At 51.3% G+C, this 115,343-nt stretch carries 100 protein-coding genes, 1 other RNA gene and 1 pseudogene (2 of these 102 running past the window's edge); 44 read left to right on the plus strand and 58 right to left on the minus strand.

Going from position 1 to position 115,343, the window contains the following annotated elements:
- The 3 genes from rnpB to H5P27_RS12425 form a co-directional block, all read right to left on the minus strand.
- An RNA gene (gene rnpB, locus H5P27_RS12415) (RNase P RNA component class A) lies at window positions 1–383 on the minus strand (it extends 33 nt beyond the left edge of the window).
- A complete protein-coding gene (locus H5P27_RS12420) occupies window positions 384–1,091 on the minus strand; it encodes a zinc ribbon domain-containing protein (protein ID WP_221774701.1) in 708 nt (235 codons plus the stop codon).
- 62 nt (window positions 1,092–1,153) lie between these two features.
- Complete coding sequence (locus H5P27_RS12425) at window positions 1,154–1,567, minus strand: RrF2 family transcriptional regulator (RefSeq protein ID WP_185660720.1); 414 nt, start codon at window positions 1,565–1,567, stop codon at window positions 1,154–1,156.
- Window positions 1,568–1,797: 230 nt separating this feature from the next.
- Here H5P27_RS12425 and gyrB point away from each other — a divergent pair, with 230 nt between their 5' ends.
- From gyrB to H5P27_RS12440, 3 genes are all read left to right on the plus strand, one after another.
- Window positions 1,798–4,317, plus strand: coding sequence for a DNA topoisomerase (ATP-hydrolyzing) subunit B (gyrB, locus tag H5P27_RS12430; protein WP_185660721.1), 2,520 nt, complete (start codon window positions 1,798–1,800; stop codon window positions 4,315–4,317).
- 63 nt (window positions 4,318–4,380) lie between these two features.
- A complete protein-coding gene (gyrA, locus tag H5P27_RS12435) occupies window positions 4,381–6,843 on the plus strand; it encodes a DNA gyrase subunit A (protein ID WP_185660722.1) in 2,463 nt (820 codons plus the stop codon).
- Window positions 6,844–7,184: 341 nt separating this feature from the next.
- A complete protein-coding gene (locus H5P27_RS12440; protein WP_185660723.1) occupies window positions 7,185–8,153 on the plus strand; it encodes a porin in 969 nt (322 codons plus the stop codon).
- Between the two features lie 182 nt (window positions 8,154–8,335).
- Here the strand turns inward: H5P27_RS12440 and urtE are convergent, their stop codons facing one another.
- The 5 genes from urtE to urtA form a co-directional block, all read right to left on the minus strand.
- Window positions 8,336–9,094, minus strand: a complete 759-nt coding sequence (urtE, locus tag H5P27_RS12445) for an urea ABC transporter ATP-binding subunit UrtE (RefSeq protein ID WP_185660724.1) — start codon at window positions 9,092–9,094, stop codon at window positions 8,336–8,338.
- An 11-nt stretch (window positions 9,095–9,105) separates the two neighbouring features.
- A complete protein-coding gene (gene urtD, locus H5P27_RS12450; protein ID WP_185660725.1) occupies window positions 9,106–9,897 on the minus strand; it encodes an urea ABC transporter ATP-binding protein UrtD in 792 nt (263 codons plus the stop codon).
- Between the two features lie 2 nt (window positions 9,898–9,899).
- Window positions 9,900–11,057 (minus strand): urea ABC transporter permease subunit UrtC, encoded by a 1,158-nt coding sequence (urtC, locus tag H5P27_RS12455; protein WP_185660726.1) that lies wholly within the window; start codon window positions 11,055–11,057, stop codon window positions 9,900–9,902.
- A 14-nt stretch (window positions 11,058–11,071) separates the two neighbouring features.
- Window positions 11,072–12,703, minus strand: coding sequence for an urea ABC transporter permease subunit UrtB (urtB, locus tag H5P27_RS12460; RefSeq protein WP_185660727.1), 1,632 nt, complete (start codon window positions 12,701–12,703; stop codon window positions 11,072–11,074).
- Window positions 12,704–12,806: 103 nt separating this feature from the next.
- A complete protein-coding gene (gene urtA, locus H5P27_RS12465) occupies window positions 12,807–14,057 on the minus strand; it encodes an urea ABC transporter substrate-binding protein (protein ID WP_185660728.1) in 1,251 nt (416 codons plus the stop codon).
- Between the two features lie 329 nt (window positions 14,058–14,386).
- On the opposite strand from urtA, the gene H5P27_RS12470 reads away from it, so the two are divergent.
- The 8 genes from H5P27_RS12470 to H5P27_RS12505 all read left to right on the plus strand — a co-directional run bounded on the left by H5P27_RS12470 (window position 14,387) and on the right by H5P27_RS12505 (window position 20,496).
- A complete protein-coding gene (locus H5P27_RS12470; RefSeq protein ID WP_185660729.1) occupies window positions 14,387–14,689 on the plus strand; it encodes an urease subunit gamma in 303 nt (100 codons plus the stop codon).
- Window positions 14,686–14,994 carry an urease subunit beta gene (locus tag H5P27_RS12475; protein ID WP_185660730.1) on the plus strand — a complete coding sequence of 103 codons (309 nt, stop codon included), beginning with the start codon at window positions 14,686–14,688 and terminating at the stop codon, window positions 14,992–14,994. The genes H5P27_RS12470 and H5P27_RS12475 overlap by 4 nt, the downstream gene beginning before the upstream one ends.
- 55 nt (window positions 14,995–15,049) lie before the next feature.
- Complete coding sequence (gene ureC / locus H5P27_RS12480; RefSeq protein WP_185660731.1) at window positions 15,050–16,783, plus strand: urease subunit alpha; 1,734 nt, start codon at window positions 15,050–15,052, stop codon at window positions 16,781–16,783.
- Window positions 16,783–17,214 (plus strand): urease accessory protein UreE, encoded by a 432-nt coding sequence (locus H5P27_RS12485; protein ID WP_185660732.1) that lies wholly within the window; start codon window positions 16,783–16,785, stop codon window positions 17,212–17,214. Before ureC ends, H5P27_RS12485 begins: the two co-directional genes overlap by 1 nt.
- Before the next feature lie 35 nt (window positions 17,215–17,249).
- The gene (locus H5P27_RS12490) at window positions 17,250–17,915 is read left to right on the plus strand and encodes an urease accessory protein UreF (protein WP_185660733.1); all 666 of its coding nucleotides are present in this window, start codon (window positions 17,250–17,252) and stop codon (window positions 17,913–17,915) included.
- Window positions 17,916–17,950: 35 nt separating this feature from the next.
- On the plus strand, window positions 17,951–18,559 hold the full coding sequence (gene ureG, locus H5P27_RS12495) for an urease accessory protein UreG (protein WP_185660734.1): 609 nt from the start codon (window positions 17,951–17,953) through the stop codon (window positions 18,557–18,559).
- A gap of 18 nt (window positions 18,560–18,577) precedes the next feature.
- Window positions 18,578–19,432, plus strand: a complete 855-nt coding sequence (locus tag H5P27_RS12500; protein WP_185660735.1) for an urease accessory protein UreD — start codon at window positions 18,578–18,580, stop codon at window positions 19,430–19,432.
- A 134-nt stretch (window positions 19,433–19,566) separates the two neighbouring features.
- Window positions 19,567–20,496, plus strand: coding sequence for a hypothetical protein (locus H5P27_RS12505; protein ID WP_185660736.1), 930 nt, complete (start codon window positions 19,567–19,569; stop codon window positions 20,494–20,496).
- Here H5P27_RS12505 and H5P27_RS12510 read toward each other — a convergent pair.
- From H5P27_RS12510 to H5P27_RS12520, 3 genes are all read right to left on the minus strand, one after another.
- Window positions 20,493–20,657, minus strand: coding sequence for a hypothetical protein (locus H5P27_RS12510; protein WP_185660737.1), 165 nt, complete (start codon window positions 20,655–20,657; stop codon window positions 20,493–20,495). The two genes, H5P27_RS12505 and H5P27_RS12510, sit on opposite strands and share 4 nt — an antisense overlap.
- Before the next feature lie 20 nt (window positions 20,658–20,677).
- A complete protein-coding gene (locus H5P27_RS12515) occupies window positions 20,678–22,123 on the minus strand; it encodes an NAD(P)/FAD-dependent oxidoreductase (protein WP_185660738.1) in 1,446 nt (481 codons plus the stop codon).
- Between the two features lie 158 nt (window positions 22,124–22,281).
- Window positions 22,282–23,481, minus strand: a complete 1,200-nt coding sequence (locus tag H5P27_RS12520) for a DEAD/DEAH box helicase (RefSeq protein WP_221774702.1) — start codon at window positions 23,479–23,481, stop codon at window positions 22,282–22,284.
- 187 nt (window positions 23,482–23,668) lie between these two features.
- Here H5P27_RS12520 and H5P27_RS12525 point away from each other — a divergent pair, with 187 nt between their 5' ends.
- The 3 genes from H5P27_RS12525 to pelA all read left to right on the plus strand — a co-directional run bounded on the left by H5P27_RS12525 (window position 23,669) and on the right by pelA (window position 26,568).
- Window positions 23,669–24,928 carry a cysteine desulfurase gene (locus tag H5P27_RS12525; protein WP_185660739.1) on the plus strand — a complete coding sequence of 420 codons (1,260 nt, stop codon included), beginning with the start codon at window positions 23,669–23,671 and terminating at the stop codon, window positions 24,926–24,928.
- Window positions 24,929–24,995: 67 nt separating this feature from the next.
- Window positions 24,996–25,412: a Fe-S cluster assembly sulfur transfer protein SufU gene (sufU, locus tag H5P27_RS12530; protein ID WP_185660740.1), complete on the plus strand. Its 417-nt coding sequence runs from the start codon at window positions 24,996–24,998 to the stop codon at window positions 25,410–25,412.
- A gap of 19 nt (window positions 25,413–25,431) precedes the next feature.
- Window positions 25,432–26,568 (plus strand): pectate lyase, encoded by a 1,137-nt coding sequence (pelA, locus tag H5P27_RS12535; RefSeq protein WP_185660741.1) that lies wholly within the window; start codon window positions 25,432–25,434, stop codon window positions 26,566–26,568.
- Here the strand turns inward: pelA and H5P27_RS12540 are convergent.
- Window positions 26,565–28,901 (minus strand): M1 family metallopeptidase, encoded by a 2,337-nt coding sequence (locus H5P27_RS12540; protein ID WP_185660742.1) that lies wholly within the window; start codon window positions 28,899–28,901, stop codon window positions 26,565–26,567. The genes pelA and H5P27_RS12540 overlap by 4 nt on opposite strands.
- A gap of 125 nt (window positions 28,902–29,026) precedes the next feature.
- On the opposite strand from H5P27_RS12540, the gene H5P27_RS12545 reads away from it, so the two are divergent.
- On the plus strand, window positions 29,027–30,973 hold the full coding sequence (locus H5P27_RS12545; protein ID WP_185660743.1) for an ATP-binding cassette domain-containing protein: 1,947 nt from the start codon (window positions 29,027–29,029) through the stop codon (window positions 30,971–30,973).
- Between the two features lie 12 nt (window positions 30,974–30,985).
- Here H5P27_RS12545 and H5P27_RS12550 read toward each other — a convergent pair whose 3' ends face one another.
- From H5P27_RS12550 to H5P27_RS12570, 5 genes are all read right to left on the minus strand, one after another.
- Window positions 30,986–31,387, minus strand: coding sequence for a hypothetical protein (locus H5P27_RS12550; protein ID WP_185660744.1), 402 nt, complete (start codon window positions 31,385–31,387; stop codon window positions 30,986–30,988).
- Between the two features lie 83 nt (window positions 31,388–31,470).
- Window positions 31,471–34,965, minus strand: a complete 3,495-nt coding sequence (locus tag H5P27_RS12555) for an adenosylcobalamin-dependent ribonucleoside-diphosphate reductase (RefSeq protein ID WP_185660745.1) — start codon at window positions 34,963–34,965, stop codon at window positions 31,471–31,473.
- A 441-nt stretch (window positions 34,966–35,406) separates the two neighbouring features.
- Window positions 35,407–37,413, minus strand: coding sequence for an NAD-dependent DNA ligase LigA (ligA, locus tag H5P27_RS12560; protein ID WP_185660746.1), 2,007 nt, complete (start codon window positions 37,411–37,413; stop codon window positions 35,407–35,409).
- A gap of 189 nt (window positions 37,414–37,602) precedes the next feature.
- Window positions 37,603–38,469 (minus strand): SMP-30/gluconolactonase/LRE family protein, encoded by an 867-nt coding sequence (locus tag H5P27_RS12565; protein ID WP_185660747.1) that lies wholly within the window; start codon window positions 38,467–38,469, stop codon window positions 37,603–37,605.
- Window positions 38,470–38,529: 60 nt separating this feature from the next.
- Complete coding sequence (locus tag H5P27_RS12570; RefSeq protein WP_185660748.1) at window positions 38,530–39,231, minus strand: 3'-5' exonuclease; 702 nt, start codon at window positions 39,229–39,231, stop codon at window positions 38,530–38,532.
- 84 nt (window positions 39,232–39,315) lie between these two features.
- On the opposite strand from H5P27_RS12570, the gene H5P27_RS12575 reads away from it, so the two are divergent.
- Window positions 39,316–40,080 carry an inositol monophosphatase family protein gene (locus tag H5P27_RS12575; protein ID WP_185660749.1) on the plus strand — a complete coding sequence of 255 codons (765 nt, stop codon included), beginning with the start codon at window positions 39,316–39,318 and terminating at the stop codon, window positions 40,078–40,080.
- 10 nt (window positions 40,081–40,090) lie between these two features.
- On the opposite strand, the gene rny is transcribed toward H5P27_RS12575, so the two are convergent.
- Window positions 40,091–41,626 (minus strand): ribonuclease Y, encoded by a 1,536-nt coding sequence (gene rny, locus H5P27_RS12580; RefSeq protein WP_185660750.1) that lies wholly within the window; start codon window positions 41,624–41,626, stop codon window positions 40,091–40,093.
- A 236-nt stretch (window positions 41,627–41,862) separates the two neighbouring features.
- On the opposite strand from rny, the gene H5P27_RS12585 reads away from it, so the two are divergent.
- Both H5P27_RS12585 and H5P27_RS12590 read left to right on the plus strand, forming a co-directional pair.
- On the plus strand, window positions 41,863–43,437 hold the full coding sequence (locus H5P27_RS12585; protein WP_185660751.1) for an HDOD domain-containing protein: 1,575 nt from the start codon (window positions 41,863–41,865) through the stop codon (window positions 43,435–43,437).
- A 168-nt stretch (window positions 43,438–43,605) separates the two neighbouring features.
- The gene (locus tag H5P27_RS12590) at window positions 43,606–44,433 is read left to right on the plus strand and encodes an HDOD domain-containing protein (RefSeq protein WP_185660752.1); all 828 of its coding nucleotides are present in this window, start codon (window positions 43,606–43,608) and stop codon (window positions 44,431–44,433) included.
- 51 nt (window positions 44,434–44,484) lie between these two features.
- Here H5P27_RS12590 and H5P27_RS12595 read toward each other — a convergent pair whose 3' ends face one another.
- The gene (locus H5P27_RS12595; RefSeq protein WP_185660753.1) at window positions 44,485–44,949 is read right to left on the minus strand and encodes a hypothetical protein; all 465 of its coding nucleotides are present in this window, start codon (window positions 44,947–44,949) and stop codon (window positions 44,485–44,487) included.
- 73 nt (window positions 44,950–45,022) lie between these two features.
- On the opposite strand from H5P27_RS12595, the gene H5P27_RS12600 reads away from it, so the two are divergent.
- The 3 genes from H5P27_RS12600 to H5P27_RS12610 are packed head-to-tail and all read left to right on the plus strand — an operon-like array spanning window position 45,023 to window position 47,141.
- Window positions 45,023–45,307 carry a DUF167 domain-containing protein gene (locus tag H5P27_RS12600; protein ID WP_185660754.1) on the plus strand — a complete coding sequence of 95 codons (285 nt, stop codon included), beginning with the start codon at window positions 45,023–45,025 and terminating at the stop codon, window positions 45,305–45,307.
- 18 nt (window positions 45,308–45,325) lie between these two features.
- The gene (locus tag H5P27_RS12605; RefSeq protein ID WP_185660755.1) at window positions 45,326–45,904 is read left to right on the plus strand and encodes an SET domain-containing protein; all 579 of its coding nucleotides are present in this window, start codon (window positions 45,326–45,328) and stop codon (window positions 45,902–45,904) included.
- A gap of 7 nt (window positions 45,905–45,911) precedes the next feature.
- Complete coding sequence (locus tag H5P27_RS12610) at window positions 45,912–47,141, plus strand: LysM peptidoglycan-binding domain-containing protein (protein WP_185660756.1); 1,230 nt, start codon at window positions 45,912–45,914, stop codon at window positions 47,139–47,141.
- A 1-nt stretch (window position 47,142) separates the two neighbouring features.
- On the opposite strand, the gene H5P27_RS12615 is transcribed toward H5P27_RS12610, so the two are convergent.
- Complete coding sequence (locus H5P27_RS12615) at window positions 47,143–47,616, minus strand: hypothetical protein (protein WP_185660757.1); 474 nt, start codon at window positions 47,614–47,616, stop codon at window positions 47,143–47,145.
- 148 nt (window positions 47,617–47,764) lie between these two features.
- On the opposite strand from H5P27_RS12615, the gene H5P27_RS12620 reads away from it, so the two are divergent.
- Entirely contained in the window at window positions 47,765–48,697 is a 933-nt protein-coding gene (locus tag H5P27_RS12620; protein ID WP_185660758.1) for a bile acid:sodium symporter, read from the plus strand.
- Window positions 48,698–48,777: 80 nt separating this feature from the next.
- Window positions 48,778–49,236 carry a DoxX family membrane protein gene (locus H5P27_RS12625; RefSeq protein ID WP_185660759.1) on the plus strand — a complete coding sequence of 153 codons (459 nt, stop codon included), beginning with the start codon at window positions 48,778–48,780 and terminating at the stop codon, window positions 49,234–49,236.
- A gap of 61 nt (window positions 49,237–49,297) precedes the next feature.
- On the opposite strand, the gene H5P27_RS12630 is transcribed toward H5P27_RS12625, so the two are convergent.
- From H5P27_RS12630 to H5P27_RS12665, 8 genes are all read right to left on the minus strand, one after another.
- Window positions 49,298–50,029, minus strand: coding sequence for a glycosyltransferase (locus tag H5P27_RS12630; RefSeq protein WP_185660760.1), 732 nt, complete (start codon window positions 50,027–50,029; stop codon window positions 49,298–49,300).
- Window positions 50,029–50,916 (minus strand): FAD:protein FMN transferase, encoded by an 888-nt coding sequence (locus H5P27_RS12635; protein WP_185660761.1) that lies wholly within the window; start codon window positions 50,914–50,916, stop codon window positions 50,029–50,031. Before H5P27_RS12635 ends, H5P27_RS12630 begins: the two co-directional genes overlap by 1 nt.
- Window positions 50,900–52,393: a glycosyltransferase family 39 protein gene (locus H5P27_RS12640; protein WP_185660762.1), complete on the minus strand. Its 1,494-nt coding sequence runs from the start codon at window positions 52,391–52,393 to the stop codon at window positions 50,900–50,902. Before H5P27_RS12640 ends, H5P27_RS12635 begins: the two co-directional genes overlap by 17 nt.
- A 31-nt stretch (window positions 52,394–52,424) precedes the next feature.
- Complete coding sequence (locus tag H5P27_RS12645) at window positions 52,425–53,072, minus strand: discoidin domain-containing protein (protein WP_185660763.1); 648 nt, start codon at window positions 53,070–53,072, stop codon at window positions 52,425–52,427.
- A gap of 12 nt (window positions 53,073–53,084) precedes the next feature.
- Complete coding sequence (locus H5P27_RS12650; RefSeq protein WP_185660764.1) at window positions 53,085–54,416, minus strand: Gfo/Idh/MocA family protein; 1,332 nt, start codon at window positions 54,414–54,416, stop codon at window positions 53,085–53,087.
- A gap of 18 nt (window positions 54,417–54,434) precedes the next feature.
- Window positions 54,435–54,968: a hypothetical protein gene (locus H5P27_RS12655; protein ID WP_185660765.1), complete on the minus strand. Its 534-nt coding sequence runs from the start codon at window positions 54,966–54,968 to the stop codon at window positions 54,435–54,437.
- A gap of 37 nt (window positions 54,969–55,005) precedes the next feature.
- Window positions 55,006–56,352, minus strand: coding sequence for a Gfo/Idh/MocA family protein (locus H5P27_RS12660; protein WP_185660766.1), 1,347 nt, complete (start codon window positions 56,350–56,352; stop codon window positions 55,006–55,008).
- A gap of 147 nt (window positions 56,353–56,499) precedes the next feature.
- Window positions 56,500–58,416: an AMP-dependent synthetase/ligase gene (locus tag H5P27_RS12665; RefSeq protein ID WP_185660767.1), complete on the minus strand. Its 1,917-nt coding sequence runs from the start codon at window positions 58,414–58,416 to the stop codon at window positions 56,500–56,502.
- A 180-nt stretch (window positions 58,417–58,596) separates the two neighbouring features.
- Here H5P27_RS12665 and H5P27_RS12670 point away from each other — a divergent pair, with 180 nt between their 5' ends.
- Together H5P27_RS12670 and H5P27_RS19980 are read left to right on the plus strand one after the other, a co-directional pair.
- Window positions 58,597–60,438, plus strand: a complete 1,842-nt coding sequence (locus H5P27_RS12670; RefSeq protein WP_185660768.1) for an ATP-binding cassette domain-containing protein — start codon at window positions 58,597–58,599, stop codon at window positions 60,436–60,438.
- A gap of 198 nt (window positions 60,439–60,636) precedes the next feature.
- On the plus strand, window positions 60,637–61,107 hold the full coding sequence (locus H5P27_RS19980; protein WP_185660769.1) for a type II secretion system protein: 471 nt from the start codon (window positions 60,637–60,639) through the stop codon (window positions 61,105–61,107).
- On the opposite strand, the gene folK is transcribed toward H5P27_RS19980, so the two are convergent.
- From folK to H5P27_RS12720, 9 genes are read right to left on the minus strand one after another with little or no spacing between them, the layout of a single operon-like run.
- Complete coding sequence (gene folK / locus H5P27_RS12680) at window positions 61,104–61,937, minus strand: 2-amino-4-hydroxy-6-hydroxymethyldihydropteridine diphosphokinase (RefSeq protein WP_185660770.1); 834 nt, start codon at window positions 61,935–61,937, stop codon at window positions 61,104–61,106. The two genes, H5P27_RS19980 and folK, sit on opposite strands and share 4 nt — an antisense overlap.
- Complete coding sequence (gene folB / locus H5P27_RS12685; protein WP_185660771.1) at window positions 61,930–62,307, minus strand: dihydroneopterin aldolase; 378 nt, start codon at window positions 62,305–62,307, stop codon at window positions 61,930–61,932. The genes folK and folB overlap by 8 nt, the downstream gene beginning before the upstream one ends.
- The gene (folP, locus tag H5P27_RS12690) at window positions 62,300–63,151 is read right to left on the minus strand and encodes a dihydropteroate synthase (protein WP_185660772.1); all 852 of its coding nucleotides are present in this window, start codon (window positions 63,149–63,151) and stop codon (window positions 62,300–62,302) included. Before folP ends, folB begins: the two co-directional genes overlap by 8 nt.
- Window positions 63,141–63,977, minus strand: coding sequence for an aminotransferase class IV (locus tag H5P27_RS12695; protein ID WP_185660773.1), 837 nt, complete (start codon window positions 63,975–63,977; stop codon window positions 63,141–63,143). The genes folP and H5P27_RS12695 overlap by 11 nt, the downstream gene beginning before the upstream one ends.
- On the minus strand, window positions 63,970–65,292 hold the full coding sequence (gene pabB / locus H5P27_RS12700) for an aminodeoxychorismate synthase component I (protein ID WP_185660774.1): 1,323 nt from the start codon (window positions 65,290–65,292) through the stop codon (window positions 63,970–63,972). The genes H5P27_RS12695 and pabB overlap by 8 nt, the downstream gene beginning before the upstream one ends.
- Window positions 65,289–65,858 carry an anthranilate synthase component II gene (locus H5P27_RS12705; protein WP_185660775.1) on the minus strand — a complete coding sequence of 190 codons (570 nt, stop codon included), beginning with the start codon at window positions 65,856–65,858 and terminating at the stop codon, window positions 65,289–65,291. Before H5P27_RS12705 ends, pabB begins: the two co-directional genes overlap by 4 nt.
- Window position 65,859: 1 nt before the next feature.
- On the minus strand, window positions 65,860–66,414 hold the full coding sequence (locus H5P27_RS12710) for an NUDIX hydrolase (protein WP_185660776.1): 555 nt from the start codon (window positions 66,412–66,414) through the stop codon (window positions 65,860–65,862).
- A 23-nt stretch (window positions 66,415–66,437) separates the two neighbouring features.
- A complete protein-coding gene (locus H5P27_RS12715) occupies window positions 66,438–67,538 on the minus strand; it encodes a Gfo/Idh/MocA family protein (protein ID WP_185660777.1) in 1,101 nt (366 codons plus the stop codon).
- Window positions 67,539–67,579: 41 nt separating this feature from the next.
- A complete protein-coding gene (locus H5P27_RS12720) occupies window positions 67,580–68,287 on the minus strand; it encodes a YggS family pyridoxal phosphate-dependent enzyme (RefSeq protein WP_246462630.1) in 708 nt (235 codons plus the stop codon).
- A 63-nt stretch (window positions 68,288–68,350) separates the two neighbouring features.
- Between H5P27_RS12720 and H5P27_RS12725 the strand changes: the two genes are divergently transcribed.
- Complete coding sequence (locus H5P27_RS12725) at window positions 68,351–69,244, plus strand: LysR family transcriptional regulator (RefSeq protein ID WP_185660778.1); 894 nt, start codon at window positions 68,351–68,353, stop codon at window positions 69,242–69,244.
- Window positions 69,245–69,533: 289 nt separating this feature from the next.
- Here H5P27_RS12725 and metH read toward each other — a convergent pair whose 3' ends face one another.
- Entirely contained in the window at window positions 69,534–73,262 is a 3,729-nt protein-coding gene (metH, locus tag H5P27_RS12730; RefSeq protein WP_185660779.1) for a methionine synthase, read from the minus strand.
- A gap of 297 nt (window positions 73,263–73,559) precedes the next feature.
- Here metH and H5P27_RS12735 point away from each other — a divergent pair, with 297 nt between their 5' ends.
- The 10 genes from H5P27_RS12735 (at window position 73,560) to H5P27_RS12780 (ending at window position 83,392) form a co-directional block, all read left to right on the plus strand.
- Complete coding sequence (locus H5P27_RS12735; protein ID WP_185660780.1) at window positions 73,560–74,399, plus strand: CheR family methyltransferase; 840 nt, start codon at window positions 73,560–73,562, stop codon at window positions 74,397–74,399.
- Between the two features lie 145 nt (window positions 74,400–74,544).
- Window positions 74,545–76,095, plus strand: a complete 1,551-nt coding sequence (locus tag H5P27_RS20100) for an ATP-binding protein (RefSeq protein ID WP_185660781.1) — start codon at window positions 74,545–74,547, stop codon at window positions 76,093–76,095.
- Window positions 76,096–76,124: 29 nt separating this feature from the next.
- The gene (locus tag H5P27_RS12745) at window positions 76,125–77,393 is read left to right on the plus strand and encodes an HD domain-containing phosphohydrolase (protein WP_185660782.1); all 1,269 of its coding nucleotides are present in this window, start codon (window positions 76,125–76,127) and stop codon (window positions 77,391–77,393) included.
- A gap of 196 nt (window positions 77,394–77,589) precedes the next feature.
- Window positions 77,590–78,096: a chemotaxis protein CheW gene (locus tag H5P27_RS12750; protein WP_185660783.1), complete on the plus strand. Its 507-nt coding sequence runs from the start codon at window positions 77,590–77,592 to the stop codon at window positions 78,094–78,096.
- Between the two features lie 150 nt (window positions 78,097–78,246).
- Window positions 78,247–78,768, plus strand: coding sequence for a chemotaxis protein CheD (locus tag H5P27_RS12755; RefSeq protein ID WP_185660784.1), 522 nt, complete (start codon window positions 78,247–78,249; stop codon window positions 78,766–78,768).
- Window positions 78,765–79,607, plus strand: coding sequence for an HDOD domain-containing protein (locus H5P27_RS12760; RefSeq protein WP_185660785.1), 843 nt, complete (start codon window positions 78,765–78,767; stop codon window positions 79,605–79,607). The genes H5P27_RS12755 and H5P27_RS12760 overlap by 4 nt, the downstream gene beginning before the upstream one ends.
- A gap of 128 nt (window positions 79,608–79,735) precedes the next feature.
- A complete protein-coding gene (locus tag H5P27_RS12765) occupies window positions 79,736–80,251 on the plus strand; it encodes a hypothetical protein (RefSeq protein ID WP_185660786.1) in 516 nt (171 codons plus the stop codon).
- Window position 80,252: 1 nt separating this feature from the next.
- The gene (locus H5P27_RS12770) at window positions 80,253–80,948 is read left to right on the plus strand and encodes a response regulator (RefSeq protein WP_185660787.1); all 696 of its coding nucleotides are present in this window, start codon (window positions 80,253–80,255) and stop codon (window positions 80,946–80,948) included.
- A gap of 144 nt (window positions 80,949–81,092) precedes the next feature.
- Window positions 81,093–81,461, plus strand: a complete 369-nt coding sequence (locus tag H5P27_RS12775; RefSeq protein ID WP_185660788.1) for a response regulator — start codon at window positions 81,093–81,095, stop codon at window positions 81,459–81,461.
- Between the two features lie 161 nt (window positions 81,462–81,622).
- On the plus strand, window positions 81,623–83,392 hold the full coding sequence (locus tag H5P27_RS12780; RefSeq protein WP_185660789.1) for a SpoIIE family protein phosphatase: 1,770 nt from the start codon (window positions 81,623–81,625) through the stop codon (window positions 83,390–83,392).
- Window positions 83,393–83,416: 24 nt separating this feature from the next.
- On the opposite strand, the gene H5P27_RS12785 is transcribed toward H5P27_RS12780, so the two are convergent.
- The 4 genes from H5P27_RS12785 to H5P27_RS12800 form a co-directional block, all read right to left on the minus strand.
- Window positions 83,417–83,806, minus strand: coding sequence for a hypothetical protein (locus H5P27_RS12785; RefSeq protein WP_185660790.1), 390 nt, complete (start codon window positions 83,804–83,806; stop codon window positions 83,417–83,419).
- Between the two features lie 26 nt (window positions 83,807–83,832).
- A complete protein-coding gene (locus H5P27_RS12790) occupies window positions 83,833–85,095 on the minus strand; it encodes a tetratricopeptide repeat protein (protein WP_185660791.1) in 1,263 nt (420 codons plus the stop codon).
- Window positions 85,095–85,922 (minus strand): hypothetical protein, encoded by an 828-nt coding sequence (locus H5P27_RS12795; protein WP_185660792.1) that lies wholly within the window; start codon window positions 85,920–85,922, stop codon window positions 85,095–85,097. Before H5P27_RS12795 ends, H5P27_RS12790 begins: the two co-directional genes overlap by 1 nt.
- Before the next feature lie 92 nt (window positions 85,923–86,014).
- Window positions 86,015–86,593, minus strand: coding sequence for a cytidylyltransferase domain-containing protein (locus H5P27_RS12800; RefSeq protein WP_185660793.1), 579 nt, complete (start codon window positions 86,591–86,593; stop codon window positions 86,015–86,017).
- A gap of 381 nt (window positions 86,594–86,974) precedes the next feature.
- On the opposite strand from H5P27_RS12800, the gene H5P27_RS12805 reads away from it, so the two are divergent.
- From H5P27_RS12805 to H5P27_RS12830, 6 genes are all read left to right on the plus strand, one after another.
- Entirely contained in the window at window positions 86,975–87,958 is a 984-nt protein-coding gene (locus H5P27_RS12805; RefSeq protein ID WP_185660794.1) for a 6-hydroxymethylpterin diphosphokinase MptE-like protein, read from the plus strand.
- Window positions 87,959–87,960: 2 nt separating this feature from the next.
- Window positions 87,961–89,085 (plus strand): glycosyltransferase family 2 protein, encoded by a 1,125-nt coding sequence (locus H5P27_RS12810; protein WP_185660795.1) that lies wholly within the window; start codon window positions 87,961–87,963, stop codon window positions 89,083–89,085.
- Window positions 89,086–89,092: 7 nt separating this feature from the next.
- Complete coding sequence (locus H5P27_RS12815; RefSeq protein WP_185660796.1) at window positions 89,093–90,259, plus strand: glycosyltransferase; 1,167 nt, start codon at window positions 89,093–89,095, stop codon at window positions 90,257–90,259.
- A gap of 62 nt (window positions 90,260–90,321) precedes the next feature.
- The gene (locus H5P27_RS12820) at window positions 90,322–91,941 is read left to right on the plus strand and encodes a tetratricopeptide repeat protein (protein WP_185660797.1); all 1,620 of its coding nucleotides are present in this window, start codon (window positions 90,322–90,324) and stop codon (window positions 91,939–91,941) included.
- A 47-nt stretch (window positions 91,942–91,988) separates the two neighbouring features.
- Window positions 91,989–93,029: a glycosyltransferase family protein gene (locus H5P27_RS12825; protein ID WP_185660798.1), complete on the plus strand. Its 1,041-nt coding sequence runs from the start codon at window positions 91,989–91,991 to the stop codon at window positions 93,027–93,029.
- 172 nt (window positions 93,030–93,201) lie between these two features.
- Window positions 93,202–94,446 carry an FkbM family methyltransferase gene (locus H5P27_RS12830; protein WP_185660799.1) on the plus strand — a complete coding sequence of 415 codons (1,245 nt, stop codon included), beginning with the start codon at window positions 93,202–93,204 and terminating at the stop codon, window positions 94,444–94,446.
- 111 nt (window positions 94,447–94,557) lie between these two features.
- Here the strand turns inward: H5P27_RS12830 and H5P27_RS12835 are convergent, their stop codons facing one another.
- The 11 genes and pseudogenes from H5P27_RS12835 to glf (H5P27_RS12880) all read right to left on the minus strand — a co-directional run bounded on the left by H5P27_RS12835 (window position 94,558) and on the right by glf (H5P27_RS12880) (window position 104,644).
- Window positions 94,558–95,256 carry a class I SAM-dependent methyltransferase gene (locus H5P27_RS12835; protein ID WP_185660800.1) on the minus strand — a complete coding sequence of 233 codons (699 nt, stop codon included), beginning with the start codon at window positions 95,254–95,256 and terminating at the stop codon, window positions 94,558–94,560.
- Window positions 95,257–95,331: 75 nt separating this feature from the next.
- Window positions 95,332–96,228: a glycosyltransferase family 8 protein gene (locus H5P27_RS12840; RefSeq protein WP_185660801.1), complete on the minus strand. Its 897-nt coding sequence runs from the start codon at window positions 96,226–96,228 to the stop codon at window positions 95,332–95,334.
- 11 nt (window positions 96,229–96,239) lie between these two features.
- A complete protein-coding gene (locus H5P27_RS12845; RefSeq protein WP_484555964.1) occupies window positions 96,240–97,115 on the minus strand; it encodes a glycosyltransferase family 2 protein in 876 nt (291 codons plus the stop codon).
- On the minus strand, window positions 97,108–98,523 hold the full coding sequence (locus H5P27_RS12850) for a 6-hydroxymethylpterin diphosphokinase MptE-like protein (protein WP_246462632.1): 1,416 nt from the start codon (window positions 98,521–98,523) through the stop codon (window positions 97,108–97,110). Before H5P27_RS12850 ends, H5P27_RS12845 begins: the two co-directional genes overlap by 8 nt.
- A gap of 222 nt (window positions 98,524–98,745) precedes the next feature.
- Window positions 98,746–99,222, minus strand: a pseudogene (locus tag H5P27_RS20235) (glycosyltransferase family 2 protein); the annotation flags it as partial.
- Window positions 99,128–100,408 (minus strand): glycosyltransferase, encoded by a 1,281-nt coding sequence (locus H5P27_RS12855; protein ID WP_185660804.1) that lies wholly within the window; start codon window positions 100,406–100,408, stop codon window positions 99,128–99,130. The gene H5P27_RS12855 and the pseudogene H5P27_RS20235, both read right to left, overlap by 95 nt.
- A gap of 12 nt (window positions 100,409–100,420) precedes the next feature.
- Complete coding sequence (locus tag H5P27_RS12860; RefSeq protein WP_185660805.1) at window positions 100,421–101,407, minus strand: Gfo/Idh/MocA family protein; 987 nt, start codon at window positions 101,405–101,407, stop codon at window positions 100,421–100,423.
- Between the two features lie 3 nt (window positions 101,408–101,410).
- Window positions 101,411–102,214, minus strand: a complete 804-nt coding sequence (locus H5P27_RS12865) for an NAD(P)-dependent oxidoreductase (RefSeq protein WP_185660806.1) — start codon at window positions 102,212–102,214, stop codon at window positions 101,411–101,413.
- 1 nt (window position 102,215) lies between these two features.
- Complete coding sequence (locus H5P27_RS12870; RefSeq protein ID WP_185660807.1) at window positions 102,216–102,821, minus strand: SIS domain-containing protein; 606 nt, start codon at window positions 102,819–102,821, stop codon at window positions 102,216–102,218.
- 15 nt (window positions 102,822–102,836) lie between these two features.
- Complete coding sequence (locus H5P27_RS12875; RefSeq protein ID WP_185660808.1) at window positions 102,837–103,505, minus strand: acylneuraminate cytidylyltransferase family protein; 669 nt, start codon at window positions 103,503–103,505, stop codon at window positions 102,837–102,839.
- A complete protein-coding gene (glf, locus tag H5P27_RS12880) occupies window positions 103,505–104,644 on the minus strand; it encodes a UDP-galactopyranose mutase (protein WP_185660809.1) in 1,140 nt (379 codons plus the stop codon). The genes H5P27_RS12875 and glf (H5P27_RS12880) overlap by 1 nt, the downstream gene beginning before the upstream one ends.
- Window positions 104,645–104,902: 258 nt before the next feature.
- Between glf (H5P27_RS12880) and H5P27_RS12885 the strand changes: the two genes are divergently transcribed.
- A complete protein-coding gene (locus tag H5P27_RS12885) occupies window positions 104,903–107,923 on the plus strand; it encodes a S8 family serine peptidase (protein WP_185660810.1) in 3,021 nt (1,006 codons plus the stop codon).
- 30 nt (window positions 107,924–107,953) lie between these two features.
- Here the strand turns inward: H5P27_RS12885 and H5P27_RS12890 are convergent, their stop codons facing one another.
- The 5 genes from H5P27_RS12890 to glf (H5P27_RS12910) all read right to left on the minus strand — a co-directional run bounded on the left by H5P27_RS12890 (window position 107,954) and on the right by glf (H5P27_RS12910) (window position 114,603).
- Complete coding sequence (locus H5P27_RS12890; RefSeq protein WP_185660811.1) at window positions 107,954–108,259, minus strand: hypothetical protein; 306 nt, start codon at window positions 108,257–108,259, stop codon at window positions 107,954–107,956.
- Window positions 108,247–109,719, minus strand: a complete 1,473-nt coding sequence (locus H5P27_RS12895) for a GMC oxidoreductase (RefSeq protein WP_185660812.1) — start codon at window positions 109,717–109,719, stop codon at window positions 108,247–108,249. The genes H5P27_RS12890 and H5P27_RS12895 overlap by 13 nt, the downstream gene beginning before the upstream one ends.
- A 304-nt stretch (window positions 109,720–110,023) precedes the next feature.
- Window positions 110,024–112,606, minus strand: a complete 2,583-nt coding sequence (locus H5P27_RS12900; RefSeq protein ID WP_185660813.1) for a hypothetical protein — start codon at window positions 112,604–112,606, stop codon at window positions 110,024–110,026.
- A gap of 74 nt (window positions 112,607–112,680) precedes the next feature.
- Complete coding sequence (locus H5P27_RS12905; RefSeq protein ID WP_185660814.1) at window positions 112,681–113,451, minus strand: inositol monophosphatase family protein; 771 nt, start codon at window positions 113,449–113,451, stop codon at window positions 112,681–112,683.
- Window positions 113,452–113,496: 45 nt separating this feature from the next.
- Window positions 113,497–114,603 (minus strand): UDP-galactopyranose mutase, encoded by a 1,107-nt coding sequence (gene glf, locus H5P27_RS12910; RefSeq protein ID WP_185660815.1) that lies wholly within the window; start codon window positions 114,601–114,603, stop codon window positions 113,497–113,499.
- Between the two features lie 305 nt (window positions 114,604–114,908).
- Between glf (H5P27_RS12910) and galE the strand changes: the two genes are divergently transcribed.
- Window positions 114,909–115,343 carry the 5' portion of a UDP-glucose 4-epimerase GalE gene (gene galE / locus H5P27_RS12915; RefSeq protein ID WP_185660816.1) on the plus strand. Its footprint extends 558 nt past the window's final position, so only the first 435 of its 993 coding nucleotides appear in the window; the start codon lies at window positions 114,909–114,911; the stop codon falls past the right edge of the window.

Here is a 115,343-nt window from a genome sequence, read left to right on the forward strand (position 1 = left end):
CTTAGCCGAAGCTAAGATCGCGTTCATTTATCTGCTTCCCGCCGAAGCGAGAGCCCCTTCCAATGAAGTGGCGCGGTTTACCCGGGACCTTTAACGGACGGGCAGCCCAGATCCCCTATTTAACCTTGCGCCGGATTGGGTTTACCTTGCCGAGCCAATTACTCGACTCGCGGTGGGCCCTTACCCCACCTTTTCACCCTTACCTGCCTCGATGACGCCGAAGCGAAACCGAGCCAGGCGGTATATTCTCTGTGGCACTGGCCGTCGAACCGCCTTGAAGCGGCCCTCCCTCGCTTTCGCGAGGAACCCTGCCCTACGGCGTCCGGACTTTCCTCCCCGGAGATTCCTATAAAGAACAACGGAGCGAACGCGCGGCCCCGAAACTAGTCCGCGTAATAGAGGACTCGCCCGCAGTTGTCGCAAGTCGTAATTTCTCGAGCCGATTTCACGTCCGACTCTACAGCGTTAGACACCCGCATGTGACAGCCTTTGCAGGAGTGGCCAGAAAGAGCGACAATGACAGGAAACTTCAGCCCGCGGGCGACTTGCGTGTATTTGGACCGGCCAGGCTTATCGAGCTCAGCTTCAGCCTTGGCCTTCGCCTCCTGAGCCTCCGCCAACTCACCCTTAACTTCCTCAAGCCTTTCGTCCAGCTTGGCGATAGCACTTTCCTCCAAGGAGATGGCTTCTTTCGACTTGCCGGCCGCTTCTTCGAAACGTTTCCGCTCTTCGTCTAACTCGTAAAGCACCTCCAACTCGTCCGACTCCAAATCAGAGATTTTCTTGCCCGCGATTTCGATCTCGTGAGTGAGCGCCTGATACTCCTCGTTCTTCTTAACCTGCAACTGCTGGTTCTTGTACTTGATGATCTGAGCCTCGATCGAACCCATCTCATTCTCGATCGTCTTGCCCCGAGACTCTAACTCCAGCACGCTCTGGCGCGCCCCTTCGACTTCCGCTCGGATGTTAGCGATACGATCCTCGCACGCCTTGCGATCCATTGGCAAAGAAGCGAGCAAGCTCTCGACTTGCTGCAATTTCATGTCGCGATCCTGAAGGATCAACATTTTGGTCAGGGTATCGGATACCATAGGAGTATCGACATACAGCTAGGCCAATAACTCTGGGTCAAACCTACAATCGAGGCTCGCCCTTATATATAATACATTTCCTCCGGAGTCTCCGGGATCAGGTCCTTGACCGTGAGTTCGGCAGCCTTCGCTTCGAAACAATCCTGCAAATCCTTCCAAACCTCAGCGACCTTTTCCCCCGAAGCTCCCGCCGAGTTGGCAACCGAACTGAACACGTCCCCCTGCACCAGCATGATGACTTCCCGCAAGCTGATATCTTCCGGGGCTCGAGCGAGAAGGTAGCCCCCTTGTTTACCCCGACGGCTCTCGATCAATCCGCCATTTCGCAAATCGCCTAAAATCTGCACCAAGTAATTGGCGGGGATAGCCTCCACTTCCGCCAGCTCCTCGATTCGGGAAAGTTCGCCACTCGGGCGGCGGATCGCCATCCTGGCGAGGGCACGGCATGCGTAATCGAGCTTAACGGATAATTTCATAGGCAATTTTCATAGCCATTCGACATTCGTTTTCTCCCCAAAGTCAATACACCACCCTACGACCGCCCAAGATCGGGCCATACAAGGCCACTAGACGCCCTCATTTCACCAAAATACGACAAAGGCCTTGCACGCGCACGCGCGAGCGATTTGAATTAAGGTTTTCGTAGATGAGACGCGTCCAGAAAACAGCGACTCAATAAGCCTATAGACAACCCTGTTTCACCTTTATGGATTCCCAAAACGAATCTGAAAACGAGCCAGTCAACTACGACGGCGATTCCGATTACAACGCTTCAAACATCCAGAAGCTAGAAGGCCTCGAGGGCGTGCGCAAACGCCCCGACATGTACATAGGCGACACCAACGAGCGCGGCCTGCACCACTGCGTATTCGAAGTGGTAGACAACTCCATCGATGAAGCGCTGGCCGGATACTGCAAAAACATCAAAGTATCTATCCACCTCGACGGCTCCTGCTCAATCGAGGACGACGGACGTGGCATTCCCGTCGACATCCACCCGACCTATCAGATACCGGCCCTTGAGCTGGTGCTGACCAACTTGCACGCGGGCGGCAAGTTCGGCAAAGGAGCCTACCAAGTCTCCGGCGGTCTTCACGGCGTGGGCGCCAAGTGTGTCAACGCGGTTTCCGAATGGTTTGAGGCAGAGGTTCGCCGCGAAGGAAAAATCCACCAGATGCAATTCAGCCAGGGCAAGACGACCAAAGAGCTGACCATCATCGGCGATACACAAAAGACAGGTACCAAGATCTCCTTCAAACCAGACCCCGAGATCTTTGAAACGACCCTCACTTTCCAGTACGAGATCCTCGGCAAGCGCCTGCGAGAGCTCGCCTTTCTAAATCCCGGCATCTCCATCACCCTTATCGACGAACGCTCCAACAAGGAGGAAAACTTCCTCTTCAAGGACGGTATCGCCGAATACATCCGTTTCCTCAACCGTTCAAAAAACGTCCTGCACGAAGAGCCCATAGCGTTCGGAGACTCAGTTAAGGAGAAGGAGGATTCTCCAGCCATACAAGTCGACGTCGCCCTGCAGTACAACGACTCGTACAACGACCAGATTTTCGCCTACGCGAACTCCATCTTCAACATCGAAGGCGGCACTCACCTCACCGGATTCCGCACAGCCCTCACTCGAGTGGTCAACCAATTCGCGCGAGCAAATAATCTCCTGAAGGATAAGGATCCAGCCATCACTGGCGACGACGCTCGTGAAGGCTTGGTAGCCGTGATCTCGGTCAAAGTCCCAGAACCTCGCTTCGAGGGGCAAACCAAGACCAAGCTGTCAAACGGAGAGGTCGATGGTATCGTCCAAAAAATCGTAGGCGAACGTCTTAAGTTCCACTTCGAGACCGACCCGAAGCTCGCCAAGCGACTCATCGACAAGTGCCTCAACGCCGCACGCGCTCGTGAAGCCGCTCGCAAAGCTCGCGAAACGGTCCGCAAATCAGCTCTCTCCGGCGGAGGCCTACCGGGCAAGCTAGCCGACTGCTCCTCGCGCAAGCCAGAGGAGTCGGAACTCTACATCGTGGAGGGTGATTCCGCGGGCGGTTCCGCAAAACAAGGTCGCGACCGCAGAACTCAGGCGATCCTCCCCTTGCGAGGCAAGTTGATCAACTCCGAGAAAGCCCGCATCGACAAAGTTCTATCCAACAACGAAATCCGGACCATGATCACAGCCATCGGCACCGGGATAGGTGACTCTGAAGACGGAGGAGGATTCAACATCGAGAAGGCTCGTTACCATAAGGTCATAATAATGACCGACGCGGATGTGGACGGATCTCACATCTCGACCCTACTGCTGACTTTCCTTTATCGCCACATGAAGGGCTTGATCGAGAAAGGTTACGTCTACATGGCCCAGCCTCCTCTCTACAAGATCAAGAGAAAACGCCGCGAGCAGTACGTCGACAACGATGAGCAGCTAAACCGAATCCTCCTCGAGCTCGGAGGCGACGAGGCCGTACTCACTCGCGTCGACGACGGACATAAATTCGAAGGCGAAAAGCTGGACAAGATCGTCGAAATATTCGCTCAACTCGAACGTATCGGTGGATCCGTTACACGCCACGGCGGCTCATTGGGCGAGTACCTTGAACAGTATTCAAAAGAAAACCACAGCTTGCCACGCTATCTTGCACGTGTGCGGGAAGGAAACAACGAATCCTACCATTTCCTGCGCGAAGAAACCGACCGTGCTGTTTTCGTGCAGAACCAGGGCATGGGAGCCGAAGGGCTCAACGAAGAAAACGCCACCGCAACCATCTTCGACGAAGCAGCAGGCATCTCAAAGCGCATTTCCATCTTCGAGATTTTCGAATCGAACGAGATGTCAAAGCTCTTGCATGAAATCGAAACCATAGGCTTGGACCTATCTCAGTTTGTAAGCTCTGAAGAGCCAGTTTACACCTTCACGGAAAACGTCGGATCCAAGAGCGAGAACACCATCGAGATCTTCTCAAATATGTCCATTCTCGACGAAATCCGAAAGTCTGGACGCAAGGGCTTGTCCATCCAACGGTACAAGGGTCTAGGTGAAATGAACCCGAAACAGCTCTACGAAACGACCATGGACGTATCCAAGCGTAGACTACTTAAAGTAAACATTAATGACGCGGCCAAGGCGGACGAGCTTTTCACAATCCTGATGGGCGAGGAAGTCGCTCCAAGACGACTATTCATCGAGGACAACGCCCTAAACGTGTCTTACCTCGACGTGTAGAGACACTGATAGTCGCCAAAAGAAACACTAGGACCCGTACCCAGAACCTAAATACCTATTTCCATGGAAAACACTTCCAACGAAAGAATCTCATCCACCAGCATCACCGACATCATGCAGACTGCCTACATCGACTACTCGATGTCGGTCATCGTCAGCCGAGCCCTCCCCGATGCGAGAGACGGACTCAAGCCCGTGCAGCGACGCATCCTCTACGCGATGCTCCGCGAAGGCCTTCTCCACAACCGAGCCTTCGACAAATGTGCCGGTGTAGTCGGTGAAGTTCTAAAAAACTACCACCCACACGGCGACTCCTCCGTGTACGACACGCTCGTTCGCATGGCCCAAAACTGGGTGATGCGCTACCCGCTTATCGATCCGCAAGGTAACTTCGGATCCGTCGATGGAGACTCTCCAGCCGCCTACCGCTACACCGAAGCGCGTTTGACCGCCATAGCGGAAGACCTGCTGCGAAACATCGACGAGGACACCGTCGACTTCGTACCAAACTACAAGGAGTCGACCACCGAACCGTCCGTATTGCCAGCTGGACTACCGAACCTGTTGATGAACGGTTCCACCGGGATCGCGGTGGGTATGGCAACTAATATTCCGCCACACAACCTCGACGAGCTTATCGACGGAATCTGTGCCCAGATCGACAATCCAAACATCACTATCGCCGAACTTGGCGAGCTGATACAAGGACCCGACTTCCCAACCGGTGGACGCATCATCGGACGCAAGGGAATCGATGAATACATGAATACCGGACGCGGCATCGTACGGATGCGCGGAGCCGTAGCATCCGAGCCGATGGATAGCGGCGACCGGGAGCGGATTATCATCTCAACCATTCCCTACAACGTTAACCGAGCATCTCTGGTTACGAAGATCGCTGAACTCGTATCCACCAAGGAGATCGAGGGGATCTCGGATCTTCGCGACGAGTCCGACGAAAACACCCGCATCGTCATCGAGTTGAAGCGTGGTGAATTTCCGGAAGTCATCATCTCCAAGCTATACAAGAAGACCGCGCTAGAGTCATCCTTCGGCGTCAACATGCTGGCCCTCGACAACAAGCGGCCCAAGCAGATGAACATGAAGGAGATGATCAACTGCTACATCGATCATCGACGCGACGTCATCTACCGCCGCACCGCGTTCCGCCTAAAGAAAGCGGAGGACCGTGCCCACATCCTCGAGGGCTACAAGATCGCCCTCGATAACCTGGACGACTTCATCAAAATAATCCGCTCTTCCGCCAACCGCGAAGAAGCGAAAACTCGCCTCCAGGAAAAGTACCCGCTTTCCGATCGCCAAGTCACAGCCATCCTTGACCTCCGCCTCTACCAGCTCACCGGCATGGAGCGCGATAAGATCGAGGAAGAATACGCAGAGCTACTCAAGCTGATCGAAGAACTCCGCTCCATTCTGGAAAACGAGTACAAACTGCTCTCCATCATCAAGGAAGAACTGCTCGAGCTGAAAGAGAAGTACACCAGCCCACGTAAATGCGAAATCGTACCCTACGAGGGAGACATCTCCAAGGCGGACATGACGCCCAAGGAAGGTTGCTTCATCACAGTATCCCACAAGGGATTCATCAAACGCGTATCCGATTCCGAATTTAGAACCCAAAAACGAGGAGGAAAGGGAGTACAAGGCGGTAACACTTACGACGAAGACTTCATCGAGCACATTTTCACCGCCAACACTCACGACACCATAATGTTCTTCATGAACAACGGCCGTGTATACGTCGAAAAGGTCTACGAGCTTCCAGAAGGATCACGTACTTCCAAAGGTCGCAGCATAAACAATGTGCTGCAGCTCCAAAAGGACGAGCAGATCGCCGCTATGATCTGCGTAAAGGAGATCACAGAGGACAACAACTTGGTCATGTGCACCAAAAACGGCACCGTTAAGAAGACCAACCTCGCAGCCTACAAGAACTTCCGCAAGGGAGGCATTATCGGCATCAATATCGATGAAGGGGACTCCCTCATCACGGTTAAGCTCACGAACCGGGATAGCGAGCTGGTCATCGTTACCCACATGGGCAAGTCCATCCGCTTCCACGAGTCCGACCTTCGTGAGCAAGGCCGCGCGACTCGCGGTGTACGAGGCGTCAAACTATCCGACAAGGATTACGCGAAAGCCATGGAAGTGGTCGACAACGAGTCAGCCCTTCTAATCTGTGGCATGAACGGACAAGGGAAACGCACCGTTTTCGATGAGTTTCCGCTCCAGAAACGCGGGGGCAGCGGGGTGATCGCCGCTAAAACCTCGGGCGTAGCCGGAGCTTTGGCAGTTCGAGAAAACGACGAGATCATGATGCTGACCAAGAACGGGCAAGCAGTTCGCACAAGCGTCAAAGACATCAATTTGATCGGTCGAATCACTAAGGGAGTCCGCTGCATAAACCTCAACGATGGCGACAAGCTTCTCGGTATTGCTCGAATCGTGGAGGACGAAGAGGAAATGGGAGAAGCGCCGACAGATGGTGTTTCCACTGAGGAATAGGCCCAGAAACACCCCAGCTTCGACGCAAACCTAAGAGGTTGCAGAACAACTCTTTAGATGATCAAGCTATTCTGGCTTGATCATCTCTTTTTTGGGGCTAGAGCATGTCTTAAATTCGTGCTCTCACTAAAGTTGCCTTTCTGGAACTGCACGAAATTGAGCAGTAAATTTCATATAAAAGAATATTAAGTAATTTTTTATCATTCCCCTTTTTTGGCAATTAATTTGCTTTTGCGAGAAATTGATTAATTACCGAATTTGATTTTCTGATAACTACCACTACCCAGAAAACCAAAAAGCAAGTAGCCTAGCTACGAGCGTCACTACCAAAACTCAGATCAATGAACAAACTACTAAGCCTAACTGCAGCAGGTGTGCTGCTTTCTAGCTCTGCCCTATATGGTCAGATCGAAATCAACGAAAATCTGTCCGTGACAGGTTTCCTCGACATGTCGCTTTACCATGCAGACGACGACAGCGGAGACTCCACTTCGTTCGACCTCGATCAGATGGAAATCGACTTCCTCTACTCGTTCAACGAGATCACTGCTGAGGTAGACTTGGACTACCAACGCGGCGAAACCAACGAGATCGACCTCGAGCAGGCGTTCATCACCTACGATTTGGGCGAAGGCACCTCGATCACTGCTGGTAAGTTCCTCAGCTACATGGGCTGGGAAACCGCTGAGCCTACTGGCCTCTACCAGTACTCATACGCCTACGGCACCACCATCCCGGGTTACCACAACGGTGTGACCATCGACTTCAGCGACGACTGGGGCTCCATCGGTTTGGCTGTACTCGACTCCGTGTACGACGACGACGGTTCCATCAACAGCGACGCTGATGACTACGACATGGGTATCGAAACCAAGGTTGTGTTCACACCTGCAGACGGTTGGACATTCTTCCTCGGCTACGGCATCGATTCCGCTAACGCTGGTCTCGAAGACCGCGAGTTGATCAACTTCTGGACTTCTTACGAGTTCGGAGCAACTACACTCGCTTTCGAGTACAACATCTACTCTGACACTTTCTCAGACATCGATCAGTGGCTCCTCATGTACTCCGTTGCAACTGGCGACAAGGGTACATTCACCGCTCGTATCAGCGACAGCGTCACCGAGTACACCATGCTTGACTACTCTGCTTCCGGACTATGGGAAGACGAAGACTTCAAGTACACCGTTGCTTACATCCACGCTGTAAACGACAACCTCGCTATCGTAACTGAAGCTAGCCTCACCGACGGCGGTTCATACCGCGGCGACCTCACCGAGTTCGCAGTTGAAGCTCTCTTCACATTCTAGTCGATCTCGAGAGACTTAAGAAATTTACAAGAAGCCTCCACCTCACGGTGGAGGCTTTTTTTGCGTCCTAGCGCCAACATTTCCCAACCGGCCTGCATCGGGCCGAGAGGATGGACGCCAAAAAAACCTCCCCCCAGCGACTGGAGAGAGGTCCAACAATGAAAATTAAATTGGGCTGAAAACTAAACGGTCAGATACTTCTCAACCATCTCATCGTCCAAAAGACTGATATCGCCGCTCTGGACCACCGAGCCGCGCTCGAGGATATAGAAACTTTCACAAGCGTTTCTGGCAAAATCGATATACTGCTCCACCAATATCACGCTCATCTCTCCCTTCTTGCGAATCGCGTAGATAGCGTCCTCGATCTGGTCGATGATGGAAGGCTGGATACCCTCCGTTGGCTCGTCGAGAATCAGAATCTTCGGATTCAACAGCAAAGCTCGACCAATTGCCAGTTGCTGCTGTTGGCCGCCACTTAGAACTCCCCCCTTTCGCTTCAGCATATCTTTCAGCACCGGGAAAAGGTCGTAAACAGAATCCAAACGTTTTTCAGCTTCGATACCTCTGGAACCTGACACCCTTAAGCTGACATTGAGATTCTCCCAGACCGTCAGCCCTGGAAAGATGTCGCGGCCTTGAGGCACATAGCCAATGCCCATGCGAGCTCTTTGGTCTGCTGGCATCTTTTGTATTTCCTCACCTGTAAAAGTGATTGTGCCAGATTTAGTCGGCACAGTGCCCAAAATCGTGTTGAGCAGAGTTGTCTTACCTACACCGTTACGGCCCAGCAAGGCGACCGCCTTCTTCTCAGGCACCTCCATAGATACCCCCTTCAAAATCATGGATTCGTCGTATCCGGCGATCACTGTATCAACAGACAACAGCTTCTCGCTTTTCGAAGGCTCAGGCTCCTTCTCGGTCAAAGTATTAGTATTCATCTTTTGAATCCCTAGTGTTTGCGGGTTTGCCTTCCAAGATACACTTCAATGACTTGCGGATCACTTTTCACGAATTCAAAAGTCCCTTCCTTTAATACGTGACCCTGATGCAGAACCGTGACTCGACTCGCAATCTGGCGAACAAACTCCATATCGTGCTCGATCACAATCAGGCTATGCTTGCCCCGGAGACTCAACAACAGCTCACCCGTTCTTTCCGTCTCTTCATCACTCATACCCGCAGCCGGCTCATCGACTAACATGATCCGCGGATCCTGAGCCAAGAGCATGCCGATCTCTAGCCATTGCTTTTGTCCGTGAGAAAGGGCACCCGCCATGATATCAGCCGAATCCTCCAGCCTGATAGTCTTCATGACATCGTAGATCTTCTCCCGATCCTCTTTCGATTCCTTATAGAACAATGAATGCAAAAGCCCACGCTCTCCGGCTAATGAAAGCTTGAGATTGTCATACACAGTATGGGATCGGTATACAGTCGGGTTCTGGAACTTCCGGCCAATTCCCAACTGACTGACCTTGTGCTCTCGAACATGAGTTAGATCGATATTTTCCGCATCGCTTTTGTGGAAGACAATCTTTCCTTTGTCTGGCTTTGTACGAGCAGTGATCAGATCCATGAAGGTACTTTTTCCCGCCCCGTTAGGACCAATAACAGTCCTCAGCTCCCCTTCTTCCAAATAGAAGTTGAGGTCGTTGATAGCCTTAAACCCATCAAAGGACTTGTCGACTCCCTCCACCGTCAAAACGAGCGAAGAGTGCTTACTTTTATCTGGAATATGCATCGCTAGGAGGCGGAAGAGGTTGCAGGACTACTGGAGGCTGAGGTCTTCTTTTTCAACTTGTCGATCAAAGGTGCTAATTGCTTTGGCAACCCAGCCAAACCGTTTGGCATGAAGAGAACGACAAACATGAAGATAGCCCCAAGGATGATGAGCCAGGAATTTGGATACTCTACCTGTGCGTAACTCTTAATCACGCTTACTACGATCGCTCCAATAACTGGACCGAACTTGGTTCCTCGGCCGCCTAGGGCGACCCAAACCACAACATCCAAGGATTTGGCAGGCACCATTTCGTTGGCGTTGATTCCTCCCACTTGCGGAACATAAAAAGCCCCCGCTATGCCAGCAATCATCGCGGCGCCAACGAATATCAGCATCTTGTAGTGAGTCGTCGAATACCCGGAAAATCGCACTCGGTTCTCACTATCTCGAATCGCTTGCTGCACCATCCCAAGCTTCGTTTTAATCAGCCAGGCTATCAACAAGTACACAACCAATAGCAGGATCGCGCTCCCGACGAAAATGAACCTCTTGGTGGAAGCTTCGTTGATCCCAAAACCAAAGATCTCACCGAAATTGTTCAACCCGTTGTTACCGCCGAAAAGGATGAAGCTCTTTCCGAACAAGGTTGCTGTATTCATGAAGAAAAACAATGACAGCGCGTAAGTCAGAGCCTGCGTGAGGATCGAGAAATAAACCCCCTTGATTCGGGAACTGAAAGCAAGGTACCCAAAGATGAACGCCAGAATCCCCGGAATCATCATTGAGGCGATAATCGCATAGATGCCACTTCCAAACGGAGCCCAATACCAAGGCAAAGAAGTATATCCCTGGAAATCCATGAAGTCCGGCAAGGCCGTGTTATAAACAGGATCCACACCAGCATGCAGCATCAGATACATACCAAAGGCGTAGGCTCCCAGAGCGAAAAACAGGGCCTGGCAAAGACAAAGTAGCCCCGTGTAACCCCAAAGCAAATTCAGGCTCATTGCGAGCACCGCCCAAGTGATGTATTTACCCCAAAGCCCAATATGGTATTCCGAAAAGTGCAGGAAACTGCCTTCCGGCACGAAGGCATTTAGCATAGGCAGAAGGAACACGAGGACAACCCCCGCGACAGCAAAACCGCCCAACTCTATCTTATTATCAAAAAGTTTCACAATAGCCTCCTGTTCTAGTCCTCCATGCTGCGGGATTTGGTTGGAAACAACCCGCCGGGTTTCCACTGAAGGAAAAGGATGATGATGAACAGTACCGCGATGGTACCCATAATTGGCCCAATTAGCGGTTGTAGGATCTGATCAACTACACCGATTCCAAGAGCCGAGAGACCTGCTCCCAAGAGATTTCCTACGCCACCAACAACGACCACCATAAAGCTTTGCACGATGTAAGCCTGCCCCATCTCCGGTCCCACATTTCCGATTTGCGAGAGAACAGCGCCAGCCATGGCAGCCAACCCGCAGCCGAATGCAAAGGTCAAAGAGTTCACCCGCTTGACGGGAATACCAAGGCTGGAGGCCATGTTTCGGTTCTGCATCACAGCACGTATGTAGAGACCCAAATTCGTCTTGGTTAACAAGGCCCATGTCAGCAGAGCGACAAAGCCTGCGAAGCCGATCGCGAAAATACGAGCCGCGCTCATGGAGAGTCCCCAAAATTCAAAGTTGCCGGAAAGCGATTCTGGATTGCCAACCTGCACGTTGGCGGCTCCAAAAATGAGCCGGAACATTTGACGCATTACCATCGACAAGCCCCACGTGGCTAGAAGCGACTCTAGCGGGCGCTTGTACAAAAATCGGAAAAAGCTAATTTCAAGCAGCCAACCCAAGGCGCCGGCTACCAAGAAACTCAAGGGGATAGAGCACCAGAAGAACATTTGGTAGGTATCGGACTGAGTTCCGAAACGATCTCCGAAATACTGATTCATCACATAGCAGGTGTATCCACCGATCGCGACAAACTCTCCGTGAGCCATGTTGATGATCCCCATCAATCCAAAGGTGATCGCTAAGCCAAACGCTACGATCAAGAGAATACTGCCAGTGCTTATACCTCGGAAAATACTTCCCGCATGCCTGAGCAATTCTTCATGTCTTTCAATTTGCTTGATGGATTGTGTCGCAGCGGCTGCAAGCGATTCGTCACCGTCTTCTAAAGCCTTATCGCGGACAGACTCGATTTTGCTCTTGGACGCAATGGAGTGGTAATTGCCAAGCAAAACAACCGCCTGCTGCAGCTCTTCGGCATCTGCGTAATTCGCCAGCAAGCTGATGGCAATCGCCTCCTTAAGGGCTTCCGTCGCGGATCCATTCTGCTCCTTTTCCAAACGAGCCCGCAAAACTGGCAAATACTCTTCCTTCTGACTCTGCCCTAACTTCAAGGCAGCATCGATCCGCGTTCCAACATCTTTGGACGCAAGGTCGACTGTATCCGTCACGTTTGACAAGGTACGGCGAAGCCGACGGGAAGGACGGTTCTTGTTATCTTCAACTTCCTCTATTTGCGCCGGAGAAAGCTCTAGTTCCGTCCATGAACTGAGCTCAAAATATTTTTCGGATGCCTTAACAACGACGATCGCTTCACCTTCGGCTGAAGAGTAGGTGAAGACTTCACCTGTACGCCAAGCGGCGACGAAAGTCGTTACGAAAGAGTCACCCGATTCAGCAAGTTCCGACAGCAATGCGTTTTGGTCGGAAGCTCTCTCTAAGACCAAGTCCGCCAGCAGCAGCCTAGTCCTCGAATCTTCTTGGCCCCAGAAACTGGATACCAGTGAAAGGGCTAGAACAAAGAATAGTTTTTTCATGATGGGGAGAGTCGGTCAAGGGACCCAAGAGGAGAGGAAAAAGTTCGCTCCAGGCACGCTAGAGCGGCCCGGAACGAACTTGGAAAGAGGAAAAAGTCTCAGCTTACTCGAAGGTGCCCTTCAAGAACGGCTCGCCGTATACACCTTCAAAGGACTCGAGGATATCAAACTGACCATCCTCAAGCGTTTCACCGATGTAGACATTCTTCGTGAGGTGGTGGTTTTCTTGGGTAGTAACAGTGCCTCCAGGACCGTCGAAGGAGATACCTGATTCCAGAGCTTCAACCACTGCATCAACATCGAAGGTGCCAGCCTTTTCAACAGCTGCCTTCCAAAGGTAAACACCATCGTAGGAAAGTACCATTGGGGAACAAGTTACGCGGTTTTCCGTTTCCACGCTACTTGGAGCTCCGTCTTCGAGCCAAGCTTGGAAATCAGCCACGAACTTTTCGTTCTCTGGTGTATCGAGAGACATGAAGTAGGTCCAGCAACCGAGGTGTCCGACCAAGTCGTCAGTCGGAAGGCTGCGGAACTCGTCCTCAGACAAGCTGAAAGAAACGATTGGAGTCGTGTCGGAAGTGATACCGGAAGCAGCGATTTCCTTGAAGAAGGATACATTGGAGTCACCATTGATGGTGTTAATCACGGCTGCGTCTCCACCTGCTGCGAAGTTTTTGATCTCCGCTACGATCTGCTGGTAGTCCGTGTGGCTGAATGGAGTATACTTACCGGCCGAAATGACTTCGTCGCCTTCCTTGCGGAGACCGCCTCCGATGTTCTCTTCTGGGATTCCCTTAGACTTGAGGTACTCGAAGAGAACCAAGTTAGTTGTTTGCGGGTAAACGTAGTCCGTGCCGATCAGGTAGAACTTTTCGTAGCCTTCTTCCAGCAAGAAGTCTACCGCTGGGATCGCTTGCTGGTTAACCGCTTCAGCCGTGTAGAAGATGTTTGGAGACATTTCCTCGCCCTCGTACTGAACTGGGTAGAAGAGAAGGCCATTGTACTTTTCATACACAGGAAGAACGAACTTACGGCTAACCGAAGTCCAGCAACCAAAAGTGACAGCGACCTCATCCTGGGCCAAAAGCTGCTCAGCCTTTTCGGCAAAAGTTGGCCAGTCAGAAGCGCCATCGACCACAACTGGTTCGATCTTCTTACCAAGCACACCGCCAGCTTCGTTGATTTCGTCGAATGCGAAGAGGAGGATATCTCGGAGCGATGTTTCGCTGATAGCCATAGTTCCACTGAGGGAGTGGAGCACGCCCACCTTTACGGTCTCTTCAGCAACAAGGGATGAAGAGAAGATTGCAGCCGCAGAAAACAGGCCAAGAGTTAGTTTTTTAACGTCCTTCATTTAGTATTCTTTTGGAGGTTCGGTTGTATCGATATTAGGTAGAAGTATCGCTACCCCGCGGGGTAGCGAGTATACGAAACCTAGTTGAGCAGCAGTCGGGCCAAACCTTTAAAAAAGCCGTACAAACCGGCGATTGCATGAAATTGCTGCATAGTTACGGTGGTTTATGATTAATAATGAGCATGATCACTCGACTGACTTACTTAAGGTCGTCATTGCCTTGTTTGGCTCAAATTTTGCTCGAGAAACGATAGGGCTCGCCCTAGCAAAACTGAGGACGTAGAAACCTCGAACTTCCGCCAATTTCCTCACTTTTAGACCCTCCCGCTATGCACCTAACCCCTAGAGAACAAGAGAAGCTCATGGTCGTCGTTGCCGCCGACCTCGCTCGAAGACGACAGGCTCGCGGCCTCAAACTAAACTACCCCGAAGCCGTATCCATCATCACATACGAAATCTTCGAAGGAGCTCGTGACGGGAAGACGGTGGCTGAGCTGATGAGCTACGGAGCCACGCTTCTCACGAAGGAAGACGTGATGGACGGGATAGCTGAGATGATTCACGAAGTCCAAGTAGAAGCGACCTTCCCGGATGGAACGAAACTAGTAACTGTGCACAACCCGATCCAATGAAACCTGGCGAAATAATACCCGCGGACTCCGCTCCCCTCGAAGCAAATGCAGGCCTTCCCACTCAAGCCCTGCCGGTCAGCAACACGGGTGACAGGCCCATTCAGGTTGGAAGCCACTTCCATTTCTACGAGGTCAACTCCGCTCTCTCCTTTGACCGGAAGTCGGCTCGAGGATACCGACTAAACATTCCTGCCGGTACCGCCGTACGTTTCGAGCCGGGTGACTCTAAGGAAGTTGAGCTAGTCGCCCTCGCCGGAAAACGAGAGGTTTACGGCCTGAACAATCTAGTCAACGGACCCCTTTGAGCAAAATTGCTCAAAACGAAGCAACCCCTTCCAACCCACCTAACCCTTTTCTGAAATGCCACTCAAAATAGACCGACGCCAATACGCCGAAATGTTCGGCCCGACCGTGGGCGACAAGGTGCGCCTCGGCGACACCGAAATCTTGATACAAGTCGAACGCGACCTAATCGCTGAAAACGGTGGATACGGAAACGAAGTAAAATTCGGAGGAGGTAAGGTGATTCGTGACGGCATGGGTCAATCACCCCAAGCATTAGCAGGTGAATCTCTCAACCTTGTAATTACCAACGCAACAATCCTCGATGCGACTCAGGGTATCATAAAAGCGGATATCGGTGTAAAGAACGGCCGCATCGTCGGAATCGGTCACGCTGGCAATCCACTCATCCAAGATGGTATCAGCGATAACATGACAGTGGGAGCATCCACCGAGGTTATCGCCGGAGAAGGTCACATCATTACAGCAGGCGGCTTCGACTCTCATATCCACTTTATTTGCCCGCAACAGATCGACGAAGCCCTTTCTTCCGGAGTCACCTCGATGACCGGAGGGGGAACCGGACCAGCAACAGGAACCAACGCCACCACTTGCACACCGGGGCCATGGAATATCCATCGCATGCTGGAAGCCGCGGAAGAATACCCTATGAACTTGGGCTTCATGGGTAAAGGAAACTCCTCCAATCCCGAGGCCCTACGCGAACAGGTTGCCGCCGGAGCCATGGGATTAAAACTTCACGAAGACTGGGGCACCACTCCCGCCGCTATCGACAGCTGTCTCACGGTGGCTGACGAAATGGATGTGCAGGTCGCAATCCACACAGACACTCTCAATGAGTCCGGCTTCGTCGAAGACACTATCGCCGCCTTCAAAAACCGAGTTATCCACACCTTCCACTCTGAAGGAGCAGGGGGCGGCCATGCTCCAGACATCATCAAGGTTTGCGGAGAGCTAAACGTATTACCCTCCTCGACCAATCCAACTCGTCCTTATACAGTGAATACAATCGATGAGCACCTGGACATGCTCATGGTTTGCCACCACTTAGATTCGAAGATTCCAGAAGACGTAGCATTTGCCGAATCTCGTATCCGCCCTTCAACTATCGCCGCTGAAGACATCCTTCACGACATCGGGGCCTTTTCGATAATGTCCTCAGATTCCCAAGCCATGGGTCGCGTTGGGGAGGTCATCTCTCGCACTTGGCAAACCGCCCACAAGATGAAAATGCAACGCGGGAAGCTGGAGTCGGACACCCACCCTGATGCAGACAATTTCCGAGCCCTCCGCTACGTGGCTAAATACACGATCAACCCCGCTATCGCTTGCGGAGTATCACACGAAGTTGGCTCTATCGAAGTTGGGAAACTGGCAGATATCGTTGTTTGGAAACCCGCCTTTTTCGGAGTGAAACCGGAGCTCGTCTTGAAAGGAGGCCTCATCGCCCTCGCCAACATGGGAGATCCCAACGCTTCGATTCCGACACCTCAACCGACTTTCTATCGCAAACAATTCGCAGCCTACGGGAAAGCGAAATACAGCACCTCAGTCACCTACGTCAGCCAAAGCTTCCTAGAAAGCGGTGAAGCTGAAAAACTTGGCCTAAAAAAGCGACTAGTCGCAACCAAAGGAACTCGCAGCATCAGCAAGAAAGACCTGATCCACAATGACCTCACACCAAAGATTGAGGTGGATCCAGAGACCTACGAAGTAAAGGCGGATGGAGAAATCCTCACTTGCGAACCTGCCAAGGAAGTACCCTTGGCCCAGCGTTACTTCCTCTTTTAATGCAGCTTATCACAAATCACCTCCACGGAGTACCTGCATCCAAAACGTTAATACAACTTCCAATCGATCGGCGAAAACTCGCGAAACGACGTTTTCGCGCCACCGCAGTTGATGGAGCCGAGTTTGGATTCGACCTACCCCATCCCCTAAAACACGGGACCGCTTTTCACGAGACCGAAGATTCTGTTTACCTCATTGAGCAAGAGCCCGAGCCCGTTCTCAAAATCCCTTTTTCCGAAGGAGAAACGGGAGCCTTATACGGTTGGATGGTCGGAAATATGCACTTTCCTGCGTCATTCGAAAAGGGATACGTAATAGCAGAGGACGATCCGGCTGTTCGCCAGCTCCTTGAACGAGCAAACGTCGATTTCGAGGAAGCAACCCAAGTATTTCAGCCAGCCGTTGTGGCCAGCGGACATCATCACCACTAAAAAGAAGCGAAGTGAACTTGTCTTGGCTTCCCAGTATGCTGCAGACTACGGATCCGCTTTTTCCAATCGGATCCTATGCCCACTCCTACGGAATGGAGGAGCTGTGTGCGGACGGCGAAATCTCGAATCGTGAAGATCTGCAGACTTTTCTCCACACCGTAGTTGCTCTAAACTTACAAGAGTTCGAGTTGCCGTACCTGAGATTTGCCTACGAAGCGGCAAAACGTCAGGACTATGACCTGATCTGCGATTTGGACGAAGAGATCGGGGCTTCGAAACCGAGTAAGGAACTTCGCCAGGCTAGTCTTTCTCAAGGGCAACAACGCCTCCGACTTATCTCCAAGCTTCGTCCCTCGCCCCGTTTCGAAGAACTTGCGAAACTAAAGCGTGAGAAGCGAATCGTTCCACAACACCTTATCATTTTCGCTACCGAGAATGTGGATCTGAATACGCCCCTTCCCGCAGCACTCGCAGCATGGGCCTACCAAGCCATGGCAGCACCGTGCGCCGCTTCCCTCAAGCTGATACGTATCGGGCAAGAAGGGGCTCAAACCGCCCTGACAAACGCTCTTGAACGCCTGGAACCGATTATCGAACATTCTCTCGGTATTGACCGGGAGTTTGCAGGAGCATTCCTTCCCTATCTTGATATCGCCTCACAGAGGCACGAAAAAGCTTATTCAAGGTTATTTATCTCCTGAGGTTAGAACCTCGAACCTACCCTAATCACAAAACAATGAATACATCTCGTCCCGTACGCATCGGAATCGGAGGCCCAGTAGGTTCCGGAAAAACAATGCTGCTCCTCCGCCTCTGCGAAGCATTGCGAAAAGAATACAGCTTGGTCGCCATCACCAATGACATCTACACGAGAGAAGACGCGGAGTTTCTGGTTCGCAACGAGGCACTCGAGGCAGACCGCGTCATGGGGGTTGAAACAGGAGGCTGTCCCCACACTGCCATTCGTGACGATACTAGCATGAACATGGCAGCCATAGATGAGTTGCTAGAACGCCATCCCGACACGCAGGCGGTACTGATCGAGTCAGGAGGAGACAATCTATCAGCCACCTTTTCGCCCGAGCTGGTAGACGCTTTCATCTACGTCATCGATGTGGCTGAAGGGGACAAGATCCCCCGCAAAGGCGGTCCCGCCATTCAGTACTCCGACTTGATGATCATCAATAAAATCGACATTGCTCCCTACGTGGGGGCAGATCTGGATGTCATGGATCGAGATAGCAAAAAGATGCGGGGCGACCGACCATTTCTATTCTGTGATCTCAAATCCCACAAAGGTCTGGATGACGTGATCGCATGGTTGAAAAAGGAATACCTCTTTTAACCGCAACTACCTCCTCCTTTGAAACCTGCCTCGCAGCCTGTCCCTTCTCGCCAAAGCGTTTCCGGGCATCTTCGTTTGAGATGCGAGCGGAACAACGCTGGCGTGAGCTATCTTGCTAAGAAGGAATTCAAATCTCCGATACACATCAGCAAACCCTATTGGGATGAGAACAGCCTGCTTCTCAATCTCATGTGTCCCACTGCTGGCATGTTGGGCGGAGACAAGGTTGAACTGGAAGTTTCCGTCGGGCCGGGAGCATCACTCACGCTATCAAACCCGTCATCTCTGCGCATCCACAAAATGGATGCCGGCAGCGAAGCGAATTGGAATCAATCCTTTCGAGTATCCCGCGATGCTTTTCTGGAAAACAATCCCGAGTGGCTCATCCTGCAGGGGGAGAGCACGTTCACCCAACGAAGCTCCATCGACGTCGAAGAAGGAGGCGAGCTTTTCTTTATCGAAGCCATCGCCCCAGGAAGAATTGCCCATCAGGAATCATTTGCCTTCCGACAATTCAGCAACCGCCTCGCCTTCCGCTATCAGAACAAACTGGCACTGCTGGAAAAACACTGCATCAGCCCAGAACTCGGAACGTCGGCAGCCTGGGATAACGAACTGGGTGGAAAACATCCCTTCTATATCTCAATCCTCTTGGCATCCCCAAAATTAGACTCTTCTAGCAGTCTTTGGAGCGAGATACGCGAGCTCCAACAGGACAAGGTTCGCATCGGATCGAGCTCCTTAGCCCAAAAGTCGACTTGGTGCGTTAAGATTCTGGCCGCTGACCCTATCGCGGCCCGATCCGTTCTTAAATCCGTGCGGGATTCCTTCTACCGAGAAATCGGCAGATCGCCTGCCTCGTTAAGACGGTAGAAGCTACTTGGGCTGCCTCCGGCTTTCATTGACAGCCGAAAGAGAGCAATCCGTTGAACAATTTCTTCGCCAGCTTTTCTCTTTCTGGTCAGAAACGCTTCCCAATCTCCCTCTTTCCACTTTCCTCCTCATTCGTGAATTCCTCCCAGAGCAGCTATAGCCGATTCCTGAAGGCATGGCTGTACCTTGCCTTCGCAGCTGCATTCGGCACATCGTGTAGCCACATTCCCACCCCTAAGCCTACCCGAAACTTCGATCTGACTCCGGCTCCTTACTTCGACACGAAAACGGGCATCTATTTTCCGGGAGCATTGGGAAGCTTGAATCGCAGTCCGGTTGTAGAACTGGAAAAACGAAAGCCCGGCCTCGGCATCGCCATCAGTTACCACAACGAAGAAGCGAGGGTTGATATTTTCGTCTACGATCTGCAGGCCAGTATCATCCCCGCCGGCATCGATTCTCCCGTCGTCATAGAGAGCTTTTTGGAGGCGATAAATGATCTGCACGTCGCGGAAAGACGACGCGTCTACAGCCAGCTGGATATAACACCGGAACGTAGCGAGCTCCTGATCGCCTCGCCCTTTCTGGAAGCCGATTTCTCCTACCAGGAGACTTCAGGCCCTAAGTCGGGTAAACTTCTTTTGGCCGGCATAAACGGACAGCTTTTGAAGATCCGAGCCGTAAAATCTGCTGATAGCGAGCTTTCGCTCGACCAACTACTCTATCCAATCGGCAGGGCGATCATTCATAGCCAAACCAACGGGTACGGAGGCGTTTCCAATACTGACTACCAAAAAATTTCCAATGCACTGGGGGCGATCGACTTGTCAGACGGCTTGTCTAGCTCAGAAGCGATCTCCATCGCCCAGATCGAGTTGGCCAGGAGCGGCAAGCACAACCGCTATGACGTGACCTCGGCCAAAGTCGTACAAATGGACGAAAGCCAAGTAATCATCGTGGAATTCGAGCAATTCCCCACCACTCCTCCGAGGCAGCAAGACACACCGCTACGCATAGCCATAACGCCAAGCGGAAACGCCTACACCCTGGAAAGCTCGCCTTAGCGGTGCGACCGTAAGATAAGCCGCGTCATCTTCAGGTTTATGGCGAGGAAGCGCAAAATCTGCCAGGGCAAGAAGGTTCGCAAAAACTTGACACGCCCCAGAGGTACCATGGCGAGGGCTTCGGGGGTGTACGGCTTAACATGTTCGAGATGTTTTTTCATAAGCAATAATCTCCTCGTATTCACTCCGGTATCACGCGCCAAAACGGTTTCAATTTCGCCTTCCAGATAAAGGCGTAATGTAGAAAGACTTTTATCCAATGCCCTGCCAAACCGATCTCCCCGCTCGTGTAGCGAAGATCTCGCCCTCCCCCGGGGTAACGCTTGAAGTCTGGCACGATTGGGAAAACGGTCATCGAAACAGCGGTGCCGTTGAAAAAACCGTTCCCCGCAGATGCCACACACGCCGCGCCCATCTCAGCCATGCTCGCGGTATGAGTCGCTTCGGTATCCCCATTTTCGATCATGTCCCTGATGCTCTGCGCTACCGCTTTTCCCATCATCGCCGAAGGCATTCCCGTTCTGGGAGGAGTTGGGGTGATCTGCGTTCCGCTTTTGCTGAACAAAGGCTTGGAGATCGTGTGAGGCGGCGCGAAGGCGATCCCGACCGCGAAAATATTGGCAAACTCAGGATTTTGCAGGGTACGCGGCCAATCGTCTGGACTCCAATCCTCGAAGGGTTTCGCAGCATAGTCGGCATCCACCTTCATCAGCCCATTGGGCATAAACAATCGATCCGTGATGTCTTCCCCCGCAGCATCTTCGGCCTTGAGACCAACGCCTTTGAAGGGAGGCAACAGCATTGCCAGATCGAAGCTTAGCTCTTCGGAAGAACCGTCAAGCAACTCGTACTTCACCAGTTTTTCCTGAACTTCCGTCACATGGGCGCCCAATATCCAGCGAATATTCCGTTCGGTAAACAACGACTCCGCAAAGATCGAACCGCTCACTACAAAACCGTTTTGCTTCAGGTGCATGCCACCCATCCCAAAGTCGCCCAAGAAGGACTCGTTGCTGAGCCAGACCAACTCGACTCGATCGCGAACACCTGCCTGCCGCAACTCGTGGTCGACATTGAACAAATACTCGAAAGCCGCACCCTGACAGGTGCAAAGCCCGTGCCCAGTACCCACCACGATCGTTTTGCGAGCCCCCTGCTTGAGCTCTGCAATCGTGGATGAAAGTCGCTCAGCCGCCTCCGTGGCGTGGTCCGCCGTGCAAACAGATACCGTATGCCCACCATGGGGGCCCAATCCTGGCGTTGCCTCGAAATTAAGCTTCGGCCCAGTCGCGTTGATGAGAAAGTCATAAGCGACATCCTCCCTTTCCCCCGCTTTGCCCTCACTCGTATACTCAATCGTCACTCGAGAGTTCCCCTCTGGGTGGATCACTCGAGCGAGAGCCTGCTTGTAGACGATACCCGCCTTTCGGTAAATCGGCTCCAAGTCGAAGAGAACCTGCTTCTTCTTCATTTTCCCCACGCCCACCCAAATATTCGAGGGTATCCAGTTCCATTGCCGATTGGGCGTAACAACCGTGACTTCATGTTCATGCCCCAACCACTTCCGGAGAAACGTGGCCGCCGTGTGGCCCGATACTCCCCCTCCTAAAACGAGTATTTTAGACATATCTAATATATTGCCCCAAAGTCGTCATTTGACAACAGGAGGGAGCATTTTTCCCAGAAATGGGACTAGGAAGGCAGCTTCGCGTCAGCCTATCCTCCACGAACAGGAGAAGCATGCTTCCCTAGACGGGAAGCAGAATTCGGAGTTCCGCTACCGACCTATCGACCTGAACGGCCAAATAGACGGGATCTCGGACCGGCCGCAGCCGTCTTTTCCTGAGCGTTGAAGAGGGCCGAGTACATGTAGTTGAAGCCCTCAAGCTTCTTGCGCTCGATCTTCTTCCCGATGAAGTGCTCGATCGCGGCGGCGTTTTTAACTTCGTCTTCCGTCAAAAGCGTGAAAGCATCTCCTTCGCGAGAGGCGCGTCCCGTACGTCCAATACGGTGCACGTAGTCTTCCGCGTGAAGCGGCACATCGTAATTTATGACGTGCGTTACTCCAGCGATATCCAATCCGCGAGCGGCGATATCGGTTGCGACCAGCACTTCGTACTTGCCGTCCTTAAAACCTTTCAGAGCGGCGGTACGTTCGGATTGGGAACGGTCTGAGTGCAATGCCACGACTTTGTGTTCTAAACGCTCCAAGCGACGCGTGATCATGTCCGCATTGAACTTGGTACGCGTAAAGATAAGCACGCTCTCATAGTGAGTCCGCTCCAGCAGCTCTAGCAGCAGCTTGTACTTCTGACGCTCCACAACCGGATAAAACGCGTGGCTAACGGTCTCAGCAGCCGAGCGATTTTGGCCGATCTCCACGATGGCAGGATCCTTTAACACCCAACCCGTTAGAGTCTTGATAGCTGCTGGCATCGTCGCCGTGAAAAGCAGGGTCTGGCGATCTGCGGAACAGTACTTTTCCACAATGCGCTTCACGTCAGGCAAAAAGCCCATGTCGAGCATCCGGTCTACCTCGTCGAGTACGAGGTAATCCATCTCTTTGAGCGACAAGTTACCTTGGCTCAAATGGTCAAGCAATCGGCCAGGAGTCGCCACTAAAATCTCGGCTCCATCCTCGATCATTTTCATCTGCCCACCGTACTTCACGCCGCCATAGATCAAGCCAATCTTGATGCCTAAGTTCTTGGCGAACACCTTCAGAGCTTCTTCGACTTGAGCCGCAAGTTCGCGAGTTGGTTCGAGAATCAGACACTGAAATGGCTTTCCAGGTTGGATGCGCTGTAGGATAGGAAGCCCGAACGCAGCGGTCTTTCCAGTTCCGGTCTGGGCGGACCCAATCAAGTCCTTGCCTTGCAATACAAGGGGTATCGCTTGCTCTTGAATGGGGGTAGGCTTCTCGAATCCGAGATCGCTGAGCGCTTTGTTAATGGGGTCTGATAAGCCGAGTCCTGAAAATGGCATCCCGCGTATATGCGGATCCTTCTCCCCATAAGCAAGTTCCGAGTCATTCGAGTTCCAGTCTGAATTTTGCTAATTCCCGGGGGTAAATACCTGAAATCTGTAAAATAGGGAAAAAGCCGTACTGGCACGCCCAAGCCTCATTCATTCTTTCCATCACGCTCTCATTCGTTCATTTAGGGTCCTAGTCATGAATCAGAGCGAAGCCACACAGCCACAACCGCCCGCTATTCCCGAAGCCCTCGCTTCCGTCCGTGCCGACTTCCCAATCCTGCAGCGCACCGTGCACGGCAAGCCACTGGTCTACCTCGACAACGCAGCGTCGACTCAAAAGCCACAGTGCGTCATCGACGCCATCACTCGCTATTATTCCGCGGAAAACTCGAATATCCACCGCGGCGTGCATCTTCTCTCTACCGAGGCCACAGGCGCCTATGAAGCCGCGAGAGGAAAGATAGCAAAATTCCTAAACGCGGCCGACGATTCTGAAATCGTGTTCACCCGGGGCGCTACCGAAGCGGTAAACCTCGCCGCTTACTCTTTTGTGGAACCCAAGCTTCAGGCGGGCGACGAGATCCTCATCTCATCCATGGAACACCACGCCAACATCGTTCCTTGGCAGCTTTTGTGCGAAAGAACAGGAGCGATTCTACGCGTCATTCCCGTTACCGACGATTGCGAACTTGATTTAGAAAACATCGACGAGCTCCTGAACGAGAAAACAAAATTCTTCTCAATCGTCTACGTCTCCAATGCCATTGGAACCGTCAATGACGTGAAGCCGCTTCTGGCCAAAGCCAAACAACGCGGTATCCCCACGCTTCTCGACGCCGCGCAGGCGATTCAGCACATCCCCATCGACGTACAGGAATTGGGATGCGACTTCCTCGCTTTCTCTGGACACAAGATATACGGACCCACAGGGATTGGGGCCTTGTATGGACGTCGCGAACTGTTGGATACAATGCGACCGTATCAAGGCGGTGGCGATATGATATCTCACGTATCTTTCGAAGGCACCACCTACAAGGAACCACCTTCTCGCTTCGAAGCCGGCACACCACACATCGAAGGAGCTATATGCCTCGGGGCAGCCATCGATTACTTATCCTCTGTCGGCTTGCAAGAAATAGAAAAATACGAGTCTGAACTTATCGAATACGCAGAAGCGAAACTTTCAGAGATCGACGGCTTGAAAATCATTGGATCTCCCAAACATCGCTCCGGAGCAATTTCCTTCACGATGGGCGACGCTCATCCTCACGACATAGGAACGGTGCTCGATACCGAAGGCGTAGCGATCCGATCTGGTCACCACTGTTGCGAACCTTTGCTGAAACGTCTCGGAGTGCCAGCGACAGCTCGAGCTTCATTCTCGCTCTACAATACGCCAGATGACGTCGACGCTCTCGTCGCTGCACTGAAGAAGACCGCCCTACTATTCATGTAGAGGCCACGAAGAATTTGATTACAACAACTGGGAAAGGAACCTCCCTTTCTCCAGAGCTTTGCCTCCTTTGAATCCAGACCTCCAAAATCTGTACAAGCAAACCTTGCTAAAACATAGCAAGAATCCGCTTAACAACTACGAAATAGAACACAGCCACTCCGCCACGAAGAGAAACCCTCTTTGCGGAGACGAGATTACCGTCTATCAGGACAGGGATGAGCAAAGTCGCGTCGCCTTTACCGCTCAGGCATGCTCTATCTGCCTAGCTTCCGCGTCGATGATGACGGAAAAGCTATCCGAGCTGGACCCCACCGATCACAAATCCTTCGCCGAGGATTTCGTATCCAAGTTCAAAGACAGATCCAAGCAACTCGACCTCGGTGGAGAATTGGAATCGCTCTCAGGCGTACAAGCATTCCCAAGCCGAATTCGCTGCGCCACTCTCCCTTGGGAAACGTTTTTAGAAATCAAAAAAGAAGAATAGCCTAGCCTCAGTTACCCCCATGAGATTACCCCTGCCCCTTAGCTGCCTACTGCTCGTCTTAAGCCTACAAAGCGTCGACGGGCAAAGCATCTCACTCGAACGTTTCGGCGACTCGATAAAGCACTGGCAAAACCAAAACGACGACGCGAGCTACGCTCGTTACTCAATAGAACAATGCCGGGAAATCGCAGATAACATCCTTCTCTATCAGCGAGAAAATGGTGGCTGGACCCAAAACACGGATCCACTCCGCATCCTGACCGAGGATGAGAAATCTCAACTGCTGGGTAAAAAGGGAAATTTGGATACATCCCTCGACAACCGGAACACCTACCCGCAAATCGAGTATTTGGCTGCCGCTTACTCTTTACTCGGCGACCTTCGTTACAAACAAGGTGCAGAGCGAGGACTCTCATTCCTTTTCGCATCCCAGTTAGAAAGCGGAGGGTTTACCCATTCACCCCCACGCACCGAGCGTTATCTCGGTCATATCACATTCATGGATGAAGTTATGTCAGGCACGCTCACGACCTTGCGTAAGGTGTCTCGCCAAGAAGCCCCTTTCGAATGGGTATCGGAAGAAATCGCAGAACGCGCTTCTGTGTCGGTGGAAAAAGGCACTCAGCTGATCCTAAAGCTCCAGGTCGAAGTAGATGGAAAGCCAACAGTATGGGCAGGCCAATACGACGCAAACACATTGCAGCCTACCGGAGCTCGTTCCTTCGAATTGCCGAGTCTTGTCTCCTGGGAAAGCATCCCAGTGCTCAAATACCTGATGGAGACGGATTCTCCTTCGCCAGAGATAGTCGCGGCAATCGAAAACGCAGTCGCTTGGTTCGAAGATTCCGCCCTCTCCGGCATCCGAATCGAAAGGAAGCCAATCGAGCCGATTCGCTACAAGTATCACACCGCCCACTACGACCCGGTTGTAGTCAAGGACGAGTCAGCACCGCCAATCTGGGCTCGCTTCTATGATTTAAGCGACAATAGCCCGCTTTTCGCTAACCGCAAAGGCGAGCGAGTTGCCACCTACACTGACATACCTCATGAACGAAGAACTGGATACGCGTGGTATGTGACTGATCCCATTAAACTACTAAAAAGGGATTACCCAAAATGGAGGCAATCCCTCGAAAGCAAAAAAGGCGGCAACTAGTCTTCTGAGACAGGATCGTCGCCTTCAGCATCTTTTTCTGAAGAGAGTGCGTCCTGCATAGGGTTATCCGACTTGTCTCGTGACTTCAGCTTAAAACGAGCTTCGTGTATTTTTCTTGGAAATACATTATTCGAAAGATCTGCATCCGCATAGGCGTTTTCTGGATCTAGCAAAACCGAAACCACCGCCTTTTCAGATACAAAAGGTACACGCACTACCTCGTCACCATGTCGCCAGATTTCAGCAGGAGCATCGATACGTTCTACCGAGCCATCCTCGAAATCAACCTCCAACTCGACCGGCATAGGGACGCCGCCTAGGTTTTTGATTTTTGCTACATATATATTGCCCTCGAACTGTCGTACTTCTTTTTGCCAATCCTCGAGGTCATCCTGCGACTTTTGGTAGTCTTCCCGCTCTTTATCCGTCACCGCGAACTCGTCATAGGAGTAGTACCAATCCTGCAATTGCTCATCGAACGAGGCGTAGTCAGCCTGTCCTTCCAAGCGGGCAATCATCGGCGTATCCGGATCTTCATAACGTTCTTTGCGATCCCATGCCTTGCTTGTTTCCGGATCACCATTGTCCAAGACAAAAGACTCGACCGATTCCACCGCGAGATCGACATGATCGTTGGTATAAAACCAAGCCCTCCAAAACCAATCGAGATCAACGCCGCTAGCATCCTCCATGGTCCTAAAAAAGTCGGCCGGCGTGGGTCGTTTGAAAGCCCAACGGCGAGCATATTCCTGAAAAGCGAAATCAAACAGATCCCGTCCAAGGATCGACTCTCGCAGCAAGGTTAAACCAAGAGCCGGTTTGCTGTATGCTTGGTAGCCTCGGCTCGTAAGACTGTCCGCTGAGATCATGATGATCGGATCATCCTTCTTCGCCATCCGCTCCACGACCCGCTTCACCGAGTTGCGGTAAGAGTCCTTGAGTCGTTCGTCGAACTGGGTGGTGGCAATGTCTTCCACGAAAGTATTGAAGCCCTCGTCTTGCCACATCCATTGGCGTTCATCGCTGTTCACGATCATCGGGAACCAGATATGGCCAACCTCGTGCACAATTACCGAGATCACATAATTTCGAACATCCTCCGTATAGGTTCCATCTTCTTCGATTTCCCAACTGGATTGGAAAGAAATCATGGGATACTCCATGCCACCCACAGGACCCCAAGTGGACCAAGCCACCGGATAAGGATACTCGTAGACAAGATCTGAATACACGTCCAAGGTCAGCGCTACAGCCTCCGTCGAATAACGGCCCCAAACGGCTTCAGCTTCCTTGGGAAAGGCACTCATGGCGAGAGCCTTGCCTTCGCCAATTTCAACACCCTTTGCATCCCAAATATAGCCACGAGACGCAGCAAAGGCAAAATCGCGTACGCTCTCGGCAGCGAATTTCCAGGTCGCTTTTCCTTTGGCTGGACTCCCAAGCTTCTTGGCCGCCTCTTCCTCAGTCACGATCAGGACCGGAGCCTGGCTATCCATCGCTTTCTCCAAGCGCTTACGCTCCTTCTTGCTCAATACTTCCTCTGGATTCTGCAGCTCACCCGTCGCGGCCACCACGAAATCTTCCGGCACCGTGATCGATACTTCAAACTTGCCAAACTCGAGCGCAAATTCCCCGGAGGCGAGGTAAGGTTTGGTTTGCCAGCCTACCTCGTCGTAATAGGCGCACATTCTCGGATACCATTGAGCGATTTGGTACACGTAGTCGCCCCCATCCAATTCCATCCGCCCCGTTCGGCGGGCATTAGCTTCGTCGACTATCGGGTACTCCCAATCGATGTTCAGAACGATCGAGTCGCCGCTAGCCAAAGACTCCGGCAAATCGATCCTCATGTTCGTTTCCACGATGGTGTACGGCAAATCGGTGCCGTCCTTGTCGGCGACCTTACCCAAGCGTACACCTCCCTCGAAATCCCGCTTGTAGAGGAAGGTTCGGAAACTCGAATCGCGGATACTGGCGGGTTCTCCGGACTTAGCCGAAAAATTCGGACCTTGGTCGCTCCGAGTTCCCTTGGAGTGATTCGAAAACATGTTCTGGTCCAACTGGATCCAGAGATAGCTCAACGAGTGCGGAGAGTGATTCACGTATTCGATCGTCTCAGATCCTAGAATCATGGCCTCCGTTTCGTCCAACTCGACCTCGATCACGTAATTTGCCTCTTGCTGCCAGTAGGCTGGCCCTGGAGCCCCGGAGGCTAAACGAGCCTCGCTCGGTGAAGGCAAAACGCCAGTCAACTGCTCAAACTTCTCCCCGGCGGATGCAGACAGAGATAATCCGCAAAAGCCGAGAGCTATTACACAATGTTTGATTCGCATGGGGCGAGAAAAGGAATCCCGCCCGAGCGAGGCAAGCCGCCAAACCACCAAACCCTTTACTCCGAAACGGATTTGTGTCTTTTCCTCCCCTTCTCCGCAAAAGAATAGTCCAAGACAGTCCCAAGGTGATTACGCTACAAAACTTAACCCTCCAGTACGGGGAACGCTTTCTGTTTCGCGGCGCGACCGCTACGATCGGCGCTAAGGATCGCATCGGCTTGGTCGGAGCAAACGGGGCTGGAAAAACAACCTTGCTCAAACTTATCGCAGGCAAGGAACCCTTTGACTCTGGGAATATCGACAAAGCCAACTACGTCTCGATCGGTTACCTGCCTCAAGACGGCATAGCCGCCCACGGCAAAACCTTGTTCGACGAGGTCCATACTGCGTTTTCCGATGTCTTGGAGCTAAAGCGGAAAATAGAAGAAGCCAACACGCGTCTCAACGAACTAGATACAGCGGAGGAAGAATATTCGGAGACCCTTGAACTGCTGGGCGAGTGGGAACTGCAATTGGAGGATTTGGACGTAGCTCGCATCCCTTCCAGAATCGAGTCCATCTTGCTTGGGCTCGGGTTCCAATCCTCTGACATGCAGCGGATGACCGATGAGTTTTCCGGAGGCTGGCAGATGCGTATCGCGCTCGCGAAGCTCCTCTTGTCACAGCCCTCGCTACTCTTACTCGACGAACCGACCAATCACCTAGATGTGGAATCGCAAGCCTGGTTGGAAGAGTTCCTCCGCCGCTACCACGGCTCTTTACTGATGGTATCGCACGACCGAGCCTTCCTCGACTCCCTTACAACTCGAACCTTCGAAGTCTACCAAGGAGCCCTAACCGTCTACTCTGGCAACTACAGCAAGTACGAAACCCAATCGGTTGAAAGAAGAGCACAGCTTGAAAAGGCTTACGCGAAACAGCAAAGGGAACTGGCCAAAACCCAGCAGTTCATCGATCGCTTCAGAGCCAAGGCCACAAAAGCTCGACAGGTTCAATCTCGCATCAAGGCCCTCGAGAAAGTCGAACGCATAGAGATCGAACAGGAAGCAGATCAGGTTGCATTCTCTTTTCCTGAACCGCCTCGTTCGGGTCAAAACGTCATCGAAGTACAAAACCTTCGCAAGTGCTACGGCGAACTGGAAGTAATCCATTCTGCCAACATCCGCATCGAACGCGGCGACCGCATTGCAGTCGTAGGAGTTAACGGAGCAGGCAAAACGACTTTGGCCAAAATCCTTGCTGGTGTCGAACCCTTCCAAGAGGGCGAGCGTATCGTCGGAGGCAATACAAGCATCTCCTACTTTGCCCAGCATCAAGCGGACGAATTGGACCCAGAGCTCGACATATTCGAAACCATCGAACGCGTCGCGGAAGTCGGTAACAACACGTCCCTCCGCACAATTCTAGGATCCTTCCTCTTTCAGGGAGACGATGTATTCAAAAAAGTAAAGGTACTCTCCGGAGGAGAGCGAAACCGAGTGGCTCTCGCCAAGATGCTGGTCCAGCCCGCCAACTTTCTTATCTTGGACGAACCCACCAATCACCTCGATATCAGGTCGCAAGACGTGCTACGTGGAGCATTGGAGAAGTTCCCCGGCACTTTCCTAATCGTATCCCACAATCGCGACTTCCTCGACAGCATCGTAAGCAAGGTATTGGAAGTCCGAAAAGACGGACTATCTCTGCATCCGGGCAACGTTTCCGACTACCTTGCCAGATTGGAGGCTCGCAAGAGCGCAGTCGCCCCGAATTCTGCCTATTCAAGAACGGAACCAAAACCGGCTACGGAGACGAAAACGCAGAACCCCAAGGAACTGCGTCGACTGCGCGCTCAACAACAAGCGAAGCTAAAGCCCCTAACCGATAAGCTTAAGAAAGTAGAAGGGGAAATAGCCAAACTAGAGTCGCAGCAATCTGAATACGAGTCGCTCATGGCTGACCCGGATTTCTACAAAGACTCTGCCAAGTCGCAGGAAGTCCTGACTACCTACGACGCAAACAAAGGAAAGATCGAGACCGCCTACGAGACCTGGTCCGACCTTTCCGATCAGATAGCAGCCGCGGAGCAATAAGCTCCGCAATACTTAGCTGTCCGCACTGAGAACGAAATCGGCGATATAGTGCAGTAGCAGGTCGCGTTCGTTATCGGACTCCAAGTCTCCAAAAAATGGAAACATGGTACCTTCGAACTTACCGAGCGACCGGACTTCCGCGAAGATATAGGCCCTGTCGCGTATTTCGGCAATCTTGATGTCCAAGCAGGCGGGCTGGCCGCGATAGTTTCGGACAATCGTTACCGCCGCGTAGCCGTAGTGGTCCTCCTTTTCACAGGAAGAATAGCTGAAAGGGACATTCGCTCCCTTCAATACCGACTTTAGCCAGTTTGAGGATTTGGATACGACATCCAAGGTCCTGGATGGCGAACTCTGTTTGGCTGCCATCACTAGCAGCAGATCATCTTTTGGTTCTGGATCTCCACTCTTCATAAGGAATTTTGTTTGGGTTTTTCGGGGGATAATAACGAGGAGCTTCCGGGCTCTGACTCTTATGAGTCAGAGCCCAAGGATCACTACTCGCCGCAACCGCCGTCCTTGAATCCGCAATCGCGGCAAGAACGACATTTGCCGTCATGCACATATGCCATCGAACCGCACTTAGGGCAAGACTCTGCGCTTTTATTTTGGATACTTTTGAAGAATGAGGACTTTTTCTCCTCGGCCGGCTTGATGGTGACGTCTCCACTCTGCGCGGTCGCAGCGGCCGGAACTGCCGCCGCAAAATCGATCAGCTTCTCTCCATTCGACTCCGGAAAAAGCCATTGCAGGATCTGCATCATGGCATCCACTACGCTCTTACAGGTCTTGATCTGATCCGCCACGCCCTCTTGGTCGCCCACCTTGGTGAAACCACTTGGGTCGAAGGCAGTGTAGCGGAAGGACTCGATCAAACTGGAAAGCGGAACCCCATATTGGAGAGATATGGAAAACGCTTTGCAGAAGCTCTCGAACATACCGTTGGCGAACGAGCCAGCTTGCCCGACTCGACCAAACACCTCTCCACAACTACCGTCCGGATAAATGCCGACCGTGAGGAAACCTTCCATGATTCCGCCGCCCACTTCAAACTTGAGCGTCTGGGATATACGACGTCCGGGCAAACGGACCCGACGTGGCTTGCTGGCCTCTCGCACAATTTCTCCCACCTGTTGACGAACACCTTCCACCAAGTCATCCCAGACGCAGTCGGGATTCCACTTACGGCCCTCTGGCGTATCAACATTGTAGACCGAGATGCCCTTGGAATCTGCTCGATAAAGAGCGACACACTTGACTCCCATATCGTGACAATCGACCAGACACTGCTTGATGTCTTCCTTGGTCGCAGTATGGGGCAAATTCACAGTCTTAGAAGTAGCGCCAGAAAGGAACGGCTGTATTGCTCCCAGCATACGCATATGGCCTTTGGCCAAAATCGAGCGTTTTCCCGTGCCAGAGGTAGCCGAACAATCGAAAGCCCCCTTATGCTCTTCGGCAAGCCACGGAATATCTTCCACATGGCTAGAGCCTGCCAATACGACGGCCTCTTGAGCGTCCGCAGTGCCGTTCTGCCCTTTCTCGCGAAGCTCATTTAGATAAGCCTCCAACTTGGGGATATCGCCAATCTTGAAGCCAATCAGCTCGTTCAGGTGCTGGCGGATCGGGCCAACCTGACTTTCATCGATGTACTGGCGTAGATGGCGAACGACCATGCCCATGCGAGAACCGCAAGCGGTGTAGAGACCATCCAGACCTGCAACCTCCAAGGCCGCTTCACACACCTGCTGCGTAGTGTAACCCTGGGTACGAAGGCCTTCTAGAGCCAAGGTGTTAAACATCTTGAGCATACCGCCGCCGGACAAGTTCTTGTACTTGACCAAGGTGTAATCGGGTTCCGCGGAAGTCGTGCCTTCATCGTAGACTCCCATGGGAGCCGAAATGGTTCCCGTCGGAGCCATCACAGTAGTGAAACTGTTGCGGAAGCGTTTCGAGTCTATTACCTCACCCCAAGTATCAGAATTAACTCCCTGCAGTTGGGTAACGATCTCTGGAATCGCAATATCTGAACCTTCGAAGCTTCTAGCGTAGCCTTTGAGAACATCGAGCGAAGTTAGCCCCTGGGCCATAGGAAGACGCGATCCGCGGGCCTTGAAAAGGCTTTCCGCCTCCTTCTCGATATCCTTCCCATCGCTAAACGCGCCTGAAAGGTCCTGCACAGCCTTGTGGAGTTCAAGCACCTCGCGGAGATCCGACTCGGTCGCCTCGAAACGTGGGTAAGCGCCCAGCTCCTGCCCCATTTCCGCACTCGCCTTCCAGCAGGTTGATGTCAGCAAGCTGACGAGTTGGCTGGCAATCAGACGGCCCTCGTCGCTGTCATACGGTATACCCATTGCCATAAGCAGACCGCCCACATTTGCATAACCGATTCCGGTGGTGCGGTATCGGTAGGTACCGGCTGCTATTTCAGGGATCGGGAAACCGCCTTCTTCGATGTTTAGGTCCGCCGCGATCATGGCGAGGCGAATAGCCTTCTGCATCTTCTCAACCTTCATTGTCTTGGAATCGCGATCGTAGAAGCGATAGACGTTGAAGCTGGAAAGGTTGCAGGAAGTGAAATTGAGGTGGAGGTATTCCGAGCAAGGGTTGCTCGTGTAGATATCTCCATCCGCCTTCACTGGATTCCAAATGTTGATGAAATCGTTATTGTGCGTGCCCGGTTCCGCATTGTGCCAAACACATTCGGCTATCGCATCAAGAATGTCTTCCGCCTTAAAGGTATCTTCGACCTTGGTCGGATCGCTCACCCAGCGAGTCGCGTACTCGCCCTTAGTTTGGTAGGCCTTCCAGAAGTCGCCCTTGAGCGAGACGGAATGGTTCGCGTTTTGGTGAGCCAGAGTCTCGCCATAGAGCAAATCATCCATCCCTGAATCGTATTGGCGATCTGTCACCATCGGCATATCCAAAACGATGCGGGCGGCCATTCGCTCCGCGGGTGATCCCTTAGTCGCGTACTCTTCGGCCTTCTTCTTGAGAGCGACCGATACATTGTGTTCGCGGAGAACAATCTTGCCGATGTTTTCCTGCTCGTTCTTGGCCGAGATGAATTGGAAAATATCCGGGTGGTCCGCGAAGAGCAAAACCATGCGGGCGGCTCGGCGAGTCTTGCCTCCAGACTTGATGGCACCAGCCATCCGGTCGAAGCCTTTGTCGAAAGATATCGGTCCGGACGCAAAGCCTTTGCCCATGATTGGCTCCTTGGAGGAGCGGATGGATGATAGATTTACGCCGATACCAGAACCGCTGGAGAACACACCCCCTTCTGCAATCTGGTGGCTAAGGATCTTTTCCATCGAATCCTCAATACCCATGAGGAAACAGGCAGAAGCTTGCGGGTGTATGTACGCATTGGATACTTCCCTCACCTCGAGATTCCTATCATCGAAATCCCCTTCCGGCATGATCGCCTTAAACGCGCGATTTCCACGATTGTCCATGGACTTTCTGAGGTCCGGACGTCCCCAACGCCATTGCTCCCAGTGTCCGATGTTAAACCAAACTGGCGAGTTCGGAGCCCACATCTGGAAAGCGAGCAAATACTTAAGCTCGTGATTGTATGCTAAGGCATCATCTTCAGTCGCAAAGTAGCCATGACGCCACCCCCAGACCGTGTAAGTGTTGGCGATACGGTCAAAGGCATGCCGCAAAGAATCTTCGTATTCTGGAGTGTCCGGGTCCCTCCCAAACAGATACTTGCTCGCCGTGATCTTAAGCGCGTTCTCTGCCCAAAAGGAAGGAACCTCTACCCCCTTGCGCTCGTAACTTGGCTTGCCCGTCTTCCAGTCCATGATCACCACATCGCGACGCTCCCACGAGATGTTCTCGTAGGGATTCTTTCCGTCCGTAGTGAAAACTCTATCGATCGTCAGCCCCCCGAGAAGATCCTCGCGAGGATCCAACAAAATTGATTGGCCATACCCAACATCGAGGCGGGTTTCAGTTAGGGGATCGGTGACGTCTAAAGAATTCATATGTGCGGTGTGTGGGATTGGGTGTTCGGGAGGAACAGGAAGATCATTCGCAAGCCGAAGATCCAAATCCGAGACAAGCAACCGAGATTCCCTTACTACCAGAAACCCGTATTCACAAATCGGGGACGAATCAACCTACCCTGTGTCCAAATTTAAGTGGGGCTACAAAAATCGAATGCAGCTTAAGCGTGTTGGATTTAGCGACGCTCGCTCGTCAGGCAAGTGAAGATCTGACCAAGGGTTTTCCTGCTCTCTAAAAACCTGTAAATTACCACAAACAAGTTTGTGAGAAACGCCTTAAAACGCTGACTAACAGGGCCCTCCACTCACCTAATATAACGTATTAGATTTGATAAAAAAAGATGGCATGGGGTCCGACATAGACTAGGGTGCACTACCTATCGGAAGCCAAATACCGGCTGCAAAAAAACAAGGCGAAAATCAAGGACTTAGTAGTGCTAAAAACTCTGCCTCGTCGATTGTCGTAATCCCTAATTCTCGAGCAGCTTTCACCTTCGAGCCGAGATCGCTCCCTACAACGAGGTAGTCACACTTCCTAGAAATATTCGAACGAGTGAGCCCTCCTTTTTCACGCACAAGCGCAAGTGCTTCCGTACGGGAGAAGGACTCAAGACGACCAGTGAAGACAAAGACTTTCCCGGAGATATTGGAGGTATCAGAAAAGTCTTTGGTCTCTGAAATTCCATTACCCAGACCGAGATCAAAAAGGGCTAAAATCTCTTTTCGGAAAACTGGGGAATCGAAGTGCTGCTGAAGCGCTCTCTGCGTTCTTTGTTTTAGCTCAAGATCGCCCGAGGGGCATCCTTGCTCCGCCCATTCAGCGAAATGAGCCAAATCCCCCAACGCGGATGCAACCTTACCGGATCTAACCAGGCCAATTTCCGGGATCGCTAATCCGTAAACTAGTCGAGCAAAAGAACGCTCCTGACATTTTTCCAACGACTCCATCATTCGAGCAGCGGACTCATCTGACAAATGCGGTAACTGCACTAAGTCTTCGTCCTGCAAAACAAACAGATCCGAGATACTCGCTAATTTACCCGTCTTAACCAGCTCCGAAAGCGTTGCCTCGCCCCACCCTTCGATGTCCATCGCGCTCTTGGAAACAAAGTGCAATAACCGCTGCTTCAATCTCTCCGGACATGAAACGTCCGGACAATAGACTTTCACCTGACCCTCTTTCCGAACAAACTTCGAGCCGCAGGCAGAACAATATTCTGGAGCTTGCCAATAGGGACTCGATGGCGACCGCGAGGCCAAATCGACCCCGGTCACTTGCGGTATGATTTCTCCCGCCTTTTTCACAAAAACGAAATCTCCCTCTCGCAAATCCTTCTCCTCCACAAAACGAAACGAATGCAAACTGGCCCGACTGACTCGACTACCTCCGATTTCAATTTCCTCCAAATGGGCTACGGGCGTCACAAGTCCCGTCTTACCCACCTGAGGGATTATCTCAAGCAAACGAGTCCGATGCATTGAGCCGACTGACTTGTACGCAAGCGCCCAGTTGGGAGCATACCTCGAGACCCCAAGTCGTTCCTGTTGTCCGAAGCTAGAAACCTTGATAACAGTCCCGTCTGTAGGAAATGGATACATCAGTCGCTCACTCTGAGAAAGCTCTACCGCCTCCGCCAAGGATTCGTAGCCACTCACCTGCACCACGGGTTGCAAGGTTTCGAATCCCCATTTCTCCAATAGCTTATAAAACTCCCATTGAGTAGAGGGCCGCAAATGAATCGGCGAAAAGTCCCCGAGTCCGAAAACCACTAGCGACAAATCGCGTTTTCGGATCTTCTCGACGTCCTTTAGTTTTAGACTTCCTGCCGCCAAATTTCTGGGATGCGAAAACGGTTTTTCACCGCTACGCAAACGAGCCTCGTTCACTTTTCGAAAGTCCTCGAAACTCAGATAGACTTCACCTCTAAGTTCGATTCGTCTAGGAATGATATCTCCAGCCAAGTTCAACGGCAGCCCTTCGATTTCCATTACCGCCTGCGACACGTCTTCTCCGACCTTCCCATTTCCTCGGGATAAAGCTCTCGCGAAAACCCCGTTCTCGTAAACAAGGCTAACCGCGACACCGTCGACCTTCGGCTCTACGAGTAAAGAAACCTCTTCCCCTCGGGAACTTCCAACTACCTTATCGTAAAAGTCTCGCAGTTCAGATTTTGAATACGCCTTTTCAAGGCTAAGCATCGGGGCACCATGCTTCGATTCATTAACACCGGCCTGACGATCATCGCCAATCGTATCGACAGTAAGTTCTTCGGAATACAATTGCTCGAGCGAGCGAAGCTTTTCCTTAAGCAAATCATACTCCGCATCGCTGATTTCCGGCGTCGCTTTCTGGTAGTACAGTTCGTCGTGATAAGCGATCTCCGCTTTCAATGCCTCAATCCTATCCTGGATAGACAGTATTGGCACCGGCTCAGTTTCTCGCACGCCTCCTCGGGCGCTACTCGAACCACTCAAAAGAGAGGTCCAAAGCATACACAGGAATAGAATCCGTAGGCTAGGGCGAGCCAACGGTGACAAGAGAGTGGGGTAACAGGTCACTGACTAGAAGATGATCACCGTTCCCTCTCGTCGGCAACTCTCATCTAGACCTTTCCTTCAACCAAATTGATAACTCGCGACTCCTGAAACGCCGGGCTTACAGGAAAAGACGCCCCCGGCCAATGGCTCCCGATCCCAATCGGATTCTTCAAAGCCCACACTCGCAGTCGAGATATATAGCGTATCCAAATCCTCACCACCAAACGCACATGACGTCACCTTGGACACAGGTAAATCGACTTGAAGCAAGGCCTTGCCCGTTTGAGGATCAAAACGGCGAACGCAGCCGCCGTCCCAAAAAGCGACCCATAACATACCCTCCGCATCGATCGTCATCCCGTCAGGTACCGCTTGGCTACCTCGCACATCGACGACAACTCGCTCGTTCCTTATAGAACCCGTATCGATGTCGAAATCATAGGCCCAAACAACTCGCTCCGGACTATCGATGTAATACATCGTTTTCGAATCACCGCTCCAAGCGAGACCATTAGAGCAAGTCACCGATTTCTTTAGAACCGAGAAATCGGAACCATTGCGTTCAACACGATAAAAGCACTGTTGGTTCTCAGGCCCCTCACAACCAACGTAAAACCTACCGTCAGGACCCGCCTTCCCATCGTTGAGTCGATTGAGCGGATCCCCAGCCATCGGATCGCATAGCTTAACACCTTCTCCAGTTTCGAAATTGAACTGGTAAACTCCGTCCTTGAGGCCGAGGAGCAACTCTCCGGATTTTGTTTCCGCAACCGTTCCAACCGCTTGGCCCACTTGCATCGCCTCATTCTTGCCGCTTTTAGGATCGAAGCGGCATACCCGCTCACCCAAAATATCGATCCAGTACAAACGTTGAAGCGATTCGCTCCAAAGAACGCCTTCGCCGAGCTCAGCCCGATCATGGTAAACGCATTTCGCCTCAATCATGGTTTCAAAGCCAAAAGGCGAGCATCGGGATGGCCAACTAATTCCCCATCTTCCAATAGACTAAAAAAGCTGCTGCTGTTCCGCGGCTTGTTTGCGAGCAGCGCTTCCCTGGCTCTCGATCAACAACTGTGGAATGCTGGCCCGTCCGTCTCTTAACTCACTGCAATAAAGCAAGAGCAACAAGGCACTGGCGAGGGCGTCGTACAAAGCGCAGTGGTAGTGACGACGATCGGTCGGACAATATTTGACAGCGAGCTCGTCTAGCTCGTGCTGCAGCTCCCAGCGGTGCACCAAATCCTCCAGCTTCAGAGTCGAGCCGTCGTCACCATAGTTGCGGTAAAGGTATCCCGTGTCGATCCATGGCCCCCAATCCGTTCCTTTCGAACCGGTTTGTATCCAGTTCTCGGATCTTCTCGCATAGGGAAATACGGACTTGATCATGGAATTCTCCGCCGAGGCGAAGTGGGCAGCCAAGGGACCTGTTTCCCGCAAATTCGCAAATCGATCCCATTCATTGGCGAAGGGAAGCAAGCCTTTGACCGCATCGTTGCTGATGCCGTGGGTCGCTTGCTCCTTGCGCGAAATACTGGCTTTGGGCAGGCACAGCCGGGTCGATACGTTTTCGATCCGAGAGCCTTTAAGTGAGACAACGCCATACTCCACGATTCCGCAGTGCGGACCGCCTTCAAAGTCGATGACATGGATTGGCAGATCGTCCCAATAAGGATCCATAACACCCAGCAAAGGAAATTCTACTGGCATTGCAACAGCCTAGATGTACGGAGGATTCCTTAAGAAACTTTTTATGTTTAACACCCGCGACAAGCGGACCAATCTCCACCCCTTATGCAATTCGAAGAATTCGACGCTTTCACCGGAAAACTCTGCAAAGAAACGGAACGCATCATCATGGACTATTTCGAGTCGCCCGACCTCGAAGTACTTTCAAAAAGCGACGACACGCCAGTAACCGCGGCTGACCGAAAAGCGGAGCAGATGATCCGGACCGCGATCGAAACGGTGTACCCTGAGCACGGAATCATGGGAGAAGAATTCGGGGAAACAAACCAAGATGCTGAATATCAATGGGTAGTGGATCCCATCGATGGCACCAAAACATTTACCGCCGGCTCTCCCCTATTCGGAACGATGATCGCTCTGCTCAAAGATGGCGAACCCCTCTTCGGATCCATAAATTATCCCGCCGTCCATAAACGCCTCTCCGGCGATAATGAGCGAGCTTTCTGCAACCGAAAACCAATTGCCTCCCGCACCGGAATCGCCCTCTCCGATGCGATAGTGCTCACCACCGACGTCCAGTCTGTGGCAGAATTCCAGAGTGGCCCCAACTTCGAAGACCTGCTCGCGAAGACCCGTTTCTGCCGCACTTGGGGCGACTGTTTTGGCTACTTCCTCGTGGCCACAGGCAAGGCCGACATAATGCTCGACCCCATCATGAACCCTTGGGACATCATGGCCCTCGTGCCCATCCTTCGTGGAGCAAAGGCTGGGATTAGCGACTGGTTTGGCGACAATCCGGCCAAGGGTGAATCTTGTTTGGCTGCCAATGCGGATTTGCACGAAGCGGTGGTGCAAATCCTAAATAAATAGGTCGCCCGCCCTACTTCGCCGTCTCGATAAACCGCTGCTCGCGGACAACTGTCACGCGGATTGTGCTCGGGAACTCGAGGTGCTCCTCGATCTTGTCGCGTATCTCGCGAGCCAACTTACGAGCGTCTCCATCTGAGATCTGACGCGGATCGACGATAACTCGCACTTCGCGCCCAGCTTGGATCGCGTAGGCGCTGCGGATTCCTTCGAAGGACAATGCCACTTCCTCGAGCTCCTTCAGCCTGTCGATATAGGAAGTTAAGGTCTCGGAGCGAGCGCCGGGACGGACAGCTGAAATAGTGTCGGCAAGGATAACCACCGCAGCATAGAGCGATTCCGGCGGCACTTCCTCGTGGTGGGCTGCCACCGCATTGACCACGATACGATCTTCTCCGCGGGCTCTCACAAACTCGGCTCCCACCATGGCATGGCTGCCCTCATACTCACCATCGATTGCCTTGCCGATGTCATGCAGCAAGGCGGCACGCTTAGCGATGTGTGGATCCAGTCCCAATTCCGATGCGATGATCGAAGCGAGAAAACCTGCTTCCACCGAGTGCTCGAGGGCGTTTTGAGAGTAAGAGGTGCGAAACTTGAGTTTACCCAAGAGGGTAATGATTTCCGGATGGACGCGAGAAATCTTGAGGTGGGATACGGCCGCGTCTCCCGCATTTTCAACGATCTGGTCTACATCGTTTCTCGCCTCGCTAACAAACTCCTCGATGGTCGCCGGATGGATGCGACCGTCCGCTACAAGTCGCTCGAGAGCTGTTTTTGCGATCTCTCGGCGGACTGGGTCGAAAGAGGAAACCATCACCATACTAGGCGATTCATCGATCAGCAGAGTGGTGCCGGTCGCGGTTTCGAAGCATTTGATGTTGCGGCCTTCCCGACCAATGATGCGGCCCTTCATCTCGTCGTTCGGCAACTGAACGATCGCAGCGGTGATATCGTTGTTTGGCTTGCTGGCGATGCGTTGCATGGCCGCCAAAATGGTTCTCCGAGCTTCACGGTGAATGTCTGCCTCAGATCGTTCTAGGACATCTTTACGCAAATTCTTCAGCTCCTCCAAACAATCGAGGCGAACCTGCTCCCTCAATGATTCCTTGATCTCCTGGACATCCATGGAAGCGAGGTTGGCCATCGTCCGCTGCATGTTGGCGGACATCTGGGCTAAGTTGGTTCGGTTCTCCTGCAGCTCATCGAGTTCCTTCTCGATTCGCTTTTGCCGCAACTCCAGCTGGTGATCCAAGGCGCCTATTGATTCTTCGTGCGAGCGGATCTCCTTGAGCTTCATCTCGATCTCCAACTCAGCCCGTTGTTCGGCTCGTTCGAAATCGGTTCGCAGTCCCTCGATTTCGCGTTCCACCTTAGCTCGCGCGTCCAGGGTCTCGATCTCCGCCTTGCGGCGGGCCATCTCCAAGAGATTATCCGCGTCTAACTTAGCCCGCTTGCGAGACTGCCTCATCCCCCAACGCAACACAATGTAGCCGAGGAGAAATCCGACTGCGAGAGCCGAAAGACCAATCCATATGCCGTTACCCATAGATTAAAAAAAAAGACACCCAGATCGGGGCCTCACCGGAGCAAGCAAAAACCGTTTCAACGCCATGGCAACAACAAGTTCCGCCCCAAAGCCAAGAGTTTGCAAAGCGCTGATTATGAGAATAGTGTGTAAAAGCCGGCTTCAGATTGAAAACTTGTACATCTCAGGTTTGCTTTCTGAGTTTAGCTAGGGTGTTCTATCCCAGTAGTTTTCTTTAACACCCCACATTTTGAAGTATGCCGAGTAGGCTTGCCAGAAAGACATTGGCCGAGATTGAGAAGGCCCTATCCGAAGAGCGCACCACCGCTATTACTGAGATCATTCAATTGATCCAGCAACTAGCTGCCAAGGCGTTCAGCATCTCAATCAGCGAGCTTTCTCTGATGATCGGGCGAGACCCAACGATTACAGAGAAGGTAATCAGCGCCGCGAATACTTTGGGCTATAATCCGAGCGGGGTTCCGATCAGCACCATCTCTGAAGCTCTCCATACAGTAGGTTTCGAGAAAATCCGAAATCTAGCGATATCCCTGATGCTAGCAGAAAACTCAGGGGAAGGCCGCAATACCTATGAACAGAGAAACACCGCTGCCCTATGCGTCTGCAGCGGCATGCTCGCGGAAGAGTTACACCGTTTGCCTGACGAAAATGAAGAAGGATCCGAGGTCGTTTTTGTATCTGCATCCCTCAGGAACTATGGCCGGATTCTGCTATCCACTTTCCTAGTCGACAACTATCGACTAGCCCGCTCCCACGCTCTCGACATGCGGGAGGACGAAGCCTTCAAGCACGTTTTTGGGCTTACCCCAATCGAAGTCGGAAGACACATATTGCAGCAGACGAATCTCCCCAAAGGAATCCTACAATCGCTTTCGCCTTTGGAGGATGCTCATTTGAAGCGTCCTGCCACAAGATTGGAGGACCAGATTCTCGTCCTGTCAGAACTATCAGGGCGGGTCTGCTCAATTGTCTTTGACGAGCAGGTTTCGCCCCAGGACTTTAGCCAGTCCCTGGAGCAGACACTATCGGTCTTTTCCGGAGCTTACCCCATAAGCCCTGAACTCGTTAACGAAGCGCTTATCACGGTAGAGCAAAAGCTCACCACCCTCAATAGAGCCGTTGGCCTGAGCGATAGCCTATCTCCCGGCTCGGTGAATCTTCAAGCTCGACTGAATGGAGATCCTCTACCCGAACCTCCCCCGTTTGCACGCATCTCCGCTCAACTGAAGCAGAAGTCAGTCTCCGAGATGACTGAATCGGAGAGGGCTACCTTTTCCAACGCCACCTTTGCTCAAGCCGTCGAATCCATCGAAGCCTGTCTTGTTCCCGGGGCGAAATTCAAATTGGAGCAAGTATTCAGCTCCGTGAGCACTGCCTTCCGTGAAGCCGCCGACTTGGAGAACTGCCTGATTTTCGTGCGCGAAGAATTCGACGACCATTGCCTCTCTGCCCGCTACGGAAATGGGGACCTATATTCAAAGGTGAAGAATCGACCTATTCTCGCCCCAGAGAAAAAGGATATTTTTTCAATCTGCTTGGCTCGCAAGGAGGACGTCCTGATCGAGGATACCAACGTGGGTAAGATCCGCTCGATCATACCTGACTGGATCCACTCCGCCGGCGAAACCAGTTCCTTCATTATCCTACCGGTGACCTACAAGCATGAATTGAAATCGATCATCGTGGGCACAGTTTCTCACGGACGAAAGATCGATCTCAAACAAGAGGATTTGCGACACCTCCGCTCGATCAGATCTATGATTTCGGAGCTATATGGGATGATCGAATCACAAAATGTGACCGGCAAGTAGCGTCGTTTGTTTTCGGACAGCTTGAGCCCCCCTATCGTCATTCCATAGAGCCTAGACACCACGGGAACTCAGGGTACTTACGGCTTTGAAAACCCTCCCGCTGAGCTTGATTACCAATTCCGCCCCAAGACTCTAAACAATAAGGCCTTGCCGGCGAATTGACAGTGCATGGACCCAGTCAATCCGACCCTAGACGATCTTCAAAAAAGGTTCGAAACCCTATACCCCGCAGCACGAATCGGAAAGAGCCTCAGAGCTATAGTGGCCGAGGGTAGCGTGAACCCAGATGAAATCGTTCCCCTTGTACGACTCGAACCCCTTCTCACCGCCAGAATTTTAAGGGAGGCGAATCTCCTGCCAGACCGAAAGCCCGAAGGGTATACCAGTCTCGAAGAAGCGCTCACGGCTCTCGGCTTCCAGCGGATGTACGATCTGCTGGGGCTCTACTCTTATCCGAGAGGCAGCGAGGATCGCGTTTTCCCAACCGACTTGTGGAAGCGATCCATTACCTGTGCAATCTGCATGGAAATTCTCGCCGATAAACACAATTTGGACCAACACCAAGCATACGCTATTGGCTTGATTCATTCCTTAGCGGAAGCCGTCGTCAGCAAAGACGATGAGGAGATCGAATCCGCTCCAGAGTTCGACCACATCAACAACCGTTTGCAAATGTACAACCGCTCCGGTCTCTGCTACAGCATGCTCAAAGAGTGGGGATTGCCTACCAGCCTGATCGATCCGATTCGCTTCCAGTACTCCCCCTTGGATTGCAAAACCACGGGCAAATTGGCCTGCCTTCTCAATCTATCCAAATGGATCACCGGCGTGATCAGAGAAGTGGACGAAGTCCCAGACCAAGCTCTCGGACCAGACCTTCTTGTTCTGAATTTGCTCGGCGAAGGAGAACAGACGTTGTGGAATATCGTAACCGACGTTAGCGACGCCCTCCACCAGGCGGACTCTATCATACAGGGCGATTATACTGCCTGTTGATGAGCTAATCGTTACCGTGAATTTGCCAGCTGTTCAAGCTGGGCACTGACATCACTGCGACGGAGTTTCACCCGACTTAGATCGGGACTGAAGCTCCGTCATCGTATTGGGAAGCTCCACATCCACTGGCTTCACATCGATCGGCTTCTCCTCGGCCAAGTTGATTGGATCCATCTCCAACTCGGGCTTCTTCCGCCAATCGAAACCTTCCGCGTCCAGTTTGTCGCGGTACTCTTGCCGAAGTACGGCATCCGGATCAGGAGGAGGCCCTTCCTTTTCCACCTTCTTCTCGTCCGCGATATTGAGCTCCATCGGCGTGCTCATCTCCGTTCCTTTGTTGAGAAACTCATCGATGATAATCTTGAGGTAGGGAGCCGACATCATGACGAAGACACTAAGGATCAGAGCCGGAAGGATCATCATCAAAGTACGGCGGGAGAGCGGCTTCTCCATCTTGCTCTTCCACTGACGGCGCTTCTCGATAAAATTCGGTTCTCTGTTTTTCTGGTTCAACATGATCGTTTCCCTCTACCCTTTAAGAATTAGATCGCCGCAGAAAGGCAAGCGCCCAATAAGGACTCCACTACTCATGCCGAGTTCCTCCACCACTACTGAAACCCTGCTGGTCAAAGTCGTCCCGAACGCTTCGCGCAACGAAATGGCAGACTGGCAGGCAGACGGATCCCTAAAGGTAAGAATCCAAACGCCACCCCAAGACGGAAAGGCCAACAAAGCCCTGATTGCCTTTCTCGCCAAACAAGTCGGCGTATCCAAAAACCAAATCAAGATCGTGCGAGGCGAAACCAGCCGACAGAAATTGATTGCTTTCGAACGTCTCTCCTCTAGCCAATCCCAACAGATCCCTCGCCCCTGAACCACCTTCTCCAACAAAATGGGCAAAGATTCCAAAACCAAGAAATCAACCAAGAAGAAGAAGGCTCCCGTCTACCTGGGACTCGATGAAAACGGAGAGCCACCCGAGTTTCCCTACGTGCGAACCTCAGAATCCGCAATCCACAATCGTGGACTATTCGCCGCTTCTGATATCCCAGAGGGCGAGTACGTCATTCAGTACCTTGGCGAGCTGATCAAAAAAAAGGAATCTACCCGTCGAGCCAATTCCCAGCACGAACGATCCCTGGAAGAGGATGTCGGAGCCGTCTACATCTTCGAATTGGACGAAAAGACTGATATCGACGGAAACTTCGAGTGGAACATCGCCCGGCTAGCCAACCACTCTTGCTCCCCCAATTGCGAAGCACAAAACGTCGAGGGCGAGATCTGGCTTGTTTCTCTGACCGACATAAATGAGGGCGACGAAATCACTTTCGACTACGGGTATGCTTTGGAACACTGGAAAGAGCACCCTTGTCTTTGCGGGTCAGAAAACTGTGTTGGCCACATCGTGCGCAAGGAGGATTGGGACAAATTGAAAAAGCTCAAAAAGCGCCGCAAAAAAAAGGCCAGCTAACCCGCCCATGCCTAAGATCCTCACAGTCGTAGCCCTTCTCCTTGCCTTAACCGGTCAAGTCGCAAGCGCCGCTGTCGAGCATCGCGTCCGCAAGGGAGAGACACTCGCCGAGATCGCGGATCTGTATCGGGTCTCCGTTAAGGAGATAAAAAACGCGAACAATATCACGAACGCCAATCGTATCTCGATCGGCCAAAAACTCACGATACCAGGCGTTTCAGTCGCGACCGGAGCCAAGCACACCGTGCGGTCCGGAGAAACCTTAGACGAGATAGCCAAACGATATGGCGTCACGATCCAGGAACTAAAAACGGCCAACCAGATCACCAATGCAAACCGCATACGTATCGGCCAAACTCTTGTAATCCCAGGCTTGGCTGCAAAACCCGCCGCCCCAAACGTAACCGTCTCATCCACCGGTGAGCATACGGTGCAAGCCAGCGAAACTCTTACGGAAATAGCCAGTGCCTATCAGGTTTCGGTACAAGCCCTCAAAAGCGCCAACGATCTCGATGATGCGAATCTGATTTCGGTCGGCCAAAAGCTCAGGATCCCGGACGGCAAACCACAGTACATCGACTACACCATCCGTCGAGGTGACAGCCTCTCCGACATCGCCCGTGATTATGGAGTCGCGCTGAAAACGATCACCAGCCTCAACTCTATCAGCAATCCGAGCCGAATAAAGATCGGGCAAGTCATAAAGATACCGTCCCACGCCGGCATCACCACAAGTCGCGGAGCTCCCCAATTATCCACCAGCGATCTGTCAGCTCTGAGGAAAACGAGGCCCAACAAGGATAAGTGGAGACACATCGTCATTCATCACTCCGCCTCCAAATCCGGATCTGCCAAGGCTTTCGACCGCTTCCACCGCGAGGAGAGAAACATGGTCAACGGACTCGCCTACCACTTCGTCATCGGCAACGGCAACGGGATGGGCGATGGAGAGCTAGCCATCGGAGACCGATGGAAACGCCAGATACAAGGCGGGCACCTGGCCAGCTATACCCTCAACCAGATTAGCATCGGCATTTGCTTGGTCGGGGACTTCTCGAAAACAAAGCCGACCGCCAAACAAATGGCTACGCTCGAGGCCTTGGTTCGCTACCTCATGGCAAATACGCAGGTACCTGTGGCACGGGTCACAACGCATACCTTGATCCACCCCAAACATACGCTCTGCCCCGGCAAGTACTTCCCGACCGCCGCCTTCAAGAAGAAACTGGGCGGCTAGCTCAGCGGAAGGTTTTGATGCTAAACTGCGGATCGTATTCCGCCTTGTAGCTGACGCTGTTATAGTCGCCAAGCTTCCAACCAAGGATCGTTGGTTTCACCGTCAAATCCTCGCCAATCTTGTGGTAGCGCCACGCTTCGGGATCACTCATTCCATAACGAATGTGCACCTTCCAGCGAAGACGGTTGCGATCGTGCCCTTTGGCGCTGACCCACCCTTCTACCTCGAAACGATCGGCTCCGAGCTCCTTGATACGAGCATCAAAATTGCCCCAAACGCCATTGGAATTGAAACGAACCGGATTGAAGTGACACTCATCCGTTAGATCCAAATTGAAAGTCTCTACAATGTAATCGCGAGCGAGAGCGAAGAGCTCCCTACGGTGATTTGAGATCTCTTCCTCGTCTGGCTCAAAATCCCGAGCCGTGCAAACGCAAGCAATAGCCAACGCCGCCATGAGAAGAAGTCGGTTCATTACTCCCCTAATCGTCGTCCAGAGCAGATATTTTAGGGGATCCTCCAAGTTTCCCCGGATTCGCCCCTAGAATGAGAGGCGATGAAACAGCTGTCTGCGGCATTTATTTTCTGGAAAACCAGATGGCAATCAATAGCTTACGCCACCAATGATCACCCCGCTCGAGGAAAGCCTCCTCAAGGCAATGATTGTCGTTATCATGTTTGGGCTTGGATGTTCCCTCTCACTGAGCGACTTCAAAAGCGCCATCAAAACGCCCAAACCTGTCTTAGTTGGCTTCCTATCCCAATACATCATTATGCCGGCCTTGGCCTTCGGCATGGCTAAGTTTTTCGAAATGCCCAATGTTTGGGCAGTTGGAATCATTATCGTCGCATGTTGCCCCTCCGGCACGACCTCCAGCCTTTTCAACTACTTCGCTAAAGGAGACCTAGCCCTTAGCATTTCACTAAGCTCAATCACCACGGGGGCAGCCCTCGTGGCGATGCCGATCCTCCTCACCGTATACGCAGGGCCCTTTGAAGCCGGTGACCTGCAGGTCGATACCGGCAAGGTAATCGTCTCCTTACTCGGCTGCCTCGTACCCGTGGCGGGCGGAATGTATCTACACCACAAAAGCCGACGTTGGGCCAAAAACATGGAGGATACCGGATCAGCTTTGGGCATCATCGTGATCCTTTTCCTCATCGTGAGCTGGTTACCCCGGAATTTTGATCAAATGATCAGCTCCGATCCCTCGATCCTGTTCACCAGCATAGGACTCGGCTTGGGAGGTTTTCTCTTCGGATATTGGCTCAGCCGCCTGCTCGGGCTAAGTCGACGTCGCTGTCGCACCGTTTCGCTCGAGACGGGCATCCAAAACGGGCCCCTCGCATTCGCGATCATCCTTCTCACCTTTCGGGACAACAAAGAGCTGGCCAACCAGATCCTTTGGCCCGCTCTCCTCTACTCCTTTTTCATCGTCAATACCTCCACGGTGGTCACTTACTTCATGCGAAGGATAGCCCATGCAGAATGGTTTCATACCGAAAACGACGAGGTAAAAAACACCCTCTTCACTCAGGGAAGCATTAAACCCTGATTTGCCATATCCCTAATTCGCGTTCGGAATCCGGAAATGGTTTCCGCTCGCCGAACAACCCCAACCCCCTAATACCCCACATGCCACGAAAGACCACGCAACGCGGCGGGTCGCCTCTACACTGGTCAGCAGAAAGCTGGGCCTTCATCTCGCTGCGACTCTTTATCGGACTCCGCTTTCTGCTCGCCGGACTCGGAAAATTCAAAACCCAAGAGGGTGACTACGCCTTTGCCCAATATTACGACGGGTTCGCCACTTGGATCATTGGAGCCTTCGAAAAGACAGATATCCCTGGCTTTTTGATAAGCCTCTACGCTTACAGCATTGGCTACGTCGAAATCGTCTTGGGCATCCTGCTTTTGGTCGGAGTAAAAACCAAATGGGTCCTCGCTTTGATCGCTCTAACCTTTGTCTCCCTCGCGTATGGCCAAATGGTACTGGGTGATAATTCCAAGGTAGACGATATCGGCCTTTACCTCCTCTTCACCTCCGCAGCACTCTACTTCGTTCGACACAACAAGCTGGAAGCACTGCGTTAGAAACGGCTAAGCCTGAGACCTCAGATTTCTCCGCCTCGATCTGCAATTGGATCGGGGCGTTTTATTTTTCGGATGTCTGCCCAATACGCCGCAACAAAACCCGCTTACCAAGATTCCATAGTGTCGATAATCCGACTTTGCTTCCCTCGACTTCCGTCCAAACCACGCCTACTTCCCGCATGGGACAACCGGTTTCACGAGCCTTCAAAATCAGCTCCAAATCGAAGCCAAAACCCAGCTCCCTTAACTCCAGACTGTAAGCTTGAAACCAAGCGTTATCCACGAACTTGCAGCCACACTGCGTATCCAAAACCCCGACACCATAGACGAGCTTAACCATCGCAGCAAACCCAGCCGCCACGCACTTTCGAATTCCCGATCGTTCAACCTTAGCCCCTACCGCCCTACGGCTCGCCATTACCAAACACAGATCCTTCTCCTCCAGAGCATCCCGTAAAACTCGTACGGTCTCGCTCGCCGACACCGATCCATCCGCATCAACGAACCCAAGCAGCACGGAATCACTCGGAGCTAAACGCCAACCCGATCGAATAGCCGCTCCTTTTCCGAGATGTTTCTGCATCGCATACACCTCCTCCAAAAAAGGGTAGTCATTTCGCAGCCTAGCAACAATGCGCCGCAGTGCCTCGACTTCGGAGAGCCCCGATCCATCGTCCACCAATAGCAAACCAATAGACAACTCAGATGCGTTTACCTCTTCACAGAGCTCGCGTAAGAAGCCCTCAACTCGGCCACTCTCCCTCAAGCAGGGAACCACTAAAAAACAGTCCATCACGTCCCGATCCACTTCCTAAACGTATCCATTCCCCAACTTCTGTTCTCTCCAACAACAGCCAAGTCGAAGCTTGAATTCACTGAAGAACATTCTGCCAATTCCTTCTCATCCATCAGAAAGGCTGCTGTGCTCAAAGCGTCAGCCAATCCCGCTGACTCGCATCGGGAGTAGCTTCGTTTCCATTCTACCACTCTGTCTTTGGTAGACACTATGTGCCCTCTTTGGAAACCAAGACCGGAACTTGAAATCGCTCCATTAAAAAAGGGCTCCAATTCAGTTCCATCTAGAGATCCACTCCAAGGGTCATCTCGGTTTGCGTTTTTAAAGAGCAGAGTACTCCCGCCAAAATTCGCCAAGATCTGAGGCACTTCCCAATCCTCGATTTCCATCATAGCTTCATCCAAAGCAAAGCCTTTACCAATCCCACCTAAATCCAGAAGAACTCCTTCTCGACACTTCAAAACAGTCCGTCCTGCTGGATCAATCTCCAGGGCTTCGTCAAAAGACTCCTCTTTTTCCGACAAAGAGATGTGTCTTAAATATGGAGGTACTTCACCTTTCTCTCGCAGGGCCAGCGTGCCAAGCATGGGATGAAACCGCTGTCTCGTCACCGAGCTAGCCTGTACGGCAAGCATCAAGCACTCGATACACTCTGTACTAATTTTCGTTCGCGAACCGACTTCCAAGAGATTAATCCGCGTTACGTCACTATTTTCCAAATACAAACTTAGCTTTTTTTCGATCTCGTCGATCCGTCCAAAAAAGCACTGTGCCACCTGGCTCGCATAGTCGCGATCGACTCCACCCGTAGAAAGTACCAGATCAGTCGCCATAGCCTGATGCCTGAACTCAGATAAACCTTCCTTTCTATTGATCTTCAACATCGGCTTGGATCCAAAGGCGAGCGACTTCGGGGTCGGCCCTTAAAGCAAGCAAGGTGTTTGGGCGCAGTCCATGCAACTCCCAAAACTCGCCTATCTCCCCATTCAGCTGATTAGCGTCGAGTAACCGCGTATCTATAATATCAACACGCCCCGTTCGATAACCCTCAAGATCCGACCAAAAACCTACCTTGGTCCGGGTCCTCAAATGCCAAGGCAGAGGCCAAGCCGCATCCGGGCTAACAACCGAAATTGAAACATCGTCACCAACCGAGTCAATTCGTTCCAATAGCTTTTCGTAACGCGGGCTGGTATGCATGTAGAGGTAAGGATTTCGTGAGGCACTCGCGTATCTGAATACAGCCTTTTCCAGATTTCCCCTTAGCTCCCATCCGAGCAGCGACAGTATAGTAAATCCAAGGATACCCACTGCCAATTTCCTAACCCAACATTCCTCTTGAAAGAACAACTTAATCGTATCGGCGACAGCCGTCGCGACTCCATAGCTCAAAAACAAGTACGGCGTAAGCAAGAGCCATGGCGTTTTGTAGGGAATCAAGCTATACAGAAGCAGCATCACCCAACCGGAAAGGCAAATCGATGCTCCTAGAGCATCCACCTTGACTCGCCGCAATAGCAGAAAGGAACCATACACGCATAAAAGTAAAAAGACTCCCTCCCCCCACTTTACGCCTTCAACGGTCTGAGGAGAGAGGATTTCTAAATAATAGAAAAATGGCTTCTCATGTCCTGCTCCTTCGGAGCGCTCCGCATAATTGAAGAAGGCCTTGATGCCATCGCTTATCCCAGCCGGATTCTCGAAAAACGATGAAAAGAATATACAATGCAAGGCGACGACAATCCCAGTCGCAAGCGAGAGGTGAAGAAGCGAACTAACTCGAAACACCTTGGACAGATCCCCCTGTATCCACCGAATGCAAACCACCGAGCTAGCTAAAGCGAACAAATGAATAACTGCCGTCTCCTTAGTAACATGCATCAGCCCGAACAGGAGACCTGCCAATATCGCGGGTCCGATGGAGTTCTTTTTGAGGTACAGTTGAAGCGTCAAAAACAAGGCTAGGGTAAGACTGACAAGTATCGCCTCCTGAATATAATAAGCTCCATAGATCACACAAAGTGGACTAGCTGCGATCAACAGTCCCCACACGAGAGCCCTGCCTTTTTGTTTTCTGCCCAAAGCGAAAAGCCCGAGAGCTAAGCCTAGAATACTTGCGCCAATCGGTATCCAACGCATGGACGCATCGTTCAACTCCGCAGAATCATCGACCAGCAACGAAGAAAACCAATCCGTCAAATAGTAGAGAAGTGGTCCATGATGCTCAGTCGGGTCGTAACGATATTCTCCCGTCTCGATCAAACGCCACGCTTGATAAGATTGCACTCCCTCATCCGCATGGAAAAGACGAAGCTGCGAACTCTCGATTCGCAGCCACAAAGCGAACCCCAGCGTAATCAAAGCCGGGATCCAGAACAGCTTAATTACTCTCCTAATAGGAACCAAACACCTCAACCTCTACGTAGTGATTCATCTCATTACTTGTATTACCATCTGAATACAAACGTACGTATCTCGCTTTCGCTTCTTTGCCAGAGATTAGCTTACCTTTGTTGGTTTCGATGTAAGCCATATCTTTACCGACCCCAAAACCTGCCGAATTGTCATGGTCGTTGTTATACAAGGTTACCACTCCACCAGAAAAGGACTCATCATTCGAAACCTGGATAACAACATCCACATAAGCACGTTTCTGAGAATGAAAATGCCAAAGGCCGATTCCATAAATGGTGGCCTCCTCTTCGAGATCTATCTGAGCCCACTGTAGTCCCTGTGCGAGCTCCACAAAGTAACCTTCCTCGCTCTCCTTGTCTCCATCAGTGAGCAACTCAAGCTCTCCGATGATCGGAAAATCGTCACTTGAAGTAACTTCTTTGCCATAAGCGAGGTTCTCGACTCCGTCAGGAGCAAGGACAACGGGAGGTGGCGTGTCGGCGGACTCAAGATTTGGCAGGACGATTGGAACCGGAGTGCCGGAGAGAAACGGAGCTGGATACTCCAGCTCAATAGGAGATTTCTCAGCTATGGCTAGTGCTGAAAAACTTGATACAGCTATGATTGCTAGAATTCTTTTATACATAATCGCTAGTACTTACACTTCGAAGTCGGAAGGTGAGAACTCGAGAACGCTCTTCGCCTCGACCGCTTCATTCACTCTGAAAATCCCAACTTCGCTCTTGAACGAATGTTCCGCGTCAGCGTTTAGTTCTGCATCACCATGAACCGCTGCAAAGAAGTTCTCAAGATGCGGCTGATGGGGAGGCTTATTTAAGACAATGGGAATATCAAACTTAGCCAGCGGAGCCGTTTCCCTAACATCCACTTTATCGGCCTCTTGAGCAGGAGGAGCTTCCTCTTGTGTCAGATAATGCAAGTCGATCCACTTTTCCCATTCCGGAGCTCGCTCTTCGCGGAAGATCTTTGATAGAGCTGGGTTCTCAGAAAACTTAATGGCTCCCTCGTCTCCCATAAAGTACTCCCAATATCCGCCGCCTGCGCTGGTAGTGGTTAGAGTTTGGTAGAAAGCCCGCACGGGACCATAACTGGTATCGTATTCGTAGATCACCATCACGTTGTCATACCATTCACGGGTCGGGTAATAATCAGCCCCACCCGAAGCGAATACACTTTTTGGATACGCATCGAGGAACCAATTATAGATATCGATTTGATGGGCACCCAGATCAGATATTGGCCCACCGCTGAGATCCTTGAACCAACGCCAGTTGCGAAACTGGTGCATATCCTTGTAGCCATATCGTGTCAGCGTCGCATCGTCTATAGCGTATTTCTTGGGCCAACCGACGTCGGGTGTCACAGCACGATTCCACTGACCGTTGATATTGGTAATTCGCCCCGGAATTTTAGCCTTCTTGATGAGGTTGTTGTAGGCGTGCTGATAGCGAGGATTGCTTCTTCGTTGATGCCCTATTTGAAGCAGCTTGCCTGTTTTTCTGGCAGTAAGCACCATAGAGCGGGCTTCCTCTACAGTACGGGCCATCATCTTTTCGCAATAAACATGGAGCCCCGCTTCAAGACACAAATTGGCATGCCGCGAGTGCCAAAGATCGGGTGTAGCAATAACTGCCGCATCCAAATCCTTCTCTTTTTCGAGCATGTCCTCGATATTCTCGTAGACATTCACTTCGAACCCTTCCTTGGCCAACTTTCGTAATCCGTAGGTCCGGCTATATTCCCATATGTCGCACACGGCCCGGAAACGAAGACCAGGAATGTTAAGCATAGAATCCAACAGAACACGGCCTTGGACGCCCAGTCCTACCAAAGCTATGTTTATCTCCCCATTGGGTGAACCTTGAGCTTTAGCGAGGTGAGGAGCGATTAGGATTCCCCCACTGGCAACCAAACCTGTCTTAATAAAATCCCTACGAAAAATGGAACGGCTATCTTGATAATCAGTCATGCGGACGATCTTTCTTAACTAACATTTATTTAGGAATGCGTACTTGTTGTAGCGAACCAGCAAGAGGGCGAGAGCGACCAACACCACATGGATGCCCAACCAGGCGATTCCTCCACTTTCATTCAGAAGGATCAACCCAACCGAGAGGCTTGTGTAGACCAAGCCGCTCGCCAATAGGCTTATTCGAGGAAGGGCTCCAACAATCAGGGTGATTCCCAAAGCCAGCAGGATATAACCGAGGACGCCAGAATAGAGATCGAGCATCCACAGTGGCATCAAAGGCTCGTCCGCAAATTTGTCATAAAGTGGCTTCGGCAAGCCATGGTAATGGGAAAACCCATACACCTTTTCTTTGACAGCAACCATCGCTCCACTGATGTCTGGCTCTCCAAACTCATCGAGAAGCGGCTTTTCCTTCTTTTCAAAACCAGCGAACTTTTCCAGGCCAGTCAAAAGCGAGCGAACTCCAAGCCAAAGCCTCAAAACGAGGAACGCCAAAGACGCTCCGCAACTATCTATCTGGAATCCTTCTCCAGCGTTTTCTTCTTTCATGTTCAGTATAGGTGGACCGTTGGCGATCGGGGCAAATTCAGGATGGCAGGAAGCTCCTGTTGTACTCGTAAAGGCTGTAGAGGTATTTGTTAGCTGACTTCACGTTACTTACCTTCATCTCGGCAGGATCATAATAAATCCGTTCCCCCGCAAAGAGAGCTACATTGCCCAGCAACGCGACTTCGGTGAAAGGAGCAGCATAGTCGAAGTTGGAGCCAGGCATGACTCCTTCTCGAATCGCATTCGCAAACTCCTTCTGCGGCCCGCCTTTGATTCGGGGCAATGTTTTGGGCGGAAGCTTCGGCTTGATCTCCTGAAACTTCTCATCGGGGAATACGCGCACACTGCTCGAGTAGGTGTCGACGTAGAGAGTGATGTCCTCGCCTACGATGAAAGAGCCATTCGCAGTATCTCTGCCATACTGATCGCTGCTAAAAAAGTCTGCTGGGACATTCTTAATGCCAAGTGGACGCGGGCCACCTTCAAACCAGTGAGCGGTCAGCTCCTTACCGCTCTTCGTTTTAAAACCGAACTGAGCAGTCATGGCCGATGGAAAGGTATTCTCATTAAAACGAGTCCCCTGCGCCTCAACCCATTCTGGATACCCAAGGCCTAGGCCACTGTACGAGGAATCCATGATATGGCAGGCCATATCTCCAACGCTACCGCATCCATAATCCCGCCATCCCCGCCAATTGAAGGGGAGTATCGCTCCCGAGTAGCTAGCCTTTGGAGCGACTCCTAGCCAAAGATCGTAGTCAACATGAGCGGGCACCGGATCCTTTGAACGGCCCAGGTAGCCCTGCGGCCAGAAGGGTCGGTTTGTCCAGTGGTAGACATCTTTAACCTCTCCAAAAATACCAGCAGCGTACCATTCCTGAATCAACCGCAGCCCCGAAAAGGTATGTCCTTGGTTTCCCATCTGAGTAATGAGGCCAGATTTCTTGGCACTCTTCATCAGGTCTCGCGCCTCCCAGATACAACGAGTCAGCGGCTTCTCGCAGTATACATGAAACCCGTGGGCCAAAGCCCATTTGGCGATCGGATAGTGCATGTGGTCCGGTGTCGTAATCACTACCGCGTCGATTTCCGAAGCCATCTTATCCAACATCACGCGATAGTCCTTGAAAAACCTCGCCTTCGGAACGAACTCCCTCATCTCCGCTGCCCGCTGTTCATCCACATCGCACAATGCGACAATATTCTCTCCCTGTAGGGCTTGGATATTACTGGTGGCTCGCCCTCCCGCGCCGATAAAGGCGAGGTTGACCTTACTATTTGCGGACTGGCCTGACTGGCCTAGCAAAATGTTCGGAAAGACGATGCTTCCAGCGGTTGCGACCGCAGCGGACTTTATCAAATCGCGACGTGAAATCGGGGTCATGGGCAATGGGGGTTAAGCCAACGGCCCTAACGCCGCTCGCCATTACCCTAAGCAAAACAGTTGGCGACTGGGGTTCCAACCCGAAACCTAGCGATTCGATCGAATTAATCGACTCACCCTATCGAGCAGACATTAATACCGGCTGCCTTAACCAGCGAAAATCTGATCGATCAAGTCGGCATACTTCTCGTCTACAACATGCCGCTTGATCTTAAAGGTATTCGTCATCTCCTCCCCGACCTCGAAAGGCTTACGCAACAAACGCAGGTCGTGAATATGCTCGTACTTCTTGAAGCCGTTCTCATCCGAGATCAGCCTTTTGGCCTCTGCCCGAATCATCTGGGCCACTTCTTTGCGCGCCGAGAGCTCCTCTAGATCCGCCGCTTTGATCCCTTCAGACGCGAATCCATCCAAGGAGGGAACGATCAAAGCTCCCAAGTGCTTCCGGTCCTGCCCGACAACCATGCATTGATCCACCAAGGGTGATTCGCAGAGCTGAGCTTCGATAGGAATCGGTTCCAAATTCTCTCCATTCAACAATACGATCGTGTCCTTGGATCGGCCTACGATTTTCAGACAGTCATTGTACGTGTAGATGCCAATATCGCCGGTATTGAACCATCCGTCCCGCAATACCCGGTCCGTCGACTCCTGATCCTTGTAGTAACCTTTCATGACCTGCGGCCCCTTCAGGTGGATCTCGCCCTTCAAGCCTCGTCCGTCCCCCTTCAATGAGCTATTCGGGTACAGGATTTCTCCGTTGTTCAGATCAACGATTCTCAGTTCGGTTTCCGGATAAAGCGGCCCGACCGAACCAATCACAAGCTTCGGGATGGTACGAACTGCCGCCACAGGAGAGGTCTCTGTCAAACCGTAACCCTCCTGCACCGGTACGCCAATGTAGTTGAAAAACTCGTCTACATGGGGCTGCAACGCTCCGCCCCCAGAGACGGTGCCCTTGAAGCTGCCACCAACGACTTGTCTCAAGTTCTCCAATACAACCGAGTTCAAAGCGATGTAGAGAGGGGTGAAAAACAAAATCTTAATGCCTCCCAGCAAGCCCTTGACGACCCGTTCCCCGAATCCTCTCCCGTGCAAATCAAGCTCCTTGCCTTGGAAGAAAAATACCGAACCTTTCACCATGCGGGACGAAAAGTAAGCCGCCTTAAATAAACCGCGGCGAATCCAATGCGCTTCCCGCACATTTTTCATTATCCGCAAATAGAGATTTTCCCAAAGCCGAGGCGCCGAAGCCATGATCGTAGGCTTCACCGCCTTCAAGTCGTCGGCGATTGTGCGCAGGCTCGTAAAGTAGGTGCAGCAACCATTGCTGATCGCGATCATATGGAAAATCCTCTCGTAACTATGCCAGATGGGCAAAATCGATAGCATCCTGTCGTCAGGCTCGAGCGGAAAAGGAAGGTTTCGCACCTGCGAAGCCATATTCGCATGGGTAAGCTGGACGCCTTTTGGAGTGCCAGTCGTGCCCGAGGTGTAGATCAGAGTGAATAGATCGTCCGGCTGGATATTCGCCATTCGCTCCTCGATCTCACGATTTCCCTCTGCTCGGAGGACTTTTCCGCGCTCAACCAGCTCGTAGAGACTTAGAACCCCTTTGGGTGTTTTGGCGTCTGGGTCCATCAGCACCAAGTGCTCGACCCGGTCGAGCTTCGGCATGATACGGATTACCCGCTCCAGCAATTTGGCATTTTCTACGAACACCAACTTCGAATCGGAATGACGCAAAATGTATTCGATTTCCTGATTCGTGACATCCGTACCCCGCGGCACGTCAGCGGCTCCACACATCAGAATCGCATAATCGGCAATGTTCCATTCGACCCGATTGTCGGACAATAGGCCCACATGATCCCGCGATTTTACCCCTAGCTCAATCAAAGCCGAGCCGAGATAAAGCCCGAAATCGTACAGGTCCCGATAGCTTACCGGCTTGAATTCCCCCTTACGCAGCCGAGCAGCAAATGCTGGCAGATCCTCATACCGATCCGCAGCTAGACGGTAAATTTCCGCTAGATTGTCTGCTACTACGCCTTTGAACTTCATAATGCCGGGGAAAGAGAGAGGGGGTAAAAGGTCTATCTGTGAGCAGGGCCAGCTTCTGTTTCAAGTCAGAAGCCTCGCTTATTTAATCGCGCGACGGGACAATCGCATTTTCCAATTGCCAGCCTGCCACGCCCGTCGCCAAACCTACATCCCGAATTTTCACAAGCTCAACGACCAGCCATGCCCGTTCTCAGCGTCACCGAATTGACCATCAGCTTCAGCGGCCCCGCCGTTCTCGAAAATGCTAGCCTGCACATCGACCGGGGGGAGCGTGTGTGTATCGTCGGACGAAACGGAGCAGGCAAATCGACCTTGCTCAAAGTCATCTCGGGCGAGTACGGGGCCAATTCCGGCTCGATCACATTTCCAGAGGGCGGAGTCGCGACCGCCTTGCCCCAAGAAATCCCGCAAGACATCGACCAAACCGTTCGCGAAGTCGTCACCTCGGGTTTCGGCAGCGAAGGCGAGGCATTGGCTAAATTGCATGCCGATCTGCCACACGACCCCATCGATCCGGAGCGGCAGTGGCAAATGGAAGCCCGCATCGAGCAAACCCTCAAGGATCTGCAGCTAGATCCAGATGCTCCGTTCACCACTCTTTCAGGAGGGCTCAAGCGGCGCGCCCTCCTCGGCAAGGCTTTGGTCTGCGAGCCGAGCGTACTCATTCTCGACGAGCCAACCAACCATCTGGATATCGAATCAATCCTCTGGCTGGAGGACTTTCTGATCGGCAGTAAACTGACCCTTCTTTTTGTAACTCACGACCGTTCCTTCCTCAAGCGGCTCGCCACCCGCATCGTCGAAGTCGATCTAGCCCAACTGAATAGTTACCGCTGCAACTACGAAACGTACTTGGACCGCAAAGAGGAATTGCTCGAGATCGAAGCCAAGAATCGGGCGGCATTTGAAAAGAAACTCTCTCAAGAGGAAGCCTGGCTTCGCAAAGGCATCAAAGCCCGCCGGACTCGAAATGAAGGCCGCGTCCTCGCTCTGAAGAAAATGCGTGAGGAACGCCAATCTTGGCGAAGCCGCTCCGGCACAGCCTCCTTCTCCCTCCAACAAAGCGGATCTTCAGGGGCCAAAGTTATCACAGCCAAGCAAGCTGCCTTTTCCTACGGATCAACGGAGATCCTCAAACCCTTCGATACCCAAATCATGCGACGAGATCGCATCGGTGTCATCGGAGCAAATGGTTCGGGTAAGACTACCCTGCTCAAACTACTGCTGGGCAAACTCCAGCCTACCAGTGGGGAGATCGAACATGGCAGCAAACTGCAAGTCGCTTACTTCGATCAGATGCGGGCTCAGCTCGATTACGAAAAAACAGTTTTCGACAATGTGGCAGGCGGCAACGAGACGGTCCCCGTCAACGGCAAGCAACGTCACGTCATGACCTACTTGCAGGACTTCCTCTTCACTCCGGATCGGGCTCGGGCTTCCATAAAGACCTTGTCGGGAGGGGAACGTAACCGCCTCCTCCTCGCACGCTTGTTCACCCAACCTGCAAACCTACTGGTGCTCGACGAACCGACCAACGACCTCGATGCGGAAACTCTAGAGCTCCTAGAGGAGCGTATATTGGAGTTCGACGGAACTTTGCTACTGGTCAGCCACGACCGCGAATTTTTGGAAAACACCGTGACCTCTCTATTCGTTTTGGAGGGAGATGGCCAAGTGCAGGAGTTCAATGGCGGCTTCAACGACTGGCGCAAGCGTAAGGACCAGAAGATAGCCGAAGCTGCTGCTCCCGCCAAAAACAGTCGCAACAGCTGGAAAGAGAAAAAGCCGAAGTTCACCAACAAGCTCCGCAACGAGTTGGAGGCCCTCCCGAAGCGTATCGAGGAATTGGAGGAGCGAAAGGAGAAGCTAGTCGAGGAACTGGCCGACCCGGCGACCTACCAAGAGGGCGAGGAGAAAGTCGTACGGCTGAAGACGGAAATGGACGAAATCGAGGCGGAACTGGAGTTGGCTTTCGAGCGGTGGGAAGAATTAGAGACTCTCAGGGAGTCTCTTACCGATTGAGGCAGATAGCCCCAAGCGCTCGTCCAGAGAGTACCAACCCTCAACGGCAATGAACGCTGGCGCTCATACGGCCGATTGCCGCAAGGCCATTAACCCCGTTTTTACTATTATCTAAGGTTTTCCACTAGTATTTGGGGGCCGCTTTGACCGATAATAAAAACGGACAAGAGCTCAATCGAATCGAACCAGTACCTCAGCATGACAAAAAAGAAGGCCAAGAAAAACGGATTTACTCTCATAGAGCTCCTCATCGCTATCACGATCCTTGGCATTCTCGCGTCGATCGCGGTCCCTTTCTTCCAGAAGTACGTTCGAGCGAGCCGAGCAGCCTCGTTCACCAACGATATTCGCCTCCTAGCTAACGCCGGCGCCCAATACTGCTTGGAGTCAGGCTGGTGGGTAGAAGACTCACCGGTTGGCGTTTTCCCAGAGGAACTCGAGGGATACGTTTCCCAAAAGAAATTTGAACTGGGCAGCCCTCTCGGAGGGGTATGGGATTTCGAGCAATGGGGTGCGGGCGACTTCACTTCCGCTGTCGGCGTCGTAGGAGCAGCCCATGGTGACGAAATCTTCGCTCTGGTAGACAAGCGGATCGACGATGGGGATCTTACCACCGGCGTATTCCAAAAAATCGCCGCCGATCGTTACTACTACGTCATCGAAGACTAAAATCGATTCTCTCGCAGCATCACTAGGGTGCAGTCTTCAATCGTTTCGATACCGAAAGCCGCAAGCTCAGCTCTTACGCTTTCGTTTTCGGTTCCTGGATTGAATAACACCCGCCGAGGTTGAATCGCCAGAATCTCCGGCAAGAAATCCGGCAATCGCGCCGAGCCTACGTAAAGCGTCAAGGTATCCACTGGATCGTTACAATCCAATATCGAACGCAATACCTCAACTCCCAGGACTGAATCACCTCGCGGAGTCACCGGAACCACGCGGTAACCATGATCCATCAGCGCCTTCTGAGCCTTGTTGGAAAATCGATCTGGCTTCTCGCTGGCTCCCAGCAAAACGACAACGCTCTCCAAGCGCTCAACTCCCTGCTCGCCCAAGGATTCGAGGCGTTCACTCAATCGAATACCATCGATCTGCAAGCTTGGACTTAATTCAAGAAGCGGTCTCAAAACAAAAGCTCGCTCCATAAACCGCGGATGTGGCACCTCGAGCCGCTCATCACAGATGCGCGTGTCGTCAAACAACAGAATATCGATGTCCAAGGTCCGCGGGCCCCATCGTTCCTTGCGAACTCGCTTCAACTCCCTTTCCACTGCCAAGCATTGTTCCAGCAATTCCAACGGGCTAAGCGTAGTCACTATCCTGGCCACTGCGTTAACGAACCAATCCTGCTCAACATGCCCGATCGGCTCCGTCTTGTAGAAGGACGAGAGCGTGATCTCTTCGATACCATCTACCTGCTTGAGAAGCTGGACCGCCCGTCTGATATTACCGACCTTGCAACCAATATTGGAGCCGAATCCTAAAAACGCTTCACTCATCTCTCTCTCGCCTAATTGTAATACCCGCAGCCCGAAACTTTCCATCGATAGGGGCTTCCGGCTTTCTCACCGTGATACAGGTTGTACGAACCAAATCGAAGTAGCTAAAAATCTCTTCTGACAATTGCTCTGCATAGCTCTCGATTAAATCGCAGCGAGCTTCATCCATCAGTTGTTCTGCAAGGCTAAATACTTCTGCGTAGCTCACCGTCTGAGCTAGGATATCGCTGCGGCCCGCATTCCTCAGATCCACTCCAAGCTCAACGTCGATGTAAAACGTTTGGCCATTTCGCTTCTCATGTTCCAAGACCCCGATGTATCCAAAAAGCTCAACACCCTCCAAAAAAACAGTATCTAGTCTTCTACTCATCCAAGCTTCCTCCTCTGTAAATCAAATCGGCTAATCCCACCGCACGCGAATTCTCCGCAACATCGTGAACCCTAAACATTTCTACGCCGGCTGCAACTCCAGCCACCGTTGTCGTCAAAGTTGGTTCGAGACGGAGTTCGAGTGGCAATCCATTTGGTTGGGCTGTAATGCGTTTGCGCGAAGAACCCAACATGATCGGGAAACCATAATCCCTGAGTACTTTCAGGTTTCGAAGAATCTCCAAATCTTCCTGACGAGTGGTGCCGAAACCGACCCCGGGGTCCAAAACGATCGACTCCTCTTTAACTCCGCCTGCCAAGGCGACTTTTATTGATTTGTCCCAGCTCCATCGAATCCGATCCAAAAGCCCTGCCCCAGGTTCATCCTCGCGTCCGTTTCGCATCAGTATAACGCCCGCTGAGAATGCTGCCGCTACTTCAGCCATCAAAGGATCCGAGAGAAACCCGCTCACGTCGTTAACGATCTTCGCTCCTCGTTCAAGGCATGCTTCCGCAACAGCAGATTTCGTTGTATCGATTGATAAGATACAATCTGTCCGCTTTTCACATAAGGATTCCACTACAGGAGAGAGCCTGCGTATTTCTTCTTCAGTTTCCACAGGCACGAAGCCCGGCCGTGTAGATTCGCCTCCCAAATCAAGGACTCCCGCCCCCGCATCAAGCAAAGCCTCCGAGCGAGCAACGGCTTCCTCCAAACTAAAATAGAGGCCTCCATCGGAAAAGCTGTCTGGAGTCACATTTAAGATTCCGACTATCAGCGATTGTTTTCCCAACTCCAGCTTTTGGCTTCCAAGCTGCCAATGGCTAACATTTTCAGATAGCACCGTTTACCTCCTCTTCCTCAAGTTTCAGGTAAGCGGCCCTCAGTTCCTTCAAAAATGAGATCTCATAAATCGCCTTTCTTTGGCCAGGGCCAACAAAGCTCTCCACAGGCCTGGGCCCCACTCCGGAGCTCGTTATGAAAACTTCGTCCGCCGATAAAAGATCATCCCAAGAGAAACGTCCTTCCACCACCTCGAGCCCAAAGGAAGGAGCAATCGAGAGAATTTTTGACCGAACGATTCCATCCAAAAGGCCGCAAGCAAGCTCTGGCGTGCACAAGGTCTTACCTTGAACAAAAAACAAATTTGCAACCGAACATTCGGTAAGAAACCCGTATTCATTTGCAAATACACAGTCATCAAATCCGTTAGCTTTCGCTTTACCCGCTTCGAGAATGGACTCCATATAATTGGTACTCTTGTGACGACTTGTGAAGGCTTGAGACGCCTTTACTACCGATGAAGCCAATAGTTTTAATGGTGGCCCCATATCGGGAAGTCCTGCCGATCTCACAAAAACGACTGGTTCAATCCGATCTTCTCCTCGGTCCAAGATTACTATTTTAAACACCCCCGAGTCCAATTTTGCTGTATTGAACAATTGGATTGCTCGCTCCCACAATTCAACTTCTTCCAGCTCCACCGCCAAACCGGCCGAGCTTGCAGCCAATTTCAAGCGTTCGATATGCTCTGAAAAGAAACAAGGCCGACGATGGATGAATTTAATTGTTTCGAACACACCAAAACCAAATGCGAATCCACGACTTAGAACATCACTTTCTACGTAACCCTCCTGCACGAATCGATCTCCAATAAAAATGCTACTCATACAATTCTCCTCCTAAAGCAGATACCATAGCTCTCGCTTTCAAAAGCGTTTCCTCGTATTCACTTAACGGATCGCTATCCCAGACAACGCCTCCGCCAACCTGAAAACTCACCTTACCATTCGCAATTCTCAGGGTTCTGATGGCGATGTTAAAATCCGCCCTGCCCGACAAATCCAGATAGCCTATAGAGCCAGTGTAGATTCCTCGCTCTCCCCTTTCTAGCTCATCGATAACCTGCATTGACCGAAGCTTGGGAGCTCCCGTTATAGATCCTCCCGGAAACATAGCCTTGATGCAATCTAGTGGCTCAACACCTTCATCTAGCTGCCCAGACACATCCGCTGTCTGATGAATAACGGTCGCATAACGCTCCAGGCGAAACAGGTCACTCACCCGTACACTGCCGGGACGACTTACCTTTCCCAAGTCGTTTCGCTCTAAATCCACAATCATCAAAAGCTCCGAACGATCTTTTTCTGAACATTCAAGATCTCGGGCATTTTCATTCTCCTCCTCTCGAGTGCTACCAGTCGGTCGAGTCCCTTTGATAGGTCGCGTCGTTGCGAAACCATTATCAATCAACAGAAACCTCTCCGGCGAAGAAGAAACTATTTGTTCATCCCCAAAATCCAAATACGCAGAATAAGGAGCGGGACTCAATTGAGCCAAACGACTAAACAACTCAAAGCCATCTCCCGAGCATTTTGCTTCGAAGCGTTGGGACAAGTTCACCTGGTAAACCTCACCTGATCGGATAAGCGAACGTATTTTTTCGACTGCCGCCTGATACTCATCTCGCGAAAAATTACTTCGCAGAGGCTCTTGCAAAACAAAGCTCTCACCCTTCGGACTCTCCGCATTCGAAACCAAGTCTGCAAGCGCTTCCAGTTCAGCTCCGAATTCCTCTTTTTCTGTCACTAGCCATGTGCACCTCTCTTCGTGGTCAAAGACAATCCCTCCCTCGTAGAGGTTAAACCTCCCAACCAGATCAGTGTCGCTAAGTTGGCGAAGCTTCCCTTTCTCTAGGCCCCTCCCCGCATCATAAGAAAAGTAACCAATGGCACCGCCATAAAAAGGAAGACTTCCTTTTTTTTCATTCGAAGCTGCAGGCAGATGCTTCTGCAGAATCGAGAAAGCACTCTCATCCCCTGCACAAACCTTGACTTCTCGGCTCGGGTTTACGGCCAGAATCGAGTACCGACCTAAACCATAAGAGCATAAACCACTGTACAGAAAGGAAAAGCCCGGTTGCCCCGAAGCCGAATAGGCGGCCCCTAAAGGGCGAAAGTCGATTTCTAGTCTGCGTTGCTTCATCGACTTGGGTTCAAAGCGTTTTTCAGAAGGGCATGCCCACCTTCAGTCAAATAAGCCTCCGGATGAAACTGAACTCCAGAAATCGGATACAAAGAATGTCGAATCCCCATAATTTCGCCCTCCTCTGACTCTGCGCTTATCTCTAAGCATTCTGGCAGGCTCTCACGCTCAACGACGAGAGAATGATAGCGAGTGACTTGCAAAGGATTGGGCAAACCTGAAAAAACGCTATTGGAATTGTGATTGATCCGACGAACTTTCCCGTGAACCGGCTCTTTTGCTATTATAATTCGTGCCCCGAAAAATTCAGCGATGGTTTGCATACCTAAACAGATACCCAAGAATGGTATCTCAGCGTGAAAAGTATCCAATAAATGTTTACAATTTCCTGCATCACCAGGACCCCCGGGGCCTGGCGATATAACAATCAAGCGGGGATTCATCCCAGCAACACCGGCAGAGTCGATTTCGTCATTCCGAACCACCGTCACTTTCTCACCTAGCTCCCTTAAGTATTGGGACAAGTTGTAGGTGAAAGAATCGTAATTATCGATAAGCAGAATCATCTCAAACAGAGACTCGACTTTCTTCAACCAAGGGGTGCCCCTCGCCATCGGAACGAAGCATATGAAGTCCAGATTTCTGAGTTAGAATATACTTCGACAGAATCCTTCGATCCAACTCTGGGATATTAACATCATCCAAGCTTCCGGACTCAAAAAATTTGAATTCCCCTTCTTCAATACTCTGGGGCAGTTCCTTTAGTGGAGTCAGAACCTGAAATACAAACATCAGCCAATGGCCTGTTTTCTCGTAATCCTTTTCCGACAAGATTACCCTCAAACGTAACTCCTCCACATTTAGTCTCAAACCGACTTCCTCTTGCGCCTCGCGCTGAGCGCATTCGTATGGAGATTCTCCGATCGTCATCTCCAACTTCCCGCCTATAGCACACCAGCTACCTTCATTCGGAGGGCGCTCTCGGCGAATCAGGAGCAGCCGCCCCTGCTCGTCGCGAAAGTAAAGCAGGACGCCTATTCTGAAACGCAAATCTGCAGGAGTGGAGCTATTGTCGACGGAAGGCACGCCGTCATAGACTGCCCCTCGCCCCTCGCTCGACAACGCTTTTCTGCAACGAGATAGGCCTAAAATTTCGGGCTTTTTGAGTCCGAGCCCAAAAGAGCAGGCAGTCTTTCAAAACTTGAGTCTATTGAAACCCGACTCCCCGAGGCAGCAGCCTCTTCGCAAGCCAACATTGTATCAAAGACGTGGAACGCCAACTCTCCGTTTGCACGGTGCTCCCGCTCATTCCGTATGGCATCTGCAAGTTCTGCCAAACCGAGAGCTCTCGCGCCCTCGTAGTTATGCAGCAAAGACATCTCCTCCCACTCTCCACCTGGTCGACAAACACGCACCACTCCGTCAAAGCAGTTCGGATCAGGAAGCGACAAATTTCCTTCCGACCCGTAAAGGGTAAGCAATGGCAAATCATGAGCTCCTTGAACATCGAAACTGAACATTGCGTTCACGCAGGCACCACTGGCGTATTCGACCAAACTGTTATTATGGGTAGCTGTCTCCACCTCAACCCTTTGGCCTTCATTCGGTCCCGTGGCGATTTTTCTCTCCGTGAAAACTCGTTTCCCTGATGAAACTACGGAAACCGCGGGTCCCAACAGATTCGCTAGAACGGTAAAATAATAGGGAGCCATATCTAGGACCGGCCCACCGCCCTGCTTGTAGTAGAATTCTGGATTCGGATGCCAACGTTCATGGCCTGGACAAGCAAACACAGCTGTGCCACCAAAAACCCGCCCGATCACGCCATCATCCACCAGCTTGCGAGCCGTTTGCATGGGAGAACTCAAAAATGTATCCGGAGCGCAGCCTACCCGCAGCCCTTTGCGCTTGGCGAGCTCTAGAACCGCCCTTCCCTCCTCGCGACTGGTGGCAAATGGCTTCTCGCAATAGGCGTGCTTACCTGCCTCCAAGATTCGGGTATTTATCGCGGCATGAAATTGCGGAGTCGTAAGGTTGAGTACGATATCGATTTCAGGATCCGCGATCAGCTCATCTACCGTCAAAACTCGGGGCACATCGAACTCTTCCGCTCTCGACTTGGCCACATCGGCGGACAAATCCGAACAGGCTTCCATTCGGATTTGGGGATAGAGCTTCGCTCCTTTGAAATATTGCGGGCTGATGTTTCCGCATCCAATGACGCCGATTCGAGCTGGCTTAGACATATCTAAGAAAGGGGGTATGAGTGCTTGGTAGACTCGGCGACTCAACCGTAGTTTCTCTGCCCAAACAAGGCCGTTCCTACTCTAACCATAGTACTGCCCTCCAAGATAGCCTCCTCCATGTCCCCACTCATCCCCATCGATAGCTCGGGTAACTCAACTCCAAAACGAGAGCTCAAGCGGTCCCGGCACTCCCGAAGAGCGGCAAACGTCCCACGAGCGACCTTCGGATCCCCAGAGAGAGGAGCTATTGTCATGAGTCCATCGACCTTCAAATTATCGCAATTCAAGACGGCCTCGAGCAGAGCGTCAGCTTCCTCCAGCTCTGCACCTGACTTGGCGGGATCCCGACCAGCGTTCATCTGAAGCAAAACCGGCAATACTCTTCCTGCCTCACCTGCATAGCGATCTAAGGCGTTCGCGATCTTGATTCGATCAACGGTCTGAACACGTCCAAAACGCTCCGCCACACGCTTGGCCTTGTTACTTTGCAGCGGCCCAATTAATTCCCAACTCAGGGCGGAATCGACGTCGTCCATTTTTCCCAAAGCCTCCTGCACACGATTTTCTCCCACTGCCCGCAAACCGGCTTCCCAAGCGTAGCGAGCGACATCCACCGGATGGTTCTTTGTGACAGGCAATAACTTAAGCGAATCCCGCTTTCTTCCAGCCGCCTCGCAAGCAGCCAAAATTTGCTCATTCACTTGCTTCAGATTTTCCAAAAATTCCTCAAAACGTATTAGCATTAACATTCCTACTGTTTAGTGTTGCTTTAATAAGCTAATGTAATAAACCTAGGTAAAAACAGACCCCAGATGCAGATAGACAATTTCAAAATCTTCGCCGACTTAGTCGAAACCAAAAGCTTTTCAAAAGCAGCCCGCCTCAATGGGGTGACCCAATCGGCAGTAAGCCAGCAGGCGCGTTCCATGGAAAAGCATTTCGCCGCCTTACTTATCGATCGAAGCCAAAAACAATTCCAACTGACCAGGGAGGGCGAGCGCGTCTACCAGTCAGCTAAGGAAATTTTGCACGGTTACGAGAAGCTGCTCAGCGAGTTAATGGAAATGCGAAAGGTCATATCTGGCACGATTCGCATCTCCACTATCTACAGTATCGGCCTCCACGAGCTCCCTCCCTACATAAAGAGCTTCCTCACCGAGTTTCCAAACGTGAACGTTCGCGTCGAATACCGCAGGTCCAACCTCGTCTACGAAGATATCCTGCACAACTCGGTCGACTTCGGACTGGTCGCTTTCCCACAAAAGAACCGCCAAATCGAAATCACCGATTTCCGCAAGGATCGTCTCCTTGCGATCTGCCATCCCAATAACCCATTGGCAAAGGAAACCAGCCTCCAATTGAGCACTCTAGCTGATCATAAGTTTATCAGCTTCGATCCCGACATTCCTACTCGTAAAGCGGTCGACCAGATCTTTAAGGATCAAAAGATCGAGATCGATCCAGTCATGGAATTTGACAACATCGAGACCGTAAAGCGTGCCGTAGAAATCGATGCCGGTATCGCGATCGTCCCTAAGGCTACTGTGCTGCAAGAGATCAAGCAGGGCACCCTCGCTGCTGTACCAGTGGATGGAGCCGGACTCGATCGGCCGCTGGGCATCTTGCACAGGAAAGGCCGCGTGCTTACACCGGCCATGAAGAAATTCATAGAGATCCTAACCGGAGAAGACTTACTCGGCGACTAGCCAGGACTAGAACGAACATTGGAAAAAGTTCGGGGCCGACGATAACCCCTAACGCCGGCCCCGGATTGTCTGCTTCTGTCTCAACGACAGTAGCGTCACTCCCTCAATCCCCATATAGGGGACGGACTTTTAGTGAGCATCGTCTGCGCCAAAAGAGAGGCGTGCTTCTAAATAGACGCAACAACCAGGCGGGCCGCTTCCAAGGGCTTCCGCTAGCTACGTAAGCCTACCGAGATCGGCTCAAATCCGAGCAGTTACCGACCATTTTATTAAGTTTAGCGTATTCGAATCACTTATACGCTAAATTTGGAGAGAGCCATTTCTCCGCTTCTTCGATCGAAATACCCTTTCGGCCAGCGTAGTCTTCAAGCTGATCCTTCTCGATCTTCCCAACGTTGAAATAGCGAGCTTCGGCATTGGCGAAATAAAGCCCTGATACCGAACTACCTGGATTCATGGCATAGCTCTCCGTCAACGAAACACCTGTAATCTCCTCCGCTGACAACAGCTCCCAGAGCGTTTCTTTTTCCGTGTGGTCAGGACAAGCAGGGTAACCAGCCGCAGGGCGAATTCCGCGATATTTCTCCTCGATCAATTCTTGCACCGAAAGATTTTCGCTTTCTCCAAATCCGAGCTGCACCCGTGCCTGACGGTGGATGTACTCCGCCAGCGCCTCCGCAAATCTGTCTCCCAACGACTGCACCAAAATAGCGTTATAATCGTCGCCCGCTGCCTTGAAAGTGTTGGCAAAGGTTTCCACCTCTTCCCCGGCTGTCACGGCGAAACCACCCAACACGTCGAGTTTTCCGCAGTCAAAAGGAGCTACGAAATCTGCCAAACTGTAGTAGGTGTCGTCAGCAACCTTTTCCTTTTGCTGACGCAAGAAGTGGAAGCGAGCTAGCTCGCTCTCCGCTGTTTCATCGGTCCAGAGAACAACATCGTCACCGTCCGAATTAGCAGGCCAAAAAGCGCTGACAGCCCTCAGACGGAAAGCCTTCTCTTCAATGATTCTCTTGAGCAAAACCTGAGCATCGGCAAAAAGCTCGCTAGCCTGTTTACCGTACTTTTCGCTTTTCAATATTGCGGGATAGGCGCCCTTCAATTCCCAGGTCCAGAAGAAAGGAGACCAATCGATGTACTCAGCCACCGTGGCCAGATCAATATCCTCCCAACGGGTTAATCCATAATTCGAAGGCTTTGCGATATCCGCTTCGCTCCAATCTATGGCGACCCCCTTGGAACGCGCTTCCTTCAGTCCTAGAACATTCGCTTGATTCCCTTTACCAGCGGCGTGCCGTTCCCTCAACACGTTCTGAGCTGTATCCAATTCTCGAATATAGGCATCTCGCTTATCTGGATTGAGCAAATCATTGCATACGCCTACCACCAGCGACGCATCCGTAACATGAATAACCGGACCGCTATAGTGCTCCGCTATCTTGATTGCCGTATGTGCCTTGCTGGTTGTAGCCCCGCCGATCAGGAGCGGCACGGTAAAGCCCTGCCGCTCCATTTCCTTGGCTACATGGATCATCTCGTCGAGCGAAGGGGTTATCAAACCGCTCAGACCGATGATATCCGCCTCGATTCTTCGAGCCGTATCCAAAATCTTATCGCATGGGACCATTACTCCCAAATCTTCAACCTCGTAATTGTTACAACCTAGGACCACTCCCACGATATTCTTGCCGATGTCGTGTACGTCACCCTTGACCGTCGCGATTAACATTTTACCTCGCGAGGAGCTGGCATTCCCCTGCTTTTCAGCCTCCATGAAGGGGAACAGATAGGCGACCGCTTTCTTCATTACGCGGGCTGACTTAACCACCTGGGGCAGAAACATCTTACCCTCGCCAAAAAGCGTTCCCACGATCTTCATTCCATCCATCAAGGGACCTTCGATCACATCGAGCGGACGCGGCAGTTTTTGACGAGCTTCCTCTACATCCTCGTCCACGAAAGTGGAAATCCCCTTCACTAGAGAATAGGAAAGCCGCTCTTCCACGGAGCCCGAGCGCCACTCGTCGACCTTTTCCTCAACCTTCTTACCAGAGCTTGAAGCCTTCACCTCTTCCGCCAATTCGATGAGTCGTTCCGTAGCTTCCGCATCCCTGTTAAGGAGGACATCCTCAACCGCTTTAAGCAGCTTGGGGTCGACCTCGTCGTAAACCGCTAGCATACCCGCGTTGACGATACCCATGTCGAGACCGGCTTGAATAGCATGGTAGAGGAACGCGGCATGGATCGCCTCACGCACCGGATTATTACCTCGGAATGAGAAGGAAATATTGGATACACCTCCACTGATTCGAGCAAATGGACAAAGCTCTTTGATTTCGCGAGTCGCTTCGATAAAATCGACAGCGTAGTTTGCATGCTCCTCCATGCCAGTACCCACCGTAAGGATGTTGGGGTCGAAGATAATATCTTCAGGCGGGAAGCTGATCTTGTTCACAAGCAGGTCGTAAGCACGCTTGCAGATTCGTACCTTATCTTCGCGAGTGGCGGCCTGCCCTTTTTCATCGAAAGCCATAACGATGACCGCAGCACCGTATCGACGAACCAAGGACGCGTGCTCGAGGAATTTATCTTCCCCTTCCTTCAGACTGATTGAATTGACCACGCACTTTCCCTGGGCGCATTTGAGACCTGCCTCGATGACTGACCACTTGGAGGAATCGATCATGATCGGGACTCTCGAAATGTCAGGCTCACTCGCGACCAGATTGAGAAACTTGGTCATACAGGCTTCGCCATCGAGCATACCTTCGTCGAAATTGATATCGATGATGTTGGCCCCGTTCTCGACTTGCTGTCGCGCGACCGCCAAAGCGTCGTCAAACTTCTCTTCCTTAATCAGCTTCTTGAAACGAGGTGAACCCGTAACGTTGGTTCGCTCACCGACCATCACAAATGGAGCGCGAGCTTCTTTGACCTCAAAGGGCTCAAGCCCAGAGAGGCGAAGTGCAGGAGCAATTTCAGGAACAGGACGAGGCGGGTAGTCCTTCACCTTGTTGGCGATGGCTCGGATGTGATCTGGTGTCGTTCCGCAGCAGCCTCCAATCAAATTGACGAATTTGTTCTTGGCAAAATCCTCGAGGAAACGAGCCGTGTCGGCCGGCAATTCATCGTAGCCCGTCTCACTCAGCGGGTTAGGCAAACCGGCGTTGGGATAACAGGAGATGAAACAATCCGCATTTCGTGACAAGGACTCGATATAAGGCCGCATCTCCTGAGCTCCTAAAGCGCAATTAATACCCACGCTGAGAGGCTTGGCATGGGAAACAGAGTTCCAAAACGCCTCGATTGTTTGTCCCGATAGCGTGCGGCCCGAGGCGTCAGTGATCGTGACGCTGAGCATGACCGGCATACGCTCGCCCTTTTCCAGGAAATACTCTTCGAGGGCGAAAATACAGGCCTTCAAATTGAGCGTATCAAAGGTGGTCTCGGGCAGGAATAAATCCACGCCCGCTGAACCAAGAGCACTGATCTGCTGCAGGTAAGCAGCTTTCAGGTCATCGAAGGTCACAGCCCGATATTCCGGCCTGTTAACATCGGGAGATAAGGATGCTGTCCTGTTGGTAGGCCCGATCGCTCCAGCCACAAAGCACTCCCGCTCTGGGTGCTCCGCTACGAAGTCTTTGATCGCTTGCTGGGCCAACTTGACCGAAGCCACATTCAAATCATCCACCGCGCTTTGCAGACCATAGTCAGCCTGGCCGATAACCGTCGCGCTAAAAGTGTTCGTTTCAATGATGTCCGAACCCGCCTCCAAAAACGCCCGGTGGATCCCAGCAATAACTTCGGGACGAGTGAGAGTGAGTAGCTCATTGTTTCCCTTCAGGTCACTGGGGTGATCTTCGAAATGCCCCTTGCGAAAATCAGCCTCCTCCAGCTTGTGGCGCTGGATCATCGTGCCCATTGCTCCATCTAGTATCAGGATACGATCTCCGAGCAGCTCTCGCAGGCGGAGGTAAGTTTTCGATAGAGGCAAAGCGGTTGTATCGGTCACAGACATGATGATTCAGTGCAAAATAGTGGCCAAACCATGTACGCATTCCCCTTTGGCACAAGCCCCGACTCTCCCAATCCGTAACTCGCCGCATACACGCCTCACGTCTCAGACTAAGCGCTTTTTTGCTAAGCCATTTAAGTGGCAGGGCTCAAGTTCGCTCCAATCAGAGCGATATAAGACCAGCAAAATTAAGTACACCTACTCAATTCCATGATACGAGTCAGCTCTCTAGGACAACCTAAGAATCAAACCACAAGCGGACTCGGTCAGGAACTCCCCAACCGTAAACGACCCCTTGGAATGAGCCAGATGGGAAAAATATCCAACCAAGACTACACCTACATTCGCGAGCTCGTTTACAAGGAGACCAGAATCAATCTCGGAGATAGCAAAAGAGAACTGGTAAGCGCCCGACTGGGCAAGCGGCTTAGAGCCCACAGCCTCGGTAGCTACACGGAATACTGTAAGATGCTTCAGTCCAACCCGAATAGCGGGGAGCTGTACCACTTGATCGACGCAATTTCGACCAACCACACCTTCTTCTTTCGGGAGATTAATCACTTTAACTTCCTCAACAGCGTAATCTTGCCCCAATTCGCAAACGGTCAGCTGGGCAACAAACGTGATTTGAAGATCTGGAGCTGCGCTTGCTCCACCGGAGAAGAGCCCTACTCTCTCTCGATCGCGTTGGAGGAATATCTGAGCGGAATCCCAAGTCTGGACTGGAAAATCCAGTGCAGCGATATTTCGAATCGTGTTCTCGATTTCGCCTCGAAAGGAATTTACGAGCAAGAGCGTCTAAAGAATGTGAAGCCCGAGTGGATCAAACGCTACTTCCAAAAAGGCGAGAAGCAGATGCAGGGCTACTACCGTGTCCGGCCAGAAATCTCCAAAAAGCTCGGCTTTCAACGCCTCAACCTTTTCGCCCCGCAGTACCCATGGAACGAAAAATTCCAGGTGATCTTCTGCCGCAACGTAATGATCTACTTCGATCGTGAAACCCAACAGGAACTCGTCGGTCGCTTAGCGAGACACCTCGTTCCAGGCGGATACCTTCTGATCGGACATGCCGAGAGTCTCGCCGGAATTAAGCATCCGTACGAATCGATCAAACCGGCCATTTACCAACTCCCTGCTTAACTGGGGCAGAAGGGCCGACCTGGCCTGCTTCCTGTAAAAATAGATTGAAAGCGGGCATCGGCCTGCAAAGCCGGGTTGCTTGATCACTTCCGAGGTCCGAGATTGGACGCTCCACTATAAGAGCGTCTTCCAATCCATCCCACCTGTGACAGACCCCGATTTTTCCGCCGCGATAAAAGAGCTCACCGGCTCCAAGCCCAGCGAGCTCTACATTCCTTCCATCGGACCGGGAATAACTTATTTGCTCAATCTAGAGGATCGCCGCGTGGTTTACTGCAGCCAGCGCGAAAACGAATTCCCGAACTCATTTTACCGCATTGTGGAGAGCAGCCAAAGCTGGGAAGAGCTCGTCGCTCCCGAGGATAAATCGAGCTATCTGGAAGCTGTATCGCTCAACGGATTCCTAAACGAAGCTCGTTACCAAGTTCTTTCCAATAAGAGAGGGGCAAAACTAGCCGTGGTGGACTACCGAGCCTTGATAAGGAACTCCAAAGGCAAAGCGGTTGGTATAGCAGGCCGACTTATCGATGACTCCTTTCGCTCGATCGCCTTCGACGCCCTCGCCAGACGGTCTTGGAAGGAGATCGCTGCCCGCATGACCCGTCGCTACCTGCACGACTTTAACAACACTATCGCCGGAATTTACTCTCTAAGCGAGCTTTACGCCGAGCCGGGATCCAACCCCAAATCGACCACCGAGGCTATGGCGCACATTCGCGATTGCTCCCTCCGGGCCCAAGACGTCACCAAACGGATTAGACACTTGACCATGCTCGAAGCGGGAGAGCCGATCTACTGCAACCTGATCGAACTCCTCAAAGAACAAAAGGAGTACATGGAAGCCCTCCTCCCCAAAGGAGCGGAAATAGCATTCGACTTGGAAGGTTCGGAACTGCCGATAAAGCTAGATCCTAATCTGTTCCGCCAAGCGATCCTGCACCTTACGGCTAATGCGGCCGACTCGTGTGGCGAAGAAATCTCGCTGCGTTTAGTCGCCAAAAAAAGCGAGCGCAAGGGAACGCCTTGGGCGGAAATCGAATTCAGCGATAACGGGCCAGGCTTCCCTGAACAAGAAATCGACAAGGTCAAAGTCCCCTTCTTTACTACCAAAGGCAGCGAAAACAATCCCGGCCTAGGATTGAGCATCGTTGACCAATTCACCCATAGCCTGGGAGGACACCTCGAAGTTTCCAACTCTGAGCAGGGGGCAAAAATCCATATGGTGCTGCCACTGCTAAATCTGGAGACTCCAGCCAAAACAGAAAAGGCTGACAAAGCCCCAGCGGAACCTTCCAAAAAAACGGAAGCGGTCACCAACGGGACCCCGCCAAAGATCCTCGTCTATTCGTGGGAAGACCTCAGCCGGCATCCTCATTTGCTGGCTATGCAAAAGGCTGGGTGGGAAACGAAACTCCACCTCGAGCCCGGACCGCTGCTCCTGGACCTTCTTTCTCTTGGAGACTCCATCGATGGAGTCCTTGTTTTCAGAAGTGCTTTGGACGAAAAGGCTGAGCCCCTCTTGGCCGAATTGGGCAATGCTCGAAATTGCGACAAGATTGCTTTGGTGAACTTGGAGGACAGTCCTGACAGCATCTCAGTTTCCGCAAAAAGAAATTGCGGCCTGATAGCTTCCGGCTCATCAAAACCGGCAGCCTTGGTCAACAAAGTGGGCTCCTACTTCACAGAGACCCGCTAGCCTTCAAATCTCCTTCCCCTTGCCTATCCATGAGAATCTCTGAACCGAGATCCAGCAACATACTCGTACTCGATGACGACGATATAGTCCTTCTGGCCATGCAGGAGACGCTCGAGAGAGAGGGCTACAAGGTCACCTCTTTCACGAGCCCAAGGGAGGCACTGAAGGCCGTCGCTGAAAACCGGTTCTCCACCATCATCTCCGACCATAGAATGCCTGAGATGACCGGTCTGGAATTCCTCGATCAATGCAAACAGGTTCAGCCGAACGCATCGCGGATTCTGATTACTGGTGTCTTGACCTTAAACACGGTGGTCGAGGCCGTAAACAAGGGGGAGATCTTCCGTTTCCTAGCCAAACCGTGGATACGAGAGGAATTGTTGGCCACCGTGGAAAATGCCGTGCAACGCTATTCCTTGGTCGAAACCAACGAGAAGCTGCAAGCCGACACCCTCGACCTCAACGAGAAGCTGGTAGCCAGCAACGAGGCTCTCGAGGAGAAAGTCCGCTTACTCCAGGAGCAGGCCGAAAAGCTCGACGAAGCAAATCAGGCTTTGGAGCGAAACTTCAATCGCTCCCTCGAAATCAGCTTCCGCCTGATCGAAGCGTTCCACCCGATTCTCGGTCAGCAAACCAAGTCGGTGGCCTCCATCTGCTCCGAGATCGCGAAATCTCCATTGCTGGAAGCGCGAGAAGCGGAAACTCTAAAGGTCGCCTCATGGCTCTACAATTTAGGACGCATCGGTCTACCACGCGATCTGGTATCCCGCAGCCTAAACGACGCCCAAAGCCTGGACGAGAGCGAGCTCACTCTGCTGCAGCACTACCCAGTTTACGGCCAAACCTTGGCCACCTTCGTCGAAAACCTAAACGACGTAGGACTGGCAATCCGCTACCACCGGGAGCGATTCGACGGCCGTGGCTATCCGGATAGGCTAAGCAAAGAGAGCATTCCCGTCGCAGCTCGTCACCTCGCAGTGGCCGTCGGCTTCGTCGAATGCAATCTTCCCCGGGACCAGGCCCTCGAGTACATTATCCGAGAATCCGGCAAGGCTTATCATCCAGAGGCGGTTCGCCTCTTTATGAAAAGCTCCAACCTCACGAACCTGCCCAAAAAAGTTCGCGAAATCACCCTGGCGGAGCTCGAGCCGGGCATGGTGCTGGCCAAAGGCATCTACAGTCCTTCCGGCCTCCTACTTATACCTGAGGACAATCGTCTGACCGGCGGGATCATCAAAAAAATCAAGGAACATGACTTCGCGAATCCCATCACCCAGCGGCTCATGGTTTTCCGCTAGTATCGATCTTCGCTTGTAAATTTCCTGCCACAATGGCGGCCTGAAATTCAGGATAGAGCCCTTACTCTGAGGGATCAGCCCCTCTTTTACGTTTCCTTAGCCGACAGACCACCCAATTAGTTCTTAAGAAAGGGCCGGAGGAGACCGATCTAGCTCATAATAATCTATATTTCCAAAAACCTCCGAGGAAATTTTTATGAGCAACCTCTCGTTCGACGACAACTCCACCACCACCTCTTCTTTCTCTTCCGGCAAGTTTCTAACCTTCACCCTAGCAGACGAATGCTACGGCGTAGAAGTTCTCAAGATCCGAGAGATCATTCGCATGCAGAAGATCACTCCTGTCCCTCAGATGCCAGAACACGTGAAGGGCGTGATCAACCTTCGCGGCAAGGTCATCCCTGTGGTGGACCTGCGAGTCAAATTTAACCTGCACGCAGGAGAAGCCACCGAGCGCACCTGTATCATCGTGGTCGACGTAGATGACGGTCAGGGAGTGAACCAACTGCTCGGACTCGTAGTTGACGCAGTCGAAGAGGTACTGAACGTAACAGAGGGCGATGTTAAGCCATCCCCAGACTTCGGTACACGACTCAGCACAGAATGTTGCTTGGGAATCGCCCGCATCAAGGACAGCGTTAAGACCTTGCTCGACATCGAAAAGGTCGTGTCTAGCGAGCTTGAAGGCGCTCTCGGATTCTAGTTGCCAGCGACACACTCTTACCCCGAGCGGATTCTAGCTGCCTTAGTGAGAATCCGCCTATCTTTCTCCCCCCCAGAGAAGCCCCTCCCGCCACCGTACCTCCGGCAGCCCTAACGCCAACTAGAAGAGCAAAAATAGACTTTTGAACTAATGAGTGGAGCACCATCTCTCCCATCCCTTTTTCAGCAGCGAGTTGTAGTCGGCGTCGGCGATCTCGCCGTCTCCAACAACGTCAACGTTAACCTCAGCACCTTTGCTCTCGGGTCGTGTGTAGGGATTATCGTCTACGACAAGGACGCTAAAGTCGGCGGGCTGATCCATATCATGCTGCCTGACTCTACCCTATCTCCAGATAAGGCTCAAAAACAGCCAGCCATGTTCGCCGATACCGGCATGCCCATAATGTTTAGAAACATGTGTGGACTGCGGGCGGAACGCAGAAGAATGAAGGCCTTTGTCGCGGGGGGAGCCTCCGTCATATCCGGTTCAGACATGTTCAAGATCGGAGAGAGAAACATCATGGCAGTTAAGAAACTCATTTGCGCCCTCGGGATTCAAGTCGTGCGAGCCGACGTCGGCGGAGTAAACAACAGAACCATTCACCTCAACGTCGGAACGGGAGAAGTAACGCTCAAAACCCCCCTTGGAACATCCAAACTCAGCCTATCATGACTGTCGAAGAACTCATTAAGAAAGCGGACACCCTTCCCCCAGCTCCAGAAGTCCTGCCAAAGCTGGTCAAGATAATGAAGGACCCTGACACGGACTCTCGCGATATCGTGCAGCTCATTTCAACCGACGCAGCGATTATGGCTGGCGTCCTCAAACTCAGCAATTCAGGCGCTTATTCGCCCGCCTCCCCAGTCACAGACTTAAACGACGCGGTAGCGATGTTGGGGATCAAAGAAGTCTACCGGATCGTCAACCTCGTCTCCAGCGGAGACTTCCTCGAAGGAGCTCTGCCTAGCATGGAAATCGGCAAGGGCAGCCTATGGGCTCACAGCCTGGCAGTTGCGCTGATCATGGACCAGATCGTCGGTAAAAACTGCGAAATGGAGGGACTCCCCTACACTCTAGGCCTACTTCACGACATCGGAAAGCTGGGCATGCACATTGGCTGCGGCGAACAGTATACAGACATTTTCAAGAAAGTGGAAACCGAGCGACTCAGTCTCGATCGTGCCGAAACGGAAACTCTCGGATTCGACCACGCCATCGCCGGAGCTCGTTTACTGGAAGAATGGTCCTTCCCTGAGGAAGTATACATTCCCATACGCTATCAGTACCATCCTTTGGAGGCTCCAGAAGAACACCGCGTAATGGCTGGCGCCTTGCACGTGGCCAACTGGGGTGCCGCAGTCATCGGCTGCAACGACGGCCGCGACGCATGGGCCCTCGAGATGATTGACGGAGCTTTTGAAATCGATCAGGCCGAGCTGGAACTCGCGATCGTAACCGCTAACGAAAAGCTCGAGAAGGCTCGCAAAGCCCTAAACGTCGGCACCAACTAAGCGAAGAGACTGATAGGAAAATCTCCCTAGCAAATCTCGCGTATTCGTTGAGTAGTTCAGGCTAAAGTGGAGGCCCGTTAGGTCGATTTTTAGGGAAGCGATAACACTCCTAGGACCGAAGCTCCCAGATGCCAGAATACGATAAGCTGCTCCAAATAAAACTGCCCGAGGCTCTCGAATCAGCCATCGACGGCATTGATCGCTCATACGACCTCCCGAAACAATTGCTCGACGCGGACGTTTCGGAGTTCGAAGAACTCGACTGCTGTGTATTCGCTTATTTCGATCGGGACGATATTTTCTATCTCAACCAAGAGGGGCGTAAGCTTCTGGACATGAGACGCTCCAGTCTCGACGAACGGGGACGTTCCTCCCCACCCATTTTCTGGCTTGAAGACGACGCTGCCTTGAGAGCGGCAGACGACTTCGCCACTCGGCGCCAACAGCCAGTTCAAGGAGCTCGCGAACTTGTCACCCTCTCCTGGGGAAAGACTTGGCTGCACGGGACAAAATATCCCATCCGCTCCCTCCAAGGCCAAACAATCGCCATCCTTTTCGCGGGCTACGAGATCCCTCCATCCCGTCAAATCAAGCTAGTCGCCGAACATTACAGAGACACCCAGTTCGGAATCGGAGAAAACTAAGATGAAAAAGAACATACTACTCGTAGAAGACGATCCCGCCCTGCGCATGGTTATGCGTGAAGTTCTGAAGGACGAATTCGATGTCGACGAAGCAGACAACGGAGCGGACGGTATTGACAAGGGTATCTCCGCGACAAACGACCTAATCATTTTGGACTATCATCTGCCCAAGAAGGATGGTCTCGAGGTTATCGAAGCGGTCAAAGCCGCCCACCCGAACGTGCCCGTTATCGTGCTCACTGGATACTTGAATCCACAATCCGAGGCTCGATTCAGCCAACTCGGGGCCAGCCGGATTTTTCCGAAACCTTTCAACTATCGCGCCCTCCTCGAGGTCGTTAGATCACTCACCACCTTGGAAGAGGTCGCCTTAGCCGCCGAAGCTCCCCAAGCGAAAGCCTTCCAAAGCAAGCCAATCGTTCAGCCGAGCCTCTCGCCCACAGAAAGTGAAATGTTCACCGATTCGCTCGCCGCGGTGGCGTCGCTTGCCGAGAAAGTCGAATTCCTAAGCAGCATAACCGAAAAGTATTGGATCGAGCCAAACGACATCGCAGTCATCCGGGAAACCAGCCGCTGCATGGAAAACGAGATCCAAAAATTCTACGGCAAGATGAACAATAGCCTTTTCGATGCCGGCAGCTTCTCCTCTCCGCTCATCTCAAACGCTAAACGGCCCGCCATATCGGGGAACAACTGAGGTCCAGTAAGAAAGCGGCTAATTGGACTGCTAAGCGCAAAAAAGCGCCACAGAAATGGAACACTTATCCGATCTATAGAGAACAACTTACAAATTTCGGCAACCGCCTAATTTTTCCCAACAACCGCTACTCAGACCTGGAACATGAAAATCCTAATCGTAGACGACGATCCCGCCATTCGACTCCTTCTCTTCACCGTATTCGGCGAGGAACACGATGTCTCCGTCCTTTGCGACGGCCACAATGCCGTCTCTGTACTCTCTGATCCGAATCATCAATTCGACGTAGTACTGCTCGATCTCAAGATGCCTCGTCTCTCTGGCGAGATGGTTCTCGAGTTCCTCTCCGGCTGGCAGAACATCAAGACCAAGTTCATCATCATCTCTGGCTTCCACGATGAAGCGAGACACTTTAAATACCCAAACCTCGTGGCGACTTTGGCGAAGCCTTTCAACATCAAGGAACTTGTTCGCATCGTAGAGTCGGCTCAAGGCAGCGCAGTTACCTCGTAGCTCCCCACATTCAAAAATCACTTGATTAGGCGGCTCGGTCATTTCCGAGCCGTCTTTTTTTGCGTACGTTCGTGGTCGGCTAGTGGATACAATTCCTAGCCATTAAACTCTTGATTGCCAAGTAATCCAAACTAGCTATCTTCCAGCCCAACTAACCCCTAATGAGCCTGACTGAATCGATTCTTGATGAGATGCTCTCCCGTGTCGGAATAAATTCCGAGCTACGGGAGGCAGGAGGAACGATCACCCTGAACCAAGGGGAAATCGACGACCTACTGCAGGAAGCATACAGTCATGGCATCAAGGAAGGTCGGAAGAATAGCTTCCAAAAAGACGACGACATCGGCACTCAGCTTTTTAAGCAGCTGATGAAGTCCCTACCGGACCACGTTTATTTCAAGGATCGTGAGAGCAAGTTTATCTGCGTCAACGAATCCATGGCAAACTACCACGGCCACAAAGATCCAGCCGAACTGATCGGAAAAACCGATTTCGACTTTTTCGAGCAAGGATCAGCAAGAGCCAAATTTGATGACGAACAAGAAATAATCCGTACAGGCAAAGGTTGGAGCTTTCGAGAAGAGAGATCCGTCCATGATCACCAAAGCGAACGTTGGGTCATCTCATCCAAGCTCCCCCTCTTCGATAAAGCCGGGAAAATCTGCGGAACCTTCGGCCTTTCGAGAGACATCACCAAGCAGAAACTCGCCGAGCGCGAAGTCGCGAGGCACCGGAGACTGCTCCAGACCATCGTACAGATCTTACCTTGCCGGCTCTTTATAAGAGATCGCGAGGGCAGGTACATGCTCGTCAATCAAGAATACCGCAAAGTAATCGGCATACCGCCGCATTTGGATATTGCAGGCAAGCGACTCACCGAGGTTATCGATGACCCGAGGGCAGATCGCGTATTGGCTGAAGACCTACAAGTTATCGAGAGCGGCGTTCCGATCCTGAACAAACTCGAATACGACAAGAGCATCCTAGCCGGAAACCGCTGGGTCCTCACTTCCAAAGTGCCTCTAAAAACCGACTCCGAGACGGTCGAGGGTATCGTCGGAATGTCGCTCGACATCACCGAACAGAAGAAAGCAGAGGAACTAGCTCGCAAAGCCAAAGAAGCGCTCCAGGCGAAAAACGAGCAATATGAGGAGGAACTCCAAGTAGCTCGCCAACTTCAGGAGCAGCTTATGTCCATGGGCTTCGACGAAAGCCGCATGTACTCAAAAACTGGCTACAAGTGGAGATTCGGAGCATGTTATTTCTACAAGCCTAGCCATCACCTCGCGGGAGATTTCTTCCACATCATTCCCGTAGATGACAACAAGATCGGGATCTTGGTTTGCGACGTCATGGGACACGGTGTCAAAGCAGCTCTAGTAACGATGCTCATTCGCGGTCTGATGACCGAAATACCGGACATATTGAGCCATCCTTCCAAAGTACTGCAGCACCTAAACGAAACACTCATTTCCCTAGCGGAAGACGAGGAGTTCCCTCGCTTCGTCACAGCTGCCTATCTAATCGTAGACTTGGACAAAGGCGAAGCAGTCATCGCCAATGCCGGCCACCCTTGCCCTCTACTAAAAGACTCTGCCTCCGATTTCATGGAATGTCCCTGCGACATCGTGGGGCCAGCCTTGGGGCTACTAGGGGGCGAACCATTCGGAGACACCACTTTCTCTCTCGAATCAGAAGCGGAAATATTCCTCTTCACCGACGGCATCATCGAACAAATGACAGACAAAGGTGAGGAATTCGGAAAAGATGGCTTAGCCAAAGCGCTCGGATTCGAAAACAGCCGCAACGTTTGCAAGCAGCTTCAAAACCTCAAGACAGCCCTACGGGGGGCACTGAACGGAGCTCCTTCCTCCGACGACATTTGCGTGGTGGGGCTGAAGCTAACTCCAAACTCCCTCTGCTCCTGCTGAGCGAGACTCGAAGCTCAAGCTCCTCTACTTGGTGAAGCGTCCATACGCTTTGGCAATTTGGCCAGGGGCCACCTTGCCATAAGCCTGCTTCATTCTAGGAGGCAATGAACTTTTCAAGAGAAGGCGTTCATTTTCGCGGTCAATCATCATGAGCTTCATTATCTTAGCTCTACATTCCCTTACCAAGGGCTCGAGTCCACGAGGAATCGGGTCTCCCGATTCGTTGATTCGTTTGAGCAATTGCAGCCCTTTATCCAAGACTCCCACAAAGGACTTTTTCCGTTCGAGAAACTCCTCGGAGGGCGGAGCAGCTGTAGTCCTCATGATCTGGCCTTCCTCAATGAAGAGATCGTGCAAGTCTGAACATAGACGAATATGTTCGCGTAAGATCGCCTCGGTCTTTTCTGGATCCATAAGTTAAATTGGGAAACACGTTCGAGCTACTGCGCCTTGAGCAACTGCAGACGAGCTACAAGATCGTCCTCCCAATTCAAGTGTTCAAGTCTCCATTTCGCCATTTGATGAAGCGATCGTAGATTTTCGCTCATATCAGAAACCACGACTTCGCCACTCTCAGGCTCTATAATTTCCTCATAGGCAAGTTTCGCCTTCTCTGGAAGTCCAAGGCGTTCAAAGCAAAGGCCAATCTGATGAATAGCCGGCCAACGCCAAGAAGGATCATCGCTGTAACGAGCCAAGGCCTGATAGATGGTCAAAGCGCTCCGGAAATCTCCATTTTCATAAAACTCATTGGCCAACTCATTACCAGTGCGCCGTTTCCAATAGGCAGCATCTTCTGAATACTCCCCTGCGGTGGTAGACTGAGCCTGCAGGATGCTAACCACCTCGCGAAGCGCCTCAGGTTTCCGATTTAAGCGTTCGTAAGAATTCGCCAAAAGATAGCGAAGCTCTGGATTGTGAGGACTTTCCGGATACTCTTCTAAAAAAAGCTTTAGCTGCGAAACAGCCCGCTGGTAGTTGGCAAGCTCGTACAACAGATAGCACATCCTGTAGTGCACCTTTAGACGTTGAACTGGTTTCAACTCTAAGCGAAACAGAGCTTCGTAGAGCCGGTAGGATTCTTGATACTCCTCTCTCTCTTTGTGAGTTTCAGCAATCGCCAATTTCGCCTTCAACGATACCTGACGATATTTTTCCAGCTGGTCGAAGGAAACATTCAAAGAAGAGTTCAGAACCTTGTAGTAACGAGAAATCGCCAATTCCTGGGCTCCCATTTTCCGGTAGATATCCCCCAGTTCCATATAGACTTCCGGCAAACGGCGACTATCGGGAAACTCCGTGGCAAGCCGCTCATAGATCGCGGCAGATTTAGGGAACATGCCGCTCTCCTCATAGAGCTCTGCCATCTTGGATAATACTGTTTCTTTTTCCGGAACCTCCACTGGTACTCCAAGGGCCGCGGCAAAATAGCTTTCCGCAAACTCTATGTCTCCGCCCTTCCATTCGATGATGGCAGCATCATAATACTGCATTACCTGTTCCGAAGCCAATTCAGGATCGAGCTCCTTCTTAGGCTGAACAATCACGATACGATCAGGGTGCGCCCCCTCCTCACCGTGATCTTTGGCGGCATCGGCACTCGCCCCATGCCCCCCCTCAGAAGAGGAGCTTGAAGAGGCTGCCCCCAACGAAGGCCAGAAAAGCGAGGCAGCGACGATAAAACATAAAGCTGATTTTTTCATTACTTCTTCTTCAGGGTAGCCGAGCTTTTTATTGTCGTGTTTTGGGCCGGAGTCGCTGGGGAAAACGGAACTACTGCACCCGCGGAACCGGTATTCGAGTCGGTCTCGAAGTAGATAAGCACCTCTTCAGGTCGCAAGACAGTGGAACGTTGCTCCTCGATATCGAACTGCTCCACCAACTCCTCTTTCTGGAACCGACTCGCGTCGATCTTGCCCGAAACGATCTTGTGAGGCTCTAGCTCGATGATGATTTCCGACAGCATAGCTGGATCGTTCATCGCATCTTCGGGCAAAGCCGTTTCCACTAGATAAGGCAGATACTCGCTCGAAATCATATTGAACTCAGGCAAAGCAGGCGAAATCTGTTGTTCCTTCTCCGGATCGAGATCGGAAAACCGTAAGGCCGGCGGAGCGTCCATGGTCAGGTAACCATTCCGCAAACTCGGCGCTTTTTCGCGTTTACCGATCAGAATCAATCCATTGACAGATTTCATGATTCGTTCCCCAAGCCCTGGACCTGTCTCCTTCTGCGCAGATCCTACCTTAAAGGGCTCTAGCTCTACCGGCGACGTTTCGTCTGAATAATCGGACTCATCGCCACCATAATCGTAATCGTTATCCGATTCCGAAAGGTAAGAATCATCATCCAAAGCCTCTTCAGATGCAGCCACATCAACAGTCTCAGATTCTTGAGACAAGCCAGCTTCATCCTCGACCCAGCCACGCGACCGAGCCCGGATGTGCCCCAACTCCAGCGAAGCCGCTCCCAATTCCGCTAGCGTGGCAGATAAAAGGAATACAGAAAGAATGCGATTTGAAGTAAGCATAAGGCTAAAGTGAATGGAGTTCAGAGGCAAACGAAGCATATGACCCACTATTTTGTATCGGAGTCTGGCGACCCTATCTTGAATTGACCGGCTCATTCGAAACCCTCCGGAAGACCTTTGGGTTTAAATCCCTGCGAGGCTCGATAGGTATCCAGCAAATCCTGCTCCGTGTGCACGTCCAATGGCCCCGCCCTGACATCGTCGAAGATACTACGCATCGCGGACGGAATCTTGAACGGATCCTCATAGTTGGCCAAACGCTCGACCGACTGGGCCCACACCGCAAACGGCTTGGATAAAGCCTCCCCGTCCCGAGCCGCCAGTTCCACCGCACGATCGATCACCGCCGGATCGCACATCGGGAAGTTGATATTGAAATTCACATGCACATCGCAGTGGTGATGCTCCACGATATGCTGAAAAACCGGTACGGAAGGGACGTCGTCTCCCGCTAGCTCAGCAGGACGCCTCAAGACCGTGGCCCCAAAATCCAAAGCCACCCGAGCAATCAATTCGCTCTCCGTAGAGACCACGATTTCATCCACCAGTTTGGCTTGCCGTAAGATCTCTACCCCCAAGCCCACCAAAGGCTTCCCTGCGAATGGCAACAGGTTCTTGTAGGCCAGCCTCTTGCTGCCCAAGCGAGCGATTATTGATCCAACGACGTACATAGATAAAAAATGTGAACACTAGGCATTTTTTTCCTCACAAAGCATGAGGAGCGTGAACCTACTGAACATAGAAAACTAATAGAACCACACAGCATACAAGAGGCCAATAAAACTTAGACCTCATTTATTCATTGATATTCAATTAGTTAAAAATACAACATTGAACATTCAACATCAGGGTAGGCAGTTCTTTCAACGTGACTAGATTCGACGAGAAACAAGCCATCTTTTACAAATCAGTGTTGATATAATTCGAATTTCAAACTCCCTAGCTCGAAAAGGTGCACGCTTCCAAAAATACGATCCGATTTTCGACCATCAACGATGCCAATGCCAGCACCTGTGCGAGAGAGGGTTAACGGACCAAGAGAACAGGATGAAATGATTAGACTTGTACTTTTTGGAGCTGGCATGACCGCTCCTGCTTTCATCGAAGCAGCACGGAAACGCGGCGATGTAATCGCTGTAGCGGATAACGATAGCAGCAAGTGGAACCAAATGATCCACGGCATTCCCATAACCCCCCCTACGGAGATACCCAAACTAGAGCCAGACGAGGTCATAATCTCATCGACCGCCACCTACCCGATCTACCAACAACTGCTTGAAATGGGGATCGATGAAAATCGCATAAAAGCTCCATTGCTCAGCCTTCAAAATCGGAAGAAATGGGCAGATCTTTCAGGAGCTCACAAAGGCAAACGGCTATTTATTGTTGGCAACGGTCCCAGCCTTACAACCGCAGACCTAGACCGTCTACACCAACAAAAAGAGCTAGCATTCGCCTTCAACAAGATCTACCTGACATTCTCTGACACCCAATTCCGTCCGAGCTACTACCTCGTGGACGACAATCTGGTTGCCCAACACAACACTGAAGAAATCCACGCCCTTTCAGGTTTCCCAAAGTTCTTCCCCGACTACCTCTTGCCTGTTCTCGGAGAACCAGATTCGGAAAGCGCACTTTTCTACTACGACGTCCCCAAGCCCGACCAGTATCAGCCGCGTTTTTCCTTCGATCCCTTCCTAATTCACTCCGGCTTCACCTGCACCTACTCGGCCCTGCAGATCGCCATGCAGATGGGCTTCGATACAATCATCTTCATCGGCCTCGACTTTTCCTTCATCCTCCCAGAACGCACGGACGGGGAGGTTTTCACCAACGAGAAAGAGATAAACCATTTCTCACCAAACTACCGCAAACCGGGAGAAACCTGGAATCGACCCTACCTCGAACAAACTCGAGAGGCCTACCTTTTTGCCAAGCGCATTGCGGAAGAAAGAGGCGTCCGCATCCTCAACGCCAGCCGAAGCACTCAGCTCGACGTTTTCCCCAGGGTGGACTTCGATTCACTCTTCGTATAGGAATGAAACTCGGTATCGGCATACCAAACTACAACCGCAGCGGCGACGTCTGTTCGACGGTCAAAGCCGCTCTCAATCAGACTCGCTCCGCAGACGAGCTCATCGTACTCGACAACGCCTCCACCGACAACTCGATAGACCGACTGCAAAGCGAATTCGGCAAGCGGATCGATTTGATCGCCAGTCCAACAAACGGAGGTAGTTCCGGCGGCTTCTCCCAACTATCCAGCGAACTCGTCCGCCGCTCCTGCGATATCATCGTGCTGTTGGATAGCGATTGCTTTCTTAAGCCTGACGCAGTCGAGCAGATGCTAAAGGTCCTGGAGACGGACCCTCGGGTCGGCATTTGCGGAGCCCGCATCATGCACGCTGACCGGCCTGAGATCATCCAAGAATGCGGGGCATATCTGGACTGGCAAACCGCCACTTTCCAACTCAATCGCAAGGATCAGCCGGTCACCAAAGACACAGAGCTGCCGCTGGTCGAATTCGTAGACTACGTGCCCGCCTGCGCCCTCGCAGCCCGGAAGGAAGTGTTCCAAGAAATCGGTCACTTCGACACCGAATTCTTCATCTACTTCGACGATATCGAATGGTGCCACAGAGCTGGGAAAAACGAATATAAAGTCGCCGTCGCCAACCGGGCAGAGGCTCATCACGTAGGAGGCGGCAAAGTGAAAACCAATCATTTTTCCACCTACTATTTCTGGAGAAATCGCTTCCGCTTCTACCCTGAGAACGCTCCCAACAGAAAAGCCCTCTTCGACTACCTCATCTCGAACGCGGCCAGAGCGATCGCTACCTCCGAAACGCTCGGACAATCAAACTCCGCGACCATCATTCGGGAAGCACTCCACGATGCCCTTAAAGGCACTTTCGGCCCTAAAGACTTCAACGGGATTTCGCTGGCCCTCGATCAACCAGCCAAATGCCTGCTGGCTGGTGAGATCGACGCAAAATGTCACGAAGTCGAACACATCTTCGATCCGACCACATTGCCCGACGATTCCGTTCTCGAAGACCCATTCGGAAAACAGATCCTCGCCGCCACCGCCAACTCTCTCAGAGATTCCTTTCTCAAAAATCTGCAGATAATCGAAAACGAGCTAAAAAGTCTTAACAGCTGATACTCAAATGCCCCTCGACATCTCAATCCTGATCCCAGCCAGAGACGCTTCTCAAACCATCGAAAGATGCGTCCGATCCCTGCTCGATCAAGATGCTCGGGAGATAATCCTAATCGACGACTTCTCTTCAGACAACACCGTCGAAATCGCCCAAAACGCCGCGGGCGGCAAGCTGCGGGTCGTCTCGCCAAATGAACACATCAACGTCCCTCACGCTCGCAATGCAGGCTTGGACGTGGTGCAAAGCAAATACGGCATCTGGTGCGACGCCGACGACTGCTTCCTTCCCGGCCGAGTCGCCCATCTATATCAACTCCTTGAAACCAGCGGAGCCCAGTTCGCCACCGATGGTCAGGAGCTGTACGATGGCGCCAGCGGAGAAAAACTCCGAGATCTCCCTATTCCCTCCTTCATACGCCGAGACCAAGACAAAGCCCGCCTCTTCGAACGCAACTACCTCCCAGGTATAGGGCACATCGCCTTCGACGTTTCGCTCGCCAGAAAAGTGGGATACGACAATCAGCAATTCGGCGGCGACGATAGCGATTTTCTCTTTCGTTACATTGCCGCAGGAGCAAAGATGGCCGTGTCGGAAAAAATAGGATACCGCATGTACGCCTACCCCGGAAGCGACTCGCGCAACATCGCCCGCCAAAAGAAAATGGTCGCAAGGGCTCTCAAGAAGCACGATTACTCATTCGTGGAAAAGCTGTACCGTAACGGCGGATACAGCGAAAGAGTTACCCACTGGGGCTTAGTCTCCATGGCTATTTTCCGTGAGGAGTACGATGCCGCCTTCGATTTTTTACAATCAGCCTTCCCCCCAACCTCATCTCTCTCGGAAACACTGGAACCACAGGGCCCCTACGCCGTTCCAGAAGGGTGGCGCTACCGTTTCACACTCGGCACATTGGCATTGCTATGCAACAATGCGGAGCTAGCAATCAAACCTTTAGAGGACAGCCTTGAAATACTGCGCTCAGCGGACACCCTTAACAACCTCGGGGTGGCCTACGCCCAATTGGGACAAAAAGATAAGTCCCTCTCAATACTGAAAGAGTCTTTGTCGTTATTCCCTGGATACTTGGATGCGAAAATCAATCACTCTTGCAACAGCGAGCCGCAAATAACTTCGCACCCACTACGACTGCAGCCAAGTCGCTCTGACTACTAAGCCACCCCGGCAATCCTTAACTAAAGCTAGCACCTTTCAGGCGAAGAAATCGATAGTCTCCTATGGTGAACACAAAATTAGCACTACTACTCGAAAACCATTCCGTTCACCAAGGATGGATCGATAAATTCCAACAGAGTGGACCATCAAGATCCGATGAAATCTCCAAGTTGGAAACAGCTGTACTCCATGCCTACAAAAACGACCCCTCACTTCGAAATGGGCTGTCTCGCTTAGCATTCTACCTGTTGTACAAAGGGCAAAGGCAAGAAGCTCTCAGATTATTCGCAGAAGACGCTAAAGGAGGACGACAAACCTGGCTACTGAAGTTGCGATACGCCGAGTGCCTGGGAGCAGAGGGCAACGCAGATCACGCCCTAAGCATAGTGCGGCAGGCCTACCAAGAATCGGAACAAGCCAGAGACGGTCGCGCGCGATGTGCTTGGCGACTCTTCTGGCCCACAGGCAATTGTTTGGAACTGATCCAATGGATCAAGGAAGATGATGAGGAAGGGCGCTTGAGTGCAGATTGGCGACTCAAGCTCGCTCAAGTCCAGTCCTCTTTGGGAAACAAAGAAACGGCTGAGACTGAAGTTCAAAAAGCATACCTAGAGAATCCTAGCCTTACGGACGGATACGCAAACTGCGCATGGGAGCTTTTCAAAAAGACGGGCGAGACAGAAACGCCAATCAAATGGATGGAGCATGATCGAAAAACCAAGCGGATAACTTCAGACCCCCTTCTGAATCTTGCCGAGCTCTATGCTACCGTAGGTAACCTCTCAACGGCTGACCAACTTGTCGAACAAGCCTATAACTCCTCTCCAAAGCTGCGCGATGGATACTCGAGATGCTATTGGCGTGCCTTCTGGGGCCAAGGGCGTTACCAAGAGTGTATCATTGGACTCGCTCGTGATGTAGAGGAAAACCGAATCTCCCTGCCTTGGCTATTGAACTTGGCCGAGGCCCACGCACGAGCGGGTGACATAGAGCAAGCTAAACTCCAGGTAAAAAGAGCTTACCAAGCAGATCCGACTCTCAAGGACGGCTTCACTAAAAGTGCCTGGATCTATTACCACCCAAGGGGAGAGTTCGAAGACCTTGCCCTGCTATGCGGGCAAGACTTCGAAACAGGCAGGACCTCTCCCGCCAAAGCTTTAGACTATGCGACCGCCCTTCTTCTGGCCGGAGAACAAGAAAAGGCCTATTCCATTGTCGAGAACAGCTACCTGAGGGACGATAGCTTAAAGGACTGGTTCACCTCCTTGGCAGATCACGCTTTAACATATCATCCCACACTCGTTACTAGCTTGTATGAAAAAGACTATGAAAGAAGCCGCATAAGCCAACGCGGATTGAAACGCTTTATAAACCATCTAGTCACGACCGAACAAAAAAACTACGTATTCAACCTCGCAGATAAAATAGCAGATGAAGTCGATTTCGACCCATACGCTGAAATAGCGATCTCAAGCTACGCACTGGAAGGAAAACTACCTCATTCGATTGGCGCTAAACTCCTGAAGAAAACGAAATCCGCGGAATACGAGTTCCTCCAAAACATGATAGCGTTCGCTGCCAACAAGCCTCTTTCTTCAAACAAATCAAACGATCACCAAGACGAGGCTTTTTTCAGAGCATTCCAAAAGCAACTAGATTGCTCCTTTGCAAAACCCCAATGAGAGCTCCACAACGACTTCTAGTTTGCGCAAACGGAAACGATGGCCAAATGCTCCAGCTTAAAGCCTTCTATGAAACCCTGCGCTCCGAGAGAAAGGGAAACTTTAAAGGAGATATATGTATCCTATCCACCAGTCTAACCAAACCTGTTCAGGATTTCCTTTCAAGAGACGGCATTAAATATCATATCGATCCGATCGAATTTCTTTTTTCATCGTCTCTCGCAAAAAAGATCGGACTTTTCGAACACGTAAGAAATGTCGTTAACACCGCCTTCCAGAGTACCTGTCACCATTTAAGTCCGTATTCAGATATCGCTGCACAGCGATGCAAAGAGGTCGCAGCCATTTCACTTTTCTCCCGTGCAATCGCAAATAGAGAGCATACACGTATTTGGCAGGTGACCGGTAAAGCCCTATTCGAAACCTACCGGAACAAACACTTTAGCAAACTAGGAATCCTTAGTCTGTTTGATTCAATTCGTAATGACTACGACAAAATACTGCTTTGCGATGGAGACATGATATTTCAACGCCCTGTATCCGAACTATTTGAATTGGTAAATGACGATAGAGCGTACGTAGGAGACGAAATAAACAGCATTACACCTGGAACTGGGATCTATAGAAGCAACCGTCTAGCTGCGAGACTACACCCTAAAAAGCTTAGCAAAGACCTCTCCATGGGTCCGAACGCCCATGAGCTGAACGTAGGAGTAATACTCTCCAGAACGAATCGAATGGAGCAGCTCATGAATGAATGGAAGAGCATAATGTTCGAAAATGGGATAGAGGATTTATTTTATGCACATCCTTCAGATTTCTGGCACGAGCAGGATTATATGCGCCTCCTGCGTGACATGAACCCTGAAAAATTCTGTAACCTCCCCACCACATCGCTCATGCACCTTTGCAATCAGGGAAACACCGTACTCCGTGAAGAGAACGGATTATTCAAAATGAAATCGAATGAGGTGTTGCCCACAATTGTTCACTTCCCTGGGGCTTCGTGGAAAAACTACCACAACATTAAAAGCTACTATATGAAATCAATCCTCACATCATTGAACGGCTTAGGCATATACAAATAGGTTTATACCAATATTTTTCATTCGGATTTAGTACAAATCTTAAAATTCGACTGCCATTCAAAAACCAGGAAGCCCTTTTCTTATCAAACAAAGGGCATAAAATAGCCACTCAAGTCCTGTAGAGCCGCCGCACCAAAGCCATAATAATTGCAAAAGAGACCACAAACACGACATGCCATACTTCACAGGAATCTGGGAACATCTAGAAAGCAATCAAACTGCTCTTTCCGAGTTTAGCAGAACATTCGGAAACTTTACCCTGCACGATCTTGGTGCGGCGGGAGGTTGCCCTCCTCCATATTGCTACGCAACCAACTGCATCAAACTCGTCAATTTTGAGCCAGTTCCCAATGCATCGGTCTCAGCATTCGGTACCAGCATAGAGACAGCTATTGGTCCATCTGAACTAAACCGTCTTTACATAAACAAAAGACCTACCACTTCATCACTACTTCGCCCCTGCAAGCGAGTTACCGACAGATACACCTTCCTCCCTATTTTCGGAAAGGACGACGATATATTCGAGACTGTCGAAGAGATCCCTATCCAAACCACTCCGCTCGATGAGGCCATCTCCCGTTTCAATATTCCACCCCCTCAAAGCCTGAAGATCGACGTGCAGGGCCTCACATACGAGGTTCTAGAAGGAGCAAGCAAGACACTGGAAGATCATACCATTTGTATTGGAGCGGAAGTCGAGTTTATCGAATCCTATACTGACCAAAAGAGCTTTGGCGCTGTCCACGAACTCCTCCGCAGTCAGGATTTTGAACTTTTCAAACAAGATAATCTAAACAAATGGTACTACCGCAAAAACCTACCTGGAAAGATCCAGAACGGACAACACGCATTCTGTGATTTCCTCTATTTTAGGAGTATTGACACGATAGGGGTATCAAAATTCTGGAACGAGACCAATGCCCGTCTTTGCCTTGGCCTTCTTCTTTTGCACGATCTAGTCGATTCAGCCGATGCATACTATAAGCGGTTTACCGACAATAGCATACTCCACCCGTCCTCTGAGATAGAAGCGATCATATCCGAGTGGAGAAGCGCCCTTAGTTTTTTCTATCATGACCCGTTCGAAAAGCTAGTAGACCAAAGCGGAAAGCAATATAGCTTAACCGAACTAAGTGGGAAAAAAATTGGAATCTACGGAGCAGGGAGCTACGGAACTTGGATAGAGCAGCGCCTTAAGGAAGCAACAATCCAACCAATATGTTTCATCGATCAAAACCACCAGAAGCTAGTGGAAAGCAAATCTCTTTTTGTAGTATCGCCAGAGGACAGGCCATTAATGAGCTCTCTCGATACCATCGTGATCTGCTCAATCGGTTCCGTCGAACCTATCCGTGCCCATATAGACCAGCTAAATCTTCCGAATAAACCAACCGTTCTATCCGTATTTCAGCAATAGATTTTAATAAGGATAAGATCGTCCCAATGTCTCCACACCAGCTTGCTCATACAGAGGTGGAACAAGGAAAAAACCGAGCTTATGGTAAGGGTGCCCCACACACTCAGTTGTTCATGCGTCACGAATCTTCAGCAAAGACGTTAAGGCATTCCCTGACCATGTGAGGTCACTAGATTCGATTTCGAAACCAGCCACTTCAATCATACTTCGCAAAGCGTTTTCAGTAGGCAACCACCACCAAGGGCCGGATTTTGACAAATCATAGGGCACCTTATCAATTATCCCGCGAGCGACATCGATTCCTACATCCTCCTGCCAGTACACTTTAAGCACATCACGCTCCTCATCACGCAAGGAGGGAACGAAAACAACACCAGATGGTGGCACCTGGAAAGTGCCTTTTCGGTTTTCAACCCGTTCCTGAGATATGACAGACGTTAATACGAGATACTCCCCCGTCATTTCTCGAAGCTTCGACAGCATTAGCATCGGGTCAGGGTGGTGGTAAAGCACGCCGGAACAGTGAACGATATCACTCTTCACAACAGAGCAATCAAAACCCGGACTTCCGATGTCAGCGCTTATACACTTATAGTCCTGAACGCCGAACGACGACATCCGGTTTTGAAATTTCACCCAATGAGGATCGTCTTCGGCCAAGATATCGACCATCTTAATTGACACAGCCCCATTCCGACTGGCAACCGAACATTTCTCATTCACCACTCCCCACAATCCTCCAACTTCTGTAAAGGACCGACCAGAAACAACTTGGGCAATATATTCATCCCTTAGACTTAACTCTCTCATATATCGATAACTTGATAAATTTTATAAGGCTGGCCAAAACCCAATAATCGACCTAAACGACAAAAACACTTAAGCTTACGGTAGCCAATCACTCCATTGTGTGCCCTTAAGCGTTTCGTAAAATTCGCCCTTTAAAGGATGTTCGCTCCTTGGATTCCAAGGCTTGTCGGACGCAGCGTAATGAATTATCCAAGGTTCATTCCGAGCGAGTTCAAAATCTACTTCGTCGAAAGGACTATGACGCCAACTGGGGTAACGATAGATGTGCGGAATCTGATTCCAACGCAAATCGAGCTCCCCCCATTGGTTATATAATACGGCATTCAAACCATCCTGATCCCAAAACTGAATTCGCTCGTTGTAGTTTCTCAAGTAACTTAAGACCCTTTCAGCGATCCGCTCCTTTCTCCACATCTTTAAGTTTATGAACAGCAGTCCCGCGTTAAAGTACTTACAAGTTGGAGATATGGACAATTCACGATAAGTGTTCAGAGGAACATCAAGGGATAGGAACGGCCGACACATCTCATAATTTTCCAATCCCTCGCTAGCGTTCATAACAGGCACAGTCATATCTTGTACCGCACATAGCGCATAATCCCCCAGCGGAGTATCCCATAGAACTGATAGGTCTTTTCGTACAACCATGTCGCAGTCGAGATAGATAACTCGCTCAACTCTCTCCGGCAGCATTCGAGGCAATAGGATCCGAAAATAAGTCAAAAGATTGACATGACCCGAAACCCTCAACCCGGAGATGTCAGACAATTCAGGAGACAACCAATTAACGTCGACTCGATGTGCCTCCCACGAACTCAATACCTTTTTCTTATTCTCAGGGCTAACACCTCCGTCCAAGACAAATAGTTCGATTTTCTCAGAACAACTTAGCGTATCCAGAATCGATCGAACCATGACCGCAAGCGGCATTGCGAACGAATTGTCACAGGCACAGGCAACGTTTATTCCCATCTCTCGGTTCCTCAGTCGACGCGAAATGCTTGCTCTATGGCATTATCTCCGTCCCCCTCTACACCCTCTCGAGCATAGCTTCTGTAGACTTTAGATAAGGTCTTTTTCAATTCACGGACCCCAAGCGACTGAATCCTTGGATTCCTAGAACGAGACAGCACCCCCATATACAATTCAATCTTTGAATACATTCTCTCCAGTGAACTCGCTTGGCTCTTAGCAGTCGCCGAGGCCGCGTGATAGCGATACTCGGTCATGATCTCAGGCAAATAGACAAATTTTCCTTTTTCACTCAACAACACCCAGAGAATCCAGTCTTCTACCTGAAACAGCTGATCCATACCCAATGCAATTCCATCAATTGCGCTTCTTCTAATCATAACACTGGAATTACAAATGTGATTAGATATCATAAACCCCGTGTCTTTACTGTGATCATATAAACGTATCGCATTGCCCAAATCGAAATGAACATCCAATATCTTCGGGTAAGCTTTTGTTTCGGACACGATTTCAATGTTAGTATGACAAAGACTTACTTCTGGGTATCGCTCAAACATCCGAACCTGCTTCGCTAGTTTTTCCTTTTTGAACAAGTCATCAGCGTCAAGAAATGCCACGTAATCTCCGTTCGCTCTCGATATCCCCAAAGCTCGCGAATAACTCACACCCCTATTACACCCACCTTCATGACGGTGGAGGTGAACATTCTTCATAGTCGAAAACCTACTGACTATATCAGCGGTAGCATCCTCAGAACCATCGTCCACAACAAGCAGTTCCCAATTGTCATAACTTTGCTCGAACACTGATTGAATAGCGCTTTCCACAAAATTTGCAGCATTATATGCTGGCATGATAATACTTACCAAAGGCCTATTACTCATCAAACAACGAATCAAAATTTACCAGATCCAGTTCCGAGAGCTCCGTCTTCCTAGAAGCGTTGAATAATCCCCCTCCTCCACTTCTGAAAATTCTAGCGGCCGCACGAAACGCACAAGCCTGCAAATCCAATCTAGGCATAGACCAAGTCTCGCCCGGAGAACGATAGTCTGGATGAAAATGATTAACCTCGTCGGTCGAAACTAGGGCGTTTCTGTACTCCGACACCTTAAAGCGTTCATCTACCACACGCTCCTTAGGCACCGAGAAGGAAAAATCGACGCCGATTAAATAAATCTCTCTTACCCCCATGTGCCAAGCCAGTTGCAGTTGGTGGTAAATAACAGAGTAACCTCCATGTATCGGGTACACTGCGTCTCTCGAAAACCTAGGCACAGCACTATTCAAGTCATCACTCGTCAGATCAGCGAGGTAGGCATTGAAACCACTTTCTCGATACCAAAGCGTGTTCTCGTTCGCGAAAGCGAACGAGCTAACCGATGTTGGCAACAACATAGGCAAATCAAGTTCCCGAATCCGATCTGCATTGTTCGCAGCCACCAGTTGATCCACCACCGAATAATAGCTAGGCCGCCAGGCTGTATCATCAAAAGCTAGATATATTTTATTAGATGCAAAAGTTATTTCCCCCTTCAACCGGTCTAAGTCCTCGCAGCTTAAACTTGGCCCATTTCCAACGATGAAAGCTCGTCGCCCTTGATGGCAATTTCTTAGAGTACCCCAAGAATCAAGCGGAGCTTGGCCCTGACTCCCAACCTTAGCTCCCTTAATCGTACTTCGATCGAAGATTTTCCCATTTACGCCAATGCCAAGGATCGGGCAACACAAACCAATTGATAAAATAGCATCATCAACATTCTCATAACCGAATCCCGTATTGTTATAATACGGTATAATAACAAAATCGTATTCGTTCCCCCGAACCGCCGCTTTCGTAATATCCGTAATTGATTCCCGCCCCATCATCCCGGGCGAAATAGTAATCACTTGAGAAACGCCAGAACTCAGATCCAAATCAAAACCTTCCTGCAAAAGCAGATCTATAGTCACCCCCAAACCAGAACCTTGTTTACGCAGCGTAGAAACAAGCTCCTTGATCCGACCGGGCGGAGCTGAACGAACTAACAGTATTCGATCTCCTCTTCTCAAGTTGAGGTGAGGAACCTTGGAAGGAGTCGGGGCGACTTTGAGCTGAAATTCAAATTCGTTTCTGCGATAAAATTCGTTTAACTCCGGAAGTCCCAATTGTTCCAGAAACAGCCTCCTATCGAGCTCTCCATTTTCAAAATTTTGATTGCGATCATGCACTCTAAAAGCTCCAAGACACTCATCCACTCCTGAAATCCTGCCATAACAGACGGCCGCTCCCTTTAAATAAGCTTCAGCCATAGTTTGAAAACAACTCGGTATCTTCCCGATCTTCTTAAGCACCTTAGCCGAGTATGTGGACGCACTGGATGCTGCCTGACAAAGCACTGATAGATCATGGTTACCTTGCTTAAAGCGGTGAAAAACGTCTCCAACTACAAACGATTCAGAGAACCTGTCATCGCCAATAGTTCCCCCTCTCATTAGCGATAAGTTGTGCTCGAATGCGACGTAGACCCCAAGGTCGCCAAAAGAACTGACTACCATTTCTAACTTGTTCCGAAACCAAACATCGTCTCCATCCAAAAAAGAAACCACCTCTCCGTCGACCAACTCAATGGCTGCATTCCAAGCGCTTGCTTGACCTTTGTTTTCCCGAAACCTGATTGTCCTTATTTTTTCCGGGTTACTTCTCGCCAATTTCTCTACGATGATATCGGTACCGTCCGAGGAAGCATCATCCACCAAGATAACCTCGAAGTTACGGTAAGTCTGACAAAGAACAGATTCTACGCACTCCTCAAGATACTCGGCTTGATTATATGTAGTAATTACAACGGAAACTTTCATTATTTTACGATAACCCCAACATAGGAAATATACCCTCGCAACCCCTAACATCTGCCTAGACTCGCCTGCGCAGAAGCCTTCTGAGACGAAGCGAGTCCCATCCTTCCAGAAAAACAAAGCCTCGCCCACGGTATCCAAACCACTCTGCATTTATCGAGCGACAAACCCTCCTCACATTATTTCGATCACCATGGTTCACGCACGTGTAGAGCACCAGATCGTACCTCTCTCTCTCGAGCTCGGTTATAACCCTTTTAGGCAAACTGCGTAGATCAAGATTCCCACTAGCTGGGAACTCAATAACGCGATCTGCGTAATCCTTATTCCGATACACTTCGGGAGAAGCGTCTGAAATGAGCCAATCTATTTGAGAATCAGGAAGGATTCCACGTATTTCAGCCAAAGCAGCCTCGTTTCGGTCACTCCTTACGACAAGCGTACGTTTTGGCATAATCAATTTTACAACCTCATCCATCGGATAAATTCGACGCAAACTATAGTAGTCGGATTTCACGACGGTCTGTGTCAGCTTTAGCTGAAGCCAACGAAAAGGACCTCGACCACCCTTTTCCAAATGGCGCAAATCGAAGAAGAGGGGAATTGCCTTGGCCCGATAATACGAGTTCAAGCTTGGGATGAGTTGATTTTGAACGTAATGATCCAAGTGATACACGCCACTTCCTAGTACAGCATTTTGGCCATGACTACGATAACATCCCAAGTTCCTCAAGGTCGATGATATCTCGCCATGACAAAATGCTGTTCTAGTCAAAAATCCATCCGCGCAAACGCGGAAACTGACCGGAATAGGAAAGACTTTTTCCAAGCAATCTCGCGTGAACGACAGACCCGTAGTTGGAGTAAATTCAGGCAGACGTAGCTCTTTCCGGCTAATTATCCGATAACGGCCAAAACAATCACCCTGCTCCAAACTGTCACGATAAGAGCGACCAAGACTGTTGATTCCATCATGCAATTCGAGATTGTGCTGAAACATACAACAAGCCCTGTTGGCAGACACGTGCCGAACCCACTCCAATTTCTCTGGATACCACCAATCATCGCTATCAAGAAAACTAACAACAGTCCCGGATGCGTGGCGAAAAGCAGTATTGAAAGCCTCCGCTTGCCCCCCGTTCTCTCGCAATAGGATCTTTATCCTATCTGGAGCCAACGCTTCGATTTCTAGAAGTTCCTCCCTCGAACCGTCTGTAGATCCGTCGTCTACGATGATCCACTCAAAGTCACGATCCGTTTGCTCTAATACTGATTCTGCCACCTTCCTTAAGAAGGGTCGGTAATTATAATTGGCTGTGATTATCGAGTGAAACGGCATACAGAAGATCGCTTATGTTTCTGAATACACTTGATCCATTACCTTCATCAATTTCAACGCATCATTAGAGTTTCCTTCCACCACTGGTACGTCTTGCTCCACGCAATCGAGAAACTGGTTTATCTCCGACATCCAAGAGACGTCGGTATGATAGATGATATGCTCCTCGTGGGCGAATCCACCCTGAGCGTTCGGATTGTTGCGCTTGATCGCCAGGTCCTCGTCGCCGTAAACCCCAGACGAAGTCTTGAGCCCGTTCAGAACCAAGGCCCCTCCCTCTAGAAAGATCTCCAGAGAAAAGAGGTAGCGCCATTGAGTCATGGTGGAGTGCAAGGAGGCGCAAACTCCGGACTGCAAATTCTTAAAGATGGCAAAGACGTTGTCTTCGATGCCCTCGATTTTCCAATACAGATTGGAAACCAAAGCATGCACTTCGTCGAAACCTCCGCAGAAATGCAGGAACAGATCCAACATATGGATACCTTGGTCGAGCATAATACCCGCCCCGGCGAGCTCCGGCTTCGCTCTCCAAGTATCGAAATAGGCTTCATCCACCTCTTTGCCATAACGCCCACGCATCCAGAGCAGTTTGCCAAATTCGCCCGACTCGATCAGAGTCTTCATTTTCTGGATACTGGGATGATGGCGGTGATTGAAGCCATACATCAGCTTTAGATTCGGATTCGCCGCTTCCACCTCTCGAACAGATTCCACGTCCGCCGCATTGAAGCCCGGTGGCTTTTCGGCAAACACGTGTTTTCCCGCCGCAAGGGCTTCCTTGACCAGCGTCGGAATGCGAAAGTTCGGTGTACAGATAAAGACCGCGTCGATCTTCGGATCGGTTATGATCTCGCCTTCCGAGCTCGCGACCTCGCAAGGAGCATCGTCTATCGGGGCACTATCAAATACGGAAACCACCTCCGCTCGTCGCGAATCCTTAAGGGCCTTCGCCCGGATTCGCCCCATTTTTCCAAAACCGATAATTCCTACTTTTAGCATTTTCTAAATTGTTTTCGCGAAGCGGCGAAAGTCGTCCGCCAAACCGGCGGTGAAATCTTCACAATTGCTGGCCACGTGCGGCGTCATAAAAAAGCGGTCTGGATGGAACGCAGCCAGGCGGCCTTCGTAAGGCTCCTTCCAAAAGACGTCGAAGGCTGCCCGCAAGCGCCCGCTCTGGATTTCGCTGAAAAGCGCCTCCTCGTCCACGATGGGACCTCGGGCCGTATTCACCAACGCAGCACCATCTTTCATCTTCCCGAGCAGATCCGGGCCAAACCAGGATCGATTCTCATCAGTCAAGGGAATATGCAGGCTTACCACATCCGCTTCCGCCAACAAGTCCTCCAGCGAGCTATCATTCTGTACCGCGATGTCGTACGAGCTCACGCTCACCGTTGGTAATAGTTTTTTCACTACACGGCTTCCGATGTTTCCGGTACCGATAACCAATACCTTTCGACGCGACGAAGCGACGCGTGGAGCTTTTTTCCAAGGTGAAATCGTACCCACATCGCTGAACAGCATGCGAAATATCAGCGAGGTCGCGAAGGACGCGGTTTCTTCGTAAATGATCGACGCAGTGCTTTCGCTGGGCAGGCAAACCCGAATGCCCCTTCTCTCGCATTCTTCAAAGGGAACGTTGTCCGTGCCCACTCCACATTTGAAGAGCCCCTTCAAGCGCGGCATGTCCTCCAGCGGGATCGGCTTGCTGCCGATGATGGCGAGCTCCGCCTCCTTCAGTTCTACACAGGAGGAGCACTCCTCAAGCAGACGATCCAAAGTCGCCGTGTTTTTCCAAAGCTTCATGCTAATGATCTGTTCCTTTCTCCGGCCCGTACTTGATATCGATAAACTTATCCAGCCAAACGTGAAGCAAGGCCTGATGAGCGGACTCCGTGATTCCGTAGGTCTCCGCCGGCACATAGAAATTCATGTCGCCCAACGTGCGGGCCTTGTTGTCGGGGCTCATTCCCGTAAAGCTGAAGACTTCCATCCCCTTGGAACGGGCCACTTCGATCGACTTCAGAATGTTCGGCGAATTTCCCGACGAGCTGATCACCACAAGCAAGTCTCCACTTTTCGCATACCAGCTAAGCGGAGCGCTAAAGGCCTGCTCGTAGCCAAGATCGTTTCCCATGGCGGTCAGCAAAGCCGAATCGCTAAAGGAGAATGTGGGAACGCCCCCTGCCTTGGTCCAATCGAGGGCCATGTGATTGGCAAAGGCTGCACTCGCCCCGTTTCCGCAGAGAAACATGTTTCGACCCATGTCACGAATCGTGGCCGCCCGGCGACAAAGCAGCTCGAAGCCTTGTTCGACTTCGATCACCTGCCCAGACCGGGCAGTCACCTCCAACTCCTGCAAAGCCCGATTCAGTTCGGCACAAAAAGAGGCATAATAACGGGGCTCACTCATGGGAAACGGATAGCGCTAGCAGGCGTTCATGACAAGCGGGTAAAGAGCCTCCGCGATGGCGAGGTCTTCCTCGGTCTTAATCACGTGGGCTGCCAGTGGGTTGACCGGGTGCATAGCCACCCGGCCGCTGTAGGTGGCGCACTTTCCCGCGCGAGCGGCTTCCAAATAGGTCTCACGACACCAGGCTGTAATCGACCAGCAAATACGCTGCACCGGATCCAACTCTTGAGAGTTGGTTTTTTCCTTCAGGCTGAAGTTCACAGGCTCTCCGCGCAGGGCACACTCGATCTGAATGTTCTCAACGCTCAAAAGCGAATCCGCATCATTAGATTCCATACGCTGCACGAAGCTCTTGATATCCTTAACCGTCAGCAAAGGCGCGATGCTGTGAACTTGAAACAAGCTCTCGCAGGGGTGCGTCTCCAGAAACTCGGCCACGTATTGTTCGCTGGTCGCGGCATTGTTGCCGAGATGCTCGGGTCGCTGGTGAAAGCGAACCCCATTCGCCTCCGCGATCGGCCCGAAATCGGGATGCTCGGAATTTACCCAGATCTCATCGAAGCAGTCCGCTTCTTGGCATTTCTGAATAGCCCGAACAATCAAAGGCACCCCGAGAAGCTCTCTCAGGTTTTTCTTTTTCAGTCGCTGGCTGCCCATGCGGGCGGGGATCATCGCTATCTTCATCAATTCTCTTCCTCGTCGCTCACTTCAAAGCCGTCCTGCAGAAAACGCTTCGCCTTGGTCAATGCCGCCGCGATCACTTGGTGCATATCGAAATACTTGTATTGGCCGAGGCGCCCACCGAAGGTCACCGGCAGGCCAGCCTCCTTAGCCAGCAATTGATACCGACGGAGCGTATCCAGATTTTCCTGCGTACCGACCGGGTAATACCTCTCCATCCCTTCCTGCCACTCCTGGGAATACTCGCGGGTAATGAGCGTCTTATCTTTCGAATACGAAAGATCGAAATGCTTATGCTCTGCAATGCGCGTATAGGGCACCTGAGTTTCTCCGTAGTTGATCAAGGCGTTTCCCTGAAAATCCGGAGTATCCAGAATCTCACTCTCGAAGCGCAGGGATCGATACTCCAAGGTTCCTTCGGTGTAGTTGAAAAAGGCATCAATCGGCCCCGTAAAGACCACATGGTCGAAGCGTCGTATCCATTCGTCTCGATCCGCCAAAAAGTCCACCCCTAGCTCGACGTCGATCCCCTCAAGCATTCGCTCGAAGATCTTGGTATAGCCTTCCTCGGGGATGCCTTGGTAGCGATCGCGAAAGTAGTTGTCGTCAAAGTTGAAGCGGATGGGAAGCCGCTTGATGATGGACGCTGGAAGCTCCTTCGGATCCCGTCGCCACTGCTTCATGGTATAGCCCTTGATCAGCAGTTCGTAGATTTCGGGCCCCACTTGAGACAGACACCAGTCCTCCAAATTATTGGGAGAATCGCAAGGAATACGTACCTTTTCGATTGTCGCCTTGGCTTCTTCAGGCGTATTGACCCCGTAAACTTGATACAGGGTCATTAGGTTTATTGGAAGCGAGTACAGCTTTCCAGCACTCATTGACTTGGGACGATTTACAAAATTATTAAACTTGGTAAAACGGGTCAAGTATCTCCAAACCTCCTCAGAATTTGTATGGAAAATATGGGGACCGTAGACATGCTGATGGCAATCTGCCTCCTCGTTGTAGCGAGTAAAACAGTTTCCCCCGATTTGCTCGCGGCGTTCGATGAGCTTGCAAGAACACCCCGCGTCAGTGAGCTCACGAGCTAGGACCGAGCCGTAGAAGCCAGCTCCTACGATGAGAATACGCTTACTCATCAGAAAACAGGAGAAGGGTAGCAACAGGGCAAGGAAACCATGGACGAAAAGTGAAATCCTCCCATTCCTCTGTCAACTTGTTCCTAGCGATAGAGTTGTACGTTCCCTAATTCGGTTTGAGCACTTTCAAGCACCAGCGACCACACACCATAGACCGATTAACCTAGGACAACCACATAAACCATAGGGTCTCCTCGCGTGCCCCTAAACTAAAAGTCCGTTTGGACGAGCCACACTTACATCCCCAAATCGGAAGTCATGACTAAGGAAAACTCAAAAAAACGCTCTTTCCGCACAGGATCACTCATTCTCGCCAGTGCCTTCCTCGCTCTCGGTTTACTTACCTTGTTCTACACCAAGCATAGTGCAGAGCACTCTGTTTCAGACAAAAACACGGCGGTCGGCAAAACCCAATCTCATGCGAACATCTCACTGATTTCTAATAGCCATCTTGCCTGGCCGAGGAAGACAGGCCCCGAACCTGTACAACGCTATTTTCAAGAACCCGCCAAAGCCCTGGAGGTAGACCCGACTCGCATTGCCATTCGCGCTGCTTCCGAAGAATCCCTGATCGAAATTTGCGAGCAAATCGATGGTTCATTCCCGGTTGCCCACCCGCTCCCCGGCTGGATCTACATCGACACCAGCGAACTTTGGAGAAAAGTGAACAAGAACGAGCTCTGGTCCGCCAACGACTTTTCCAGAACCCTAACCATGGGGGTACTGGAAAACGCTTCTGTTTCATACGCGACTCCCGTCTTCTTCGACAATCTCGGGGATCCCTTGATGCCCCAGCAAGCTATCTTGCTCGGACTCTCTCCCAGCACCTCGGAAAGCCAGGCTATCGCTATTGCACAAGCATCTGCGCAAGGTTCGAACATCGAATTCATCGGCGAAACCAGACGAGACCTACTACTAAAGGTTTCCCTCAGCAACGGCTTCGACATTGTCGAGTTGGCGAATGAATTAAGCCACATGCCAGAGTTCATCTACGCCGAACCGGATATGCTGATGACCGGCCATATCCCAGCGGCCGAAGTCGGAAGCGTTGAAAATCCGGAAGGGGCTGAGCTTAATCTGGGAGAGGGGTACAAGCCAGACCCAAGCCTTGAGGATCCTCAATGGGGCGAGTCTCTTATCGCCATGCCAAACGACCCCCTTCTTTCCGCAAGCGGCGGTTGGGGTCTAGTAAACAGTACTTTGAGCGACTTCGACATGCACGCCTTGGAAGCGTGGGACTACACCACTGGCGATTCTTCTGTGATAGTAGTCGTCATCGACAATGGTATCGAACCGAGCCACCCAGACCTAAACCAATGGACCGGTAACGGAAAAGACTTCACCCCCGACCCCGTCACTGACGGCCGTCCTTACACTTCGAACGACAAGCATGGCACCGCGGTGGCAGGCTGTGTATCCGGAAAAATGAACAATGGCATCGGAGCCACCGGCATCGCCCCTTCTGTCAAGGTCGCCTCCGCCAGACCGCATTACAATGGCCAGTCAAACGGAAGCTTTAGCACCAGTTACTCCTGGGTCGCGAGCGCTATCAATTGGGCCCAAACCATCGGAGCCAAAGTCACAGTGAACAGCAACTCCTATGGCGGATCGTCCTCCGCCATAGCAAGTGCATATTCGAACACTCGAGCAGCTGGAATAACGCACTTCGCGGCGGCAGGGAACAGCGGAGCAGGTTCAATCAGCTACCCAAGCAATCTCAGCACAGTCTTGTCGATCGGGGCGTCCAGCAAGACAGGATCAAAAGCAAGTTTTTCCCAATACGGGACTGGCCTCGAATTCCTAGCTCCGGGACAGGCAGTCACTACCACAGACCGTACCGGATCCGCGGGATATAGCTCTAGCGATTACGCTACGGTAAATGGTACCTCATTTGCCACACCCTACGCAGGCGGTGTGGCGGCCCTGCTCTACTCATACAACAGTGAAATCACTCCGGACGAAGTCACTGCCGCCATGCGCAGTGGGTGCGTGGATATGGGTAACTCCGGCTACGACACCACAAATGGATACGGTCATCTCAGCGCTCGGAACGCCCTAGAGTTGATCGGCATTCAAGTAGAGGCGACTTCTATAAACGAGAAGGTTCTACTTTCCTGGTCAGATCCCGCAAACTCTGGCATGGCGAATAGCACTATCTACATTCGCTGCAGCACCAGCGGCTTCCCCGCAAGCAGCAGCGACGGCACCCAGGTCTACACAGGCACCGCTAGCCAGTTTGAACATACCGGACTAACCGCAGGCCAAACCTACTATTACACTTTCTGGGGCAACGACGGATCCTCCTACGCGAGTTTTGGAGCGTCAGTCACAGCTTCCATAGAGGCCGTGGGAGATGTTGTTCCCATTTTTCTACAAAATCTAGAATCTGGATACGTATCAAAGTGGCTTATAAACGACAGTGGGGTTCGCGTAGCTGGAGGACTCGCACACGGCTCGCCAATGAGCTCAGGATGGACGATCAAAACTACCGCCGACATGAATGGCGACGGGACCAAAGACCTCGTGCTGGAAAACTCAAACACAAGATTGGTCTCAAAATGGCTATTAAACGAATACGGTGAGAGAATATCCGGAGGACTCGTTCATTCGACACCCATGGGCAGCGGGTGGAGCGTTGTCGGAGCTGCCGACCTGAACGGAGACAGCATAGAGGACCTTCTCCTCGAGAATAGCTCCACAAGACTGGTCTCTAAATGGCTGATAAATTCGTCCGGTGTCAGGTCATCTGGAGGACTCGTCTATTCCAGCCCTATGGGCACGGGTTGGACCATAGCCGGAACAGCAGACTTAAATGGAGACGGAATTGATGATGTACTTCTGCAAAACGCCCAATCAGGCTACGTCTCAAAATGGCTCATAAACTCATCCGGTGTTCGAGCATCTGGGGGACTCGTTCATGCTAGCCCCATGAGTACAGGATGGAGTATAGCCGGAACTGCGGATCTGAATGGAGATGGAATCGAAGACGTCCTACTGCAAAACCTGAGAACAGGCTACGTATCCAAATGGCTGATAAATTCATCAGGCGTGCGCTCATCCGGCGGACTCGTTCACTCTAGTCCGATGAGCTCCGGTTGGAGCATTGTAGCGATAGGCGACTTGAACGCGGACAACATCGACGACATTATCCTTATGCATTCTGGAACCCAACTCGTATCGAAATGGATCCTCAACTCCTCAGGAGTCAGAAGCGAAGGTGGGCTCGTTCACGACTCAGCCATGGCGACGAACTGGGAAATCGCGGCATACGGCGACTAATCAAGAGTTCGACTTCCGAGCTGATGCGACTCACTTTCGAAAATAGTCCCGATTAGCCCATATATGCAGCAAAAGCATAACCCCATAGAAAGGGGCCGTTACGGCATATGCATGCTGACAGAAGAGTTCTACTAATTCGGAAAACGGACGCCCTAGCTCTTCTACAAAACGAAGTCCGAGTAGGAGAAACATTCCCACGAGCAGGGCACGGTTTACCCCAAAGAGAAGACCTGACCAATTTTCAGGATGACGTCTAAACGCCTGCAAAAGAGCCAGGCCAAGTCCGGCGGCCAAGACGCTCGCTACAACAAAAAGAGGCAGGATCATCGATTCCATCCTTCGTTCTGCAGTAGATGCTTGGACAAGCGAAAGCTCAGCGATAGCAAAGTCAGGGTAGGATTTACGCTAGCCCCACTGGCAAACACCCCATTCGAGAGAACGTAGCAATTTTCTGTTCCCCAAATTTTTAGATTGGAATCCACAACTCCTTCCTTTTCCGAATTAGAAATCGAACACCCCCCCATTGGATGGCAGGCCCATAGTTGCAAAGGGTCATACCTCAAGTTTCGTCCCCCCACAGCCAATGCAACGTCCTGCAAGGATTTATGGATACGTTCCGTTGTAGATTCGAAACCATTAAAGTCAGTACCAATTTTCAATCGAGCTACAGGATCTCCGAAACAATCCAAAGACTCACTGCTCAAACGAATGCAGTTTTCCTCAACAGCAGGCATCTCAAAATGCGCTGCCAGCCAGAGTCGGGGCAAATCCCTTCGGTTCAGGTTAAGACAAAACCCCCAAGCCCCAGTCGAGGGCTCGTATTCACGAAAATGATGACTCGTGGCAAGTATGTTGGTCTGCCGCGAATATCCCGTGTGCCAATCAAGATCCGCCCTGACACGAATCACTGGATGATCCATGTATCCCGTTCCTATTCGCGGATTACTCCAAAAACCATCGCGACCCACCATCGATCGACGAATTAGTAATAACCAACGCGAACACTCGATCGCACCAGAAGCTAGAATCAGCTTCGAAAACTCAACCCATCGCTCCTCTCCCCCCTTGCGAGATATCAACACCGCCTCAGGGTTGCCCCTCGAGTCAAACCGAGCCAAGCGACAAGTCGCATCAGTTTCTATTCGAACGTTAGATCTGCTCGCAAGTCGGGGAACCAACGTGGCTCTGGGAGACCAGCGAGCCTGAATGGGACACAGATTACACGTGCCGATCTCATTGCAATTGCTGCGGCGGCCGTAGGGCCTAGAATTACGAGCTTGAGGGTAGGGATGCCAAACAACCCCGATATGCTTGCTGCGGCACGCTACCCCTTTCTCGTACGGTGACCACTCAAACGGCGGCAACGGGTAAGGTTTCGAGCGGAAAGAATCAGCCGGGTTGGAAGCCTCTCCGGCCGCCCCTAGAAAATACTCCGCTTCTGAATAATAAGGCTCAATCTCTTCGTATCCAAAAGGCCAATCTTTACCTACCCCAAATTTCGAGCTAAGTTTAAAGTCTGTTTCATTCCAACGCGGAATATAGCCTTCCCAAGCCTCAGTCCCTCCACCTAGCGCTTTGACCCTGGAAAGCTGCACATTGTATGCTCGTGATGAATCGACCTCAAAAAGATCTCTGGTTTCATCATACCATTTCAACTTTCGCCAATCACCCACTGGATTAGAAGAGCCAGCCTCAAGCACGAGGCAATCGTGCCCTTCCGCTGACAGTTTATCCGCAAGCGACAACCCGGCAATCCCACCTCCCACTATAACGTACTCTGCAGAGTCAGATTTCATCGATTCGAACCAAAGTAGTTTCGATTCATATATACGTGAACAATAAGACTAAATGCATATACGGGGAAGACCCCAGATTCTACATACCGTATCCAGAAAAACAGCTCACTGCGTTCGCTCCATAACAAAAGAGAAAGGTGCAAAAAAACGACCAAAGGAAAAAGAGTCAGCAAGAGCCGATTGGTAAAATGAACAGTAGCGCCCCAGCGCTTGTCGCGAACGCTTCGATTCAATCGGAAAATAAAATATGAAACAACCCCGCTAAAAACAGTCGACACCCAAAACAATTTTCCCGCCGTATCCATTAATTGGACTTCCTAAAGTCATTTAAGAGTTCAGTTAACTCGCCTTCACACTCAAGCAGTTCAGGTTGCCATTCACGCCCCAAACGCAGATACCCCGACGAGACGCCCCTCCTTTCCGCTTCCTCAATCCATCTCTCGCAATCAGAGAGTCCAAGCGCTTTCTCTACTAGGGCGAACCAAACAAACCGAGCACCCACTCCACCCTTGCTTGAAAGATACCCCGGATAAAGATCAGCCAACCCTCGGAAAGCGTTAATCGCAATGTTAGCGTCCCCGCTCAAGACGGATGCCACTCCAGCCATGAAAACCCAGAAAGGAGCAGGTAGTTCATGCGGTACAACGCTCGCCAAACACTGTTTCCCGTTATCTCGTTTACCAGTCAAGCAGCAGCAGAGAGAGCTCCTAATCAAATCGAGTTGGCTTACAGGCTCTCCAAGAGATATCAGCGCGTCCCTCAAGCCTTCCCCTCCAGAGTTAACTGAGATCTCGAAACGAGAAATCAAACTAATGACGTTTTGATCTTTCGATTCAGAAGAACGACGGAGCAGGTTGAGACAAGATGCCCATTCTTTCCTCAAGGCCTCGCAAGAGTCGAGCAACGGGATCTCGTATATTCGCTCGCTGTAGAAGCTGGTGGCATAGACAAGAGCTCCATTCGTGAAACTCTCGTCCCGCTCGCACATTGCCTGCAACACCAACTCAACCAGATCAGGTCTTCGAACTTCAACCAACAATCTTAAATAAGCGGGCCAATGACGACTTGACATCCGAGAGCTTGAAAAATCTTTCTGGAGGCACTCAAAAGCCATATCGATCCTCCCAGCGGCCCAAAAACCAAGCCCCAAAGAGCTGAGCAGGTCAACACCTTCGTCCACTCTAGCGATTTCCCCTATCAATTCTCTCGCCATACCATCATCTTTCAACTTGACGCTTAGATTCGCCATGCGACTCACCATAGCCGAACTTTGCGATCTACTGTTCCAGTCGAGCTGATAGAGAGCGGCAGCCTCCCGCAATTTTCCCTTTCCCTCTAGTATAATTGCCGCCCTACTCGCGACGTCCTCATCATTTGGATACCGCTTTTTCAAAACCTCTGCGACTGTAAGTATGTCGGAGGTGTTTTCGAAACATCTGACTTGAAGTAAAGCGATCTCATTTTGCGAGGAGGTACCCTCCGCTTGCCCCTCAAGATCAAGGGATAATCTGATTTGCCCTACATAAGACTGATCTAAATCCTTGCCGCAGACAGCCATAGCCTCAAGCCATCTACCTACGGTGCTTGCGAATCGACCGGGACGAACCAAAGCCCTGTTCCAAGAGATCTCCTGTCGCGCTTTCGCAACTACGGAAATCCACTCTCCAGCCAAAACGCTATCGAGCAATTCTTCCACCACTGCGTCCCAACGCTCAACTCCAAAACCGGAGTAGGCAAGTGACACGAGCTCAAAAGCCATGCGTCTCAATTCTTCTGAAACGAATCCACTGACCGGAGACTTCAAATCAGCGAGTAACTCGAAGAAAACCGTAGTACAAATCGGACTACCAGACCAACGAAAAACAGTATAAAGCTGTTCGTACTCGCTGGCCTCATTAACCGGATGTAAGAAGACGAGTTTCTCAGGCTCGCCGGATCGACGACAACGATCGACCATTTTCCACAAAGTACCGCCTTCCGGCCTCACGCTCCCAGCTTCAACTGGGGTCGACTCGTTGAAATAAGCATTAATCGAATTCCAAAGTTTTCGAGGTGAATCGAGCTTACGGCCGACTTGATACGGATAGCGCAGTCCCGAGCGCAAATACTCGATTGGGGAAGGACATCGGGAAGAAATGATCTTCAAGCGACAGCCTGCACTTCGGGCGGCTACGGCCAACGCATGTGAGTGGATGAAATCATCAACCAAGGCCACACAAACAGAATATGGTGCCAACCGCTCACCCCAACTGTCCATTGTACTAACCATCAGCTCCTCGCGGTCGATGCGTAGAACCCTTCGCCCAAGTTCGGACATTTGCTGGAAAACCAACGATACGAGCCGGTCACCCTTCGTCACCCCAACCCACAAGAACAAGGCATCATCATGAACATCGTCCGATAAATTTTCTTGTGCTGGCTCGCTCCACGGACACTCCCAAATGAACGCGTAAGCCCTCGCTTCAAGCAAAGGAGTGCCAAAAGGCAGGTCCTCTGGAGTCATGTAGGAGAAGACCTTTCTCACGCCCAATGCTCCAACTCCCTCCATCGCAGTACGAAAACCACCCAGTTCATCGATCAACGGCATCGCCGCAGAATAAAAACGATGAGACCAGTTGCGATTCTGCAAATCGAAAATGCTAGCAAAAGACACGAGCTCAACTTCAGCAGGCAATTCGTCGTAAGCGTAGATCTTCTCACGATCTAACTTTCGGCCCCAGCGCTGCTCCAGTTTTTCAATACAGCCTTCGCCCCCGTCGCTAACGAGGAATCCAAAAGAGCTTTCGTCGAACAGCTTCGCCGCCGAAGCATCCCAATACCGGAAGGGCAGCTCAAGGGCGCTTTCCAAATCAAATGCGAGCGAAGCGGGCTTTTGGGGATCCTCCATGGTATGCAAAGGGCTAAACAGACCCAAAACAATTGCTAGGTCAACGCTTCAGGCGACCACAGCTAATTGATAGGCTACTTGGAAGAACGAAGCAGGTCTGGGCTCGCGAACGCAGACGCCTCGCATCTGGGAAAACTGGCCTCATCCAAGCCGATGTCGATCTCTCCACCCGCCGCTTTGACGATCGCAAGTCCCGCTGCTACGTCCCAAAAGTAGATTCCGCTCTCGTTATAGGCGTCCAGCCAGCCCCTCGCTACCCAAGCCAAGGAGAGTGCAGCAGACCCAAGCAACCTAACTTTGCGGAACTTCTGCATCGAGTCGACAAACGCCCTAAGCTCTTCGGACTCGTAACTTCTGCCGCTGGGAAATCCCGTCGCTAGAACTCCTCGGCTGGGCTTGGTTTCACCACTTACTCGGATCGGCTCTCCATTACACTTCGCTCCAAGGTCAGGCCCTCCAGAGTAAAGCTGGCCCCGTTCGAAATCATAAACTACCCCTAGTACAGGCTCCATTCGATCCCAAAGGGCGATCGAAACACAACAAAGCGGGATACCTTTCGTGTAATTAATGGTGCCGTCCAACGGATCGACCACCCAAACCAAACCACTTTTCAGCAGAGTCATTGCCTCTTCACTGAGGTCTTCCTCGCTCAAGATTGGAATACCGGATGATTCTAAAACTCCTATGATCCTGTGGTTAGCATTCAGATCAGCTTCCGATTTGATATCGTGCGGCAGCTCTTTAACAATCGAGAACCCACGAGCAGAGAGAGCTATACCCGCACTCTTCGCGGCGTCTTCTGCGAATGAAAGCCAATTCAACTTCTCCTCAATCGACTTAATCATAGATAACGACATTCTGGACTGAAGGCCTCGCCTATGATGCAAACCTCACCCCAGCAGCACTTTCAGCCGTTTCAATGCAGCTGCGATCACTTGATGCATATCGTAGTAGCGATATTCTCCCAATCTTCCGCCAAACACAACCTTTCCTTCCATTTCCTTCATCAGGGATTTGTATTTCGCGAAAACAGCTTGGTTTTCTCCGGTGTTCACGGGATAAAACTCTATATCACCCAACTTCCAGTCACTTGGGTACTCTTTCGTGATCAGAGTCTTTTCTTTGGAAAAGCTCAAATCGAAGTGTTTGTGCTCAACGATACGGGTGTACGGGATCTGCTCCTCGGTATAATTGACTGCCGCCACACCTTGGAAATCAGGCGTATCCAAAAGCTCACGTTCGAAACGGAGGGAGCGGTACTCAAGCGGCCCTTCGCTGTAACCAAAAAATGAATCAGGCGACCCCGTGTAGATGACATGGTCGAATTTCTCTAACCAGGAGTCCCTGTCCTCAAGAAAATCAACCCCAAACTCAACCGGTATGCCCTCCAGCATACGTTCGAATATCTTGGTGTAGCCCTCCTTGGGTATCCCTTGGTATTGGTCGTTGAAGTAGTTATCGTCGTACCGAAGTCTTATGGGCAAACGCTTGATCAACGAAGCCGGCAAGTCCTTCGGATCGTGATGCCATTGTTTCGCTGTGTATCCGCGAACAAACGTTTCGTATAGCTCCCTTCCTACTTGAGAAAGACACCACTCCTCCAGATTGGCTGGATCCGGGATATCTTCTCGCACCTCGGCGAGCTTAGCCTTCGCAGCTTCAGGAGTCACGACACCCCAGAGCTGATTTAAAGTCATCAAATTTATGGGAAACGAATAGTAGCTCCCTTTGAAATTCACTCTCGGGCGGTAGGAGAAATGATTGAATTCAGTAAAGCGGCGGATGTAGTTCCAGAGCTCTGTCGAGTTCGTATGGAAAATATGGGGACCATAAACGTGTTCATGGCAACCGGCCTCTTCAATCTTTCGGGTATAGCAGTTTCCACCAATGTGGTCCCTCTTTTCAATCACTTGGCAACTATGCCCAGCATCGGTTAGTTCCCTGGCGCACACACTTCCGAATAGTCCGGATCCCACGATTAGATACCTTTTACCCATTACGTAACCGAAGATCACTTTTACGTTTCAGTAAACCCATAAACACCCTAATCCTAGGTCCTTTACCAGATTATTAGCAAATGGCATGAATTTCGGGACAATATCGCTGCCCGGTGGGGGCTCGCAACTTTCTCATGGCGTAACAAGGAGAGAACCACATTTTTTTAACTAGGAGTATCCAACTGCAGGAGACGTGTATTTCGAGCTCCACGGAACGAGAGAACCAGTCAATCTTCTGCAGAAACCGGTCATTGCGAGGATTATACTGGAAACCACCTGCTTCCTTTTCATAAATCACTCTCCTTATGAAGGTACTCGTCGTAGGTGGAGCTGGCTACATTGGAAGCCATTGCGTTCGTCAACTTCAGGCCGCCGGGCATACGCCTGTCGTCCTCGATAATCTTGTTAAAGGGCACAAGGATTCCATCCCCTCGGGTGTGACCTTCTACGAAACTGATTTGGCAGATTCGGCCCAAGTCATCGATATCCTGAAAAAGGAGGAGATCGATATCGTGATGCACTTCGCAGCCTTCATCGAAGTCGGCGAATCCATGCAGGATCCACTCAAGCACTACGATAACAACGTTGCCAAAACAGTCTCTCTGCTGAAGTCGATGCGTGAGGCTGGCGTAAATAAATTCGTATTCTCCTCATCCTGCACAGTGCTAGGTGAGGAAGCCGCTCCGCCTTTCACCGAAGCGATGCCGCTCCGTCCGATTAGCGCTTACGGTCAAACGAAG

It is taken from the genome of Pelagicoccus albus (genome assembly GCF_014230145.1).
Taxonomy (GTDB): Bacteria; Verrucomicrobiota; Verrucomicrobiia; order Opitutales; family Opitutaceae; genus Pelagicoccus; species Pelagicoccus albus.

Coding starts and splice junctions, on each gene's coding strand:
- folB (WP_185660771.1), bottom strand. CDS start 62,307: ATGAGTAGAAGACTAGATACTGTTTTTTTGGAGGGTGTTGAGCTTTTT.
- H5P27_RS12510 (WP_185660737.1), bottom strand. CDS start 20,657: ATGAAAAAACATCTCGAACATGTTAAGCCGTACACCCCCGAAGCCCTC.
- H5P27_RS12420 (WP_221774701.1), bottom strand. CDS start 1,091: ATGGTATCCGATACCCTGACCAAAATGTTGATCCTTCAGGATCGCGAC.
- H5P27_RS12515 (WP_185660738.1), bottom strand. CDS start 22,123: ATGTCTAAAATACTCGTTTTAGGAGGGGGAGTATCGGGCCACACGGCG.
- H5P27_RS12615 (WP_185660757.1), bottom strand. CDS start 47,616: ATGAACCGACTTCTTCTCATGGCGGCGTTGGCTATTGCTTGCGTTTGC.
- H5P27_RS12765 (WP_185660786.1), top strand. CDS start 79,736: ATGCCAGAATACGATAAGCTGCTCCAAATAAAACTGCCCGAGGCTCTC.
- H5P27_RS12660 (WP_185660766.1), bottom strand. CDS start 56,352: ATGACCCCGATTTCACGTCGCGATTTGATAAAGTCCGCTGCGGTCGCA.
- H5P27_RS12440 (WP_185660723.1), top strand. CDS start 7,185: ATGAACAAACTACTAAGCCTAACTGCAGCAGGTGTGCTGCTTTCTAGC.
- H5P27_RS12555 (WP_185660745.1), bottom strand. CDS start 34,965: ATGAATTCTTTAGACGTCACCGATCCCCTAACTGAAACCCGCCTCGAT.
- H5P27_RS12665 (WP_185660767.1), bottom strand. CDS start 58,416: ATGAAGTTCAAAGGCGTAGTAGCAGACAATCTAGCGGAAATTTACCGT.
- urtD (WP_185660725.1), bottom strand. CDS start 9,897: ATGCATATTCCAGATAAAAGTAAGCACTCTTCGCTCGTTTTGACGGTG.
- urtA (WP_185660728.1), bottom strand. CDS start 14,057: ATGAAGGACGTTAAAAAACTAACTCTTGGCCTGTTTTCTGCGGCTGCA.
- H5P27_RS12745 (WP_185660782.1), top strand. CDS start 76,125: ATGAGAATCTCTGAACCGAGATCCAGCAACATACTCGTACTCGATGAC.
- H5P27_RS12520 (WP_221774702.1), bottom strand. CDS start 23,481: ATGCCATTTTCAGGACTCGGCTTATCAGACCCCATTAACAAAGCGCTC.
- gyrA (WP_185660722.1), top strand. CDS start 4,381: ATGGAAAACACTTCCAACGAAAGAATCTCATCCACCAGCATCACCGAC.
- H5P27_RS12645 (WP_185660763.1), bottom strand. CDS start 53,072: ATGTATAAAAGAATTCTAGCAATCATAGCTGTATCAAGTTTTTCAGCA.
- H5P27_RS12610 (WP_185660756.1), top strand. CDS start 45,912: ATGCCTAAGATCCTCACAGTCGTAGCCCTTCTCCTTGCCTTAACCGGT.
- H5P27_RS12600 (WP_185660754.1), top strand. CDS start 45,023: ATGCCGAGTTCCTCCACCACTACTGAAACCCTGCTGGTCAAAGTCGTC.
- H5P27_RS12830 (WP_185660799.1), top strand. CDS start 93,202: ATGCCATACTTCACAGGAATCTGGGAACATCTAGAAAGCAATCAAACT.
- H5P27_RS12820 (WP_185660797.1), top strand. CDS start 90,322: ATGGTGAACACAAAATTAGCACTACTACTCGAAAACCATTCCGTTCAC.
- H5P27_RS12750 (WP_185660783.1), top strand. CDS start 77,590: ATGAGCAACCTCTCGTTCGACGACAACTCCACCACCACCTCTTCTTTC.
- H5P27_RS12890 (WP_185660811.1), bottom strand. CDS start 108,259: ATGGAATCGATGATCCTGCCTCTTTTTGTTGTAGCGAGCGTCTTGGCC.
- H5P27_RS12825 (WP_185660798.1), top strand. CDS start 91,989: ATGCTCCAGCTTAAAGCCTTCTATGAAACCCTGCGCTCCGAGAGAAAG.
- H5P27_RS12840 (WP_185660801.1), bottom strand. CDS start 96,228: ATGGGAATAAACGTTGCCTGTGCCTGTGACAATTCGTTCGCAATGCCG.
- H5P27_RS12900 (WP_185660813.1), bottom strand. CDS start 112,606: ATGGAGGATCCCCAAAAGCCCGCTTCGCTCGCATTTGATTTGGAAAGC.
- H5P27_RS12835 (WP_185660800.1), bottom strand. CDS start 95,256: ATGAGAGAGTTAAGTCTAAGGGATGAATATATTGCCCAAGTTGTTTCT.
- urtB (WP_185660727.1), bottom strand. CDS start 12,703: ATGAAAAAACTATTCTTTGTTCTAGCCCTTTCACTGGTATCCAGTTTC.
- H5P27_RS12760 (WP_185660785.1), top strand. CDS start 78,765: ATGACTGTCGAAGAACTCATTAAGAAAGCGGACACCCTTCCCCCAGCT.
- H5P27_RS12795 (WP_185660792.1), bottom strand. CDS start 85,922: ATGCTTACTTCAAATCGCATTCTTTCTGTATTCCTTTTATCTGCCACG.
- H5P27_RS12625 (WP_185660759.1), top strand. CDS start 48,778: ATGCCACGAAAGACCACGCAACGCGGCGGGTCGCCTCTACACTGGTCA.
- H5P27_RS12905 (WP_185660814.1), bottom strand. CDS start 113,451: ATGATTAAGTCGATTGAGGAGAAGTTGAATTGGCTTTCATTCGCAGAA.
- H5P27_RS12715 (WP_185660777.1), bottom strand. CDS start 67,538: ATGTCTAAGCCAGCTCGAATCGGCGTCATTGGATGCGGAAACATCAGC.
- ureC (WP_185660731.1), top strand. CDS start 15,050: ATGCCACTCAAAATAGACCGACGCCAATACGCCGAAATGTTCGGCCCG.
- rny (WP_185660750.1), bottom strand. CDS start 41,626: ATGGGTAACGGCATATGGATTGGTCTTTCGGCTCTCGCAGTCGGATTT.
- urtE (WP_185660724.1), bottom strand. CDS start 9,094: ATGAATACTAATACTTTGACCGAGAAGGAGCCTGAGCCTTCGAAAAGC.
- ureG (WP_185660734.1), top strand. CDS start 17,951: ATGAATACATCTCGTCCCGTACGCATCGGAATCGGAGGCCCAGTAGGT.
- H5P27_RS12735 (WP_185660780.1), top strand. CDS start 73,560: ATGAGCCAGATGGGAAAAATATCCAACCAAGACTACACCTACATTCGC.
- H5P27_RS12885 (WP_185660810.1), top strand. CDS start 104,903: ATGACTAAGGAAAACTCAAAAAAACGCTCTTTCCGCACAGGATCACTC.
- H5P27_RS12540 (WP_185660742.1), bottom strand. CDS start 28,901: ATGCGAATCAAACATTGTGTAATAGCTCTCGGCTTTTGCGGATTATCT.
- H5P27_RS12770 (WP_185660787.1), top strand. CDS start 80,253: ATGAAAAAGAACATACTACTCGTAGAAGACGATCCCGCCCTGCGCATG.
- H5P27_RS12775 (WP_185660788.1), top strand. CDS start 81,093: ATGAAAATCCTAATCGTAGACGACGATCCCGCCATTCGACTCCTTCTC.
- metH (WP_185660779.1), bottom strand. CDS start 73,262: ATGTCTGTGACCGATACAACCGCTTTGCCTCTATCGAAAACTTACCTC.
- gyrB (WP_185660721.1), top strand. CDS start 1,798: ATGGATTCCCAAAACGAATCTGAAAACGAGCCAGTCAACTACGACGGC.
- H5P27_RS12485 (WP_185660732.1), top strand. CDS start 16,783: ATGCAGCTTATCACAAATCACCTCCACGGAGTACCTGCATCCAAAACG.
- H5P27_RS12550 (WP_185660744.1), bottom strand. CDS start 31,387: ATGAAGAGTGGAGATCCAGAACCAAAAGATGATCTGCTGCTAGTGATG.
- H5P27_RS12630 (WP_185660760.1), bottom strand. CDS start 50,029: ATGGACTGTTTTTTAGTGGTTCCCTGCTTGAGGGAGAGTGGCCGAGTT.
- pabB (WP_185660774.1), bottom strand. CDS start 65,292: ATGAAGCAACGCAGACTAGAAATCGACTTTCGCCCTTTAGGGGCCGCC.
- H5P27_RS12470 (WP_185660729.1), top strand. CDS start 14,387: ATGCACCTAACCCCTAGAGAACAAGAGAAGCTCATGGTCGTCGTTGCC.
- H5P27_RS12635 (WP_185660761.1), bottom strand. CDS start 50,916: ATGTTGAAGATCAATAGAAAGGAAGGTTTATCTGAGTTCAGGCATCAG.
- H5P27_RS12475 (WP_185660730.1), top strand. CDS start 14,686: ATGAAACCTGGCGAAATAATACCCGCGGACTCCGCTCCCCTCGAAGCA.
- H5P27_RS12725 (WP_185660778.1), top strand. CDS start 68,351: ATGCAGATAGACAATTTCAAAATCTTCGCCGACTTAGTCGAAACCAAA.
- H5P27_RS12605 (WP_185660755.1), top strand. CDS start 45,326: ATGGGCAAAGATTCCAAAACCAAGAAATCAACCAAGAAGAAGAAGGCT.
- H5P27_RS12585 (WP_185660751.1), top strand. CDS start 41,863: ATGCCGAGTAGGCTTGCCAGAAAGACATTGGCCGAGATTGAGAAGGCC.
- H5P27_RS12525 (WP_185660739.1), top strand. CDS start 23,669: ATGAATCAGAGCGAAGCCACACAGCCACAACCGCCCGCTATTCCCGAA.
- H5P27_RS12720 (WP_246462630.1), bottom strand. CDS start 68,287: ATGTTAATGCTAATACGTTTTGAGGAATTTTTGGAAAATCTGAAGCAA.
- H5P27_RS12565 (WP_185660747.1), bottom strand. CDS start 38,469: ATGATTGAGGCGAAATGCGTTTACCATGATCGGGCTGAGCTCGGCGAA.
- H5P27_RS12870 (WP_185660807.1), bottom strand. CDS start 102,821: ATGAGTGAGCCCCGTTATTATGCCTCTTTTTGTGCCGAACTGAATCGG.
- H5P27_RS12595 (WP_185660753.1), bottom strand. CDS start 44,949: ATGTTGAACCAGAAAAACAGAGAACCGAATTTTATCGAGAAGCGCCGT.
- H5P27_RS12490 (WP_185660733.1), top strand. CDS start 17,250: ATGCTGCAGACTACGGATCCGCTTTTTCCAATCGGATCCTATGCCCAC.
- glf (WP_185660815.1), bottom strand. CDS start 114,603: ATGGGTAAAAGGTATCTAATCGTGGGATCCGGACTATTCGGAAGTGTG.
- H5P27_RS12895 (WP_185660812.1), bottom strand. CDS start 109,719: ATGAAATCTGACTCTGCAGAGTACGTTATAGTGGGAGGTGGGATTGCC.
- H5P27_RS12785 (WP_185660790.1), bottom strand. CDS start 83,806: ATGGATCCAGAAAAGACCGAGGCGATCTTACGCGAACATATTCGTCTA.
- H5P27_RS12805 (WP_185660794.1), top strand. CDS start 86,975: ATGATTAGACTTGTACTTTTTGGAGCTGGCATGACCGCTCCTGCTTTC.
- H5P27_RS12875 (WP_185660808.1), bottom strand. CDS start 103,505: ATGAAGATAGCGATGATCCCCGCCCGCATGGGCAGCCAGCGACTGAAA.
- H5P27_RS12670 (WP_185660768.1), top strand. CDS start 58,597: ATGCCCGTTCTCAGCGTCACCGAATTGACCATCAGCTTCAGCGGCCCC.
- H5P27_RS12860 (WP_185660805.1), bottom strand. CDS start 101,407: ATGCTAAAAGTAGGAATTATCGGTTTTGGAAAAATGGGGCGAATCCGG.
- glf (WP_185660809.1), bottom strand. CDS start 104,644: ATGAGTAAGCGTATTCTCATCGTAGGAGCTGGCTTCTACGGCTCGGTC.
- folK (WP_185660770.1), bottom strand. CDS start 61,937: ATGAGTGAAGCGTTTTTAGGATTCGGCTCCAATATTGGTTGCAAGGTC.
- H5P27_RS12620 (WP_185660758.1), top strand. CDS start 47,765: ATGATCACCCCGCTCGAGGAAAGCCTCCTCAAGGCAATGATTGTCGTT.
- H5P27_RS12570 (WP_185660748.1), bottom strand. CDS start 39,231: ATGCCAGTAGAATTTCCTTTGCTGGGTGTTATGGATCCTTATTGGGAC.
- H5P27_RS12780 (WP_185660789.1), top strand. CDS start 81,623: ATGAGCCTGACTGAATCGATTCTTGATGAGATGCTCTCCCGTGTCGGA.
- H5P27_RS12655 (WP_185660765.1), bottom strand. CDS start 54,968: ATGAAAGAAGAAAACGCTGGAGAAGGATTCCAGATAGATAGTTGCGGA.
- H5P27_RS12590 (WP_185660752.1), top strand. CDS start 43,606: ATGGACCCAGTCAATCCGACCCTAGACGATCTTCAAAAAAGGTTCGAA.
- H5P27_RS12425 (WP_185660720.1), bottom strand. CDS start 1,567: ATGAAATTATCCGTTAAGCTCGATTACGCATGCCGTGCCCTCGCCAGG.
- H5P27_RS12705 (WP_185660775.1), bottom strand. CDS start 65,858: ATGATTCTGCTTATCGATAATTACGATTCTTTCACCTACAACTTGTCC.
- H5P27_RS12790 (WP_185660791.1), bottom strand. CDS start 85,095: ATGAAAAAATCAGCTTTATGTTTTATCGTCGCTGCCTCGCTTTTCTGG.
- H5P27_RS12810 (WP_185660795.1), top strand. CDS start 87,961: ATGAAACTCGGTATCGGCATACCAAACTACAACCGCAGCGGCGACGTC.
- H5P27_RS12755 (WP_185660784.1), top strand. CDS start 78,247: ATGAGTGGAGCACCATCTCTCCCATCCCTTTTTCAGCAGCGAGTTGTA.
- H5P27_RS12815 (WP_185660796.1), top strand. CDS start 89,093: ATGCCCCTCGACATCTCAATCCTGATCCCAGCCAGAGACGCTTCTCAA.
- pelA (WP_185660741.1), top strand. CDS start 25,432: ATGAGATTACCCCTGCCCCTTAGCTGCCTACTGCTCGTCTTAAGCCTA.
- H5P27_RS12650 (WP_185660764.1), bottom strand. CDS start 54,416: ATGACTGATTATCAAGATAGCCGTTCCATTTTTCGTAGGGATTTTATT.
- H5P27_RS12850 (WP_246462632.1), bottom strand. CDS start 98,523: ATGGCTGAAGCTTATTTAAAGGGAGCGGCCGTCTGTTATGGCAGGATT.
- H5P27_RS12695 (WP_185660773.1), bottom strand. CDS start 63,977: ATGAGTAGCATTTTTATTGGAGATCGATTCGTGCAGGAGGGTTACGTA.
- H5P27_RS12800 (WP_185660793.1), bottom strand. CDS start 86,593: ATGTACGTCGTTGGATCAATAATCGCTCGCTTGGGCAGCAAGAGGCTG.
- H5P27_RS12575 (WP_185660749.1), top strand. CDS start 39,316: ATGCAATTCGAAGAATTCGACGCTTTCACCGGAAAACTCTGCAAAGAA.
- H5P27_RS12865 (WP_185660806.1), bottom strand. CDS start 102,214: ATGAAGCTTTGGAAAAACACGGCGACTTTGGATCGTCTGCTTGAGGAG.
- H5P27_RS12855 (WP_185660804.1), bottom strand. CDS start 100,408: ATGCCGTTTCACTCGATAATCACAGCCAATTATAATTACCGACCCTTC.
- H5P27_RS12845 (WP_484555964.1), bottom strand. CDS start 97,115: ATGAGTAATAGGCCTTTGGTAAGTATTATCATGCCAGCATATAATGCT.
- H5P27_RS19980 (WP_185660769.1), top strand. CDS start 60,637: ATGACAAAAAAGAAGGCCAAGAAAAACGGATTTACTCTCATAGAGCTC.